Below are 110689 nucleotides of genomic sequence, written 5' to 3'. Positions count from 1 at the left end.
GCAACGCAAGCTCTCCTCCGCCATCGCCGACCTGCAGAAGAACGAGGTGGGGCTCCGCATCGATGCGGAGGTCACCGCCGTCCGCCTTGCCGGCATCGAATTCGATTCGAAGACGTTGCGGGTGCTCGTCGAGACCGACGGCACCATCAACGCAGCCGTGAGCGCGTTGCCGGCGCTGTGAGCGGCGGAGGTCAACGGTCCGTCGATACCGGCTATGCCCAAAAAGTCGACTTTGCGACAGGTTGCCGCACCGGTAGAAGGTGCCCGTGAAACCAAGTCCTTAATGAGACGTCAGGGAGAGACCACGATGAAATCGCTTTTGGCCGCATTGGCGGCCGGCCTCGCGCTTGCCGCATCCGGCACCGCCGCCAACGCCCAGATCTCCGACGACGTGGTCAAGATCGGCGTGCTCACCGACATGTCGAGCCTCTATGCCGACGCCACCGGCAAGGGCTCGGTCGCCGCCGTCGAGATGGCGGTCGCCGATTACGGCGCCAAGGTGAAGGGCAAGCCTGTCGAGGTCGTCGCCGCCGATCACCAGAACAAGCCCGACGTCGGCATCAACATCGCGCGCAACTGGTACGACAATGAGAAGGTCGACGCGATCTTCGACGTCCCGACCTCGTCGGTCGCGCTGCCGATCTCGGCGCTGACGCGCGAGAAGAACAAGATCAACATCAATTCCGGCGGCGGCTCCTCCGACATCACCGGCGTCGCCTGCTCGCCCAACACCGTGCACTGGACCTACGACACCTACGCGCTGTCGAACGTCGCCGGCAAGGCGATGGTCAAGCGCGGCGAGGACACCTGGTTCTTCGTCACCGCCGACTACGCCTTCGGCATGGCGCTGCAGCGCGACGCCGCCAATGTCGTCAAGGAAAGCGGCGGCAAGGTGCTCGGCGAGGTGCGCCATCCGCTGAATTCGTCGGACTTCTCGTCGTTCCTGCTGCAAGCGCAAGCCTCCAAGGCCAAGGTCGTGGCGCTGGCGAATGCCGGCGGCGACACCACCAACGCGCTGAAGCAGGCCGCCGAATTTGGCCTGATCGAGGGCGGCCAGAAGATGATCGCGCTGCTGCAGGAAATCACCGACACCCATTCGCTCGGCGTCAAGGCAACCCAGGGCCTGATCGTCACCGATGCCTTCTACTGGGACATGAACGACGAGACCCGCGCCTTCTCGAAGCGCTTCAACGAGAAGGTCGGCCACATGCCGACCATGATCCAGGCCGGCCTCTATTCCGCGACCATGCACTATCTCAAGGCGATCGAAGCCATCGGCACCGACGAGGCGCCGAAGGTGATGGCGCAGATGCGTGCGACCCCGATCAACGACTTCTTCGCCAAGAACGGCAAGATCCGGATCGACGGCCGCATGGTGCATGACATGTACCTGTTCGAGGTCAAGAAGCCCGAGGAGTCCAAGGGCGAGTGGGACCTCTACAAACTGATCACCACCGTGCCCGGCGACGAGGCGTTCCGCCCGCTCGACAAGGGCGGCTGCCCGCTGGTGAAGTCGAACTGAGGCAAGCGGCTCTTTCCCCTTCCGCCTGGCGGGAGGGGGAAAGATTGCGAGCGAGACTCGCTCTAGCTATTCGCGCGCGGGATCATCCACGTCGAGACGGTCTGCCAGACTCCACCGTCAATATTGCGCTGATAGGCGATGAAGTCGGCATGGTCGCCGTGCACGAGCTCGTAGCGGTAGCGTCCTGCAAATTGCTTGTTCTGCCTGGTCACGGAATGCCTCCATCAATAGTAACGTCGTTACACCTCGACGTAGGGGCGGCGCCGCGGCGGTCAATGGAATGATAAATGTCATATGATCACATTGATGCGAGACCTGACGTGAGCTCGGGCTCCCGGCGGATTTACGGCGCGTACTGCGCCAAGCCGTTGCCGAAAGACCAGTTCTCTTTCTTGACCTCGACGAGGTTGATGAAGACGTCTTCCGGCCGAACGCCAAGCGCTGACAGGCCGCCGGCGATGGCCTTGTAGAGCGCCTTCTTCTGCTCGAGCGTGCGTCCTTCGTTCCACGTGATCTGGACGATCACCAGATCGTCGCTGCGGTGGATCCCAAGATAGTCCGGATCAAAGACGAAATTCGTGGCGTCGTGCTCGCTGATGACCTGGAAGCGATCGTCCTTCGGCACGCCGACGCTCAGCATCGCCTCGTACACGGCTTTGCCGACATCCCGCCGAAAGTCGGCATCCTTGCCCTTGCGAAGATCGATCCGGACGAGCGGCATGGCTGTTCTCCCAACGTTGACGATTGCACATTACGGTCCGGGCGACGGATCTCGTCCGCCCCAGATCGCGTGCAGCAGGTCTCGTCCCTGATCTGCGCGCCGGCCTCACGTAATGGCCACGCAACGACGTTCAATGAATGACCATGATCATTTCATCACATTCATGCGAGTGCTGGACCAAACCGTCGCGGGCGAACAGTTCGTCTTGACCTCGATCCTTCCAGCCACATCGATCAACCAGTCCGCGCGAACAAGACCCGATCGGATCCCAGACATCTGCTTTTGAGATGGGGCCATCTCAACAATTAATTATTCCCGGAGCGCGGCGCCGGATAAGGCGTGTCATCCGCCTTGCTCCAGCCATTTGCTCGCCGTTGACGCGAGCGGCATGGCCGGTGAATCAACCAGGCGAATACCTGCCCCGTGACGGGCGAGGTTCGCTGTTACGACCTCGAAGAGGGCAACGCTCGGACTGTCCAAACAGCGGATGGCACACCACGCGCACCAGCAAAAATGACGGCAAGGGAGCGAGAATGTCCGAGGCGGTTGCCGACAAGACCATAAGGAAAGTTTTCCTTCGGCTGATGCCGGTTTTGTTCATCTCATACGTCCTTGCCTACATCGACCGGATCAATGTGGGATTTGCCGCCCTCAAGATGAATGCGGATATCGGCATCTCGCCCTATATTTTCGGACTTGGCGCGGGCGTGTTCTTCCTGAGTTATTTCATCTGCGAGATCCCGAGCAATCTCGTCATGGCGAAAGTGGGGGCGCGACGATGGATCGCCCGCATCATGATTTCCTGGGGGGCGGTCGCCGCGGCAATGGCGCTCGTGCAGGGATCAACGAGCTTCATCGTCATCCGCTTTCTGCTGGGCGCTGCGGAAGCCGGCTTTTTCCCGGGCGTGATCCTGTATCTGACCTACTGGTTTCCGCAGCGATATCGAGCCCGCATAATCGCTGCATTCATCATCGCGGTTCCGGTTTCGCTCGCGCTCGGCGGACCGGTTTCAACGACGATACTCCAGATGGACGGGTTCGCCGGCTTGAAAGGATGGCGGTGGTTGTTCATCCTCGAAGGGCTGCCGACCATGCTCGTCGGCCTGCTATTCCTCAAGGTGATGCCGGACAGGCCGAGTGAGGCGGAATGGCTCAGCGTCGAGGAGCGGAGCTGGCTCCAGAACGCAATTGATACCGAAGAGCGCGCGATCACTGCGGTCCATGGCTTGAGCGTGCTTCAGTCCCTTGCGGACGCGCGTGTTCTTGCTCTTGCGTTCATCTGGTTCGCGAACACCACCGCCAATCTCGGTCTCGCGTTTTTCTTGCCTCAAATGTTGAAGGGTCTTGGTCTGACCGACATGCAGGCCGGGATGATGACCTCAGTCCCCTATATCTTCGGAACCATCGGCATTGTCGCGTTCGGTTTCATCTCCGATCGGTATAACGAACGTCGATGGACGCTTTGCGTGGCACTCGCACTCACCGCCTTTGGATTGACCGCTGCCGGCCTGATGTCTGGATCGCTCCTGGCCGTGGCCGTCATGGCGGTCGCCGCGGTGGGCATCTACGGCGCAAAGCCGCCGTTCTGGCCGCTGCCGTCGACATTCCTTGCGGGCAACGCCGCGGCTGCCGGTATCGCGCTCATCAACTCGATCGGAAACCTCGGGGGATTCGTTGGGCCGTATGCAATCGGCTGGATTCGGGAAGCAACCCACAGCTATGAGGCCGCTCTCTACTTCCTCGCCGCCCTCTCGTTCGTCGCTGCGGTGCTGGCGCCGATCGTCGTGAACGCTCGCTTCATCAATGTCGCGAGCGCAGCGCCCGAGCTAGAAAGGGTCTGACCGGCTGTGGGACCACACGCACACGCATCGTGAAAGGAGCAATATCCGTGACCATGAACATCGCGCGCATCGAGGCGTTCCTGTTTCGAGCCGAGGTCAAGGAACCTGTCAAAACATCCTTCGGCAGCATTCCGAGACGCAGCGTTCTCCTGCTTCGCGTCGAGGATACCGACGGTGCTCACGGCTGGGGAGAAATATGGTGCAACTTCCCGCCATACAGCGCCGACAACAAGATGCGATTGCTCGAAACCGTCATTTGTCCCGCGGCGCTGGCCGGGTCGTATCTCGATCCTCCGGACGCCTGGCACACATTGACCGCGCGGACCCATCGCTGGGCCCTTCAGGGAGCGGAGCCGGGACCCTTTGCGGCGTGCCTTGGCGGACTGGACCTGGCGCTCTGGGATCTTGCCGCGCGGCGCGCAGGCAAATCGCTGCGCGTCCTGTTGGCCGGCACGGAGGCGCGAGATGCAGTACCTGCCTATGCGAGTGGTCTGAATCCCGATACGGCGCTAGAGACGGTGGCGCGTTGCAGCGACGCAGGATTTCGCGCCTTCAAGGTCAAGGTCGCGTTCGGCACCGAGACCGACATGGGTGTCGTTTCGAGCATCACGCGTGACTTGAGACCTGGTGAACGCCTCATGGTGGATGCCAACCAGGGCTGGGATTTGGCCGAGGCCCGCCGCGCTGTCCCGCGGCTCGGCGCGTTTGGTCTCGGCTGGATCGAGGAACCCCTTGCGGCTGACCGGCCTGCCGCCGAATGGGCAGAGCTCGCGCTATTGTCTCCGGTCGCTTTGGCGGGCGGCGAGAACGTCATGGGATACGAGGTATTCGCAACGCTAATCGCCAACGGCTATCACGGCGTGGTTCAGCCCGACATGCTGAAATGGGGTGGCGTCACCGGTGCGTATGCGGTCGGCCGGCGCGCAGTGCAGATGGGACGGTCCTACTGCCCGCATTGGCTTGGCAGCGGTGTCGGTCTGCTGGCAGCGGCTCAGGTCCTCGCAGCGGTCGGAGGCCCGGGATTGCTGGAACACGACGTGATGGAAAATCCCTTGCGCGAGGCGCTGGCGCAGCCGTTCCCTCGCGTCCAGCAAGGGATGTTCACGCTGCCTGACGGACCAGGATTGGGAATAGAGCCGGATCTCAAGGCCGCCGCGGACTGGCTGGTCACGCACGCCGAGTACCGCGCGCCGCGCTCCTAGCGACGCCCAACAATCCGCAACGTTGCGATCTGGAACGGACGCAGCGACAGGCGGCACGTGCGCCCCTCCGTCGGCAAGGCTTCAATCCGATCTTCCAGGATGTTGCTCATCCATACCGACGAGACGTCGACGCCGAAATCAAGCGTCGCGTGGGTGCGAACACCCGCGCTTTCATAGAGCCGCACCACCCAGCCGTCGCCGTCTTCGGCTGGCTTGATCGTATCGACCACCACGTTGGACGGGGATGCCCGCAGGAACGACTGTTTCAACGGGGCGCGTGGCCGTCCTTTGCTCCAAAGCACCGGACGCGTAAAACGCAGGGCTCTGCCAACCGTGTCAGCGGCGCGCCAATCGCCTGCATGGGGATAGATCGCGTAGCGCATCCGGTGACGCCCGATATCGGCTTTTGGATCGGGTGACTCAGGCCCGCGCAGCAGCGTGAGCGCGAGCAGGTTGCCAAACGTCGAATAGCCGTGCCTGATGGCGCTGAACAGCGACACGCCAAAATCCGGCTCGGAGAGATCCGACCAACGGTGGCCGGGGACCTCATATTTGGCGGCATCGGCATCCGTGTTGGCGTGGGTCGGCCGCGCCGTCGCACCGAACATGGTTTCATAGGTTGCATTGGGTGCGCGGCTGGCGACGGGAAACATGACCTTCAGCGCCGTCTTGCGCTCCTGCCAATCGACCGTCGTTTCGAACGCGAGGTGATGAGCGCCGGCATCAAGGCGGATCACCTGAGTTAGCCGGCTCGCTTTTCCGAGGGCGCGCTCGAAACGAATCTCAGCCCGCAGTCCGCCTTCCGACGGCACATCGCAACTCACCTCTCCTGTCAGGTCGCGCGCGGTCTCCAGTGCAAACGGATCGATATCCCAGGCTTCGAATTCGAGCGGCCTGTCGTCCAGCAGCAGAAAGCGGGCGCCAGGCGATGCGAGAGTTTCGCGGCCGGTCGGCAGATGGACCAGCGATTGGACAAGACCGCCGCGGTCAACGCGCACCTTCAATTGCGCGTTCGACAGCACGAAACCATCCGCATCGGACGATAGCGCGACGCGGTCTGCCGTCGTGGTCGCTTCGCCTGCCGCGAACGGAGGGGCGACGACATAGCGAAGTCCGCCGTCCGGATCGGAAGCGACCTCGGCGCGAGAATTGCCCAATGTATTGATCGGCGTCCAAATGGTTTCGTCCGGCTCGCAGAGTGTGGTCAGCACGGCTTGCGTGCGGTGTTTGACCTCTTGCTCCACGGCAGCGAGTTCGACCTCGGCCCGCTCATAGACCTCGCGAATGCTGCTGCCCGGGATGATGTCGTGAAACTGATTGGTCAGAAGTGTGCGCCACAGACCTTCGATCTCCTCCGCTGACGGCGCCGGTTGGTCCCATGCACGCGCAAGCGTGGCCACGAATTCCAGCGCCTGAAGGCTGGCCTCGCAGGCGCGATTGAGGCGCTTGATCTCGCCTTGCGTGGTGTAGGTGCCGCGATGATATTCGAGATAGAGCTCGCCCTCGATCGTGGCCAAATCCTCAGCCGACATGGCAAGGCGGTCGAAGAATTCGTCGACGTTGCGAACTTGAATTCTTGGAAGCCCCTGCAGATCCCGCGTGCGCTTGAGCGTCTCGAGCATCGTTTCATCGGCGCCACCGCCACCGTCGCCATAGCCAAACAGATAGAGCGCCTCAGTCGAACGGTCGGCGTCCTTGTAGTTGGCCGCATGATAGCGGAGCTCAGCGATTTCGGCCGAGCCGTTATAGGTGTCCGCGGGTGGAAAATGCGCAAGCACCGAGCTGCCGTCGTGTCCACGCCAATGGAAGCTGTGATGCGGCGGCGAGGTGAATTTGTTCCACGACAGTTTTTGGGTCAGGAAGCGCGACATCCCCGCCGACCGCATCAGCTGCGGCAACTGGCCGTCATAGCCGAACACATCCGGATTCCAGAACACCGTGGAGCGCTTGCCGAAGGTCCGCTCGAAGTAACGCTGACCATACAGGAATTGCCGGCAGATCGACTCGCCCCAGGGCAGATTGCAGTCCGGCTCGATCCAGCTGCCGCCGACGGGAATCCATTGCCCCGCCGTGACCTTGGCGCGGATGCGTGCGAACAGATCGGGATCGTGCTGCTCGATGATGGCGTACTGGTAGGCCTGCGAGCAGGCGAACTTGAAATCGGGATAACGGTCCATCAGCGCAACCGCCGTGGAGAAGCTGCGTTGGCCCTTGCGCCTGGTTTCTTCCAATGGCCACAGCCACGCGGTGTCGAGATGGGCGTGGCCGATCGCCGACATCTCATGGGCCACCGTGCCATTGCGCGCCGCGAGCAAGCCGTCGAGGATCGTTCGCGCCGCCGGCCATGTCGCGCGGTCATCGGGGTCGGCGATATTGCAGATACGGTTGAGGTCGTGCAGCAACCGCCCCGCCCAGGTCCGATCCAGCGCCGGCTGCACCGTCTCGCCGACGGCACCGTATGACCTGGTTTTCTTCGCGGGATCCCGATCGGCCTCGAGCTGGCGCAGAACGTCGTAGTCGAAATAGATCGCCTGCGCCTCGGGATCGAAGCGGCACAGCTCGCACGCCGCCAGGGCATAGCCCAGCGGGTTGCTTCCGAATTCGCCAAACAGGCCGTTGCAGGCAACTTCCACGTAGAAGGTGAGCGTCTCACCGCCGCGTGCCGGCTGAAGTAGCGGCGCGATGTGGCGACCGGGGTTCAGCCCCTGTGACGAGCGTCCATCCAGCCACAGCAAGGCTTCCGAGCGGCTGTCCCAATTGAGGTCCACGCGCGAGCCGGCCCAGGCTTCGGGCACGTCAGCCGAGACCCGCACCCAATACGTCGCCCAGAGCGGACCCAGCGTTTGGCCCAGCGAAATCGGCCGGTAATCCAGCTTGAGCGCCTCGGATAGACTGATCCGCTCGGTTGGCCCGGCAAGCTCGAGCGACACGACCGGCACACGATCGGCATGAATTTTGTCCCGCAGCCTTTCGGCAAAGCGTCCCAATCGTCCCCGCGTGTACTGCGGGTAGCGGCCGCGAATCCGGGCTATTGCGGGATTGCTGTTCTCTCGATCGGTCTCGTCCATCGCCTGCCCCAATTCGCTGCGGCAGGATTATAGCGGCAATTCGGATGTCGGAATCGACGGTCTCGAAACGCGTGGTTAACGGTTTGCAGACGAACGGGTCCCGGCGTATTTGAAGAGTCTTGCCCCGCTCGCCCGGCAGTCATCTGCCTGTCAGAGAATTGATACAAGAAGACGAGAGCGTGGGCCTTATTCGGCCCGGCTCTTGCAGCATTCAATGCGATACTACGGAAAAGATGGAGAGGCTTGGCCATGAAGAATAGTCGTTCACGACCGAAAGTAGATGTTAAAGCGATGCTGTTCGGTGCGGCGGCTTTGGCTTTCCTCTCACCATCGATGGCCTTGGCCCAAACCGCCGCGGCCCCATCAGGCGCCAAGCCCTTCCTGACCCTCGATGGCAAGCAGCCACTGGTGATCGGGCATCGCGGCGTGCCGGGGCTGATGCCTGAAGAGACCGAGGCATCTTACGAGCTGGCGGTGGCGCTGGGGACCGATTCGCTCGAAGAGGACCTGCACCTGACCAAGGATTGCGTGCTGGTCGCACGTCACAATCCCTGGCTGAGCGACAACACCAACGTGGCCGAGGTGGCGAAAACCAATGCGGCGGTCGCCGCCCGCAAGCGCACGACGCCGGGCGTCATGGTCAAGGTGAAATGGCCGCAATCCGCCGCGAGCGGACCGGCCGAATATCCCACCGACCTCGTCGATCCCGCCGATCCGAAATCGGTGCTGAAGGCGCTGATCGTCGACGGCGACGACCACACCAATGACTGGTCGATCACCGATTTCACCATGGCCGAGCTGAAGAACTGGATTTCCGGCACCACCTATGATGCCGCCAATGAACGGCCCAAGGTGTTCAACGGCAAGTTCCCGATCATCAGTTTCCAGGAGATCGTCGACCTCGCCAAGGCCAAGAGCAAGGAAACCGGCCGGACGATATCCGTCTATCCGGAAACCAAGAATCCGACCTGGAACAATGCCCAGGCCATCGCCAATGGCTGCGGCGCGCCCGGCAGCCACCCGCTCGAGGATGCCCTGATCAAGATCATCAAGGACAACGGCCTCAATGCGAAGGACGCGCCGGTCATCGTCCAGAGCTTTGAGCCCGGCAGCCTGAAATACATGCGCAGCCATGGTCTGGATACGCGGCAGGTCCAGCTGATCGACGGCAACGGCGTCGACTTCAAGGCCGGCAAGGTCCTGCTCAATAACATCGCCAATTCCCGCCCCTATGACTGGACGGTTGTGGGTGATTCACGCGGGTTCGACGCGATGCTAACCCCTGCGGGCCTGGCGGAGATCAAGACCTATGCCGACGGCATCGGTCCGTGGAAGGTTTATCTCGTCCCGTACAAGATCTCGCCCTGGAAGGACGCGAACGCCGACGGCACGCCCTATAAGGGATCGACGCCGGACGCCGCGACGCAGGAAGCCACCAGCGTCATTGCCGACGCGCACAAGGTCGGCCTGTTCGTGCATCCCTTCACATTCCGAAACGAGAAGAAATATCTGGCCGGCGACTATCACGGCGATCCAGTCCAGGAAGATCTCAAATTCTTCCGTCTCGGCGTCGATGGGATCTTTACCGATTTCACCCACACCGGCGTTGCCGCACGCGCCACCTATCTACGTGAACTGGGCTGGTGAGGCCTGGCCACATGTTCGTTGCACCTCTCCCGCTTGCGGGAGAGGTGACGCAGTTCCGATGCTGCTCCTGAGGGCCTCTTTGGCCCTCGACCGCTGATAGCGCGGTATGACAAACTGCGCCTCCGCAACAATCGGAACGAACCGGTTGCGTTGGAGGTCTTGATGCTTCCGAAGGCTGAAGCGGCATATTTCGCGATTGCCGACATCTCGGGCTATACCAACTTCCTCGCGGCGGTCGAGCTCGACCATGCGCAGGACATCATCGCCGATTTCATGGACACGGTGGTGAAAGGGCTGCGCCCGCCGTTTCGCCTCGCCAAGTTCGAGGGTGACGCCGCGTTCGTCTACACGACCGACGCGACGGTCGACGGTTCGCTGCTGCAGGACGCGATCGAGGGCGCCTATTTCAAATTCCGGCGACGCCTGCGCAACGTTCGCCAGGCCTCCGCCTGCGAGTGTCAGGCCTGCGTCGCGATGGGCAATCTCGATTTCAAATTCGTCGTCCATCACGGCGAGATGGTGAAGCAGAGGATGGGCGGGAGAGAAGAGCTCGCCGGGCGTGACGTCATTCTCGTCCACCGGCTGCTTAAGAACAGTGTCAGCGAGAAGGTCGGCGGACGCGCTTACGCGCTCTACAGCGACGCGGCCATCCGCGCCATGGGCGTCGACCCGGTGGCGCAAGGTCTCATCGCGCATCACGAGGCCATCGACATCATCGGCGACGTGACGCTGTGGGCGCGCGATCTCGAGGCGGCATGGAGGCAGGACGACGCACGAGTTCGGAATGAAGTGACGCGCGGCGACGCATGCGCCACGTTCGCGTTCGATATCGCAGCACCTCGGCAGACGGTGTGGGAGCATCTCACCGTACCCGGGCAGTGGCAGAAATGGTGGGACGCCGACGACATCACCGAGGATTCCGGCAAAGGGCGACGCGGTGTCGGCACCAGGAATCACTGCTTGCACGGCAAGGCGGCCAACGTCGAGGAGACGCTCGATTGGCGGCCGGTCGACTATTTGACGGTCAGCATCGCGCTTCCGGTTCCCGGCGCGCCGCGCATCATCGTGACCCGCGCCCTGCTGGACGGTCCAAACGGAACGACGCATTTGGAAGTGCGGATTGCCAAGCCGAAGCCAAAGGACAAAGCCTTCGTCGAGGGTGCTGCGGCCAAATACGGCGAACGCATGAGCCAGGCGATCGCCGGCCTGCGCTCCATGGTGGAAGGGAAGCAACCTGCCTTTGGCGAAGTGGACGAGCCGACGCTGAAGCACTCGACCGGGCGCTTCCTGACCGAGCCGGTGAAATCCGGCGCGCGGCGCTGACGCCGTCCAGTCAACAGAAACAACCATCCGGTTGAGGCGGCCTACTTGCCGCGACTCTCGACCCTGGCTTTGCAGGCATCGCTGAGCTTGTCTTTTTGACCCGCCAGGCAATCACGAATCTGCCCGCGTTCAACGCCGGCGCAAAGCTTCTGAACGTCGTCGCGACAGGCGCCCCGCTGGGCGTGATCCGAATCCTGGGCGAACGCCGCTGACGAGAGCGAAACAAGAGCGATGGTGGCGATCAGAGCTGCGTGATTTGCCATTCGAGAATTCCCCTGGTCGATGGTCGTTGCGGCACGAACGCGGCAATCGATGCCCAGCGTAAGGGCGGCAAACTTACCCTGGGATTACGTGGCGATTAAATTGCAGTAACGATCATCATTGCCCGCGCGACCTCTCCAACTGCACATTTGAATTTCCGGACACGGTAAGCTGGCCTCACTGGCTCTAAAGGAGATGCCCATCATGCTGGACCGCATTCTCGATGCAGCAACCGACAACCTCAGGTTCGCGAAGATTTTGGTCCAAATGGGTCTCGATCCGAACAATGTGACCTGGGACGCCATCTTCAACCGCCTGCTGGAAATCTTTCTGCACAACATCACGCTTGCCAATATGTTCGCCCTGGTCGGCGCGATCTTCTTTGTCGCCACATTGCTGACGCACACGATGGTGCCGCTGCGGGTCGCGAACATGATCGGTTGCGCATTCTTCGCCATCTTCGGTGCGCTCACCGGAGCCATCACGACCTTTTTTCTTTATCTCCTGATGATTCCCATCAATGCCTACCGTCTCCATCAAATGCTCGCTCTCGTGAAGAAGGCGCGCACCGCAACACAGGGCGACATGTCGATGGAATGGCTCAAGCCGTTCATGACCGACCGCAAGTATCGCAAGGGCGATGTCTTGATGAAGAAGGGTGACGCAGCCAACGAAATGCTGCTGACCGTTACCGGCAAATTCCGGGTCGTCGAAATCAACGTCGAACTTCCGCCGGGGCGTTTGATGGGCGAGCTTGGTTTCCTCACGCTCGACAACCGCCGGACCGCGACGATCGAATGTATCGAGGATGGCCACGTCCTGACTATCAGCTATGAAAAGCTGCTCGAGATTTACTTCCAAAACCCGCAGTTCGGCTATTACTTCCTTGTGTTGACCAGCCAGCGCCTGCTGGAAAATCTCGCGCGGGCCGAAGCAATCATCGCGCAGAACAAGATCGCGCCGCAGACGCCTTTCGCCAACTGACAGCGGTCCGGGGGATTGATCCTGGCCGTCGCCTTTGCTCCGCCGCTGTCCTAATTCCCACTGGCTTCGCGCGCACGGCGCAGAACTCGAATTCAGGGAGTCTTTCCAAACGGATCGAGCGCCAAATTGGTGAGCAGATTGGCAATAGTGCTCCCGCTCATCCTTCGCTTGGCAAGGCTTGAAGTGCCGATCATTGCATGAGGCCGCACAGCCTCCACCTCACTTGCCCTTGAGCACAAGGGCGCTGGTCAGGTCGCCGAGCGGCTTCTGCCCGTGAGCCGCGATCGCGGCGTCGCGCACGGTGATGCCGTGCAGGGTCGGCAGCTCGAAGCGGCGCGTGATGAAGCGCAGGATCGAGGTCGTGTCCATCGGCGTGTGGTCGACAGTGCCGCGGCGCGCATAGGGCGAGACGATGATGGCCGGGATGCGGGAGCCCGGGCCCCAACGGTCGCCCTTCGGCGGCGCCACGTGATCCCACAGGCCGCCATTCTCGTCATAGGTGACGACAACAAGCATATGCGGCCATTGCGAGCTCTTCTCGAGATGCGCGACCACATCGGCGATATGGCTGTCGCCAGAGAGGATGTCGGCATAGCCCGAATGTTCGTTGAGATCGCCCTGCGGCTTGTAGAAGGACACCTGCGGCAGCTTGCCGTCGTCGATCGCCTTGATGAACTCGGTGCCGGCCAGGCCGCCATCGCGCAGATGCTCGGCACGGGCTGCGGTGCCGGGAGCGAAGCTCGCATAATAGTTCAGCGGCTGGTGGTGAAACTGGAAGTTCGGTACCGGCGACTTGTAGCCATGGTCGAGCGTGTCCTGCCAGGCCCCGCCATACCATGCCCAGGTGATGCGCTTGAGGCTGAGCATGTCTCCGATGGTCGGCTCAAGCTGCGGCGGCAGCGTCGTCGGTTTGGTTGGATCGGCATAAGCCTTGTCGCCGTCCTTCGCCGGGTCGTTGCCGCTCGGCTGATAAGGTGGCTGCATGGTGTTCACGGCGTAGAAATCGGGGGTGAGATTGCCATCGCTGACATATTTCGGAATGCCGTCCATCGCAGATTTCGGCGAGTTGGCGGCCTCCTTCAACGTCACGCCGTCGGGCTCCACAACAGCGATCGACGGCTTGGCGGGATTGGTGTCGGCTTTCGGATAAGTAGGCGCGCAGGCGCAGACCAGCCATTGGTGGTTGAAGAACGAGCCGCCGAAGCCGCCCATGAAGAAATTGTCGGCCAGCACATATTTCTGGGCGACCTTCCACATCGCCGTCTTCGATCCGTCCCAGAGGCTCATCACCAGTGCGCCGGAGTCGGCATGGGCGACGAATTTGTCGTTGCGCCCGCCATTGATCTGCATCTGGTTCTGGTAGAAGCGGTGCCAGAGGTCGTGCGTGATGGTGCCGTAGCTGAGCTTGAAGCCTTTCGGGTCGTCCAGATAGAAGGGACGATTGGGCAGATGCTCGGTTTCGGCCTGGGTGACCGGCGGCGTCACGCCCTTGGCGGTCAGGTTTTCCCAAACCGGCGGCAATTCACGGAACGGCTTGCCGTCGCGATCGCGCTGAAGCCGCGTCGAGGCGGACGCCTTCGCCACGCCGTTGGCACCCGGGAAGCTGCCATAGAGATTGTCGAATGAGCGGTTCTCCGCATAGATCACCACGACCGTGTCGATCTGCGCCAGATCGTCGGCGGCACCCTTCTTCGAACCCGGACCGTTCTCCGCTGCCAGCACTGGGCCGAATGCACCGATGAAGACACTCGATGCACAAAGGACAACCACCGATTTCGTTCGCATTCGAGCCCCGCTCACTTGTTGCTATCGTTCCGTTCGGTTTTCGTCATGGCCTAGACGCTAACCGAAGGCATGAAGGTGTCCAGCCATAGACTCGGTTTGCAACATGCAGATTAAACATTGGATTTTCTTATCGGCGATTGTGTTGCCGGCCTTGATCATCGTCCCGGGCCAGGCCCGGCAGGAGATGTCGCGGGCCGAGGCGCGTCGGCAGGCCGAGCAGCTCGGCGCCCTCGGGCAGGCGCTTTTTTTCGATCCGTCGCTGTCGGGATCGGGCCAGCTTGCCTGTTCATCCTGCCACGATCCCGCCCACGGTTTCGGCCCGGCCAATGCCCTCGCGGTGCAACTGGGGGGCGGCGACATGCGCCAGCCGGGGACGCGTGCCGTCCCCTCCCTGAAATATCTGCAGGTGGTGCCGCCCTTTACCGAGCATTTCCATGATTCCGAGGACGATGCCGACGAAAGCGTCGACAATGGCCCGACGGGGGGCCTGACCTGGGATGGGCGGGTCGACCGTGGCGCCGACCAGGCCAGGATTCCACTGCTCTCGGATGTCGAGATGGGCAATCGGGACGAGGCCGACGTGGCACGCCGGGTGCTCGCTGCGGGCCATGGCAAGGCGATCGCGACCATTGCCGGGCCCAAGGCAGTTACCGATCCTGCCACCGTCACCAAGACGGCCCTCAAGGCGCTCGAAGTGTACCAGCAGGACTATCGGACCTTTTATCCCTATTCGAGCAAATATGACGCAGTGCTGGCCGGCAAGGCCGAGCTCACGGTCGAGGAAGCGCGGGGGCTCGATTTGTTCAATGCGCCGAATAAGGGCAATTGCGCCTCCTGCCACATCAGCAAGCGCGGCAATGACGGCACCCCGCCCCAGTTCACCGATTACGGGCTGATCGCGCTCGCCGTGCCACGCAATCGCGAGATTCCCGCCAACAAGGACCCGGGCTATTTCGACCTCGGCCTGTGTGGGCCCCTGCGCACGGATTTCGCCAAGCGCCAGGACTATTGCGGCCTGTTCCGGACGCCGACGCTGCGCAATGTCGCGCTGCGCCAGACCTTCTTTCACAACGGCGGGATGCATTCGCTGCGCGACGCCGTGCGGTTCTATGTCGAGAGAGAAACCCGGCCCGAAATCTGGTACCCGCGCAAAGCCGACGGCAGCATCGACAAATATGACGATCTGCCCGAAACGCCCAAGGCCAATGTCAACATGGATCCGCCGTTCGACCGCAAGGCGGGTGATGCGCCGGCCCTGACGGCGGCCGAGATCGACGACGTCGTCGCCTTTCTCGGGACGCTAACCGATGGATATCAGCCGGCGAAGTGACGGCGAGTTACCCGTCTTCAGGGCTGGCCGAGAAGGCGTGCGACCGCCTCGGCCCCCTTGCCGGAGTGGGAGATTTCCCCATTGTCCCTGACGTCCACGACGGCGCCGTTGGAGAAGCTGAGGGACCAGCCATCATCCGTGCCGTTCCGGCGCCGATCGGTCAGCTCGATGCCGGCCGCGGAAATCAGTGCAGTTACCTTGTCGACATCCATGGTCGTCACCTCTTGCAAGCGCCGGACTACGTCGAGGCAACGCTAGGCGAAAGCATTGACGGCAATATGAACCAAACGGAGGTTTGCGCAATGTCCGGCTCCAATCCGCGGGCGTCGTCTCATGCGACCGCAAAAGAGTCGGATTTCATTCCTCGAACAACAAAAAACGCGCCCGGCATCACCGGGCGCGTTTCCGATTCGCGGATGAAGCGATGTGTTACTCGACCGCGTACTTGAACTCCGGCATCGCCTTCAGCTCATCCTTGGTCGCGTTGAAGACCGCGTGATCCGGATACCAGGGATTCGGCTTCGAGGCCGTGGCAGCCGGGGCCGCGCCCGTGGTGGTCGTCGACGTCGTGGTGGTGGTGGGGCCGGTGCCGGTGTTCGTGGCGCTGGCGCCCGTATAGGCGACCGGCTGGTTGACGAACTTCACCTTGTCGAGCGGCACGGCGACCAGATGCTCGCCGACGCCGAGGAAGCCGCCGACGCCGATCACCACGGCCTTGATGTCACCGCTCTTGTCCATCAAGAGGTCGTTGATCGAGCCGACGCTCTGGTTGTTGTCGTTATAGACGCTGAGGCCGACGACTTTCGACGCACGCCAGTTGCCCTGATACGAGGTCGACGACACGCTCGTCGTCGTGGACATCTCAGCCTTGTTATTTTTGTCGGTTGGCGTCTGCGCAAACGCAACTGACGCAAGCAACGCGGAGCCGGCGATGCCGGCGACGACGGATTTGACTAACATTGATGGGCTCTCCTCAGTTCGCAAAATCGATACGGAGAGAACCCGTCACATCAGCAGCCGTTCCTAAGGAACATGCGATCAAAAGCCGCCCCAGTACGGCGGAACGCCGTAGAAGCGATGCAACTCGGCTTCCTGCGAGCGGTCGCCCCAGTCGAAATCCTTGTCGGCGCGGAACGACGGTGCGCGCTTCAACTCGTCATCCTCGATGTCGAGTTCGTAGGCCTCGAACTTCGGATTGTAGTGCAGCCGGCCCCAGGGCAACGGGATCAAATTGCTTCCGATGCCGAGGAACCCGCCGAAGCTCATCACGGCGTAGGACACTTTGCCGGAGATCTTGTCGATCATCAGCCGTTCGATGTGACCGAGCATGTCGCCATTGGGCCGTCGCACCGCCGTGCCCTCAACGCGATCGCTTGCAATGAGTTGATGCGGCCTTGTCATGACGTCAGCTGCCATCTCACCCTCCATCCCTGAAAGACTGAATCAACGCAGCGTCAGCGGCGCGGGTTCCGTCGTCATGCGGCAGCCATTCTTCCCTTTCAGAACATGGTTGATGCGGAGCCGGCGCTGGAACCTGCAAACGGGGACGCCACCCCTTCGGTCGGCGCTGTCGCGGCCACCGATCCGGCCACCGCAACGGAGGTGATCCAAAGCCTTGAGAATCCTGTCGATATTTCAGTGTATTAGGCTTGATGACAGAACGATAACTTTTCAGGACTCCGGCAACCTGTTAATTCCCGGGTGCCGTGCCGTGCAACAGTTTGGAAATATACTGAAACAAAATTTCCCAGCCGCTCTCCCCGAATCACGGACAAAAGACTCGGTATGACCCAGGCAGCGCCCAATATCCTCGTCGTCGAAGACGACCGCGAAACGCGGGCCCTCATCGCAAAGTATCTCCGCACCAATTCCTGCAACGTCACCACCGCCTCCGACGGCCGCGAGATGGCCCGGGCGATGGCCGATCACCGGGTGGATCTCCTGATCCTCGACGTGATGCTGCCGGGCGAGGACGGGCTGAGCCTCTGCCGCAAGGTGCGCGCGGAGTCGCAGACCCCGATCATCATGCTGACCGCGCGCGGCGAGGACGTCGACCGGATCCTCGGCCTCGAGATGGGCGCCGACGATTATCTGGCAAAACCGTTCAACCCGCGCGAGCTCCTGGCGCGGATCAACGCGGTGCTGCGCCGGCAGGCCGCCGCCCGCAACGCCAGCGCGATCGAGGGCGCGACCACGCTGTCGTTCCTCGGCTGGCGCATCGACATCCGCCTGCGCGAGCTGCGCAATCCTGAGGGCGCGCGGGTCGCCATGACCAGTGCCGAATTCGACCTGTTGCGGACCTTCTGCGAGCGGCCCGGTCGCGTGCTGTCGCGCGACAGCCTGCTCGACCTGACGCAGGGCCGCAGCGCCGGCTCGTTCGAGCGCTCGATCGACGTGCTGGTCAGCCGCATCCGCCGCAAGATCGAGCCCGATCCGCAGGAGGCCACTATGATCAAGACGGTGCGCTCCGGCGGCTATATGTTCACCCCGAGAGTGGAGGCGGTCGCCGCCACGGCCAACTGACCATGAAACGCACTTGAAGATGAAACTCCTGCGCGTACTGAGTCTGCGGGGGATCGGCGCACAAATCGCAGCCCTGGTGGTCGTGTCGATCGTTGCGCTGCATCTCATCTTCACCGCGAGCTTCCTGATCCACCGCCCCGACCAGCCCCAGCCGTCGGATCGTTGGCACACCCAGCTCGCCGCCGCCGCGCAATTGCTCGGGCATGCCCCGGCATCGGAGCGGCCGCGGCTGAAGGACGACATCGCGCGCGCCTTCCCGCAGCTCGCGATCGGCGACCTGCCGGCCGATGCAGGCACGCTGACCGAGCCGGACGCGCCGAGCCTGCACGCGCTGCGCCGTCTCGGGGCCGGCTATCACGTCTTCCTGCTGCCGCACGAGGCCGGTGCTACGTCGCATGACGGCGAGGTCCGACGCGTCGGCATCCGGCTGCCTGATGGCGCGATGATATCAGCCGATCTGATCCCGGATCAGCGCATGCGGCCGTTCTGGGGCGGGCCCTGGATGATGACGGTGCTGTTCGCCGTCATCAGCGTCACCCTGCTCGGCCTGTGGGCGGCCTGGGCGCTGACGGCGCCGCTGTCGTCCTTCGTCAAGGCCGCCGAGACCTTCAGCCTGAGCGGCGCCGCAGCGCCACTGCCCGAGCGCGGTCCGGAGGAGATCCGTTTGCTCGCCAAGGCGCTGAACCGGATGCGCGAGCGCATCACCGGCCTGATCGACGATCGCACCAAGATGCTGGCCGCGATCAGCCACGATCTGCGGACACCGATCACGCGGATGCGGCTGCGCGCGGAATTCATCGAGGACGAGACCCATCGCCACCGCATGCTGCGCGATCTCGACCAGATGCGCTCGATGCTGGAATCGGTGCTGTCGTTCCTGCGCAACGACCGCAAGCTCGAGGAGATGACGCTGGTCGACATCGCGAGCACGCTGCATCTGGTCACCGACCAGTTCGCCGATATGGGGCACAAGGTCACTTACAAGGGCCCGCAGCACGCGATGGCAACGGCGCGGCCCGGCGACCTGCATCGCAGCATCACCAATCTGGTCGAGAATGCGGTGCGCTTCGGCGGACAGGCCACCGTCCATCTCGACGTCAAGCCTGACAGCCTCACCATCGACGTCGAGGACGACGGCCCCGGCATCTCGGACGCGCACAAGACCAATGTGCTGGAGCCGTTCGTGCGCGGCGACGACGCGCGCAACATGGACGAGGCCGAGGGCTTTGGCCTGGGATTGTCGATCGCCAACGCCATCGTGCTCGCGCATGGCGGCACGCTGTCGCTGCACGACCGGCAGCCGCATGGCCTGGTGGTCCGGATTCAGTTGCCGGTGCGTCAACAGCAGGCCCAGCGATCGGCGGCCTGATCAGGCAGCCGGGCGTTACGCCGCGAGCGGCGTTAGCTGCGCATGGTCGTAGATTGCGATCGCCTCGAAACGATAATTGCAGGCGCGGCAATTCCACAGATAGATGGTGCGGCCTTCGCCGTGCTCGACCCAGTCCGGGCGCAGGATCGGCTTGCCGCATTGCGCGCAGGGATTTTCGCGAGGTGAAGTGGCGGAGTCCTGACGGGCCAAATCTTGACGAGTCATATCTTGACGAGTCATGGCGCATCTCCCTAAGGCGTTTTCTCGGGTGCTGCTGAATGGACAGATAGGCTGACTCAAAGCGCACGCTGTTGCCACTCATTCTACAACTCGGTTGAGTCGTTTGCACGACAATCCATCACGCGCGGCGTGCGGCAGAATCGGCTCCGACAATTTGAAGCATCTTGTCGGCGTCGGTCCCCGTCACGGACGGCAGGGTGAACGATGGACTCCAATACCTCTGGTCGTGCGGAGGTTTTGCCACATTCCTGCCCGCTCGCCGTACCATTGAGGACGCCGAACCTGACACATTGTGAACGGCCTCAAGCTATCCGACATGAAGACCCTTCAAACCCTTGCCTGGGCCCTTGCCTGCGCCGCGACAACGCTGCTGGCGTTTTGCAGCAGCGCGCAGGCGCAATCGCGCGCCCAATATGAGGCTGTCGTGGCCGCCCACGCCAAGGCGAATCTGGTGCCGGAAGAGCTGGTGCATCGCGTCATCGTGCGCGAGAGCAAGTATCAGCCGCGGCTGATCGGGCGCGGCGGCGCCATCGGGATGATGCAGATCAAGCTCGCGACCGCCCGCGGCCTCGGCTACACCGGTACCGCCGAAGGCCTGCGTGACGCCGAGACCAACCTCACCTACGGCATCAAATACCTCGCCGGCGCCTATCGCGCCGCCAAAGGTGATTTCGATCAAGCCGTGCGTTATTTCGCGGGCGGATATTACTACGCCGCAAAGCACCAGCGCATCGAGCACTTCAAAGAGGCGAAGCAGGTCGGCGAGAGTGCCCCACCGAAGGAACTCGCGAAGCAGGAACAGCACACTGCCGCTACTGCCGACGCGAAGCCGGAACAGGCCTCAAAATAGCTGCCAAGACAGCTGTGTTGCGTCCCAGGCGCGAGATCCCGTGGCATAACGCGTTGACACTCCCGCCCATCGGCTTACATTAGAGGCGTTCCGAGGGGTGCTCCGAAGGAGGAGCTGAGATACCGCAAGCTTGGGCTTAGCCAGAGATGGCGATCAGTCCGGGACCGCGGTGACCCTTTGAACCTGATCCGGGTCATGCCGGCGAAGGGACAGGGATGTATCAGACGTTACGACCGCGGGGGGATTCCCCCGTCTCGATTATCGGCGCAGGCATTGCCGGTGCCTGGCAAGCGCTGTTGTTCGCGCAGGCAGGGCACGCCGTCACTCTGCACGAGCGCAGTGACGCCGCGATGACGGATGCCACCAGCCACTGGGCCGGCGGCATGCTGGCGCCGTGGTGCGAGGCGGAAGCCTCCGAGCCCGTGATCTCCAGGCTCGGTATCCGTTCGCTGAGCCTGTGGCGCGAGCATTTTCCGCAAACTCCGTTCAACGGCTCGCTGGTGGTGGCGCATCCGCGCGACCGCGCCGATTTCGAGCGCTTTGCGCGCCTCACCACCGGCCACCGCAGGCTGGATGCCGAAGGCGTCAGCGACCTCGAGCCGTCGCTCGAGGGTCGCTTCCGTGATGCCCTGTTCTATCCCGACGAGGGCCATGTCGAGCCGCGCCGCGTGCTGCCGCAGCTCCACGCCGCGATCGCGAAGGCTGGCGGCAGCATCCAGTTCAACAGCGAAGCCACCACCGATGATCTCGACGGTCTCGTGATCGATTGCCGCGGCCTCGCCGCGCGTGACCGCGCGCCTTCCTTGCGCGGCGTCAAGGGCGAGATGATCGTGATCGAGACCGCGGAGGTCGAACTGTCGCGCCCGGTGCGGCTGATCCATCCGCGCTGGCCGCTCTACGTGATCCCGCGCGGCGATGGCCGCTTCATGCTGGGCGCGACCTCGATCGAGGCCGAGGATCGCGACGTCAGCGTGCGCTCGGCGCTGGAGCTATTGGGCGCCGCCTACGCCGTGCATCCCGCCTTTGCCGAGGCGCGGATCGTCGAATTCGGCTCGGGCCTGCGGCCCGCCTTCCCCGACAATCTGCCGAAGATTGCGATCGACAAGGAGCAGATCAGCGTCAACGGCCTCTACCGTCACGGCTTCCTGCTGGCGCCGGCACTGGCCGAGCTGACGCTGAGCTTTGTCGCGCGCGGCGAGATCGACAATGAGGTGATGCAATGCGCGTGATCGTCAACGGCGAACAGCGCGAGATCGCGGCTTCCAGCGTCGACGCGCTGCTCAGCGAGCTCGACTACGAAGGCACGCATTTCGCGATCGCCGTGAATTACGACGTGGTGCCGAAAAGCCGCTGGGCCGCGACCGCGCTGAACGCCGGCGACGAGATCGAGATCATCACGCCGCGGCAGGGAGGGTGATGGATGTCTAGCGCGCAATCTCTCCTCCCTCGGCTTACGGCACGGCCTCTGGAATACTGGATCCCCGCATGCGCGGGGATGACAGCTAGATTTGAGGAGACACCTCGGACATGGTGACCTTCTACGGCAAATCCTTCACCTCCCGCCTGCTGGTCGGCACGGCGCTCTATCCCTCGCCCGCGATCATGCAAAGCGCGATCCGCGCCTCGGGTGCTGCCATCGTCACGGTGTCGCTGCGGCGCGAGGCGGCCGGCGGCAAAACTGGCGACGCGTTCTGGTCGCTGATCCGCGAGCTCGGCGTCACCGTGCTGCCGAACACCGCGGGCTGCCGCAGCGTGAAGGAGGCGGTCACCACCGCAAAACTCGCGCGCGAATTGTTCGATACCTCCTGGATCAAGCTCGAGGTGATCGCCGACAACGACACGCTGCAGCCCGACGTCGTCGGCCTGGTCGAAGCCGCGACCATCCTGATCAAGGACGGCTTTGAAGTGTTCCCCTATTGCACCGAGGATCTCTCGGTCGCGACGCGGCTGGTCGACGCCGGCTGCAAGGTCGTGATGCCGTGGGCCGCTCCAATCGGCAGCGCAAAGGGCATCATCAACCGTGACGCGCTAAGACTGCTGCGCGACCGCTTGCCCGACATCACGCTGGTGGTCGACGCCGGCCTCGGCGCGCCGTCGCATGCGGCCGAAGCCCTCGAGCTCGGCTATGACGCCGTGCTGCTCAACACCGCGATCGCAAAGGCCACCGATCCGGTCGCGATGGCCAACGCCTTCCGCCTCGGCGTCGAGGCCGGCCGCACCGCTTACGAAGCCGGGCTGATGGACGCCCGCGACTTCGCCTCCCCGTCCACGCCTGTTGTTGGGACCCCGTTCTGGCATGCCGTATCCTGATCGTTTCTATCCTGTCGTCGACAGCCTCAAATGGGTCGAACGCCTGACCAAACTCGGCGTCGGCACCATCCAGCTGCGCGCCAAGGAGCTCGACGACGGCCAGGCGCTGCAGATCGTCAGCGACGCGCTGGCGATCACCAAGGGCACGGCGACGAAGCTCGTCGTCAATGATTACTGGCGCGCGGCGATCGTCGCGGGCGCCGAGCATCTGCATCTCGGCCAGGAAGATCTTGTCGATGCCGATCTCGCGGAGATCCGCAACGCGAAGCTGACGCTCGGCATCTCCACCCATGACGACGCTGAGCTTGCGACCGCGCTGGCCGCCAAGCCCGACTACATCGCGCTCGGTCCAATTTTTCCGACCACGCTGAAATCGATGCGCTTCGCGCCGCAGGGCATTCCGAAGATCACGGAATGGAAGAAGCGTATCGGCAGCATCCCGCTGGTCGCGATCGGCGGCATCAAGTTCGAGCAGTCAGCCGAGATTTTTGCCGCCGGCGCCGATTCGATCGCCGTCGTCAGCGATGTGACCCAGAACGCCGACCCCGATGCCCGGGTGCGGCAATGGCTCGGCCTGAATGTGGAGGCCGTGTGATGGCCCAAAAGCTCTTACCACTCACTCCGCTGTCATCGCCCGGCTTGACCGGGCGACCCAGCACGCCGCGGCCCGTCCATTCAACGGCACGGCCTCTGGAATACTGGATCCCCGCTTTCGCGGGGTTGACAGCGGTAATTGTCTCTCGCGCAGCGATGCAAACGAACTAAGATCAGGAGGATCCCATGAACATCCGCTCCAACCCCGACACCACGCTCCCCGCCGTCACCACCGGCCCACTGCCGTCTTCGCGAAAAATCTTCGCGACGCCAGACTCCGCGCCCGACATCCGGGTGCCCTTGCGCGAGATCGTCCTCTCCGAAGGCGCCGGCGAGCCGAACCTGCCGGTCTATGACACCTCGGGTCCCTACACCGATCCTGATGTCACCATCGACGTCAATGCCGGCCTGTCGCGCGATCGTCTGGCCTGGGTCAAGGAGCGCGGCGGCGTCGAGGAATATGAAGGGCGCGACATCAAGCCGGAGGATAACGGCAATGTCGGCGCCTCGCACGCGGCAAAGTCGTTCACCGCGCATCACACGCCGCTGCGCGGGCTCGACGGCCACAAGATCACCCAGCTTGAGTTTGCCCGCGCCGGGATCATCACCAAGGAGATGATCTACGTCGCCGAGCGCGAGAATCTCGGCCGCAAGACCCAGCTCGAGCGCGCCGAGGCAGCCCTTGCCGACGGCGAAAGCTTCGGCGCCGCGGTCCCCGCCTTCGTCACGCCGGAATTCGTCCGCAGCGAGATCGCCCGCGGCCGCGCCATCATCCCCTGCAACATCAACCATGCTGAGCTGGAGCCGATGATCATCGGCCGCAACTTCCTGACCAAGATTAACGCCAATATCGGCAACTCGGCGGTGACGTCGTCGGTCGAGGAGGAAGTCGACAAGATGGTGTGGGCGATCCGCTGGGGCGCCGACACCGTGATGGACCTCTCGACCGGCCGCAACATCCACACCACGCGGGAATGGATCTTGCGCAACTCGCCGGTGCCGATCGGCACGGTGCCGATCTATCAGGCGCTGGAGAAGTGCGAGGGCGATCCCGTCAAGCTGACCTGGGAGCTCTACAAGGACACGCTGATCGAGCAGTGCGAACAGGGCGTCGACTATTTCACGATCCACGCCGGCGTGCGCCTGCCCTACATCCACCTCACCGCCAACCGAGTCACCGGTATCGTGTCGCGCGGCGGCTCGATCATGGCGAAGTGGTGCCTGGCGCATCACAAGGAGAGCTTCCTCTACACCCATTTCGACGAGATCTGCGACCTCATGCGCAAGTATGACGTCTCGTTTTCGCTCGGCGACGGCCTGCGTCCCGGCTCGATCGCCGACGCCAACGACCGCGCGCAGTTCGCCGAACTGGAGACGCTTGGCGAACTCACGAAGATCGCATGGGAGAAGGGCTGCCAGGTCATGATCGAGGGCCCCGGCCACGTGCCGATGCACAAGATCAAGATCAACATGGACAAGCAGCTCAAGGAATGCGGCGAAGCCCCGTTCTACACGTTGGGCCCGCTGACCACCGACATCGCGCCGGGCTACGACCACATCACCTCAGGCATTGGTGCCGCCATGATCGGCTGGTTCGGCTGCGCCATGCTCTGCTACGTCACGCCGAAGGAGCATCTCGGCCTGCCTGATCGCAACGACGTCAAGGTCGGCGTCATCACCTACAAGATCGCCGCCCACGCCAGTGATCTCGCCAAGGGCCACCCCGCCGCGCAACTGCGCGACGACGCGCTGTCGCGCGCGCGCTTCGACTTCCGCTGGCAGGACCAGTTCAACCTCGGCCTCGACCCCGAGACCGCCAAGAACTTCCATGACGAGACCCTGCCGAAGGAAGCCCACAAGGTCGCGCATTTCTGCTCGATGTGCGGTCCAAAATTCTGCTCGATGAAGATCACCCAGGACGTGCGCGACTACGCGGCGACGCTGAACGACCCGACCAGCGTCGGCATGTCGATGTCAGGCACCATCGAGGACGGCATGGCGTCGATGAGCGCCAAGTTCAAGGAGATGGGCGAGAACCTGTATCTCGACGCGGACAAGGTGAAGGAGAGCAATCGGGTGTTGTGAGGACTCTTCGCCCTCTCCGCTCGTCATGCCCGGGCTTGACCCGGGTATCCATCAGAAAGTGAGAAGCCGGGTGAACACCCGGCTTTTTCATGGAGCATCGTTCCGCTGCTCAAATCGCACCTTTTGCATTTATCTAGAAAGCTCTGTAGGAACTACTTCTGGGTGTATGCGGGACAAAACTACGTGAAAATGAGACTGCCACGATCGGTTGCCTATGGGCTACCGCGCCTGCTTGCCAGCGGCACAATTACCATCAGTTTGCTTGGCGGCTGCACGTCTATTCCGAGCCACACCGAGGCAGCAATAGCACCCATTGAACCGAGAGCCGGTTATGCGTCGCTGAATATTGGGCGTCCGACCGGCGGCAATGTGAGTATCTTTCCACTTGCAATTCATGTCGACGGAAAGCTGGCAGCCTCCCTATCGCCGGGCCAATATACGAGTATCGAGATCGAACCCGGCAAACACACAATCGGCGTCCCCAACGAAGCCTGGAATCGAGCGATTGCCGGTACACCTCACGTCTCAGAATTCGTGACAGTGTCTGGGAAGACCTACTACGCCTTGCCAACGCAATGGTATGAGGACGCTGGCACCACAGTGTCCTTGGTTGGATCGGTAGCTGTCCCTCACAGAACCGCCGTTGGCCACAATAGCTTCGCGATACAGTCGGCCGGTCCGTCTCCGGAGTTCAGCCAATTGACATATGTGAAGTCGCCCTGATTGCTGATCCCGACGCCAGCAGGCAGCTCGGGTGAGTGATCGGTCCGCCGCAGCTCGGAGAGCGACGGCGGGAGCGACACCCAGGGTTCATATTTGCTACGCTCACGTGGGCTACCCCTCGCCCGCATTTCGCTTGGATCACAATGACTGACAATCTGACCGGCGTCTGGGACGGCACCTATGTTCAGCCGGGAGTTGGAATGGTCACGTTTCTAGCGACGCTCATCGAGTCCGGTGGCGCGCTCGGAGGAAACGTCACGGAACCCTGCATGACGCCCCGCTGCCCCTTGAGCACCCACAACGCGTCGATTGCGGGTCATCGCTCCGGCAGCGCGGTTTCGTTCGTCAAGCGTTACGAGCCGCCCGGCTACGGCTATGACACGGTCCACTACGAAGGCTCGGTCAATGCTGACGCGACGGAGATCGATGGACGCTGGAGGCTGCCAGGCAACGCGCTCTCGGGAACGTTTCTGATGGTCCGCTCGGGCAAGCCTGCACAATCGGTCGTAACCGAACAACAGGCCAAAGAGCCGACGCGTTAGCAAGCGTAGCCCGGATGAGCGCAGCCACATCCGGGTTAACGTGTGTCCCGCATATCGCTACGCTCATGGCGGCTACAAGCTACGCCGATGCTGCCGCTTGCACGCTAACACGCGCCCCGCCACCAAAATCGATCTCCTGATACCCGCCCGCCGCCACGCCATTGATGATCCCCAAAAACTTCGGTGTCCCGCCGTTGTAGACGAAGTACCGCACAGTCCCCTCCTCGTGCCCCGCCACGTTCGAGTTGTATCCCGTGAACCATGACTTGGCTTTGCGCATCAGCATGATCTCGTACATTTTTGCCACGTGCGCGGTCCAGCGCTGCTGCGCCTCGAGCGTGGCATCCGCGCGGGTCAGGCCGCGATCCCACATGTGTTGCAGCAAATTGGTGCACCAGTTGACGCCGTTCTCGATGCCGCGCGGGAAATTCGTCGAGGCGGAGGCGCTTTGCGGGCCGGTCGGCATCAGCAGGTTCGGAAAGCCATGGACGAGCATGCCGAGGAAGGTGGACGGCGCCTGCTTCCATTTGTCGGCGAGCTTCTCGCCATTGACGCCGCTGATGTCGATCAGATCGTAGGCGCCGGTGATGGCGTCGAAGCCGGTGGCGTAGACGATGATGTCGAACTCATAGTCGCGCTCGGTGGTGCGCAGGCCATTCTCGGTGACGCGAACCAGCGGCGTCTCGCTGAGATCGACGAGATGCACATTGTCGCGGTTATAGGCCTCGAAATATTTCGTTTCCAGCGGCAGGCGCTGCACGCCAAAGCCGTGATCCCTCGGGATCAGCTTTTCGGCGACCATGGGATCCCTGACGCGACGGCGGATGCGATCGGCGATATACTCCGACAATTCGGCATTGGCCGCTTCGTCCATGAAAATCTCGCGGAAATTCGCCAGCCAGATGCCGAAGCCCGGCTCATCGTAAAGCTTGTCCCACAGCGCCAGCCGTTCCTCGCGCGTGACCTCGTAGAAGCCACGCTTGTCCGGCCCGTGCACAAAACTGCCCGGCGTCAGCGCGCAGGCGGCGAATATCTCGTCATAGCGCGCGCGGATGTCGGCCATTTCCTCATCCGAAATCGGGCTGTTGTTAAGCGGCGCGCTCCAGTTCGGCCGGCGCTGGAACACGGTGAGGTCGCCGACCTTGTCAGCGATCTCGCCGATCACCTGAATGCCGGTGGCGCCGGTGCCGATCACGGCGACTTTCTTAGCCTTGAGGTCGACCGGCTCTTGCGGCCAGTAATAGGTATGGAACGAGCGGCCCTTGAAGTCATCGACGCCAGGCACGCGCGGCATCGTCGGCGCCGACAGCAGTCCGATTGCGAGCACCACGAAACGGCAGGTCAGCTCGCGGCCGTCGCTGGTCGTGAGATGCCAGAGATCGCGCGCCTCGTCGAAGCGCATCGCCTCGACCTTGCAGTTGAACTGCATGTGCTTGCGCAGATCGAACTTGTCGGCGACGTAATTGAGGTAGCGCAGATTCTCGGGCTGGCCGGAAAAGCGCTCCTTCCAGTGCCACTCGTCGAGCAGTTCGCGTGAGAACGAGAAGCCATAGGTGTAGCTCTCCGAATCGAAGCGGCAGCCGGGATAGCGGTTCCAGTACCAGGTGCCGCCGAGATTGGGCGCCCCTTCCAGCACGGTGGCGTCGATGCCGAGATCGGCCAGCCGCTTGATCTGGTAGATGCCCGCGACGCCGGCGCCGACGACGATCACCTCGTAATGGGTTTTGGCCTCGGTCATTTCCCGCTCCGGAATTCTTCTTGGCTCTGTTGGCTGGATTACAGACCGTTTTGCCTGATCAGGCAACCGCAGGATCGGCCATGCAACTTGCGTTGAGGCGCTGGGTGCGATAGTGCCGGGCGAGACGTGCATGATTTCGGAATAATGGAATAATACCGCTGAGTTGCCCGACGTGTCAAGTTGTCATGTTGAGCGCGGGCAGCCGTCGGCTACTTTGCATGGGGTTGTTTTCGATGTTTTGGCAGCCGGCGCGGTCAGGATGAGCGAAGCTCGCGTATGATGCCGCCGCCGATGCCTGACGCCATCTCCCACCGCCTCCCCGACCAGCTTCGCGCCGACCTGCGCCTCGTCTTTGTCGGCACCGCGGCCAGCACACGCTCGGCCGCAGTCGGGCACTATTACGCCCATCCCGGCAATCGCTTCTGGCGCGCGCTGCATGAGGCCGGGATTACGCCGCGGCGATATCAGCCAAGCGAGTTCGCCGCGCTGCTCGAACTCGGCATCGGCTTCACCGATCTCTCCAAGTCCGGCGCCGGGATGGATCACGAGATCGCGAGACAGTCGTTCGATGTCGCGGGCTTCCGGGCGAAGATCGAGACCTATCGGCCGAAGACCATCGCCTTCACCAGCAAGAAGGCGGCAAGCCTGTTCTATCACCGGCCGACGAGTGCGATCTCGTTCGGCAGGCAGCCACCGATGAGCGGCCTTCCCGATGTTTTCGTGCTATCGTCGCCCTCGGGCGCAGCGACCGGGAGTTGGACGTTGCAGCCGTGGCGCGAGTTGGGTGAGTGGATCAAGGCGGACTAGCGTAGCCCGGATGGAGCGAAGCGAAATCCGGGCTACGCTCTGCCGGATTGCCCGAGAGCTTGCACAACAGGACGTCCCTCCGATGCATAACTTCACTCCCCTCTCCGGACTGTTCGGCAGCGCGCTGATCGGGCTCGCGGCGGCAATGCTGATGCTGTTGACTGGGCGGCTTGCCGGCGTCAGCGGCATTCTGGGCGGGTTGCTGCAAGCCGGTCCCTCCGATCGCAACTGGCGGGTTGCTTTCGTGGCGGGGTTGATCGCGGCGCCCTTGATCGCAGCGCTATTCGGCGCGCCGCTGCCGCGGCCTGCGGTAACGTCAAGCCTGGCGGTGGTTGCGGGGGCGGGCCTCCTGGTCGGCTTCGGCACCCGGATCGGCAATGGCTGCACCTCCGGCCATGGCGTCTGCGGCTTCGCGCGGTTGTCGGCGCGCTCGATCGTGGCGACCATCATCTTCATGCTGACGGCGTTCGCGACGGTCGCGATCGTCAGGCACGGTTTGGGAGGCTGACAATGCCGGCTATTGTCGCCAGCCTCGTCTGCGGGTTGATCTTCGGCGAGGGCCTGCTGATCTCAGGCATGACCGATCCGCAGAAGGTGCTCGGCTTCCTCGATCTGTTCGGCGCCTGGGACGCGACGCTGGCCTTCGTGATGGGCGGCGCGGTCGCGGTCGCCGCATCAGGCTTTGCGATCGCGCGGCGCCGCACGGCGCCGGTGGTCTCCGCACGATTTCTCTGGCCGGAGCGCAGCGACATCGATGCGCCGCTGGTCGTGGGCGCCGTGCTGTTCGGCATCGGCTGGGGCCTGGTCGGCATCTGCCCCGGGCCGGCGCTGGTCAACCTCGCGGGGCTCAGCCTACCCATGGTCGTGTTCGTCGTCGCGATGATCCTGGGCATGATCGGCTACGAACTCTGGCGCCGCCGTACGGTTGCCGCAGACGCAATCGAAACTCAGGCCATTCCATCTCGCACCGACGGGTAACTCCATGACGTTGATAAAACACTTCCCGCCTCCGCCCGGCATCAAGTCGCCGCCGCTCTCGTTCGGCGCCCGCGTCGGAGATTTGCTGTTCATCTCGGGCATTCCCGGCTTCGATGCCAATGGCGCGCTGCCTGACAGCTTCGAGGCGCAGTTCGCCAATGTCGTCACCAATTTCAAGCGCGTGCTGGACGAGGCCGGCGCCACGATGCGCGATCTCGTCAAGGTCAACGTGCTGCTGACCCGCGCCGCCGACGTCGCCACGATGAACGCGCTCTATGCCGGCGCGTTCGGGCCGCCACCTTACCCTGCGCGCACCACCTGCGTGGTGCTGGCGCTGCCGAGCCCGCAGATGCTGATCGAGATCGAGGGCGTGGCGTCGGTGAGGGGGTGACGAGCTCTCCGTCATTCCGGGGCGCGCCGCTTGGCGCGAGCCCGGAATCCATCGGGCCGCGTGGCCCGTGGATGAATGGATTCTCGGATGCGCAATTGCGCATCATAACTCTCGCGGAGCCTGTCATCGGGCCGCGCATTCGCGCGGACCCGGTGGCGAGCCCCGGAATGACGAGCGGAAAGACCGTAGGACGAATTATTCCTTCAACGTGATCGCGAGCCCTGAGAGGTCGACATTGGCCATCAGGCCGAGTTGCTTGCCGGCCAATTCCAGGATCGCGCCGTTCTGGTTGGTCAGCACGATGCCGCGCACGCCGGCGCCGAACGCAACGCCGACGCCCGCCGCGCCATAGACGCCGGCGATGTCCTGGGCCCGGCGGATGTTCCGGACCTTGCCCTGCAACGTGGTCTGGGAGCCACCGAAGACGAGGCCATAATCCAGCCCGCCGGCCGTGAGCCCGTAGGTCTGGCCGTGAAAGGTCATGACGCCCTTGCCGATCGAGCCGCCGAAGATCCAGCCCGCCTTGAAGATGACGAGTGTCACGGCGCCCTCGTCGGCCAGGGCGGCGGACGATCCAGCGAGCAGCCCCAGCGCAAGCAGCACGGCGCGGGCGGCGGATGACAATCTCATGGAGGATACTCCGGACGATGCGAGAGGTGGATCGATTCGCGCCAATCTAGCCGATGGGCGGCACGGTTGAAATGACCGCCGGGGCATGCGGGGGCAGCGCGCCGATCAGCCTCCCGCACACCCCAATCACTGAGTTGCCCGACGGCGCAAGCCCCATCGTGAAACTCGGGCAAATCGCGCCGCGAGAATGCGGAAGTATGACTCGCAAGCGGAGCAACATACTCGCTGTCGTCCCGGGCTTGACCCGGGACCCATACGCCGCGGCCCGGAAAGGGCACAAGCGGAGTCGACTTCTCTTGCAGCCGAATTCGGTGGTTATGGGTCCCGGCTCCCGTGCGCAATTGCGCACCAGGCCGGGATGACATCGAATTTGCGGACCGCCTTGCGACATCCCTACCGCATCGTGATCGCCAACCCGCTCAAATCCGCATTCGCCATCAGCCCGACCTGATGCCCGGTCAGCTCAAGCACCGCGCCCTTCTGGTTGGTGAGCACGATCGCGCGGGCGCCGCGGCCGAGCGCGAGGCCGGCACCGGCGGCGCCGTAGACGCCGGCAATGTCGCTGGCGCGGTTGATGTTGCTGACGCGGCCGCGCAGCACGGTCTTCGAGCCGCCGAACACCAGGCCGTAGTCGAGGCCGCCGGTGGAGAGCGCATAAGAGCGGCCGCGGAACGTGAGCGTGCCGCTGCCGCCGGAGCCGCCGATGATCCATCCCGCCTTGTAGATCACGAGCGTCACGAAGCCACTGTCGGCGCGGGCGGCGGACGAGACGGCGAGGCCCGCGAAGGCCATGAGTGCTGCCAGCGCGACACGAAGGACGGATGCTCTCATTGGTGCGGTCTCCCCAAAATGTTTGTCACATCGCGACATCAAGCGAATCGCGCCTGGCGGACTGTAGCAAGCAAACAAGGCGGCGCAATTTGGGACAGCGGCGGCCCGCTCATCGCGAGCTTCTCCGCGCGTTCAGCATTGAACCTGACCCATTTGAACCTGACTCGCGGGTTCCAACACTCAAATCATGTCCGGGGCGACACGCCCCAGCGCTCTCAAAAGAGCTCCCAAATTGCCTTTGCGGAGCAAGATTTTTTCAAACCGGAGATTTCCCATGCCTCGTTTCTTGCGTCGTCTGCCGATTGCCTGTGCCGCCCTTGCCGTCTCTGCGTTTGCCGCAGCAGGCCCCGCGAGCGCCACGCCCTATCATCTGATCCGCTGGCAGGACACCGGCGTCTGCCAGATCTGGGACCAGAGCATCCCGACCGTGCCGTGGCCGTCGAACTATGCCGTCGTCAGCGAGGAACTGCCGACCTTCGAGGCCGCGTTTGCCTACAAGACTGGTCTCTTGAGCAACGGCACCTGCTCGTTCTGAGCGATCGCGTCGCTTGTGGTGGGTGGGCAGAGCGCAAGCGTGCCCGCCATCGCAAGCAGAATGTTGATGGTGGGCACGGCGCAAACGCGCCTTTGCCCACCCTACGCTATCTGCGTGCTGCACCCGATCATCCCTCAATGATGCCTGATCAGCGCGTCGCGCGCGGCGGCGAGTTCGTGGAACGCCGGCCCGTTGCCGCCACCGTCAGGATGTGCCGTTTTGGCAGCGTGCTTGAAGGCCTGATGGATTTCGGTCGTGGCCAGACGGCGGCCGAGCGGCAGGCCGAGCAATTGCCGATACTGATCCTCCTGCGTCGGCGCCTTCGGCGCCAGGCCGCGCCGGCCGAACAGCGGCATCGCGAGCATATGCAGCGCGTCGCCGATGATGCCGAGGCGGCGCAGCGCCATCATCCGGGTGCGGCGGTCGGCGGATGTCAACGCAGCCCGGCGCAGGATCGGCAGCACCTGTGCGGCCGCCTGCCGCAGCGTCTCGTCGAGATCGGTCGCCGCGATCTCCGCGACCATCCGGGCCATCTCGCGATAATCGGGGTCGGGCGTCGCGTAAAAACGCTCGATCGCGAGTTTCCATTGCCTGATCTGCGGGTGCATGTTCGAGTCCATAGGCATCATCCGAATTCGGATAACAGCAACGCGCAAACACCGCTTGGCGTTTCACTTGGTGCAGTTTTGAATAGTGTTGTCGACAACATCCCAAAATAGACGAGGAAACCCCATGCCGCTTCTCGACAATCACATCGCCGTCATCACCGGTGCAGGCTCCGGCATCGGGCGCGCGATCGCGGTGGGCTATGGACGCGAGGGCGCGCGCGTCGTGCTGCTCGACATGAACGGCGAGGCGGCTGCCGAGGCGGCAAAGGAAATCCGCGATGCCGGCGGCAAGGCGGAAAGTTTTACGCTCGACGTCACCGATCGCGACGCCTGTACCGCGATGGCGAAACAAGTCGCCGACAAGGTTGGAGCGGTCTCGATCCTGGTCAACAACGCCGGCATCGCCCGCCGCAACGGCATGCTTGGTACGGACGAGGCCGTGATCAAGGACTGGGAAGACATCATCGCGATCAATCTGACCGGCGTCTTCAACGTGACGCACGCGTTCCTCGCACCCTTGCGCCGGAACAAGGGACGCATCGTCAATATCGGCTCGATCCAGTCCTTTGTGCACCTGCGCACGCCGAGCTCGCCGGCCTATACCGCCTCCAAGCACGGCGTGCTCGGCTTCACCAAGGCGCTCGCCGCCGAACTCGGCAAGGACGGCGTACGCGTCAATGCGATCGGCCCCGGCTTCATCGAGACGCCGCTGAACGAGAAGGTGCGCGCCACCAATCCTGATCTGGTGAAGGTGTTCATGGACCACACGCCGCTCGGCCGCGCCGGCAAGCCGGAGGACATCGTTGGGCCCGCGATCTTCCTCGCCTCCGATCTCGCGGCCTATGTGTCGGGCACGATCCTGATGGTCGATGGCGGCTATCGGACATTGTGACGGATGGAACCGCAATCGTGGCGATTTCGGGGTATTTTCCTTACAACGCAGACGGTTAGGGGTGCGTTAAGACGTTGTTAACCAAACCGGCTCACCGTGAAATTACGGACTAGGGGTAGTTCATTCTCGATGTTTCCGCTTCATCGCTGAGGCGGGCGTTGATCGGGAGGTTGTTAATGTCATACGCGTCCACCCTGCTGTCGCCGGAAGCTCTGCTGCCGTCGCTGGCCCCAAATGAAATCGTGCCATTGCTCATTGGCGCCACCGTCGGCGAGGTCGAGCGCGAGCTCGTGCTGCAGACCTTGGCGCGCTGCGACGGCAACCGCACCCGCGCCGCACGCGTGCTGGGGCTGTCGGTCCGCACCCTGCGCAACAAGATCCGCGAATACTCCGCCGACGGCATCGAGGTGCCGCCGCACAGCGAGCGCGCGGCGGCGTAGCCGTTCAGATCGGCCGATCGATCGCAAGACGCATCGAATTATGACTGTTGATCGCTTGCGTCGGCGCCGGCCGGCGGAATTGAAGCCGTCGTCCAACCTCTGTTACAAGCGGCTCCACATCTCGACGGAGCATCGCAGTGGCTGACGACACAACTTCCCGCCGGGGGCCACAGGGCCGCCAGGGCGAGCCGGGCCGACCGGGTCCGCAGGGACATCCAGGACGGCCGGGGGCGGAAGGCGTGCGCGGCAAGCCGGGTCCGGTCGGCAAGGCCGGCCCGATCGGCAAGGCCGGGCCGCAGGGCAAGCCTGGCGCACAGGGCAAAGCAGGCCCGCAAGGCGCGCGCGGCGAGGCTGGTCCGCGAGGCGCCCCGGGACCGGCAGGCCCGCGCGGCGAAGCCGGACCGGCCGGAGCGCTGCCGTCGCTCGACCAGGTGATGCCGTGGCTGCACATGATCTTCGACGCTTACGAAGACTACAAGCGCAGCAAAGAGCGCGAAGCGATCGAGCAGGCCGAGCACGAGGCCGCCGAGCGCGCGGCGGCGGAAGCGATCGCCTATGACGACGTCGATGCCGGCGACTTCGGCGAGGATGATTCAGGCGAGGACGACGATCACAAGAAAAAGAAGAAGCACCGTCACAAGGACAAGAAGGACAAGAAGTAACGCACAACAAACGGCGTGCGGTTCGACTGGCGGATCATCTACGGATCGCGGCGCGGGTCGAGCTGGATCAACTGGAACACCCAGCGCATGGCGTAGTACCACGCAACGCCTGCGAATGCCCCGCAGATCGACAGGATGATGACGTTGGTGCGGTCGATCACCCCGCTCGACCACAGCATGCCGCAGGTCCACAGAACGGCGAATGCGATCGAACAGAGGGTGAGCGGGACGGCAGGCTTCATGGCGTTGCTCCGGGCCGGGGTGGACAGCGATGCTGCCCGGTGCCGCGCCGATGGTCCGTGAGCTGGATCACGAACCGACGCCAATCTCAGCCGAACCGCAGCCGCGAGCGCTCCTTGGCCTTTTCCGCCTCGATCTCGCGATCGCGCGCCGGCGAGGTGGTCTGCAACGAGATCAGCAGCCTTCTCGCCGTCTCGGACACCTCGGTCACGGCCTGGTTGAACGCGGCCTCGTTGGCCTGCGACGGCTTGTTAAAGCCGGACAGTTTGCGCACGAACTGCAGCGCCGAAGCCTGGATCTCGTCCTCGGTGGCAGGCGGCTCGAAGTTGAACAGCGTCTTGATGTTGCGACACATGGTGGTCTCCTTGTCCGGCGATGGGGCTATTCTCTCAAGGACGATCGGCTGCTGCAAAATACGACATCGTGGTCTATTCTGGCAGCTACATCGTCTACGGCGGAGAGGTTCCAATGAGCCACGTGATCTACAAGGTCGTCCAGCACGACGGCGGCTGGGCCTATACCGTCAGCGGCGTGTTTTCGGAACCGTTTCCGACCCATGCCGCCGCACTTGCCGCCGCGCGACGCGTCGCTGCCGAGCAGCGCGTGCCCGGGCGCACCGAGGCGATCGAGTACGAGACATCAGACGGGAAATGGCACACCGAAACCGCGGCCGGCAATGACCGCCCGGAGACGGAAGTCGAGGACGGCCGCTAGTCAGAACGGAACCTGCACGCCAAGCCGATCGAAGAACGCTCGCCCCCGGTCCGTGATGCGCAGCGCACGCGGAATGCGGTGCGGCGCAACACAGCGCGTCTGGAGCAGCCGCGCCAGCACGGCGTTGGCAAATGGACCGGCGAGATGCGGGACGCGCTCGGTCCAGTCGTTGCAAGCCCGCAGATGCGGCTGACGCGCCGGATCGAAATCGATCTCCTCGGCCCGGCACCACGCCAACCCCTGCTCGGTCACGCGGCCGGTGCGGCCGTCGACCACAACGAGCCGGCGGCGGATCAGCGCATTGGAGAGCAGCACGCCGAGCTGACCCGCCAGATGATGGTAGCAGGTGCGTGACTGCCTGAGCTGCTCGGCCGGCATCACACGCTTGCGCGCGGCGCCCGCTCTGGCTGCAAGGTCGACCAGGCTCTCGATCAGCGCCGCGACGTCGTCGTCTCTGATCCGGTAATACCTGAACCTGCCCTGCGCCCAGACCGACAGCACGCGCGCATCGACCAGCTTCTGCAGATGCGCGCTGGCGCTCTGCGGCGAGATGCCGGCGACTGAGGCAAGCTCGCCGGCGGGCAACGCCTTGCCGTCGGCCAGCGCGCTGACCATCGCCTCGCGCGCCGGATCGCCCAGCGCCTCGGCGATCCGCGAGAATCCCGTCTGCACGGACTGACCGGATGATCCCACCGCTTCGTCCTCCAAATCGATCGGAACAGTCCTACCTGCAATCCGGAGGCTTCGAAACTCATTTCAGATTTTCCTGAAACATCGCAGCCGCCCTATCCGCTCTGATCGGCACAGGTCAACGGAGAGAAAGAGAACAGCCATGACAACAGACAGGAACGATGCGGAACGCATCTACAGGCTCTGGGACGAGGCCCTCGGCAACAAGGATCTCGAGGCGGCGCTGGCGCTCTATGCGTCCGAGGCCTCGATCGAAAGCCCGCTGGTTCAGCACCTGATGCAGACGCGCGACGGCATCGTCCGCGGCACGGATGCGCTGCGCGAGTTCATAACACGGGTATTCCGCACCAATCCGCCGCAGCGCAAACGCTTCAAGCAAGGATTCTTCAGCGACGGCCGTGTCATCACCTGGGAATACCCGCGCCAGTCGCCTGAGGGCGATCAGATGGACCTGGTCGAAATCATGGAGATCGAGGACGGCCTGATCCGGCGCCACCGCGTCTATTGGGGATGGTATGCCCTCAATGTGTTGAGGGAGGGCTAGCTCGACAATTCCACCTCAGCCCTGCGCGCGACGGTCGCCGTCATGATAGCCTTGCGCCCGAGCGGCTGGACAAACGCGCCGTGCCCGGGGAGAAACACGATGATCCGTTTGTGCGCCGCGCTTGCAGTCGCTCTCGTCTCGATACCGGTCACGGCAATGGCTGCAGATTATCCCGCGCCGCAGGACGGCGAGTGGATCGCGAAGGACTTCAAGTTCCACACCGGCGAGATCATGCCGGAGCTGCGGCTGCACTACACCACGGTCGGCGCGCCGACCGGACAGCCGGTGCTGGTGCTGCACGGCTCCAGCGGCACGGCCGCCAGCATGCTGACGCCGAGCTTCGCCGGCGAATTGTTCGGGCCCGGCCAACCACTCGACGCAACAAAATACTACATCATCATCCCCGACGGCATCGGACGCGGCAAATCCTCGAAGCCGTCGGATGTGATGCGAACGAGTTTTCCGAAATACGACTATGACGACATGGTCGATGCCCAGTACCGGCTGGTCACCGAGGGGCTCGGCGTCAAGCATCTGCGGCTCGTGATCGGCAACTCGATGGGCGGCATGCACACCTGGATCTGGGGCGTGCGCTACCCGTCGATGATGGACGTGCTGGTGCCGATGGCGTCGCAGCCGACCGCGATGGCGTCACGCAACTGGATCTTGCGCCGGACGATGCTGGAGACGATCCGCAACGATCCCGACTACAACAACGGCAACTACACGAGCCAGCCGCGGATGATGAAATACGCCCTCGCGGCCTATGGCTTCGCCAGCGCCGGCGGCACGCTCGGCTACCAGGCGCTGGCGCCATCAGCGGCGCAGGCCGACAAGATGGTCGACGAGCAACTGGCGCTGCCGTTCACGTCAGATGCCAACGACACCATCTATCAATGGGAGGCCTCGCACGATTACGATCCATCGGCCGGAATGGAGAAGATCGAGGCCGTGCTGCTCGCGATCAATGCGGCCGACGATGAACGCAACCCTCCGGAGACCGGCGTCACCGTGGCAGCGGTGAAGCGGATCAAGAACGGCACGATCTATCTCATCCCCGCCAGCACCGAGACCCGCGGCCATTCCACCACCGGCGACGCAAAATTCTACGCCAAACAATTGCAGGAGCTGCTGCAGACTGCACCGCAGCGAACGATGTAGGCTGAACCCGGGGATCAGCACCGTGTCACAAAGCCGCTTCCGCAAGATTGCGCTCGACCTGCCCGACGCGGTCGAGGGTGCGCATCAGGGCCACGCCGACTTCCGCGTCGGCAAGCGCATTTTCGCGACGCTTGGCTATCCCGACGACGCCTGGGGCATGGTCAAGCTGACGCCGGAGCAGCAGGCGATCGTGGTCGCGGCGGAGCCGGATATCTTCCGGCCGGTGCCGGGCGGTTGGGGCAAGGGCGGCAGCACCAATGTCCGGCTTGCGAAAGCCGACCCGACCACGTTGCGCAGCGCGCTGACGATGGCGTGGGACAATCTCGCGGCGAAGCCGGCCATGAAACCGCGCGCCGCGAAGCGCGCCTGATTTTCGCAGCGCATCAAACGGCGCGGCGCCGCCTCGCTCATTCTTTGAGCATGCATCCCGTGCGCGGTTCGTGCCTAATTGCGCGCAACAAATGGATTCGCCGATGCGTCGTTCGCCGCGCATGGGCAGCCGGGACGTTACGTGGAGGATCCGGATGCGAAGGTTCACGCATATCGCCCTGCTTGCGTGGCTCTCGACGTTGGCGGGCGCAGCGCTCGCGTTCGACAACGGTCAGTACGACAACGTGCCATCAGACATTCGCGCCTGGTTCAAGAGCGTGATGGCGCCGAACGGCGTGCCCTGCTGTGACATCTCCGACGGCCATCGCACCAGTTACGATGTCCGCGACGGCGCCTATTGGGTGCCGATCGAAGGCGAGTGGATGATGGTGCCCGAACGTGCGGTGATCCGCGATCGCGGCAATCCGGTCGGCGAAGCTGTCGTGTGGTATGTGCATCATCGCGGCGGCATCATCATCAGCTGTTTTGTCCCCGCGGACGCTGTCTAGCCCTCTGCGTGGCACACGCCACGGAGCCGTGTTAGGTCCGCTGATGATGTCCGCCAAACCTGACGAGCGTATCCGTGCCGTCCTGCGCTGGACCCTCGCTGTGATCTACGCCGCGGCCGGCGTTGCGCATCTCTGGGTGCCCAACAAGCTGCTTGCCATTACGCCATCCTGGGTGCCCTTCGCCCCGCTGGTGATTTTCATCACCGGGATTTGCGAGCTCGCCGGCGCTGCGGCGCTGGTGACGCAGCCGTTGCGCTGGTGGGCCGGCATCGCGCTCGCGGCCTATGCGATCTGCGTCTGGCCGGCGAATATCAAGCACGCGATCGACGGCATCGCGTTGCCCTACATCAGCAACAGCTGGTTATACCACGGGCCGCGGCTGGCATTTCAGCCGGTGCTGGTCTGGTGGGCGCTCTATTCCGCCGGGGTGATCGACTGGCCGTGGCGGAAGCTCAGATAGGCCATCCTGCAGGAACTCCAGAGCAGCAGCTCTGACGCAACACGAATAGCCTCGCGCCCTTTTGAGGCGGCGCCCCCCTGTTAAGATTACTTCTTAACCAATAATTAAGTATGGGTTTGCGGGCGCGACGGGACGCGGCTTAGCGTCCGCACAATCCTTCGTAACCGAAGAGTTGGTGCGTGCCATGGCGTATCGAATATCTGCGGCGCTTGTTGCGTCGCTCGGCGTTGCAGCGCTGATGTCTGCGTCCTCGACCGAGACTTTCGCGAGATCGGGAGCAGCGCCGCGCGGCGCGTTCACGTCCCCACATCCAGCCTTCCGGCATCACGGGCGCGTGCCCGGCACCTTCTGGCCGGTCGCAGGCGGATATGGATACTATGACGGTCCGTCCGGCGAACCCCTCACCGAGGTTGCGGCGCCGGTCTCGAACGACGTCCGTTACACCACCACCTATGACGTTCCCTGGGACTGGGCGCATCGGTATCCGCCAGCAGTGGTGCCGTCCGATCGTCCCTATGTGTCGAGCTGCCCCACGGAGAGCGTGGTCGTCCCCGGACGCGGCGGAGATCGGACCGTCAACATCACCCGCTGCTACTGACGGCCGGATCGCAAGACGCCCCGCCAAAAACCAAGAGGCCGCCCGGATGGACGGCCTCTCGCAATTTGGGAGATAGTCTCCGATCCTGGCGAAGCCGGTCAGGACTCCTCGCCCTTCAGATGGCCGACGTGCTTCTGGGTGTAGAGTTCAAGGCCGATACGCTTGATCAGGTCGAGCTGGGTCTCGAGGAAATCGATGTGGTCCTCCTCGTCCTTCATCAGCTGCTCGAACAGGTCGCGGCTGACATAGTCCTTGACGCCGTGGCAGTAGGTCGCCCCCTCCTGGTACAGCGTTCGTGCGCCGATCTCGGCGGCGAGGTCACACTCGATGATCTCCTTGACGTCCTGGCCGATCTTCAGGGGATCAAGAACCTGCAGGTTCGGGAAGCCGTCCAGGAACAGGATGCGATCGACGAACTTGTCGGCGTGCTCCATCTCCTCGATGGATTCCTTGCGCCAGACCTTGGCCATCTCGATCAGGCCCCAATTTTTCAGCATCCGGTAGTGCAGCCAGTACTGGTTGATGGCGGTCAGTTCGCTGCGCAGCCCCTTGTTGAGATAATCGATGACCTTCGGGTCGCCCTGCATGATCCACTCCACCTGTCGCGGCCAAAATCGGCCGGAGTCTAATTTAGAATGCTTCTAAATCAGATTACCAGCAAGAGCAACCCTCCGCGGAAGCGGCGCGTGGATAAAGAAAACAGGGGATTTGCAGGGGACTCAGTAGGCCGCGAGCGCAAACTCGGCTGCCGGCTCGTCTTCGTTGGCAGCGTGGGAAAAGCCGTGCGGGCAGCCAGTGCAGCAAGCCTTGGCGCAGGGGCCAAGCGCCTCGTCGATGATGGCCTTGATGGTGCGCGCGCAGCGGCCGCATTCGGCACTGCAGCCGAGACAGCCATAGACCTGCTTGGCATTGCGCGTCGGCGCGCCGCCGGCCGTCACGGCGGCGCGGACATCGTGGTCGCTGAGGACGTTGCAGGAACAGACAATCATCGGAGAAAGGCAGGTCCATTGTGATGCTACAAATGATCTATTGAACGGCTCGATCGGATGCAAAAGGAAAACACGCTTTTTGAAGCAATTCCAAACTGATGCGGGATTCATATTGGAACGAGTCTAAAACTTGTCCCGCGACCGGCATTGTTCGCGGGCACTGCCGGGCGATTGGTCTCAGTCGCCACTTCCGCCGCCGCCTCCATCGCCACCACCACCGCCGCAGTCGCCACCGCCTGAATCGCCGCTGATGCTGTCACCGCTGCAGCTCGCAGAGCTGCCTGAGCTGTCGCCTCCGAGCCAGCCGAGGTTCCAGGCATCACCGCTGGAATCGCTGGTCGAACTGCTTGCGCCATCGCCGGCGGCGCTGCTCCGCCCGGCAACACGGCTCGCTTTCGCGCTGATCAGGACAAAGACGACCAGCGAGGTGCCGGCGACCGCGATCATGAACGTCGCCATTCCACTCATCACCCCCGTCTCCACCTGTGCGGCATCAGTAGCCCCGTTCTCTATTTGTGCACCGCAAGAACAACTCTAAACTATGGCCATTCGTCGCCAAATGCGGCGACCTCGTTCATTGAACATTCAAGCGAAATATGGAAGTTTGGCCACTAGACCGCTTTGCAAGCTGTCGCAGCTCCCGGGAAAGGGTGAGGTCATGAAGAAGACATTGCTGGCGCTTTGCGCCGTCGCCACTCTGGCGGTTTCGGCTGTGGCGGTGCCCGCCCCCGCCCACGCACAACGTGGTGTCGCCGCCGGCGTCGCTGCAGGATTGATCGGCGGCGCCATCGTCGGCGGCGCGATCGCATCGCAGAACGGATATTACGGCCCAGGCTACGGTTACGGCCCTGGCTACGGCTACGCGCCCGGACCGGCCTATGTCGCCGATCCAGGCTACGGCCCGGGTCCCGACTGCTACTTGCAACGTCAGCGCTTCTGGGACGGTTACGGCTGGCGCGTTCGCAGAGTCAGGGTTTGCGATTAACCGCTAATCCTCGTTCATCTCGATTAAATCGAACCAGATGTCCCGGAAAACCGACTGTTTTCCGGGACATCCGCTGTTGATGGCCCGAAAAAACCGCTTTTTACGTCATCATCGGACGGACGTTTACTTTCAATTGACTGTTATGCGCTGTTTAGCGAGACAGCAGTTCGAAACCAGCGTGCGAGTTACCTCAAACCCGGCGCCGGCCCACGGCGCCACCTCAGGAGTGCCCAAGACATGAAGAAGACCCTGGCTGCCTTCGTCGCTGTCGCTGCGATTGCCGCTTCGTCGCTCACCCCAACGCCGGCCAGCGCCCAGCGTGGCGTTGGCGTGGGCATCGCAGCCGGCCTGATTGGCGGTGCGATCGTTGGTGGCGCCATTGCCTCCAGCCGCCCGGCCTATGGTGGTCCGGTGTATGTGGAAGAAGCGCCCCCGCCCTGCCGTTGGGTCCGCGAGCGCTTCTGGGATGGCTACAACTGGCGCTTCCGCCGCGTCGAAGTCTGCGAGTAAGCCGACCGCGTCGCGCCTCTCGCGCGCATTGCCTTCAAACCCGGCCGCCTGCGGCCGGGTTTTTGTTTGAGGGTCGCGGTGTTGCTTTCCTAACGCGCCGCGCTCATCGAACGCAGCACCGCATCGCTCGGCCAGCAATCGACCTTCAGGCTCGCAGCCTTCTGATAGGCACCAAGCGCAGCGCGGGTCTGCATCCCGGCCTTGCCGTCGAGCTTGTCCTTGTAGAGACCGATCCGCGTCAGATGCCGCTGCATCGCCTCAACATCGGCGGACCGCAGTTGCATCGACGCCGACCAGGGCGTTGTGAACGGCAGCGGGCTTGTCATGCGATCGGCGAGATGACCGACGAACAGCACATAGAGATCAGAGAAATTGTATTCCTTGATCACGAAGTAGTTCTGCGTGGTCAGGAACGCGGGGCCGTAGATCCCCTCCGGCTGCAGCAGCGACGCCTGCTGCGCCTGCTCGGCGGCGCTGAGCCTCTGCCCGCGCACCGGGACGAAGCCTGCGCGCAACCACTCGCCGATCGGCTTGGTCACCTCGGGAACGCCCATCGTGCAGTCTACATTGGCCGGCGCCTTGACCTCGTAGGCCCAGCGCAGGCCGGGCTGCCAGCCCTTGTTGACGAGCTGCTGCGCGGCGGAGGCGAGCGCGTCCGGCACCGAGTGCCAGATGTCGACGCGGCCATCGCCGTCGAGATCGACGCCATGCTTGTAATATTCCGATGGCAGGAACTGGGTGTAGCCGGTTGCGCCGGCCCATGACGAGCGCAACTCCTTGCGCGTCACCACGCCCTCGCCGAGGATCTTCAGCGCGAGGATGAACTCGGTGCGAAACTGATCCTTGCGGCGGCCGACATAGGCCTGCGTCGCCACCACGCGCAACGTGTCGTAGGGCAACGCATAGCGGCCATAGTCGGTCTCGCGGCCCCAGATCGCCAGCACGATCGTGGCCGGCACGCCGAAGCGCTTCTCGATCGCATCGAGCGCCGGGCGATATTTCTTCAGGAGCCTCTCGCCCTCCTCCGCAAGCCGTGCGATCGAGGCTTCCTTGATGTAATCGGCCGGCACCTGCACGAACTCGGCCTGCGTCGATGCGCCGGTCTTCGGACGCCCAGGCAGGATCAGATCGGGCAACTTGTAGTCGGGTTCGAGGGAGCGCGTCTCGCGATCGAAGGTCTCGCGCGACACCCCGGCGGCCTGTGCCTCGGGCCAAAGCGAGGCGATGAACTGGGTGAAGGCCGCGTCGGCGGCGCGGGCCGGCGCCACCATCGGCCAGAGCGTGAGCAGAAGCCCGAAGGCGAGCGCGCGGAGAAATGCCAAATCCAATAGCCTGTTCACGCAGCGGTCCAATGGGGCGCCATCTCGTGGACCCCGTCTTGCTCGTGCCGTGAGCCTTATCACGGCACTGGATTGCTGTGAACCGCGGAGCGCCCTTCGGCCGCGGTCAGTGCGCGACCTGCTGCTTCGCGCCCTCGATCGGGTCGTTTGACAGCTTGTCGACGATTGCGATGCCGATGGCCGACAGGATGAAGACGCAATGGATGATGGTTTGCCACATCACGCCGGTCTCGGTGTAGTTGGCCTTTCCTGACGACAATGCGCCCGCCTCGATGAAGGTGCGCAACAGATGGATCGAGGAAATGCCGATGATCGCCATCGCCAGCTTGATCTTCAGCGCGCTGGCATTGACGTGGCTCAGCCATTCCGGCTCGTCCGGATGCCCCTGCAGATTGAGGCGCGACACGAAGGTCTCATAGCCGCCGACGATCACCATCACCAGGAGGTTCGAGATCATGACGACGTCGATCAGGCCGAGCACGGCGAGCATGATCTGCTGCTCGCTGAAATCGAAGGCATGGGCGAACAGGTGCCACAGTTCCTTGAGGAACAGCACGACATAAACGGCCTGGGCGATGATGAGGCCGACATAAAGTGGCAATTGCAGCCAGCGCGATCCGAAGATCAGCATGGGGATCGGACGCAGCGACCCGCGCTTCGCCAGAGCGGGCGCGTCGGATATGGCAGACATGTTGGATGGCTCGCGGGATTGGATTGCGGAGCGCTCTATCTACGCAATCCCGCGCGATTGAAAAGCGACAACTGGCCGCAGATTGCGCCGCGATGCGGTCACGATCCCCGGGATTTGCGAATTCGGCGCTTCCGCTGCCGTCGACACGAGGTAGCCTCGTCATACAGTCGACTCAGCCCGGGCACAGCGCAAATGTTCTTTCCGAAGGTCAACGTCAAGGAGGATCCATTGCGTCGATGGCATCGGCCCGATCGCCAGTTCTTTGCCAATGGCGCCTGCCAGGTGCTCGCCTACGCGTTTCTGGAAAGATACTCCGACCTCGGCTTCCGCGCCCGATGGATCAAGCCGGCACCGGGCTACATCGGCCACCACATCTACGTCACCGATGGCAGGACTGCGTTCGACTACCACGGCCTGACCACCGAAGCCGATCTGCTGTCGCTCGGCTTCCGGCGCGCGCGGCGGTTTTTTCCGGATTGGGACGCGATGCTGGTCGATCTGCCGACGGATGTCCTGATCTCGGAACAACGCTCGCGGCAGATCGAAGGGCTTTGGCTGCGCGAGCCAAAGCAGTTCCTTCACGACGCGCTGCCCCGCGCGCGGGCATTCCTCGACAGGTTCGGCGACCTGCGAGGTCGCCTCTAGATTTTTGTTTTGACGCGTTCTCCCAGCGCAAACCGGTATCCATCCCGATCAAGTCCGGGACAGGCTTTCGCTCGAAAACGCCTTACCGCGTCAGCTTCTTGTACTTCACGCGATGCGGAATGATGCTGTCCTGGCCGAGCCGGCGCATCTTGTCCTTTTCGTAGTCCTGGAAGTTGCCCTCGAACCATTCGACATGGCTGTCGCCCTCGAAGGCCAGGATATGGGTCGCGATGCGGTCGAGGAACCAGCGATCATGGCTGATGATGACGGCGCAACCGGCGAAATCCTCCAGCGCCTCTTCCAGCGCACGCAGCGTATCGACGTCGAGGTCATTGGTCGGTTCGTCGAGCAGCAGCACGTTGGCGCCCGACTTCAGCATCTTGGCCAGATGCACGCGGTTGCGCTCACCGCCGGACAGCGCCCCGACCTTTTTCTGCTGGTCGGCGCCCTTGAAGTTGAACGACGAACAATAGCCGCGTGAATTGACTTCCCGCTTGCCGAGCAGGATCAATTCGTTGCCGCCGGAGATCTCCTCCCAGACGTTCTTCTTGCCGTCGAGATCGTCGCGCGACTGGTCGACATAACCGAGATGAACACTCTCGCCGACGGTGATCGACCCCTTGTCCGGTTCTTCCTGCTTGGTGATCATCCTGAACAGCGTGGTCTTGCCGGCGCCGTTCGCGCCGATCACGCCGACGATGCCACCCGGCGGCAGCTTGAAGGTGAGATCGTCGATCAGCATGCGGTCGCCAAAACCCTTGCTGAGGTTCTCGAAGTCCACGACGTTCTGACCGAGGCGCTCGGCGACCGGAATCGTGATCTGCGCGACCTGGGTCTGCTTTTCGCTCGCCTGTTTCAGCAGTTCCTCATAGCGCTGATAGCGCGCCTTCGACTTGGCCTGGCGCGCCTTCGGAGACGACGCGATCCACTCCTGCTCGCGGATCAGCGTCTTCTGGTGCGCGACGTCTTCGCGGCCCTCCTGCGCGAGGCGCTTCTGCTTCTGCTGCAGCCAGGACGAATAATTGCCCTCGTAGGGAATGCCCTTGCCGCGGTCGAGCTCCAGGATCCAGCTGGTGACGTTGTCGAGGAAGTAGCGGTCATGGGTCACGATCAGGATCGCGCCGGGATAGTTGCGCAGATGGCCTTCCAGCCATGACACCGATTCAGCGTCGAGATGGTTGGTCGGTTCGTCCAGCAGCAGCAGCTCGGGCTGATCGAGCAGTAATTTGCACAGCGCGACGCGGCGGCGCTCGCCGCCGGAGAGTTTCGTCACATCGGAATCGTCGGGCGGGCAGCGCAGCGCGTCCATCGCCTGGTCAACCTTGCTGTCGAGATCCCAAAGGCCTGCGGCCTCGATCTCGTCCTGCAGCTTGGTCATCTCGTCGGCGGTCTCCTCGGAATAATTCATCGCCAGTTCGTTGTAGCGGTCGAGGATCGCCTTCTGCTTGGCGACACCCAGCATGACGTTTTCGCGGACGGTCTTGGTGGCGTCGAGATGCGGCTCCTGCTCGAGGTAACCGACGCGGGCGCCCTCGGCGACCCAGGCCTCGCCGTTATATTCCTTGTCGAGCCCGGCCATGATCTTGAGCAGCGTCGACTTGCCCGAGCCGTTGACGCCGAGCACGCCGATCTTGGCGTCCGGATAGAAGCTCAGATGGACGTTATCGAGCACCTTGCGGGTCGGATAGCTCTTGGTCAGACCCTGCATGAAATAGACGAACTGGCGAGCCATTCGCGATCCCTGGAAACGAGAGGATTTGTGGAAATTTTGCTGCCGCCGATGTAGCGGCCGGCCCCCGAAAGCGCAACCGCGACCGCCCCGTTTTCCATCCGTTCACCACCGGCGATTACGGGGCAGATACCATATGTGCGCGGGCACACCCTTGTGTGCCCTGGATCACGACAATTGAAACTATCTTTTAATAAATCAGGCCAAAACTCGTTCTCAGCGCCGAAAACGGCGTTTTTCGCGGCAGAACCGCGATCGAACAAGCAGAGGCCGCGTCATGGCTACCATCACCTCGGCATCTCTTCCCCGCCCGGCGACCAGAGGCGAGGCGAAGCTGTTCGCAGAATTCCGCGCCTTCTGGCGTGCATTCGTGGCCAAGGCGTTCAACCCCTACCGGCCGGAACTGCACTATATGCGCGGCCCGGGCCCGGCCTGGCGCGCCAAACACGTCGGGTTGTCACCCGCGGTGCAATCGATGCTCGCCGAGATCCGGACCGGGAAGGCGCGCAGGTCGTCTCCGTCAGCATAACAGCCGATCCTTTTTGCAACCTCGTCCGCTTGCGCGCCCACCGATTGCGCGCGACCATGACGCGCCCCCGACGGCTCATTCCCGCCGTCGCCCTCGCCATGAACGGACCTCCCGATGACGCGGCTCAGCTGTGCAATCCTCGACGACTATTTTGATCTCGCCCTCTCGGTGGCCGATTGGCCCAGCATCAAGGACCGCGTCGACGTCACCGTGTTCGACAAGCCGTTCGAAAGCGAGGCGGACGCGGCGGCCAAATTGAAGGACTTCGAGATCATCTGCGCGATGCGCGAGCGTACCGCGTTTTCGCGCACGCTTTTCGATGCGCTGCCCAGACTGAAGCTCCTGATCACCTCGGGCATGCGCAATGCCGCGATCGACATCGAAGCGGCCAAGGACCGCAAGGTGGTGTTCTGCGGCACGCAATATGGCCGCGATCCTACCGCGGCCCTGACCATGGGCCTGATCCTGGAGCTGACGCGCGGCATCGGCCGCGAGAACGCTCGGATGCATGCCGGCGAACCCTGGCAGACCTTTGCCGGCACCGAGATCGAGGGCAAGACGCTCGGCGTGATCGGCCTCGGCAAGCTCGGCAGCAAGGTGGCGGGCATGGCCAAGGTGTTCGGGATGAACGTCATCGCCTGGAGCCCGAACCTCACCCCCGAGACGTGCAAGGAGGCCGGCGTCGGCTATGCCAGCAAGGAGGAGCTGTTCTCGACATCGGACATCGTCACCATCCATGTCGTGCTGAGCCCGCGCTCGCGCGGACTGGTCGGAGCTGCGGATCTCGCGCGGATGAAGCCGTCGGCCTATCTCGTCAACAGCGCGCGCGGACCGGTCGTCGATGAAGACGCCCTGCTCGCGGCACTGCGCGCCAGGACAATCGCCGGCGCCGGCATCGACGTGTTCTCGGTCGAGCCGCTGCCATTTGACCACCCGTTCCGCAAGCTCGACAACATCGTGATCACGCCGCATCTCGGCTATGCGACGCGCGAAAGCTTGCAGACGCATTATCAGCAGATGGTCGCGTGCATCGACGCCTACACCAAAGGCGGCGAGCCGCCGCGGCGGCTGGCCTGAGATCACCCGCGTCAATCAACCAACAGAAAAGGCGCGCCGTTGGCGCGCCTTTTCCGGAATGAGTTGAGGTCGGCCTAGCGGACCGTGACCGGCGCGGGCAGCGGCTGAACGGTGGTCGGCTGGGTGCCGGGCAGCGGCGCCATCTGGGCTTGCGTCGGCGCAGGTCCAGCGGCGGGCATCGGTGCGGCCGAGGCCGTGGTTGACGGCGGCGGGGTACCGCCGGGCATGACGACCACGCGGGTGCCGACCTTGGTGCGTTCGAACAGGTCGGAGACGTCTTCGTTCAGCATGCCGATGCAGCCCGACGAGACGAACTTGCCGATGGTCGACGGCTGATTGGTGCCGTGGATCCGGTACACGGTCGAACCGAGATACATCGCGCGGGCACCGAGCGGATTGCCGGGTCCGCCGGCCATGAAGCGCGGCAGATAGGGCTGACGCTCGATCATCTCGGTCGGCGGATGCCAATCCGGCCACTCGGCCTTGCGGGTGATCTTCTGAACGCCGGTCCAGGTGAAGCCGTCGCGGCCGACGCGGACGCCGTACCGGATCGCCCGGCCACCGCCGAGGACGTAATAGAGGTAGGTGTTCGGCGTATCGACGACGATCGTACCGGCTGGTTCCTTGGTCGGAAATGCCACTTCCTGGCGGCGCAGATTCGGCGCCAGTTGCGCCGGGCCGGATTCAGGCTGTTCATCCGGCGGAAGAGCCGCGAGCTGCAGCGGCTGGCCATCGGCACCGACCGGAGCCTGCTGCAGGGGCACGGTGCCGGTGACGCCGGCAGCACCAACCGCCTCCGGCGGACGCATGCCGCTGCGATCATCGCCATTCGGAGCTGCGGGATAGGCAACGCCTGCGGCCGGAACGCCGTTGTCGCGGTAGGCCTGGTCGCGATAGGTTTGGTCGCGATAGCCCTGCTGCGGCGCGCCCGGCGGACGGTCGGCATAGATCACCGGCGGCGGGCTCATGGCCCGGCCGTACCGAGGATCATCAGGCGACATCACGGGACCGACCGGGGCACGGTCGGAGTAAACCGGCGGCGCATTCATCGGACGGCCATAGCGTGGATCGTCCGGAGACATCACCGGGCCTGGCGGCGGTAGCGCAGCGGAATCTTGCGGCGCGTCGTCATCGTCCAACGCGTCGAAATTGGGCATATTGCCCTGCGGGTAAGGTTGGGGCGCAGCCGAATAGGCCGGCCGCTGAGGAGCCGGATAACCTTGCTGTGCATGCGCCAACGAGGTTCCCGCCGCGCCGAGAGCCGCAGCGGCGCAAATCGTCAGAATGCGGTTGATCATCATCGCTCTTGTATAGTCCCCAAGCCACACCGGACTGTTAACGGCCACATGACGGAAGATAGCGGCGCATTCAAGACAAATCAGCGAAATTCAGCCCAATTCGGGCACTTTGTGATCTCGTGTGACCGCCGCGGCAAAGATGTCTCACGACTTGGGAAAGTTTGTCCATGTGCCCAAAGTCATCACGCGCGCGTATTTTATAACAAACAGTCTCCGAACGTTGCGATATTCTCGAATCGACCTGATTCGCGTTAGCAACGCTGGCCTTCCTCGTGTGGTCACCGCGTTCCCTCACCATCAAGACCTCCCGCAGAAGGGGGAACCCGCGCCCATGCTGCCCGGCCTTCGTTTCTTGTTCGCGGCAATCGTGCTGGCGACGTCAATTTTGGTGTTCGGGTTGGGCGCGGCAGCGCTGTTGCGCGCCGCCCACGAGGAATTCGCCAGTATCCCGGCGCGCCCGGCTCCACGCGAGCCGCAATTCGCACAGCAGACCGAGGCTCCGCCAGTCCTTGCCATGCTGCGCGTCGACCCGCCGTCCGCGGATAAGGTGACGGCGGAGAATCCGGCCCCGCCGATGTCAGCAACATCAGAGCCGGCGGCCCCTGCGGAGGTGTCACCTGCCACCGTGCCCGAGACGATCGCCACCCTGACGGCGGATGATCTAACACCGCCGGTCGCTCCGAAATCGGAGACGCAGGCCACCGAGACCACCCAGCCCGCACCGGCAACGGAGGCCGCTCCGCAGCCACCGGTCGTAGATGCATTGGCGACGCAGCAAGCCGCGCCCAAGCTCGCCGCTGTGGCCGATGCGCCGGCCCCGGCGAGCGAGCCGGCAAGTGTGGCGGCGCCGCCCTCACCCGAGGCGATCGCGGCTGCGACCAAGATCGCAACGCTGCGCGGCCCCGAAGTCGCCGTTGCGCAGCCGGCCGCGGCCAAGACGCCGGAGCAGAGTGCGCCCAGCAAGCCGGCGCATCGGAAAGCGCGGCGGCACGCCCGTCGGACCCGACAGGTGGTCGTTCAGCAACAGGCCATCGATCCGTTCGGCCAGACGACGACGATCACGACCGTTCAGCGGCGGTAACCGCCGCTCACGTCGGCCCGGTCGCGATCGGCGGGCCGCTCGCCTGCCCCCATTCCGACCACGAGCCATCATACAGCGCAGTGTCGGTGACGCCGAGCCGATACAGCGCGAGCGTCAGCACGCCGGCCGAGACGCCCGAGCCGCAGCTCGTGATAACAGGCGCATCGAGCTTCACACCGGCGCCGCTGAAGGCCGCGCGCAGATCGTCGAGCGGCTTCATCGCACCCGTCGCAGCATCGAACAGATTGTTGTAGGGCACGTTGCGGGCGCCCGGGATGTGGCCGGCGCGGATGCCCGGCCGCGGCTCCGGCGCACGTCCCTCGAAGCGCTCGGCGGCGCGCGCGTCGATCACCTGCTCCTTGCGGCTTTCGACATTGGCGATCATCTGCTCGATGCTGCGCACGCGCTTCGGATCATAGCTCGCTGTGAAGCTTGCAGGGCGAGGCTTGTCCGCCTCGCCGCTCTCGACGGGCCGGCCCTCGGCGCGCCACTTCTTCAGGCCGCCGTTGAGGATCCGCACGTTGCGGTGACCATAGGACAGGAACATCCACCAGGCACGCGGGGCGGCGACCCAGCCGCCAGCATCATAGATGACGACGGTGTCTGTGTTACCAACGCCGAGCGCGCCGACATCGCGGCCGAACTGCTCGGCACTCGGAAACATATGCGGCAGCGGATTGGAATGATCTGAAACGCCGTCGACATCGAAGAACACCGCGCCAGGCAGATGCGCGGCGAGATAGTCGTCCTTCGGCAGCGGTAGCACGCCGGGCAGCTTGAAGGTGGCGTCGAGCACCTTCAGATTGGCATCGCCGAGATGCGCGGCAAGCCATTCGGTTGAGACAAGCGGATCGTCAATTGCGGTCATGCTGTATGTTCCTCGAGGCAAAGACCCTCAACCTTTCTTCTTCGGCTCCCACGCCTCGATCGGCCCGCCGGCGTCGCGCCAGGCGGCGAAGCCGCCGCCCATATGCGCGACCGGCTTCAGGCCCATGTCCTGCGCGGTCTTGGCGGCGAGCGCCGAGCGCATGCCGCCGGCGCAGTGGAAGACGAACTTCTTGTCTTCCTGGAAGACCGGCTTGGCATAGGGGCTGTTCGGATCGATCCAGAATTCCAGCATGCCGCGGGTGCAGGAGAATGCGCCGGGGATCTTGCCGTCGCGCTCGATCTCGCGGGGATCTCTAATATCGACGATGACGACGTCATCCTTGCCAATCAGCGTGATTGCATCCTTCGCGCTGATCGTCTCGATCTCGGCATTGGCCTCGTCGATCAGCGCCTTGATGCCGCGGTGAATGGTCTGGGCCATGCGCTCTCCTCCCTAGGTCTTGTTCGTCATTCCGGGGCGATGCGAAAGCATCGAGCCCGGAATCTCGAGATTCCGGATCAGCCGCTTCGCGTCTGTCCGGAATGACGGAAACAACTACCGCACGAGCTCTCGCATCGCATGCTCCAGACCCTCGATCGTGATCGGATACATGCGCTCGGAGAACAGGCGGCGGACAATGGTGGTCGATTCCGAATAGTCCCAGTGCTTCTGCGCGACTGGGTTGAGCCACACCGCATGCGGATAGGTGCGCGTGATGCGGTCGAGCCAGACCGAGCCGGCCTCCTCGTTGACATGCTCGACCGAGCCGCCGGGCACCATGATCTCGTAAGGTGACATCGAGGCGTCGCCGACGAACACCACCTTGTAGTCGTGCGGATATTTGTGCAGCACGTCCCAGGTTGGCGTCCGATCGGTGAAGCGCCGCTTGTTCTGCTTCCAGACGCCCTCATAGAGGCAGTTGTGGAAGTAGAAATACTCCATGTGCTTGAATTCGGTCTTGGCAGCCGAGAACAGCTCCTCGACCTGCTCGATATGCGAATCCATCGAGCCGCCGATATCGAAGAACACCAGCACCTTGACCGCATTGCGCCGCTCGGGGCGCATGTGCACGTCGAGATAGCCGTGGTTCGCGGTTTCCTTGATCGTGGTATCGAGATCGAGTTCGTCAGGCGCGCCGGTCCGCGCGAACTTGCGCAGCCGCCGCAGCGCCACCTTGATGTTGCGGATGCCGAGCTCGACATTGCCGTCGAGGTCCCTGAACTCGCGCTTGTCCCACACCTTCACGGCGCGGTTGTTGCGGTTCTTCTCCTGCCCGATGCGGACACCTTCGGGATTGTAGCCGTGGGCGCCGAATGGCGACGTACCGGCGGTGCCGATCCACTTGCTGCCGCCCTGGTGGCGGCCCTTCTGCTCCTCGAGTCGTTTCTTCAAGGTCTCCATGAGCTTGTCCCAGCCCATGGCCTCGATCTGTTTCTTCTCGTCCTCGGTGAGATATTTCTCCGCCAGCTTCTTCAGCCACTCCTCGGGGATCTCCGCCTTGCCCATAGCGTCGAGCAGGCTCTCGAGCCCCTTGAACACGGTGCCGAACACGCGGTCGAACTTGTCGAGATTGCGCTCGTCCTTCACCAGCGTAGCGCGCGACAGATAGTAGAAGTTCTCGACCGTCTGATCGGCGAGGTCGGCGTCGAGCGCTTCCATCAAGGTCAGATATTCCCGTAGCGTCACGGGGACCTGGGCGTCGCGCAGCGATGTGAAAAACTGCAGGAACATACTTACCTAGATCGCCCGCTGGGCCGGTGGCGTCAAGGGGCCCCGGCCGTGCTTCATCCCGAGATCAGCCATTCACTTTCACCTGGTGACCGCCTTGTTGAACCCCTTGGCCGGCTCGCGCTCCGCTGGCCCGCATTCCGCACAGCGGAAAGATGATGCCCGACATTCCATGCGAACACCACCTTCGGCACCGCTGCGCTGCGGAATCCGCGCTAGACCGCCCCGGTTTTTCAACTAGAATTGCGTCCGACAAGAGATTGGGCAGGCCATGCGACCGCCGCGAGAGCGGTCGTTTGATGTTGAGGCCGAAGCGGCCATTGAGCGAACCAAGGCAAACAGATCGATGAAATTCAAGGGTACCAAGGACTACGTCGCCACCGATGACCTCAAGGTCGCCGTCAATGCCGCCATCGTGCTTGAGCGCCCGCTGCTGGTGAAGGGCGAGCCGGGCACCGGCAAGACCGTGCTGGCCGAGGAAGTCGCGAAAGCGATCGATGCGCCGCTGCTCACCTGGCACATCAAGTCCACCACAAAGGCGCAGCAGGGCCTCTACGAATACGACGCGGTGTCGCGGTTGCGCGACAGCCAGCTCGGCGACAGCAAGGTCTCCGACATCAAGAACTACATCAAGCGCGGCAAGCTGTGGGACGCCTTCACCTACGAGAAGCGCCCGGTGCTCCTGATCGACGAGATCGACAAGGCCGATATCGAATTCCCCAACGACCTCCTGCTTGAGCTCGATCGGATGGAGTTCCATGTCTACGAGACCGGCGAGACCATCAAGGCAAAGCTGCGCCCGATCGTGATGATCACGTCGAACAACGAGAAGGAATTGCCCGACGCCTTCCTGCGCCGCTGCTTCTTCCACTACATCAAGTTCCCCGACGCCGACACGATGAACAAGATCGTCGATGTGCACTTTCCCAACATCAAGAAGCGGCTGGTGGAAGAGGCGCTGCGCATCTTCTTCGAGGTGCGCGAGGTGCCCGGCCTGAAGAAGAAGCCCTCGACCTCGGAGCTGCTCGACTGGCTCAAGCTGCTGTTGAACGAGGACATCACCCCGGAGATGCTTCGGGAGCGCGATCCGCGCAAGCTGATCCCGCCGCTGCATGGCGCGCTGCTCAAGAACGAGCAGGATGTCCACCTGTTCGAGCGGCTCGCGTTCCTCAGCCGCCGCGAAGTCTAGCTTCGATATCCGCAAACGCCGGGGCCTTGGCTCCGGCGTTTTTCTTCCAAGCCACAACCAAAAAGAAGACCAGGGAAGATGAACGTCCAGACCCAAATCCGCGCCGCAGAACCCGTCACGACCGAGCATTTCGACGTCCTGATCGCGGGCGCCGGCATCTCCGGCGTCGGCGCCGCCTACCATCTGACCACGCAATGCCCCGGCACCAGCTTCGTCGCGCTGGAGACGCAGAAGACCTTTGGCGGCACCTGGTCGACGCATCGCTATCCCGGCATCCGCTCCGACAGCGATCTGCACACCTTCGGCTATCGCTTCAAGCCGTGGACCAGCGCGCCGATCGCAAGCGCGGCCGAGATCCTGAAATACATGGGCGACGTGATCGGCGAGAACGACCTCGCGCGCCATATCCGCTATCGTCACACCATCACTGCGGCGAAGTGGTCGAACGACATCAATCTCTGGACCATCGACGCGGTCAGGCTCGATACCGGCGAGAAGCTCCGCTTCACCACCAACTTCTTCTGGATGTGCCAGGGCTATTACCGCCACACCGAGGGCTATACCCCTGATTGGACCGACATGGCGAAGTTCAAGGGCCCGATCATCCATCCGCAGCAATGGCCCGAAGACCTCGACTACAAGGGCAAGCGCGTGCTCGTGATCGGCTCCGGCGCGACGGCGGCGACGCTGATCCCGGCGCTGGCCAATGATGCCGGCCACGTCACCATGTTGCAGCGTTCGCCGACCTATTTCCGCACCGGCCGCAACGCGATCGAAATCGCCGAGGAACTGCGCAGGCTCCAAGTCGACGAGCACTGGATCCACGAGATCGTCAGGCGCAAAATCCTGTTCGAACAGGACGCCTTCACCAAGCGGACGTTCGCCGACCCCGAGGGCGCCAAGAAGGATCTGCTGGCAGCGGTCGAGGCCGTTCTCGGCAAGGACTATGATATGGCCACGCATTTCACGCCGAGCTACCGGCCGTGGCGGCAGCGCATCGCCTTCGTTCCGGATGCCGACCTGTTCCAGGCCATCAAGGGCGGCAAGGCATCCGTCGTCACCGACGAGATCGAGCGCTTCACCGAGAACGGCATTTTGCTTAAGTCCGGCAAGGAGCTTGAGGCCGACATCATCATCACCGCGACCGGCTTCCACCTCTCCGCCAACGGCGACATCGACTTCGAGATCGACGGCAAGCCGCTCGATTTCAAGGACACCGTGACCTATCGCGGCATGATGTTCACCGGCGTGCCGAACCTCGTCTGGGTGTTCGGCTATTTCCGCGCCAGCTGGACGCTGCGGGTCGACCTCGTCGCCGATTTCGTCTGCCGCATGCTCAACCACATGAAGGCGACTGGCGCCAACAAGGTGACGCCGGCGCTGCGGGCCGAAGACCACAACATGCCGCTGCTGCCATGGATCGATCCGGAGAACTTCAACCCCGGCTACATGATGCGCGGCATGCACCTGCTGCCGAAGCGCGGCGACAAGCCGGAGTGGCAGCACAACCAGGATTACTGGGCCGAGAAGGACGAATTCCCGGCGATCGACCTCAAGGACAAGGCGTTCGTTTACGGCTGAAGTCCTTCTCCCGCTATCTCCACGTCGTCATTGCGAGGAGCGTAACCGACGAAGCAATCCATCCTTCCGCGAACGCGGCTCGATGGTTTGCTTCGCTTCGCTCGCAATGACGGCGGAGGCAATCACGCATACTCCGCAAGCTTCGCCGCGGCCGGCGCGGACTTGCCGCGGATCATGTCGGAGGCTTTGTCGGCGATCATCAAGGTCGAGGCGTTGAGATTGGCGGAAATCATCCGCGGCATGATCGAGGCGTCGATCACGCGCAGGCCCTCCATGCCGTGGACCCGGAGCTGGTCGTCGACCACGGCCCATGGCGCCTCCGCTGGTCCCATCCGGCAGGTGCAGCCGGGATGGAAGGTGGTGGTCCCGCGCTCGGTCACGGCTGCGAGAATTTCGGCGTCGCTCTGCACCTTCGGACCCGGAAAATCCTCATAGGCGAAATACGGCTTCAACGGCTCGGAGGCGAGCAGCCGCCGCGCCAGCTTCATGCCGGCGACGACGACGCGGCGGTCGAGCTCCTCGGCGAGATAGTTGGTCTGGATGATGGGCGGCTGGAACGGATCGGCCGAACGAATGCGCACATAGCCGCGGCTCTCCGGCCGCTGCTGCCATGAGGCGACCGTCATGCCGGGCTCGTCCTCGAGCTGGCCCTGCACGCCTTCCTTGTAGCTCGCCGGCGTGAAGGTGAGTTGCAGGTCGGAACTCTCGGTGGTCTCGCCGGAATGCCAGAAGCAATAGACCATGGTCGGCGACAGCGACAGCAGGCCGCGCCGCGTCGTCGCCCATTTCAACGCCTCGACCCAGAGGCTGAGGCCGCGCCGCATTTCGTTGATGGTCCGGATGTTCTTGACCCGCGCCACCGAGCGCGGCGCGTAATGATCCTGCAGGCCTTCGCCGACACCGGGCAGCGCGTGACGCACCTCGATGCCGTGCGACTGCAGCAGGTCGGGTGAACCGACGCCGGAAAGCTGCAGCACCTGCGGCGAATTGTAGGCGCCGCCGGACAGGATGACTTCCTTGTTGACGCGAATCTCGAGCGGATCGCCGTACTTGCCGCCCCTGTTATAGCGCACGCCTACGGCGCGCTTGCCCTCGAAGATGATGCCGGTGACATGCGCATGGGTGCGCACATCGACATTCGGCCGCTTGCGCGCCGGATGCAGATAGGCGGTCGCGGCGCTGACGCGCAGGCCGTTCTGGATGGTGCGCTGGCAGTAGGAGACACCCTCCTGGATCTGGCCGTTGTAGTCAGGATTGCGCGGAATGCCGAGGCTCACCGCGCCGTTCATGAAGGCCTCGCAGAGCGGGTCCTGCCAGTCCATCGTGGTGACGGTGAGGTTGCCGTCGCGGCCGCGATAGGTGTCGTCGCCCTCGCCGACCCGCCGTTCCATCCGCCTGAAATACGGCAGCACGTCAGGATAACCCCAGCCGTGATTACCGAGTTGCGCCCAAGTGTCGAAATCCTGGCGCTGCCCGCGGTTGTAGATGTGGCCGTTGATCGACGACGAGCCACCGAGCGTCTTGCCGCGCGGCGCATAGATGCTGCGCCCGCCGGTGTAGGGACCCACTTCCTGCTGGTAGCCCCAGTTCACGCTCTTCATGTGGAAGGTCTTGATGAAGCCGGCCGGCAGATGGATGTAGGGATGCCAGTCGCTCGGCCCCGCCTCCAGCACGCACACTTTCGTGCCTGCGTCTTCACTCAAGCGGTTGGTCAGCACGCTCCCGGCGGAGCCTGCGCCGATGATCACATAATCGAAGGTTTCCATCGTCCCGTTTCTTGCGTCTCGTTTCTTGCGTCTCGTTTCTTGCGCTGACGCTGATGTCAGCGCGCCTTTTCGTTGAGTTGATAGTTGAGATGGGCCTTCACCGTCGGCCATTCGCTGGCAATGATGCTGTAAACCACGGTGTCGCGCAACGTGCCGTTGGGTGCGACCTGGTGGCTGCGCAGGATGCCGTCCTGCTTGGCGCCGAGACGCTCGATGCCGCGGCGGCTCTGATGGTTGAAGAAATGCGTGCGGAACTCGACCGCGATGCAATCGAGCTTCTCGAACGCATGCGTCAACAACAGCAGTTTGCACTGCGTATTGACCGCGCTGCGCTGCACGCGTTTGGCGTACCAGGTCGAGCCGATCTCGACGCGGCGGTTCGGCGTGTCGACATTCATGTAGGTGGTCATGCCCGATATCTGGCCCTCGGCATCGAACACCGTGAACGGCAGCATCGATCCGGCGGCCTGCAGGCCGAGCCGGCGGTCGATCTCCTTGCCCATGTTCTCCGGCTGCGGAATCGCGGTGTACCAGAGTTTTGAGAGCTCGCCGTCCTTGACCGCTTCGGTCAATCCGTTGAGGTGATCGTGCGACAGCGGTTCAAGCCGCGCATGTGCGCCGCGCAGGGTGACCGGTTCAAGCCAGGGCATTTGAAACTCTCCATCTTGGGTCATTCCGGGGCGATGCGCAGCATCGAACCCGGAATCTCGAGATTCCGGGTCTGGTGCTTCGCACCATCCCGGAATAACGATTGCGATGACGATTGCGTTTGCGCAATCGTCACTTGTTCAGAAAATTCAGCGGCAATCCGCCGCGCGGCCAGTCCATCGCGATCAATTCGCCCTTGCCCGAGAGCGTGATGTAGGCGGTCTTCAGCTCGGGGCCGCCGAAGGCGATGTTGGTGGTGACGCGGTCGCCGGTCGGCACCTGCTCGACCAATGTGCCGTCCGGGGCGATCACCGAGATGCAGCCCGAGACCAGCGTCGCCACACAGATGTTGCCGTTCGCTTCCAGCGCGAGTGAATCGAACATCTGGTAGCCGCCGAGGCCCGCGATCGGCTTGCCGCGCTCGCCGCGATAGATCACGTCGCGCGGCTTGACGGTGCCGGCCTCGCCGATCTCATAGGCCCACAGCCGCGCGGTCGGAGTCTCCGCGATGTAGACGGTCTTCTCGTCCGGCGACAAGCCGATGCCGTTGGCCGGCAGGATGCCGTGCACGGCCTCGACGATCTCGTTCATGCCGGGCTTGAGGTAGTAGAACGCGCCGACATCCATGTCGCGGGCGCGGCGCTTGCCGAGATCGGAGAACCACAGGCCGCCCTGTCTGTCGAACACCAGATCGTTCGGCCCGCGCAGCTCGTGCTCACCGCACTTTGTCACCACGGTCTCGACCTTGCCGGATTGCAGATCGACGCGCTGGATCGAGCCGCCGAGATAGTCCGCCGGCTGCGGACCCGGCATGATCATCTTGCCGGTCGGCATCCAGGAGAAGCCGCCATTGTTGCAGACATAGATCTTGCCGTCGGGGCCAAGCGCCGCGCCGTTCGGGCCGCCCGGCATCTTCGCGACCACTTCCTTGCGCCCGTCGGGATAAACCCGGGTCAGCCGCTGGCCGCGGATTTCGACCAGCACGACCGAGCCGTCAGGCATGACAACGGGGCCTTCGGGAAACTCCAGATCTGTGGCAAGAACACGGATATTGGCCATGGCATCCTCCCGGCTCGTTGATTGCAGGCGGATTCCGAAGGCCCCGCACGCGGCTATTTCGCCCCGTTATGGCAAAGTCGATCTGGCTTGCCAAGCAACCGCGGGCGCAATGCTGCCCGGCAATGGTGGGGCGGTGGCGCCGCACATAACGCCGTCGTCCCTGCGAAAGCAAGGGACCCAAAAACGCAGGGTTTTGTTGTGAGGTGAGCTGGGGCCGCAGCGTCGCGCAGCAATCGGCAGTTGTGGTTATGGGTCCTGCTTTCGCAGGGACGACACCGAATTTTGTGGCACGGCCGCTGCGGCGCTACTCCTTCACCGGCACCCAGATCTCGAGCCCGCCGTTGCCTGTGCTCGCATCGAAGCGCTCGTCATAGCGCTCGAAGTTCGGCGCGTCGGCGACCTTCATGCCGGATTGCGGCAGAAAGCGATTCCAGATCGTGTTGACGGTGCGGCGGATGGTCGAGATGTGGTCCGAGTGGGTGAACACGAGATATTTCTGCTCGGGGATTCGGACGTGTGCGAACTCGCGCGGCAGGTCGGAGAAATCGGCGACCTCGATACCCGCGATGTAATCGAAATTGCCGGCGTCGTCGCCGTTGCAGCAGACGCCATAGGAGACCTTGCCGACCCGCCGGGGAATGTTGGGAGATTGCAGGTGGAAGCTGTGCCACTGGTTCGGAATCCCCGCCCCGCTGCCGACGTCGTGATTGTAACGTTCGGCAATGCCGGCGACGAGGAACGCCTTGCCGGTCGCGGTCCGCGGCGGCGCGAGATGATCGAGGGCTGTCGAGATCATGGTGATTGGCTCCTGCAGCTTGAGCGTCTTCAGGCACGTCGTCGCGCGCACCGTCTCGGGCGTGACGCCGAAATGGTCGCGGAACGCGCGGGTGAATGCTTCGTGGGAGCCGTAATCCGCATCCAGCGCCAGGCTGAGGATGTCCGGCGCACCGGCGGCGAGCTCGCGTGCGGCCTCGCTGAGGCGGCGGGCCCGCACATAGCGCATCACCGAGAACCCGGTCGCTTCCGCGAACGCCCGCACCAGATGGAAGCGCGACACGCCGGCGACGCCTGAAATCTCGTCGAGCGTCAGCGGCGCGCCGAGATGGCTTTCGATGTACCAGAGCGCTTTCTGGGCCGGATTCATGGACGGCAACTTTTCCTTCGAAGCGCTCACATCATGCTCCTCTGGCGAGCACGGCGCTTGACAGTCCTTGCTGCGCGACGGCCGAACCCTCGGTTCCGCTGCGCGGAAATTAGCCCTAAAGGCGTTGCTGGTAACATCGTCTCAATCGTGCATACTCGACGCAGCATCGATCCGACGGCTCACCACAAGCTGCCCGAAAATCAAGACGGCCTGAGCCGCGGCCAGCACGTCAGGGAGGACAATGATGCATCACCGACTCTTGAGCTATGCCCAATCCGCGGCACTTGCGGGATGTCTCGCATTTGCGGTCGCAAGCGCGGCCAATGCCCAGAAGACATACGACCCCGGCGCGACCGACACCGAGATCAAGATCGGCAACATCATGCCCTATTCGGGCCCGGCGTCCGCCTATGCCACCATCGGCAAGACCGAGGCGGCCTATTTCAAGAAGCTCAACAGCGAAGGCGGCATCAACGGCCGCAAGATCGACTTCGTCTCCTATGATGACGGCTACAGCCCGCCGAAAATGGTCGAGCAGGCCCGCAAGCTGGTCGAAAGCGACGAGGTGCTGTTGATCTTCAACCCGCTGGGCACACCGGGCAATACGGCGATCCAGAAATACATGAACGCCAAGAAGGTGCCGCAGCTGTTCGTCTCCACCGGCGCTGCGAAGTGGAACGACTCGAAGAATTTCCCGTGGACGATGGGCTGGCAGCCCAGCTACCAGGTCGAGGCGCGGATTTACGCCAAGTACATCCTGAAGAATTATCCCGGCAAGACGATCGGCGTGCTCTACCAGAACGACGATTTCGGCAAGGATTATGTGATCGGCCTGCACGACGGCCTCGGCGATCAGGCCAGCAAGCTGATCGTCGTCGAATCCTCCTACGAGACGACGTCGCCGACGGTGGATTCCCAGGTGGTGCAGATCAAGGGCGCCAACCCCGATATCTTCGTCAACATCGCGACGCCGAAATTCGCGGCGCAGGCGATCAAGAAGATCGCCGAGCTCGACTGGCATCCGGTCCAATTCCTGACCAACGTTTCCGCGTCGATCGGCAGCGTGATGCATCCGGCCGGCTATGAAGCGAGCCAGGGCATCCTGTCCACGCAGTACCTCAAGGACCCCAAGGATCCCGGCTGGAAGAACGATCCCGCCATGGTGGAATGGCGCGCCTTCATGACCAAATGGTACCCCGAAGGCGACCAGGACGATGCCTCGACCGTGTTCGGCTATGGCGTCGCCAAGGGACTTGAACAGGTATTGAAGCAGTGCGGCGACAACCTCACCCGCGAGAACGTGATGAAGCAGGCTGCCAATTTGAACTTCGAGATCGGCATCTATCTGCCGGGGACCAAGATCAAGACCGGACCCGACGATTACGCGCCGATCGAGCAGCTTCAGATGATGCGCTTCAAGGGCGAGAGCTGGGACCTGTTCGGCCCGATCATGAGCGGCGAGAAGGGGTCGTAAGGTCGGCTCAGCCTTCTGTCGTCATTGCGAGGAGCTCGCGACAAAATTGCAAAGCAGTTTTGCGCTGAAGCAACGAAGCAATCCACCTCTCCGCGCTTGCGGTTGGATAGATTGCTTCGCTCCGCTCGCAATGACGAACGGTGAGAACTACGCAAGAAGGACAACAACAATGAAAATCACCGACGTCCGCGCCCATCACATCCGCATCCCCTATGACGCGGGGCCTGCGAGCTTCCGGCAGGGGGCATCGGCGATCTCGGCGCTCGACATGGTGATCGTCGAAGTCTCGACCGATGCCGGCCTGACCGGCTGGGGCGACGCCTTCGCCTATGTCTGCCCGAAGACCAGTTGCATGGCGGTGACCGAGATGATCGCGCCGCAGGCCCGCGGCCTCGAGGTTCCCGACGCGTCAGGCATTCCCGCCGCGATGGAGCAGATCCAGCGCAATCTGCATCTGTTCGGCCGCTACGGCATCACGATGTTTGCGATCTCGGCGCTCGACATCGCGCTGTGGGATCTCGCCGGCAAAGTGAAGGGCGTACCGCTGCACCAACTGATCGGTGGCGCCAAACGCACGACGATTCCGGCCTATGCGAGCCTGATGCGGATCGGCAAGCCCGAGCAGATCGCGGCCGAATGCCGCAAGGCGATCAAATCAGGCTATTCCGCGATCAAGCTGCACGAGACCACGGTGCCGGCCGTCGCCGCCGCGCGCGAGGCGATCGGCCCTGGCGTGCCGCTGATGGTCGACATGAACTGCCCGCTGGACGGACCATCGGCCATTCAATTCGCCCGCGATTGCAAGCTGGCCGCGCCGATGTTCCTGGAGGAGCCGGTGTGGCCGCCGGAGGATTTTGCGACGCTGGCGGAGGTGCGCAGAGAGGGCCGGCTCGATATCGCCGCCGGCGAGAATGCCTGCACGGTGCATCAATTCCGTCAGATGATGAATGCCGGCGCGGTCAGCCACGCGCAGCCTTCGGTGATCAAGGTCGGCGGCGTCACCGAATTTTTGAAGGTCGCGGTGCTCGCCGACGAGTTCGGCGTCGCGGTGATCCCGCATTCGCCGTATTTCGGACCGGGCTTCCTTGCGACCCTGCATCTGATGGCGATCCGCGATCAAGGCTTGATCGAAATGTTCTTCATGACGCGTCCCGCCTGCCTCTGGAGCGGCCGCATCGACATCGATGCCAACGGCCACGTCGCCGTGCCGCAAGGGCCGGGGCTCGGCTATGAGCCGGATCGGGACGTGATGGAGACGTACCGGGTGGAGTGAGCGTGGGGCACGCCACAGCCGTCATTGCGAGGAGCTCGCGACAAAATTGCAAGGCAATTTTGCGCTGATAGCGACGAAGCAATCCATCTCTCCGCGCACGCGGTTGGATGGATTGCTTCGCGGAGCCTGTCATCGGGAGCGCATTCGCGCGACCCGTTGGCTCGCAATGACGGAGGCTACTTCGCCCCTTCCTTTGCCGGCGCCGCGTCCTTCGCAACCGGTGCGTCGGCTTTCTTCTTCAGATCGTCGGCGAGCTTGCCTTGCGCGGCTTGCAGATCCGAGACGACCTTCTGCAAGCTCGCGATCTGGCGGTTGGCGGCATCGAGCTTCTGCTGATGATCTGATGTGAGCTTGTTGATCGTCTTCTGCAGGAATTCGACATTGCTCTGCAGGCAGCTGGTGCGCCGCTCCATGGTTTTTTCGACGGTGCAGATCTCGATGCCGGGAACATCCTGCGCGAAGGCGTGACCTGCGCCGAGCGCAAGCAGCACGAGAACCACAGGAGCAAAACGAGCGATCATCAACCTTCCCCGATCAGGCGCGTCATTCACAGCTTTTTGCTCGCAACGCCGAGAGCAACGCAGACATACCATACTGATACCGCATTCACGCGGTGTGCTCTGTCGATTGCGGGGAACTTCTCGTGGGGACGGGGGGCCTTCGGAACTTGTTGGTTCGAACCCTTGACGATGGAGACAGATCACATGGCGACGCGCGAAAAACGGCTGGCGCAATTCGATGGCAATGGCGAACCTTCGCCCAACCAGCGCGTGGAAGTGCTTTGTGAGGATCACAGCGGGACGTATCAGCTGCCGTTCGCCTGCCGGTTCGTCGATGGCCAGTGGCGCAATGACGCAACCGGCGCCGCGGTCGAGGCCAATGTCGTCGGCTGGCGGATGCCGCGCGACAAGCAAGCAGGCGTAACGCTGGCCGCGCGCGCCTTGTCTCAAAACGCGACGTAGCGGCGCGCCGTCTTAAGGTTCGGAACGCGGATAGAACGAACCGCGCCCGAATCACTGATCGCGCGCCGTACTCCGTTGTTCACGGCTAGATGTGGTCATCACCCCGAACCAGCGCACCACATGCAGAAGCATGACGATCGGCCGCAACCAGCGGCCGACGACAAAGGTTAATTCCTCCGCTGACGACATGGCGATCACGCCCAAGGCGTGGGCGCAGGCACCTTGTCGGTGCCCGGATCGACATCGACGGTCTTGAAATCGGCCGGGCTGACGATCTCGAGGTATTCCATGTCCTTCGAGTAATCGAACAGATAGTGGGTGATGCCCGGCCGCTGATGAATGACGTCGCCTGCCTGGACCAGGGTCTCCTTGTCCTCGTACATGAAGCGGGCCCAGCCCTTGGTCATGATGACGATCTGGAAGTCGCAGAGATGCTTGTGCCAACCGGTGCCTGTCTCCGGCGGCAAATCGGGATTGGCCTTCACCAGATGGCAGATCACCTGCCCGCTGGTGGCATCGGCGATGCCGAGGTCGCGATACAGGAAGAAGTCGCGCAGACCTCCTTCCTTGAACTCGGTATCACCAGGTTTGACGTGGGAGAATTTGCTGACGACGGCGTGCTGATTCATTGAAGCCTCCACGGTTCGCGTTTTCGCGAGATCGCGGCGCGGGCTCAGCGTCCAAATTTTCGGCAGCGTCGCATCGTCGCGGTCACAGCTTCATGTTTGCTATGCGAAATCCTTGCCAGAGGTGCCTTTCTGCGGCGAGATCGCCCGGCGTCATCGACATCGCGGCGGAAGCACTTGTTGCAATGCGCGAATTCGCGTTGCGCGTGTGCCGGCCCGGCGCTCGCGGCGATCCGATGCAACGGCCAACCCGGCCGCCGGCGGCGCGTTCGTTGAGCAAAACCTGCCCGGGGCTTGAGCCGCGGATGCGGGCAGCTCCCGCGCCATACTGCCTAATATTCGACCTCGAGCTCCTCGACGTCGGCCGGCTCGGCCTTCGCCGCCTCGATCCATTGCTGCATCTCGGGCATCGCCATGATGGTCCCGGCATAGGCTGAAAGCTGCGGGTCGAGCTTGACGTCATAGGTCATGAAGCGGGTCACGACCGGGGCATACATCGCGTCGGCCATGGTGCGGCGCTCGCCGAACAGGAACGGCCCGCCCGACTTCGCGAGGCAATCGCGCCAGATGATGCAGACGCGGTCGATATCGGCCTGCGCGCGCGACCAGATCTTGAAGCCGGGGAAGTGCCCCTTGAGGTTGACCGGCAGCGAGGCCCGCAGCGTCGTGAAGCCGGAATGGATTTCACCGCAGATCGAGCGGCAATGCGCCCTCTGCACGCGGTCGTCCGGCAGCAGGCCGGCATGCGGCAAGAGATCGTTGAGATACTCGCCGATCGCCAGCGTATCCCACACCGTCGCCCCCTCATGGCGCAAACAAGGCACCAGGATCGAGGACGACAGCAGCAGCAGTTCGGCCTTTGCCGAGGCATCATCGGGTGCGGTGATGACCTCCTCGAACTCCAGCCCGGCGAATTTCGCCAGCAGCCAGCCGCGCAGCGACCAGGACGAATAGTTCTTGCTGCTGATGGTGAGTGTCGTGTTCGCCATGCCTATTCCTCACGCCTGAACGCCTCCCCCGGTGCCCGCCCGGGAGCGAGGCGCCCTTGCCCAAGATCTTGCCCAAGGCATGAGCGCCGAGCATTTTTGCAGCAAGTGACGTGCCAATTTGCCGGGCGGCCTGCCCTCGCTTTGGCGTCGATATTGCATAGCAGCATGGGGCAAGGGCGGATGCGTATGATGTCAATGATGTACCAGGCCTATCAGAACCACATGGACCTCACGGCACCATGGCGGACCGGGGCCGCGGCGGCGCTGAAATACCTCAACTTCGTGCCACAAGGCGTCTCGGATCGGGTGTTCGGCCGGCTTGCGGCGGCACTTGAGCTGATCTCCCGCTCCAGCCTGACCTATACCCGCCCGGCCTACGGCATCGGCAGCGTGATGGTCGGTAACAAGGAGGTGCAGATAACCGAGGAGGTCGCCTATGCGACGCCGTTCGGCTCGCTGCTGCATTTCAAGAAGGCGGACGGGCGGGAGCAGCCGCGGCTCTTGCTGGTGGCGCCGATGTCCGGCCATTTCGCCACGCTGCTCCGCGGTACCTTAAAGACGCTGCTGCAGGACCACGACGTCTACATCACCGACTGGCACAATCCGCGCGACATTCCGCTCTCGGAAGGCCGCTTCGGGCTCGAGGACTACACCGACCATCTGATCGACTTCCTCGGCCAGCTCGGCCCGCGCGCGCACATGGTCGCGATCTGCCAACCGTCAGTGTCGGCGCTGGCGGCGGCAGCCGTGATGTCGGAGGACAACCATCCGGCGCGGCCGGCGTCGCTGACGCTGATGGCCGGCCCGATCGACACGCGGATCCTACCGACCAAGGTCAACGGTTTCGCCAACAGCAAGCCGATCAAGTGGTTCGAGGACAATCTGATCAACTACGTGCCGGTGCAGTGCCGGGGCGCGTTCCGCCAGGTGTATCCGGGCTTCGTGCAGCTCACGGCGTTCGTGTCGATGAACCTGGAACGGCATATCAAGCAGCACATCGACCTCGCCGACCATCTCGCCAAGGGCGAGATCGAGAAGGCCGAACTGATCAAGACCTTCTACGACGAATATTTCGCGGTGATGGATTTGCCGGCGGAATTCTACATCGAGACCGTGCGCGACGTGTTCCAGGAGCATCTCTTGCCGCAGGGCAAGCTGATGCATCGCGGCCGTCCGGTGAACCCGGCCGCGATCAAGCGCATGGGCCTGATGACGGTGGAAGGCGAAAAGGACGACATCTGCTCGATCGGTCAGACCCTCGCCGCCCAGGATCTCTGCACCGGCGTCCGCACCTATCGCAAGGTGCACCACATGCAGGCCGGCGTCGGCCATTACGGCGTGTTCTCGGGAAAACGCTGGAACAACGAGATCTACCCGCTGCTGCGGGATTTCGTGCATGTGAATTCGTGAGCAACGCTCCCTCTCCGTCATTGCGAGGAGCGAAGCGACGAAGCAATCCATCCCGCGGCGTATGCGGGACGATGGATTGCTTCGCTTCGCTCGCAATGACGGTAGATACCTAGCCACGCATCTCATCAAGCAGTAGTCTCCCCGCCGCGACGACCCCAGCCCCAAGAATCGTCCCCGGGAGAAACCTCCATGCGTCCCTCCGTCGCCGTCCGCGCTCTCGCGCTCGCCTTCATCTCCATCCTCGCTCTCTCGACCGCGGCATCCGCCGCCGAAATCCATGTCATGATCTCGGGCGGGCTGACCGCGGCCTACAAGGCGTTGGTGCCGGAGTTCGAGCGCAAGACCGGGAACAAGGTCGTCACCGCCTACGGCCCGTCGATGGGCACCACGGAGAACGCGATTCCAGTACGGCTCGACCGCGGCGAGCCGGCCGATGTGCTGATCCTGGTCGGCTATGCGCTCGGCGACCTCATCAAGCACGGCAAGGTGGTCCCGGACAGCCGCGTCGACCTCGTCAACTCGCCGATCGGCATTGCGGTCAAATCAGGCGCAGCGAAGCCGGACATCGGCTCGGCTGAATCCGTCAAGCAGGCGCTGCTGGCGGCAAAATCGATCGCCTATTCCGACAGCGCCAGCGGCGTCTATGTCTCGACCGAGATGTTCGCCAAGCTCGGCATCACCGATGCGATGAAGGACAAGGCACGGAAGATTCCGGCAACCCCCGTCGGCGAGATCGTCGCCAGGGGCGACGCCGAGATCGGCTTGCAGCAGATCAGCGAGCTCAAGCCGGTTGCCGGCATCGATATCGTCGGTCCCTTGCCTGATGCCTTGCAGAAGATCACGGTGTTCTCCGCCGGCATAGCGGTTGTCTCGAAGGAGCCCGAGGCCGGCAAGGCGCTGATCAGCTTCCTCGCCTCGCCGGAGGCGCGCGACACGCTGGTCAAGAGCGGGCTGGATCCGATCCCGACCGCGACGCATTAGGGCGGAGTAGGATTCATCATCGACCGGAAACAGGTAGCGAAATCTCGCCATTGTGGGGGGCAGAATTGGACTTGCAAAACTTGATCCCGATTGGACGAGACCTTCCTGACAACATCTTTGCGCGGCGCTTCAAGAAAATATCTATTCTTCGATCTAGACATCAATTCATCGCAGCCGCTGATCTCGGCAATGCAACAAGCTGCAACGCTATGCTTCGGTTCGGAAGCGGATATCGACGTGTCCGCTGCTACGCAAAGAGCCTTCCAAAAGCGGCTAAGGGCGACCGCGGATTTGCCTTGCGAGGTCACGAACTTTGGGGCGCAGCTGTTCAATGACGGCGACATGGGCGGGATGATTCTCGTGGATCAACAGCAGAGATGGGTTGCGTACCAAGCCCGCCCCATTGACGTCGGTGTTTTTGCAATTGACTGCACCCAGGATGTCGGTGCTCTCCAGAGCGTGAGAGATTGCTTTTTCTCGATCGACGATGTTAGGGGCTGGCTTTTGCAACGCGCGAAGCGCGAAAGAGACATGGTTTTTAATGCTGGGGAAGGCTTTCTCGCAGCATTGGTAGAGAACTACTCGTAGGCGTCGGTGGACAAGGATAGGTCAGCGACCTAGCTCCACTCAACGAAAATGATGCGCCCCATACGCCAGCAGCAGGATCACGGCGAGCGCGAGCGCGAGCGTCGTCGACTTCCAGAACAGCACCGGATTGCGCTCGATCAGCGGCGTCGATGATGTCGTGAGATATTTTGTGTTGGGGTTACGCAGATCGAACAGGAACTCCGAGAAACTGTCGTAGCGCTTGAGCGGGTTCGGATGCACGGCGCGCTCCAGCGCGCCGTCGACCCAGGTCGGGATGCGGCCGCTATGTGTGGCGGGGCGGTAGACCAGCCTGTTGAAATCCGATCGCGTGCGGGCGCGGGCGATCTGGGCACCATAGGGCAATAATCCCGTCAGCATCTGATAGGTGACGACGCCGAGCGAGAACAGGTCGGATTGCATCGAGCCGCCCTGGCTCAAGAAATATTCCGGCGCGGTGTATTGCTGGGTGCCGAGGATGTCCTCGCTGCCGGACGGAGCCGCCTCGGCGACACCCGCGATCCGGGTCGACCCGAAATCGATGATCTTCACCGTCCCGGTCTGGTCGATCATGATGTTGTCGGGCCTGACGTCCTGGTGCAGCATCTCCCTGCGGTGAAAGGCGCGCAGTCCCTTTGCGATCTGCTCGGCGATGTCGCGCACCGTCTCGAGCGAGGGATTGGGATGGTCGATCATCCACTGCGTCAGCGTCTGGCCGTCGATATATTCCGTGGTGACGTAGAGGAAGTTGCGCTTGCGCTGTGGCAGCCAGGGCTTCAGCACATGCGGGCTGTCGATCCGCCGCGCGACCCATTCCTCCATCATGAAGCGCTTCAGATAGGCCGGATCGTCGCGCAGGTCGATCGAGGGGATCTTGATGGTGACGGTGGTGCCGGTGTCCTCGTCGACCGCGAGATAGATGTGGCTGCGGTGTGATGCGTGCAGCTCGCGCACGATGCGGTAGCCGTCGAAGCGCATCCGCGCGTCGAGCAGCGGCGGCAGCGGCAGCTCGGTCGGTTGGCCGAACACCTCGCGTGCGTCACCGTCGGGCAGTTTATCGATCCGGACGATCTGCGCGGTGAGATTGTCCGGGCTGCCGCGTTCGAACGCCTGTTCGACGATCGACTTCGCCGCGGCATCGAGATCGGCGGCGCCGTCCAGGATCGTCTTCGCCAGCTGCCGCGACGGGACATGCTCGTAGATCCCGTCGGTCACCAGCAGGAAGGTGTCGCCGCGCTCGACCCGAAAATTCTGGTAGTCGATCTCGACCTGCGGATTCACGCCGAGTGCGCGGCCGAGATAGCTCTGCTCCGACGAGATCACGACGCGGTGGTCGTTCGTCAATTGCTCGAGGCTGTGTCCGGCGACACGGTAGATCCTGCTATCGCCGACATGGAACAAATGCGCCGTAGTCGACCTGATGACCATGGCGCTGAGCGTGCAGACATAGCCCTTGTCCTTGTCGTAGGGATTCTGGCTGCGCCTTGTCTGCGCATGCAGCCAGGAATTGGTCGCCTCCAGCACCCGCTGCGCCGAGGTCTTCACCGACCACGAGTCCGAGGTGCAGTAATAGTCGGTGAGGAAACCCTTGACCGCTGATTCGGCCGCGATGTGGCCGACGCTGCTCGACGAGATGCCATCGGCGAGCACCACGGCGATACCCTTCAGGCCGAGCAGCGGCTCCTCGGGGATCAGCACGCCGTGAAAATCCTGATTGGCGTCCTTGCGGCCCTTATCAGAGAATTGCCCGACCGATATTTTCAGCGCGCGCGGCATCGCCTCGTTCAAGCCCGACGGGTTCCTCCCCGACAGGAGAGCCCGATATGCCCGTCCAGATCAAGCCGCGAGAGGCCGTCGCGGGCGCGCTTGTCACCTAGCCTCGAGCAAGCGCCGGGCGCCGGGCACTCAGCCCCGTTGCGGATTCGAAGGCGGCGCCGATGCGAAGCACCATGCTTTCATCGAAGGCGCGGCCGACGATCTGCATCGACAGCGGCAGGCCCCATGCGGAGAAGCCGGTCGGGATCGACATTGCCGGGTTGCCCGTGACGTTGAACGGCATGGTCTGGACCGGCCAGTTCGGCGAGCTGTTTGGATCGATATCGGCGAAAGCCGGCGCCGGGGCCAGGGCGCTGGCGGTGATCAGCGCGTCATAGGTCTTGAGCTGCAGATTGACCGCGCGCGACAGCTCGCGACGCAACCGCATCGCCTGCTGGATATCGGCCCCGGTAACGAAAGCGCCGAGCGTCATCCGCAAATAGGTCAACCGACCGAAGTCGAGCGGCCGCCTCTGGTAGTCCTGCTCATGAATGGCGTACGCCTCAGTGTACATGATGATACGGCCGCAGGCATTGAACAGGTCATAGTCTGGCAGCGTGATCTCCTCGACCACGGCGCCGAGCTTTTCGAGTGTCTCCGCGGCTCGGTCGATCGCCGCGACGACCTCGGGCGAGACGTCTTGCGCCTTGGCGAAGAAATGCCGGGGAAGGCCGATGCGCAGCCCTTCCACGCCCTGACCGAGCCCGTCCAGGTAGTTCGGCACCGCAATGTCGACGCTGGCCGGATCGAGCGCGTCATAACCGGCGATCGTCTGCAGCGCGATCGCGCTGTCCTCGACCGTCCACGACAACGGGCCGCAATGGTCGAGCGTGGTCGAGAGCGGAAACACACCGCGGCGCGAAACAAGGCCATAGGTCGGCTTCAAACCGACCGTGCCGCAATAGGCAGCGGGGCCGCGGATCGAGCCGCCGGTGTCCGAACCCATCGCCATGCGCACCAGCCCGGCGGCGACCGCCGCACCCGAGCCGGACGAAGAGCCGCCAGGAATGTGATCGCGATTCCAGGGATTGCGCGCCGGCGGAAACGGCAGATCGAAGCTCGGGCCGCCGAGCGCGAATTCATGGGTCGCGAGCTTGCCGAGCAGCACGCCACCTTGCGCCTTGAACTTCGTCGCGACGACCGAGTCGGCCGCCGGCACATGGTCCAGCCGCAGCTTGGAATGGCAGGTCGAGCGGATGCCGGCGGTGTCGTAGATGTCTTTCAGCGCGTAAGGCACGCCCTGCATCGGCCCGTTGTCGGTCCCCTTCGAGAAATTCGCATCCGCCGCGGTGGCATCGGCGCGGGCGCGATCGGCGGTCACGGTAATGAAGCTGTCGAGCGCGGGATCGATCGCAGCAATGCGCGCGAGCGCGTCCTCGGTGAGAGCGAGCGAAGTGATCGAGCCGTCGCGCAGTTTGCGCCCGGCCTCGGCGATGCTGAGTTCGAACAATTTTGTATCGCTCATGATCAAAGGCCCCGCGTCACGCTCTGGATCGAGTATGTGCCGGCCGGCTCATCTGCCGCGGTACGGGGCTGGCGCATCGTGGCCAGCATGCGGCGCAGATCCTTGAAGCCCGCGAACAGCGCAGCTTTGCGGTCTTCCGGAATGGCAAGGCCGGCGCGTTTGGCGAGAACGTCGAATTCAAGGGCAAGCGCGGCTTCGTCGGGCGTTTCCGGCATGATGATCATCCTTCTTGTCGTTGTGGAGTTTGATTGTTCAGACTGCTGCGATCGCCGGACGGCGCGCATGCCAGTCGGTGTCGTGTTGATAGGCGTCGGCCGCCTGCAGCACCGCGGCTTCCGCGAACGGACGCCCGCTGATCTGCAGCCCGATCGGCAGGCCGTTCGGATCGAAGCCGCAGGGAATGCTCATCGAAGGCAGGCCGAGATAGTTGAACGGCCTTGTGTTGGTGGAGATTCCGAGCGCCACCTGCTCCGTTCCCGGCGGGCCGTTGTCGATATCGGTGGTCGCAAGCGTCGGCAGGCAGGTGCGGATGGTGGGCGTGACCAGGAGATCGACCTGGCTGAACACCTCGCTGGCGAACGCCTTCAGGATCGGGCCGCGCCGGCTAAGCGCCTCGACATAATAGGTGGCGGGGATCGCATAGCCCGGAAACATCCGCGCATTGATATGGGTGGCGAAGTCCTGCGGTCGTTGGCGCATCCACTCGGCGTGGATCGTGGCGCCCTCGACGCGCGACACCACTGCGGCATAGGTCGCGACCGCATCCATCAGCGGCAACGTCAGAGGCACGATCGTTGCGCCGCGCCCGGCCAGCACGGAAGCTGCGGTCTCGATCGCTGCCCGCACCGGCGCATCCACCTCGTCGAGGAAGTAGGTCGAGGGCATGCCGATACGGATACCGCGAAGGTCGCCGGTCATCCCCGCCTCGTAATCAGGGACCGGCATTTCGGCGCTGGTCGGGTCGCGCGGATCGTGCCCGGCGATGACGCTCATGATCCGGGCACAATCGCGCGCGGTGCGGGCGAGCGGGCCGACATTGTCGGCCGAGAACGACAGCGGCATCACGCCGTAGCGGCTAACGCGCGTCTGTGTCGGCTTGATGCCGCTGACGCCGTTGGCCGCGGCGGGTAGACGGATCGACCCGCCGGTGTCCGACCCCAGCGCCGCGAAAGTGAAACGGGACGCGACTGCCGCACCCGATCCGCTGGAGGAGCCACCGGTGATATACGGAAGATTCCAGGGATTGCGGCAATCGCCGTGATGACGATTGTGGCCGGTGCCGTTCTGCGCGAACTCCGCCATGTTGAGGCCGGCGAACGCATAAGCGCCGGCAGCGCTGAGCCGCTCGATCACGGTCGCGCTGTAGTCCGGTACGAAATCGCGGCGAATGGCCGAACCGCAACTGGAGAGCCGGCCGGCCTGATAGTACATGTCCTTGTGCGCCAGCGGCAGCCCGTGCAACGGCCCGAGCGGTTCGCCCGCGGCGCGCCTGGCATCGGCGGCACGGGCAGCAGTGAATGCGGCCTCCTTGTCCACCCAGATCGTGGCGTTGACCGCCTCCTCATGGGCGTCGAGATTGGCGAGGCACGCCTCCAGCAGCGATACCGCGCTCACGTCGCCCTTGCGCATCGCATCCACCGCATCGACCAGCGACAGGTCGGCAACATCAAGCCCAATCGCCGTCATCGGCGCACCTCGATCGACGCGGCTTCGCGCAGCGCCGCTTCGAAGCTCGAGGGCTCGTCCTCGAAGCGTAGCGAGCCGCGCAGCGCCTCGAAATCGCGGATCAGCTTTTCCAGATCACCCAGCATGCGCAAGGCGACGTCGTTGGGCGGCGTCACGCCATGCCAGGTCGCGATCGACGCGGCCATATCGTTCACCAACTTCGTTTTCTCACTCATGCGCCGTTGTCTTTCATGCAGGCTCTCCGATCAAGCTCGGCAACACGTCCGCGACGCGCAGGCAGCGGGCCATCCGGCCCGGCGCGGTATAGACCGGGTCGGGGAAGGCCTGGCGGCATGCCTCGGTGGCGAGACCGCAGCGCGGCGCGAAGCTGCAGCCGCCCGGCAGCCGCCGCAAATCAGGCGGGCTCCCCGGGATCGCGGCGATATCCTGGTCCGGCGCCTGGTCGTGCACGGTGGAGGCCAACAGGCCCGCGGTGTAAGGATGCGCCGGCGCGCGCAGGACGTCCGCGACCGGCCCCTCCTCGATCACCCGCCCGGCATACATCACCGCCACGCGATCCGCGATCTCCGCCGCCACACCCAAATCGTGGGTGACGAAGATGGTGCCCATCCCCAGTTCCTGCTGCAGGCGGCGCAGCAGGATCAGCACCTGGATCTGCACCGTCGCGTCCAGCGCCGTGGTCGGCTCGTCCGCCAGCAACAGCCGCGGCCCGCAGGACAGCGCGATCGCGATCATCGCGCGCTGCCGCAGCCCTCCCGACAACTCATGCGGATAGGCATCGAACCGGCGCGCGGCGGACGGGATCTTGACCAGATCCAGCAACTCGATCGCGCGGGCGCGGGCCTCGGCCCTGGTGCCGCCCTTGTGCCGCCGGATCATCTCCACCAGGTGCTGGCCGACCGAATAGACCGGGTCCAGCGCGGTCATCGGCTCCTGGAACACCATCGCGACGTCGCCGCCGCGAAAGGCCCGTAACGGCTTTCCTTGCAACGCAAGAACATCCTGTCCGCCGAGTTCAACCCGACCGGCCACCTGCGCCTGCTTCGGCAATAGCCGCATCAGTGCGCGCAGCGTGACGGACTTGCCCGAGCCGGACTCGCCCAAGAGACACAGCACTTCGCCGGCGCGCAGGCTGAACGTGGCGCCGTTGACGGCGGTCACCGTCGCCTCGCGGCTCACGAACTTCACGGTCAGATCCCGCACGTCCAGCAGCGGCGCGGCCGCCTCGGTATGGCCATCCATCAGGCGGACCCCGCCAGGCTGTGACCGGAATCCGGCGTCGTCATATGACACGCCGCGACATGGGAGGAGCGGTCCTCCCAGTGTCCCAGTGTCGGCATCCGCGCTTCGCACACGGACTCCGCATGCGGGCATCGGGTGCGGAAACGACAGCCCGAGGGCGGGTCGATCGGACTCGGCGGGTCGCCCACCAGAGGCGGCGCCTCGATCCGCCGTCCGGCGTCCATCGACAGGCGAGACCCCAGCAGCGCCCTTGTGTAAGGGTGGCGCGCTCGGGCAAAGACCTCGGCCGCTGGGCCAAGCTCCACCACCTGTCCCAGATACATCACCAGCACGCGGTCGCTGATATAGCGCACCACGTTGAGGTCGTGGCTGATGAACAAATAGGTCAGGTTCAAAGTGCGCTTGAGCTGTCGCAGCAAATTGAGCACCTGGGCCTCGACCGACTTGTCCAGCGCGGAGACGGCTTCATCGAGGATCACCATGCGCGGTCCGACCGCGAGCGCGCGGGCGATGTTGACGCGCTGCTTCTGGCCGCCGGACAATTCGTGCGGGTAGCGCGGGCCGAACAGATCCGGCCGAAGACCCACCTTGACCAGGATCTCGTGGGCGATCCGGCGCGCCTCGGTCTTGCTGCGGCCGTTCACCATCGGGCCGAAGGCGATGGAATCCTGCACCGGCATGCGCGGGTTGAGCGAGGAGTAGCTGTCCTGGAACACCATCTGCACCTGACGGCGCAGGTCCGCCACGTCGACGCCGCCACGTTCGCCCACGGCGTCGCCGTCGAACACAAGTTCGCCGGAATCCGGCACCACCAGATGCAGCAAGAGCCGCGCCAGCGTCGACTTGCCGCAACCGGACTCGCCGACCACGCCAAGGGTTTCACCCTTGAACAGCGTGAACGAGACGCCATCCACGGCTCGCACCACCGCGCCCTTGCCGGCACCCTTCACTCGGAAATGGCGCTGCAGCTCGCGCGCGATCAGCATCGGCTGCGCGGCGCCGCCGCGGTCGCGTGGATCGACATAGGGCTGCATCTGGACGGCGGCGCTCATCCGCGCACATCCATCGCGCCGCGCACGCCGTCGCTGACGAGATTGAAGCAGATCGAGGTGATGAAGATCGCGATGCCGGGCAGCGCGCAGCCCAGCGGGTCGACATAGAGCGACTGGCGCAGGGTCGACAGCATCAGTCCCCAGTCCGGCTCGGGCGGCTGCACGCCGAGGCCGAGGAAGGACAGGCCCGAAGCGAGCAGGATGCTGACGCTGACGAGGCTGGAGGCATAGATGAACACGGGTCCCAGCACGTTGCCCAGCACGTGGTGGCGGATGATGGTGAGCGTGCCGGCGCCGCTGGCGCGGGCGGCCTCGATATAGTCCAGGTTCTTCACCTGCGCGGTCGCCGTCTCCGCGACGCGGCACATCGCGGGCGTGAACACCAGACTCAAGGAGATGATGCCGTTGATCTTGCCGCCGCCCATCGCGCCGGAGATCGCAACCGCGAGCAGGATGGACGGAAAGGCGTAGAACACGTCCATGGTGCGCATGATGGCGGCATTGGCCACGCGCCCGGCGAAGCCGCCGATCACGCCCAGCATGCCGCCGACCAGTGTTGCGATCAAAACCGGCGCCAAGCCCATCACCAGCGAGATCCGGCCGCCATAGATCAGCCGGCTCATCATGTCGCGGCCCAACTCGTCGGTGCCCCAGGGATGACCGCGCCAGCCGAACGGCTTGAGACGGCCGACGACACTCTGCTGGTACGGATCGAATGGCGCGATCAGCGGAGCCGCGATCGCCGCGATCACGATCGCCAGCACCACCAGTCCGAAGCCGATCGTCATCCAGTCATAGCGCAGACGGTGCAGCACCGACTGCCAATAGCCGCGCACCTGGATCGCGGGCGCCCCATCGATCTCCGAATCCGCCGGGATCGCGCCCGGCGCCACCACCGCTCTCTCATTCATGCTCGGCGGATCCTCGGGTCCAGCACCGCTTGCAACAGGTCCACGATCAAATTGGTGGCGACGAAGATCAGCGAGAGCGCGAGGATCGTGCCCTGCAGCACGGGGATGTCGCGGTTGATGATCGCCTTGAACAGCAGGAAGCCGCTGCCGGGCCAGGTGAACACCGTCTCCACCAGAATGGAGCCACCCATCAGATAGCCGAATTGCAGTCCCATCACCGCCAGCACCTGTGGCGAGGCGTTCTTGAGCACGTGCCGGATCACCGCGCCCTCGCCCAGCCCCATCGCGCGCAGCGTGGTGACGAAATCCTGGCTGCGGACCTCCGCCACGGCCGCGCGCGTGGTGCGTGCGATGATGCCAATCGGGATCATCGCCAGCGTGGTCACCGGCAGCACAAGGAATTTCGCGTCGCTCCAGTGCCATAGTGTGAAGGCAGCCGAGCCGGACTGCCCCATCCCGCTGGCGGGCAGCACCATCAATTCGACCGCGAAGATGATCACGAGGACCAGTCCGAGCCAGTAGTTCGGCAGGCTGACGCCGATCACCGCCGCGCCTGTGACGATGCGATCCGTGGCCCGCCCGGGGAAGCAGCCGGCCAGCGCTCCCATGCCGTAGCCGACGATGAACGAGAGCGGTGCTGCGAACAGCGCCAGCATCGCCGTGTTGCCGAGCGCGCCGAACACTTCCAGCGTCACCGCGCGCTGGCTGGCGATCGAGCGGCCGAAGTCACCATGCAGAACGTGCCAAAGCCAGATCGCGTATTGCACCGGGATCGGCCGGTCGAAGCCATAGGCGTGCTTGACGATCGCGATGGTCTCGGCCGTCGCGTCCGGCGGCAGCACCGTCTGCAACGGATCGCCCGGCGCCAGATACACCAGGGAAAAGCATACGACGCTGACGCCGAGCGCGATCGGGATCGCGAATAGCACGCGGCGGATGACGTAGCCGAGCATTCCCGCTCCCTTTAAGGATCGACCGTGATCGGCGTCAGGTCCTGGAACCAGTTCTGCGCCTGCACGAAGCCATGCACTTTCGGCGACAGCGCGCGTGGGTTGAGGTCGTGCACGACGAAGATCATCAGCGCCTGTTCGGATTCGTATTCGTGCAGCCTGGTCAGCAGCGCCAGCCGCTTCTCGGGCTCGAACTCTTCGAAGATCTGCTTGACCAGCCCGTCAGCCTCGGGCGTGCCGAAATGGCCCCAATTGCTGCCGGCGGGTGACCAATAGGCCGTGGCAACCGGCTTGATAATGGCGCTCACCGGATCGAGCAGGCCGCGCGAGGCGTTCATCCCGTCGATGTTCGGGTATTTCGGGACGCCAGAGCGGCTGACATCGAGCAGCGCGTTCCAATCCATGACGTTGAGCGTAACCTCGAAGCCGGCATCTTCGAGTTGCTGCTTGACCAGTTCGTTCATCGGCAGCGACTGCATCTGCCCGGAGCCAGACGTGGAGATCGCCAGCGTCACCTTGCAGGGCAGGCAGTTGGCGTCCTTCAGCAAGGCGCGCGCCTTCGCCTTGTCGAATTTGTAGATCACCGGATGGCCGTAATACGGCAGGGTCGGCGGCACCTCGGCATATTCGGGTGTCGCCATGCCGCCAACAAGGTCCACCACGTCGTCGCGGTTGATCGCGTAATTCGCCGCCTGGCGGACGCGAAGGTCGGTGAAGGGACCGCGCGTGAAGTTCAGAATGTACGGCCAGTTGTGCGGATAGGCGTTGGAGACGATCTGCATGTTAGCGCGCTTCAGCACGGGGATCGCATCCGGCGCCGGCGCTTCGATGAAGTTCACCTGATCCGAGAGCAGCGCCGCGGTGCGAGTCGCTGCCTCCGGCATCGGCAGCAGCACCAGCCGGTCCTGCTTCGGCACCCGCGCTTTGTCCCAGTACTCGTTGTTCGGCACCAACTCCATGCGTTCATGCGCGGTCATGCCGGCGAAGCGATAGGGGCCGGTGCCGGAGGGCTGATTGGCGTAGGCGGTCCAGTCGTAGTGCAGCGCCTCCGCCCGGCAGCGGCTGATCATCAGCACGTAGGACATGTCATACGGAAACAGCGATTCGACGAATTTTGTGGTGATGGCGACGCTATGGTCGTCGATCTTCTCGATGCTCTCGAAGTTGGTCAAATAGGCGCGCGACAGTGCGAATTGCTGCGTGAAAAACTGCGGCGCCTTTTGGTCGCTGATGCGCTGGAAGTTCCAGACGACGTCGTCGGCCGTGAAGTCACAGCCATCATGCCACTTCACGCCCTGTCGCAAGGTGAATATCCAGCGCTTGTGATTGGCTGGATCGATATGCCACTCGGTCGCGAGGCCGGGCTTGATGTCCGACGCCCTGTCGCCCTTGGACAGATCCCAGTTGATCAAGGCGTCGTACAGATTCCAGCCGACGAAGCGAAAGCCTTCGAAGCCCTGGTCTGGATTGCCCGTCGTGACCGGCAGATCGCCCGCGGTCATCGCAACCTTCAAGACGCCGGCTGCGCGGGCCGACGGCGTGGGGGCGACCAGCCCGCCAGCAATGAGGCCGGCCATTACGCCGCACCACGAGAGCACCTTGAGTGAAGAACACGTCATCGTGCCTCCGTTGTCGCGCCTGGGACCGCCAGGAAGGATATCGCTGCAACGCAGCATAGTCGGGGCGATATTTCGTTAGCAAGCAGCACTAATTTGCGTTCCTTGATCAATGTTTGTGCACCTGTCAGGCATTGCGCGATGCTCGCTTTCCAAGGAGGTGGGCGCTGCCCATCAACACAACCGTCAGCACGATGGTTAGGGTTGAGACCGCCGCGATGGTCGGCTCGATCTGATAGAGTAAATTGTCCCACATGCGGCGCGGCAGCGTGACCGCGCCGGAGCCGGATATGAACAGCGCAACGACCAGCTCATCGAACGACGTGATGAAGGCGAACAGGGCGCCGACCAGAACGCCCGGCCGGATCAGTGGCAGCGTGATCTGGAAAAAAGCGCCCGTGGGTGTGGCACCGAGGCTAAGTGCTGCTTGCTCCAGGCGCGGATCGATGCCCGCCAGGCTGGCGTTCACGCTGGTGACGACAAAGGGCACCGCAAGGCAGGTATGCGCGAAGATCAGCCCGGCCGGCGTGCCGACCAGGCCGTAGCGGGCGAAAGCGTAGTAGATGCCGATGGCGACCACGATCACCGGCACGATCAAGGGCGACAGGATAAGCGCGGAGGCCAGAACGCGGAGCGCTTTGGGCAGGCGGGCGATGCCAAGGGCTGCCAGCGTGCCGAGCAAGGTCGCCAGGACGACCACAGCGGCTGCGACCCAGAGGCTGAGCCAGGTGGAGCGCAGCCAATCGGCGCTGGCGAAATAAGCGCTGTACCAGCGCAACCCGAAAGCCGGCGGCGGAAAAGTCAGGTAGGTCGCCGAAGAAAAGGAGACCACCATCACGACGACGATGGGCAAGGCGAGGAACATGAGGATCAGGCCGACGAGCATCGCCGGCAGCAAGCGGGTGACTGTCATCGTGCGCTCATTCGCAGCGCATGGCCGACACCAGGCAGCCGATAGAAAGCCGCGATGATGGCGAGCGCCGTTGCCAGCAACACGACCGAAAGGGTCGCCGCATAGGCCCAGTTGAGTTGATCGACCTGCTGGGCGATCAGCATCGATAGCGTGATCTCGCGCGTGCCGCCGACCATCGCCGGCGTGATGTAGAAGCCGAGGGTCAGCACGAAGACCAGCAGCACGCCCGCGGCGACGCCCGGCATCGAGAGCGGCAGCGTGATCTGCCGAAAGCTCGCCCACGGCGTGGCGCCAAGCCCGGACGCCGCGCGCGCCAGCGACGGATCGATTTGCCGGAGCGCATTGGCAATCGGGAGAACCATATAGGGCAACAGGATGTGAACCATCGCAATCTGGGTCGCCAGCGGCGTATTGAGGATGCGAAAGGGCTGGTCGATGATGCCTGCTGCGAGCAGCGCCTCATTGATGAGGCCGTGCCGGCCGAGTAGCACCATCCAGGCGTAGCTGCGCACCAGCACGCTGGTCCAGAATGGCAGCAGGATCAGGATCAAGATCAGCGGCGCGTAGCGTGGCGCACGGAGCAGCGAGAGCGCGACCGGATAGCCCAGCAGCAGGGTCCCTGCGGTGACAATCAACGAGGTATAGAGCGTGTTCGTGAACACCTTCAGGAAGACTGTATCCCGTGACAGGGAGGTAAAATGCGACAGCGTCCAGACCGGATCGTTGACGCTGCGCATCAACATCGACAGCACCGGAACTGCGTAGAAGACGAGCATGAACAGCAGAAGCGGTGCCGCCAGCAGCAGCGGCATCGCCGGCCGCCAAAACAGTCGCGAAGACATTCGCCAGGACAGCCGCGCGCCGCTCGGCCGCGTGGCGGCCACATCCGGGAAACCGATGTCGACCCGCTCAGACAAGGATCGTATCCGCAATAGACCAGGCAATTTCCGTACGCTCGCCAACCGCGCGGCGCCGGATCGCCGCGCTCGACGGCTCCTTCAACACCATGGCGGTGCCATCGCCGGCCTGCAGCATGTAGCGGCAGCGTTCGCCGGCAAACACCGCCTCGGTCACGGTGACGCTGAGCCGGTTCTGCGGCGCGGTCGAAGCAAAGGCGCCGTCGGCAAAGCGGATCCGCTCCGGACGCGTCGTCAGCATGACCTTCTCGCCGGCGGCGGGCCGACCGGGACACAAAGCGCGGATGATCGCCCCTTCGCACTCGACGACGACGACATCGTCCTCGATGCCGCGCACGACAGCCGGCAGGAAATTCGACTCGCCGAGGAAAGCGGCGACGAAGCGGCTGCCCGGCCGGTTATAGAGCTCCTCGGGTCGCCCGATCTGCGCCACCAGCCCCGCATTCATGACGGCGATACGGTCCGACATGGTGAGAGCTTCCTCCTGGTCGTGCGTGACATAGATGAAGGTGATGCCAAGTTCGGCATGAAGCCGGCGCATCTCCAGCTGCAGGCTCTCGCGGAGCTGCTTGTCGAGCGCGCCCAGGGGTTCGTCCATCAGGAGCAGCCGCGGCTTGAACACGATCGCCCGCGCGAGAGCGACCCGCTGTTGCTGGCCACCGGACAATTGGCGCGGATAGCGCGCGCCATGGTCGGGCAATTGCACCAGCGCCAGCGCCTCGTTGACCAGCTTCTCCCGCTCAGCCCTGCCGACGCCACGCTGCTTCAGCGGAAATCCGATATTGTCGGCAGCGGTGAGATGGGGAAACAGCGCGTAGTTCTGGAACACCATGCCGATGTTGCGGCGATACGGCGGCAAGCCGACCACCGACTTGCCGTCGATGGCGATGTCGCCGTCGGTCGGCGTCTCGAAGCCGGCGATCATCATCAGGGTGGTCGACTTGCCGGATCCGCTCGGCCCAAGCAGCGTCAGGAATTCGCCCGAGAGGATATCGAGCGAAACTCCGGCCACGGCGGCCACGCGATCATAGCGCCGTTCCAGGTTGGTGAGCGTGACCTTCGCGCCGCGGCCAGCCCCGATCATCGGCGTCAGCTCAGCAGCCATTTGTTGAAGCGGCTGACGACCGCGTCGCGATTGTCGATCCACCAATCGAAATCGTAGTTCACCAGCTGCGATTTGATGGCGGGGGCGCTGGGCAGGACCGCGAGCCGTTCGGGCCGGATGTAATCGTTCGACTTGGCGTTGACCGAACCGTACGGGATTCCGAAGGCGATGCGTGCCTGCGGAATAGCCATGGTGGAGTAGGCTGCGAACTTCATGGCATTGGTGGCGTTCTTGGCGCCCTTGGGGATGCCCCAGGCGTCGCGCTTCATCAGCCCCTGATTCCAGCATATCGCCGCCGGAACGTTCGCCGCCTGCAGCGCCGCCATGCGGCCGTTCCAGACGGTTGTCATTGCGACCTCGCGGTCGGTCAGAAGCTGGATCGGCACCGCGCCGGTGTCCCACCATTTGACGACCGACTTCTTGATCTCGTCGTAGCTCGCGAAGGCCTTGTCGATATCGAGGGGATAGAGCTTGTCGGCCGGCACGCCGGCCGCCATCAGGGCGAATTCCATCTCCGGCCAGCCGCCGGCGCCGGTGCCGCCCATGGCCCGATCGCCGGGAAATTTCGTGGTGTTCCAGAAGTCGGCCCAGCCTTTGGGCGCCTCGCCCTTGATGACGTCGGTCCGATAGGCCATCACCTGCGCCCATACCAGCATCTCGAGGCCGTATTCGAAGCGGTAGGCGGCGCCGACCCCATCGTCGATCAGCGAGTAGTCGATCTTCTCGAAGTAATCGCCTTGCTTCTGCAGGTTCATGATCGAGCCGCGGCTGAGCTGGGCGATGTCCCATTCGACGTTGCCGGTCTCGACCATGGCCTTGATCTTGGTCGGGTTGGTGCCGGGAAACGCATGGACCTTGATGCCGGAAAGCTTCTCGAACGGCTCGAAATAGGCTTTCTGCTGGGTTTCCTGCATGGTGCCGCCGAAGGTGGCGATGCGGACCTCGCCGCTGCCCTTCAGGCTGTCCGGAATCGTGGTCTGTTCCGGCCACGCTGTCTCGGCATGACCAGGACGAATGAACGGCGCCGCGAGGCCTGCGCCGAGCAGCCCGATGGCCGCGCGGCGACTGAATTTGGTTGGAGAACGATGATCGCGCATGACGGCTTGCTGCCTTCCTGCTTGGGTTGATCAGTACGCCAGAAGATTGTCGCGGAAATGCTTGTGCTCGTAGGCGGTGCGCATCAGGCCGCGATCCTGCAGCGCCGGCACCAACCCATCCTCGATCTCGGCGAGTGTGCGCCGGTTGACGTTGGGCATCGAGAACAGGAATCCGTCGCCGCCCACCTCCTGCATCACCTCGCCCATCCGTGCGGCGACGGCGTCGGGTGTGCCGCAGAGCTCGACCGACAGGTCGACCGCATTGAAGCTCGCCATCGTTTCCCGGATCGATCGCCCCTTCGCCATGGTGCGGTATTCCGCAAGGTTCTGCTGATGGCCGTTGGTGGTCACGTCCTCGGGCAGCGGCTTGTCGAGGTCGAACTTGCCGAAGTCGATATTGGTTATCTTGCCGAAATGCGCGAGCCGCTCGTCGATGCGTTCCATCGCGATGGCGGCGCGCGCCTTCTTGCGCTCCAGGGCATCCTGCATGGTCTCGCCGAGGATCGGATTGATGAGATAGAGCACCTTGCAATCGGAAGGTTTGCGGCCAGCTGCGACCATGTGCTTGTGCACGTCCTCGCGGTAGGCGCGCATCGCCGCGATGCCCTTGACATGGACCACGATCGTGTCGGCATGGGCCGCCGCGAACTTGCGCCCGCGTGGCGAGCCGCCGGCCTGCGCGATCACCGGCCGGCCCTGCGGCGCCGGTCCGGAGTTGAGCGGGCCCCGGGTGCTGTAATACTTGCCGCTGTAGTTCACCGCGTGAACCTTGGTGGGGTCGATCAACACACCACTCTTGCGGTCGGCGATAACAGCGCCCGGTTCCCACGAGTCCCACAGGCCGTTGCAGACTTCCATGTATTCGTCGGCCATGTCGTAGCGGAGATCGTGCTCCGGCATGCCTGGCATTCCGAAGTTCATCGCCGCGAAGTCCGAACTGCCGGTCACGGCATTCCAGCCGATCCGCCCGCCTGACACCTGGTCGAGCGTCGCCACCAGGCGGGACAGCAAATAGGGGTGATAGGCGTAGGTTCCGAACGTAGGCACGATGCCGATGCGCGATGTCACCTGCGTCATCAGCGCCGCGACAACCGACGGATCCTGACGCGGCACGGCGATACCGTTCTTGAGATAGATCTCGGTCGAACCAGCGAAACTCTCGCCGACATAAGATGAGTCTTCGAGCAGGATGTAGTCGAAGCAGGCACGTTCAAGCGCGCGCGCCGCGTTCAGGAACAGCTCGGGCTCCATCCAGGTCTGGCCGATGTGGCCGGTCCATGCCTCACCCCAGGCTTGCGCGCTCGATCCCTGAAGGAACCATGCCAAGTGAAATGGTTTGGTGGGCATCCGGGCTCCATGACCGCGATCAAGTTGGCGGGATCGACTGCATGAAGCTAAGCAAATACTGTGCCGGCCACTTATGCCTTGGACGCAGGCAACGGCATTCCGGTCGGCGCTTCTGGCGACGACGATGCCGCTGTCGTGACGCTGGACGCGGTGACGTATTTAATTACCCGGGGCGCCTTGCCGATATTCCGGTCATCGCGATGGACATTCCGAATGGGACGAAGGAGCGCAGTTCCTGCGCGGCTCAACCCGCCCTACTTCGTCTGAGTGCGGATCGGCGAGTCCTTCATGCCGTTGTCGTCATAGGCTTTGCGCAGCGTGCCGTTGGTGGTCGCTTCCGTCATGAATTTGGCGGCGAAGGCCGCGGCCAGCGGATGGTTGAGCGGCACGGCGACCGCGGTGACGGTCTGCTTGAAGGTTTCATCCAGCACGCGCGTGCCCGGAATCTTCTTGGCCATCGCGTGGAGCTGGTCGCGCGACAATGCGAAGGCATCGACCTCGCCGCTTTTCAGGAGATTGAAGATCTCGTCATAGGTCTGGTAGCCCGTGACCTTGGCGTGCTTGAGATGCGCGATCGCGCCACGCATCGTCGTGGTGTTGTTGACGGCGGCAACCTTGACGCCGTCCTGATCGAGATCAGCGAAAGTCTTGATCGTCGAACCCGGCTTGACGATGTAGGTGGCGTCGGCGACCTCGTAGATCGGCCCGAAGGTCATCCTGGCCGCGCGTTCGGGGTCCTTCGGCAGGAAAGTGATGTCCCAGCTGTTGTTCGCCGTAGCGTCGGTGATCTGGCCGGAATTCTGGTACGCGACATACTCGACGGGAACACCGAGCTGCGCCGCCATCGCCTTGCCGAGATCGACGGGGACGCCGGCATAGCCGCCAGCCTCGGTCCTGGTCGACCAGAACGCGCCGCCGGCCGGACTGATCCCGATCGCGACCCGGAGCTTGCCGGTCGACGCGATCTGGTCCTTCAAGTCATTGGCATGGGCTGGCACGGCCATCATCATCACTCCCAGAACGAGGCCCGCAAGACGCAACAACTGGCTGGACATCGGGTCGGCTCCCCTTGGCCTCAACTGATCATCGGGGTCTTGATACCCGAATCCTCGGCCGCGCAAATAACTTTTAGCGGAGGACCTTGCTTAGGCGGTGCTGATCACCGCCGCGAACTCTTGGCGGTTTGCCTGCCAGGCGCGCGTATATTCCATGATGCGGGCGGTCTCGTCGGCCACATCGGTTCCGAGCATCACGGCGAGGAGATGAAGCGTCGTGTCGATGCAAAGCGAAACGCCCCCGCCGGTGACCAACCGCCCCCGATCGACCAGCATCGCCTCGCGCACATCGATGTCGGGATAGGCCGCGCGCATCACCTCAAGCGGCGACGTTTCCGGAGCGACCACCTCACGCTTGGTCGTGGCAGGCCCGTGGTCGAGAATGCCGCTGGCCGCGAGGATCATGCCGCCGGTGCACACCGAGGCGATGCGCCCCCGCGCATGGACGCCTCTGACATAGTCCAGCGTCGCCGCCGTCTTCGCCTGCGCGGTCCAACCGGGACCGCCCGTCACAATCACGAGATCGCAGGGCGGTGCATCGCCGATGCCGAAGCCGGCGATGACCGTCAGGCCGTTTGCCAATGCGACCGGTCCCGATTTCGGCGCGATCGTGCAAATCTCGATCTCCGGCGCGACCCGGCGCGCCATCGACAACACGCCGAACGTCGCGAGATCGATCGGCTCGACGCCGTCGTAAATGAAGATGCCGAACTTCATGGTGCGCGACCCACGTTAGGTCATCAACGATCCGCCCTTGGTCTCACGCGCCGCCAGCGCCGCGGTCAACGTGATCAGCGCCAGGCCGATCATCATGATCGACACGCCGGTGGTGCCGCCGAGATATCCGACCATCGCGGTCGCGATGATCGGGGCAAAGCCGCCGCCGATTGCGGCCGAGACCTGGAATCCAAATGACGCGCCACTATAGCGGACATTGGGACCGAACAATTCAGGAAAATAGCAGGACTCGGGTGCGAACATCATGCCGTGACCGAAATTCATCGCGATCACGATTGCGGTGAAGATCAGCGCCGTGCTCTTGCTCTCCAGCATCCAGAACAATGGAAAAGCGAAAGCGATCGTGAACAGCGCACCGAGGATATAGAGCGGGCGGCGGCCGATCTTGTCGGACAGAAAGCCGAATGCCGGCACGCTGACGAGCTCCACGAGTGCCGCATACAGGACCGCATCGAGCATCATCGCCTTGGGGAGACTGAGCTTGGTCGTCGCGTAGCCCACCACGAACACCGTAAGCAGATAGACCCAGGACACCTCCGAGAGTTTCAGGCCGACGGCGATGAAGAACGATCTGGCGTTCTTGCTGACGGCCTCGCCGACCGGATTGGCTGATAGCCCCTTGCTGGTCCTGAGTGCCTCGAACACCGGTGTTTCCGGCACACGCAGGCGCACGAACGTTCCGACCGCCAGCAGCACGATGCTGACCAGAAATGGAATGCGCCAGCCGTAGGTCGCGAAATCGGCATCGGGCAGCTTCGTGGCCAAGGTAAAGGCCAGCGTTGCCAGCACCAGCCCGATCGGAAAGCCGACCTGCACGAAGCTGGTGTAGAATCCACGCCGGTCGGCCGGCGCATGCTCGAGCACCAGCAGCGAGGCGCCGCCCCATTCGCCACCGAGCCCGATGCCCTGGATGATCCGCAGCAGGATCAGAAGAATGGGCGCCAGCACGCCGATCGACGCGTAGGTCGGCAACAGGCCGATGCAGAAGGTGCTGAGGCTCATGATGAACAGCGTGGCGACCAGCATCGACTTGCGGCCGAGCCGGTCGCCGAAATGACCGAACAGGGCGCCGCCGAGCGGACGCGCCAGGAAACCGACGGCATAGCTGCCGAGCGCCGCCAATGTGCCGGCGAGCGGATCGAAGGTGGGGAAGAAGGCCTTGTTGAACACCAGCGCTGCCGCGCTGGCGTAGATCAGGAAATCATACCATTCGATGATGGTGCCGAGGCAGCCCGCAAAGACGATGGAATTAAGCTTCGCGCGTTCGACGCCGACATCCGGCATCGCCGATGCGATGGTCATGGCAACCTCCTGCTATCGCAATAACCCGGAGAAACCAAGCTATTGCGATGCAAGCGGCATGCCGGACGCGATCAGCCCGTCTGCGCGGCCGGTGTCCTGATCTCGCGCGGCAGGATGATCGCCGCGGCGATCGCCAGCAGGCAGAGCGCCGCAAACGCGCGCAGCATCATGCTGAAGCCGCCATGGTCGTACAACCAGGCCACCAGACCGACCGAGGCACCCGCGGCGGTGAAGCCGACGAAGTAACGGACCGCATAGGCGCGCGAGCGCCACTCTTCGGTGGTGTATTTGCCGACCATGGCATCGTTGACCGTGACCTGGCCGAAGGCGCCCATCACGATGCCGATCGAGACGACGATCAGCGGCAGGTTCGACAGGCTGGCGGCAAGATAGAGGAACGGCGCCAGCATGAACGACAGCGGCAGCGCCACCGACTTCAGCGAATGTCTGTCCAGCAGCTTGCCGATCGTGTACTGCGTCATCGCGCCGAACACATAGACCCCGGCCGCGATCACGCCGAGCAGCGCCGGGCTCCTGGTCAGGTCGGCGAGCCGTTCCGCGAACAGTTTGGGCAGCGCCACCGTCACCGCGTTGAACGTGGTCGAGATCGCGATCACCACGATCAACAGCGACAGCACGACGCGCCACATGTCTTCCTTGGCGACGCAGACCTGGGCTGCCGCCTGCCTCGAGCCCTTGCGGTCCTCATGGACCACGGTCATCGCAAAAGCGATGCCGACCAGCACGGTGACCACGCCGGGCACGATGAAGGCCCAGCGCCAGCCGAGATACTGGCCGACCACGCCGGTGACCAGCGCCGACGAGGCGACGCCGAGATTGCCCCAGACGCCGTTGATGCCCATCTGGGCGCCGAGCTTCTCGGCATAGGACACGATCATCGCGGTGCCGACCGGATGGTAGATCGAGGCAAAGATGCCGATCGCGAACAGCGCCGCGCCGAGCTGCACGGGTGTCTGCACGAAGCCGACCGAAATCATCGCCAGGCCAATCCCGACGAAGAAGATCACCATCATGTGGCGGCGGCTCCAGCGGTCGCCGAGCCAGCCAGTGATCAGCGAGCCGGCGCCGAAGGCGATGAAGCCCGGCGTCGCATAGGGCAACAGCTCCGAATAGGCCATGCCGAGCGCCGGGCCCATGATGATGACAGCGGCGGCGAAAATCAGCATCGCATAATGGTCGATGAAGTGAGCGGCGTTGACGAAACAGATCACCCGGCTGGGGCTATTCATTTGGTTGTTCCTGGGCCAGTCCTTAACTCGAATCCTCAAGGGTTCGGAAATAGGTTATAGGGGCTTGTCCTGACGAGATGTCGCCAATGACTGTCGCCGAAACGCCAATTCGACCGCTTCAAAAGGGCCAGCGCGCCGGCGGCGGCGGCGTGCACATGGTCGCACGCACCTACAGGAAGGGTCACCGGCTCGATCCTCACATGCACCGTGAGGCACAACTGGTCTATGCCGCAAAAGGCACCATGCAGGTGACGACGCCGAAGGGCCGATTTCTGGTGCCGCCGGACCGCGCGGTCTGGGTCCCTGCCCTGTCACGGCATGCGATCGACGTGCTCGCCGACATCGAGATGCGGACGCTCTATTTCGAGCCGGCCTGGCTTGCGCGCGCGCCGCGCAGCGACAGTCTCGACAACGAGTTCGTGGTACGGGTGTCGCCGCTGCTGCACCAGGCAATCCTCGCGCTGTTCGACTCCGCCAGCAGCCGCGAGCGCACCGAGCTGCTGATCAAGCTAGTCATGCTGGAGCTGCACCAGGCCGAGGACTCCGCGACCTTCATTCCGCTGCCGCAGGAGTCGCGCTGCCGCCGCGCCGCCGACATCGTGCTCGCAGATCCCACGCACGACCATGAGATCGAGACGCTGGCGCGCGAGGTCGGCACCTCGGCGCGGACCCTGTCGCGGCTGTTCTCGGCGGAGACGCAATTGAGCTTCAAGAGCTGGTGCCAGCGCGCCCGCGTCGCGGCCGCGATCGAACGGCTGTCGACCGACGTCAACGTTTCCGTCAAGCAGGTCGCTTCCGACCTCGGCTATGCCAGCGTGCCGGCCTTTTCCCATGCCTTCCGCCAGGTGACCGGCAAGACGCCGACGGAGTTTGCCGAGAAAACCTGAGCGGGATCCGTCATCGGGCGCCGCCATGACGAATTATACCGTTGTCCTGCTCTGACATATTTCCGTACGATCCATGCGCTTGACTCTGATCGTCCCGGCCTTAAATCCCGTGTAAGGTTCGGCTTCACTGGATGCGACCCACCTATGGCCAACGCCTTCTTCTCCGACCTGCTCTCGACGATTTCCGAACGCGGCCGCACCTTGCTCCGCCGGGGCTCGGCGGCCGACGACAAACAAGATCCTGCCGAACTGGTGGAATTGTGCGAGGCGTTGCTGTCCGGCCGTGGCGAGGCCTCCGGTACGGCGATGGCGCGCGAGGTGCTCGACCGCTACCACCAACTCGATGCCGCCGGCCGCCTGCTCTTTTTCCAGACGCTGGCCCGCGATTTCGGACCCGATCGTGCACGGCTGGCGCAGGCGATCGAAGGCTGGCGCGCCGAGGCCAATGGCGATGACTCCAGCGATTTGGACTCCAGTGATTTGCATTTTGCCTCCGAGCCGCGCCGGCAGGAGCTGATTCGCCGGCTCAACCGCGCGCCTGACGGCACCAGCGATTTGGTGTCGATGCGATCTGATCTACTTTCATTGATGAAGGGCAACAAGGACCTCGCCGCGCTCGACCGCGACGTCTCACATCTGCTCTCATCCTGGTTCAACAGGGGATTTCTCGTGCTGCGCAGGATAGACTGGTCATCGCCGGCCAATATTCTGGAAAAGATCATCCGTTATGAAGCCGTGCACGAGATCCGCGACTGGGACGATTTGCGCCGCCGCATCGATCCGGTCGACCGCCGCTGCTACGCCTTCTTTCATCCGGCGCTCGCCGACGAGCCGCTGATCTTCGTCGAGGTCGCGCTGACCGAAACCATTCCCGGCGCGATCGCGCCGCTGCTCGCCGAGGAGCGCGAACCGGTGGCGGTCGAGCGCGCCCGCACCGCCGTGTTCTATTCGATCTCGAACACCCAGCGTGGCCTCGGCGGCATCACCTTCGGCAACTTCCTGATCAAGCAGGTGGTCGAGGAACTGCGCCGCGAATTGCCCAAGCTCGACACCTTCGTGACACTGTCGCCGGTGCCGGGCTTCATGCAATGGCTGAAGGAGGCCGAGGCCGTGCCCGTTTCCGACGAGGACCGGACGCTGTTGGAGAGCCTCGAAAAGACAGACTGGATCGACAATGCCGAACTGACGACGCAGCTGCGCGCCGTGGTCGAGCCGCTTGCGGCCTATTATTTCCTCAAGGCCCGCACGCCGAAGGGACGCATGATCGATTCGGTCGCGCGCTTCCATCTCGGCAACGGCGCGCGGCTGGAGCGCATCAACTGGCTCGGCGACCTCTCGCCGAAGGGCCTGCGCGAATCCGCCGGAATCATGGTCAACTATCTCTATCGCCTCGACGACATCGAGAAGAACCACGAGGCCTACGCCAACAATGGCGAGGTGATCGCCTCCAGCGCGGTAAAGAAGCTCTTGAAGGGCGAAGGCCGCCGGCTGCGGGATATGCGGCTGTCGTAGGAAGGATCACGGGCTCCTCCCCGTCATTGCACCCGCAACAGCACGGCGGGAACATGTGCCGCGAGCCAGCCAGCGATGGCGCGCTCGTTGCGGTGGTAGAGCAGACCGGCAGCGATCACGGCTATTCCGATCAGCGACAGCGCGAAGGGAAACAATAGCGAGTCCTTGAAAACGGCGTCGGCGAGATGTCCGAGATAGAGACAGATGCCGAACGCGCCGAACACAGCATAGGCGCGCCGCATCAGGATCACGGCGAGTGCGAGCAGGCCGACATTGAACAGGCAGTAGATCGCCCGCCCCAGCTCGGTTGCGCTGTCGGAAGCGGTAATTCCACCCCAGAACGCCAGCAATCCGAACAGATGCAGCCAGAACGCAAAGTCGCCATTGCGGCTGCGATAGTCCACGGTCCAGGCCACGGCGAGGACAAGAAGTCCGAACCAGATCGACACAATGCGCCGCATCTCGAAATCGAGGTGATCCGCGCCGCTGAACCATGGCGCCAGATCCATCGACATGAACCAGAGCGCGAACGCGATGAGGGCGACGATGAATGGAAACCGGTAGTAGCGCAGCGCGAGCGTGCCGGCAGCGACAGTCGCGATCTCCATGAAGACCCAACTGCCTTTGACCCAGATATAGAAGTCGTGCACGGACCCCGGCTTGCCGAACTTGCCCCACCAGCCGAGTTCGTCCTGGATGCCATAGACCGCGAGCGGCGCCATCGACACCGCAACCGCAATCAGCAACCCGCCGGGCACGCGCAAATTCTTGCCGTACCAGAGGTGGTGACCTGCCACGGTAAATCCGATCGCGTAGGCGATCGCGCAGAGCGTGAGCGCACGGCCGCCCATCTGCGTGAAGGCCAATGTCGAGAACAGCCCCATGGCGCCGATCACGATCAGTGCGCCGGCGTACCACAGCAGATTTGCAGCATCGAACTTTGCCGGCGGCCTCGCGCCGCTGGCCTGCTCTCGCGATTCACGGCTCGACAGAAAGGTAAGCAACCGCTCCAGATCAGTGGCGCTGATGACGCCTGCATCTGCGGCAACTCGTAGATCGTTCACTGAATATGGCATGCGACACTTCCCGCGCTGCGGTTCGCGCCTCTCCCCGTTAAGCGGGAAAAGGCCTGTACTCATATCTGAGTGTACGGAAGCTTGAGCCGCGTTCAATAATTATTTGAACAACGCTCAAAATACTTGGAGAGCGGTCGCTCGGGGAGACGGCAGGCCAGCTGGACTGGCCTGGCTAGTCCGCCAACGCCTTCATTTCCTTGTACAAATCCGACTTTCCCTCAAACCCGATGCCCGGCAGATCGGGCATCGTGATGTGGCCGTTCTCCACCCGCACGCCGTCCGGGAAGCCGCCATAGGGCTGGAACAGGTCGGGATAGCTCTCATTGCCGCCGAGCCCGAGACCGGCTGCGATGTTGAGCGACATCTGGTGGCCGCCATGCGGGATGCAGCGGCTCGGCGACCAGCCGTGGGTCTTCAGCACGTCGAGCGTGCGCTGATACTCGCAGAGCCCGTAGGACAGCGCGCAATCGAACTGCAGCCAGTCGCGATCGGAGCGCATGCCGCCGTAGCGGATGAGGTTCTTCGCGTCCTGGTGGCTGAACAGGTTTTCGCCGGTTGCCATCGGCCCTGGATAGAACTCCGCCAGCGCGGCCTGCAGCGCATAGTCGAGCGGATCGCCGGCCTCCTCGTACCAGAACAGCGGATAGTCGCGCAGCATCTTGGCGTAGGCGATCGCGGTCTCGAGATCGAAGCGGCCGTTGGCGTCGACCGCGAGCTGCGCGTCCTTGCCGATCTCCTTCAGCACCGCCTCGATGCGATCGCGGTCCTCGGCGAGCGGCGCGCCGCCGATCTTCATCTTGACGACATTGTAGCCGCGGTCGAGATAGCCGCGCATCTCCTTGCGCAACGCGCCGAGGTCCTTGCCCGGATAATAATAGCCGCCGGCGGCATAGACGAAGACCCGCGGATTGGCGCTCACACCATGGCGCTCGGCGAGCAGACGAAACAATGGCTTGCCCGCAATCTTCGCCACCGCGTCCCACACCGCCATATCGATGGTGCCGACCGCGACCGAGCGCTCGCCATGGCCGCCGGGCTTTTCGTTAGACATCAGCGTCGACCAGACCTTGTCCGGATCGAGATTGCTGCCTGCCGCATCGAGCAATGATTTCGGATCGGCCTCGAGCAGGCGCGGCGCAAAGCGCTCACGGATCAGGCCGCCCTGCCCGTAGCGACCGTTGGAATTGAAGCCGTAGCCGACCACGCGTTTGCCATCGCGCACCACATCGGTGACGGCGGCGACCAGGCTCGTGGTCATCTTGCTGAAGTCGATATAGGCGTTGCGGATCGGCGAGGAGATCGGCTTTGTCACCTCTCTGATATCGACGATGCGGACGGACATGGTGGTGCTTTCGGTTTTCGTCATTCCGGGGCGATGCGAAGCATCGAACTACGGCACGCGGTTGCGTGCCGGAGAATCTCGAGATTCCGGGTTCGCGCTAAGCGCGCCCCGGAATGACAATCAGGACGCCTTGATATCCCGGAAATACGGCTCGACCGGGCCATGCACCTTGATGGTCAGCGGATTGCCGTGGCGATCCTTGGCATTGCCGGCGGTGACGCGCACCCAGCCTTCGCTGATGCAGTATTCCTCGACATTGGTCTTCTCGGCGCCCTTGAAGCGGATGCCGACGTCGCGTGACAGGATCGCCTCGTTGTAATACGGGCTGCTCGGATTGACCGAGAGACGGTCCGGAAATTGCCCTTCAGTAGCTTCGTTGGTGGTGTCGTTGTTCTCGCTCATAGCAGCGCCTCGATATCCTTCTTCAATCCTTCTGGCCGGGCGGTCGGCGCATGCCGCGCCACCACCTTGCCGGACCGATCGATCAGGAATTTGGTGAAATTCCATTTGATCGATGCGCCGAGCAGGCCCGACTTCTCACGCTTCAGGTACTCATACAACGGATGCGCATTGCTGCCATTGACGTCGACCTTGGCGAACATCGGAAACGTCACGGCGTATTTGATCTCGCAGAAATCCGCGATCTGCTTCGCATCACCGGGCTCCTGCGCACCGAACTGGTTGCAGGGAAAGCCGAGCACGGCAAAGCCGCGCGGCGACAGATCGGCGTGCAGCTCCTGCAGGCCCTTGTATTGCGGCGTGAAGCCGCAGGCGCTCGCGGTGTTGACGATCAGCAGCACCTGTTTCTCGAACCGCTGCAGCGGCACTTCCTCGCCGGTCAGAGACTGGGCCGTGAAATCATAAACGTTCGGCATCGTCTTCCTCGCTTTTATCTGCGTATGATCTGGTCGGAAAACCGCTTTTCCGGATCATGCGCTATTCTGCCGGATCGATCGCCGCCGACGGCGTGCCGCCTGCCTCGACCGCCTCACCGGCGGCAAGGCACAAATCCTCGCGGTAGCGGGCAGCGACCAGTTGCACGCCGACCGGGATCCGTCCGACCAGTCCGGTGGAAACCGTTAGCCCGGGAAGCCCCATGAAGGGAATGGCAATCTGCGACAGCTGGGCATGCCACACCCGCGCGAACGACGCCTCGTCCTTGCGGTCGAGATGATCGGGGAACGGCAGTTCGCCCGACACCGGCATCAGCAGCACCGGATATTTGTCGAGGAAGGCGAACCACTCCCGCGTCAACGTCGCGCGCCGGGTCAGCGCCTTCGAGAGATCGAACGGATGCACTTTTGCGCGGTTGCCGCGCAGGCAGGCCAGCGCGCCGGGATCGCCCTCGCGCTCGGCCATCTCAAGCTGGGCCTCGTAGTCGTCACCGAGCCAGAGCCTGGTCTGAATCTCGGCTGCCTCGCGCAGCGACGGCGTGTCTGATATCTCCTCGACGATCCAGCCCGCATCTTGCAGCCGCTTGCCGGCGTCCGCCACGGCGGCGACCACCTCGGGCACGGGGTCGAGGCCGTCAGGATTGAGGCACATCGCGACGCGCTTTTCTCGCGGCGGCCCTTCGAGCGGTGCCGGCACGTACCAGGGATCGCGATGGTCGGGCGCCGACATTGCCGCCAACGAAATACGCAGGTCGTTGACGGTGCGCGCCAGCGGGCCGGAGACCGCGCTGATCTGCGGCCCGATCGGGCGCTCCGGCAGCGCGGCATTGAACGCCGGAATGCGGCCGAGACTCGGCCGCAAGCCATGCACGCCGCAGGCATAGGCGGGATAGCGGATCGAGCCCGCGATATCGGTGCCATGGGCGATGTGGCCGATGCCGGCCGCAACCGCCGCACCCGCGCCGCCGGACGAGCCGCCCGGGGTGATGTTCGGGTCGCGCGGGTTCTTGGTGTCGCCGTGTATCAAATTGGTGGTGAACCAGCGATAGGAGAACGCCGGGCAGTTGGTACGGCCGAGCAGGACGGCGCCCGCCTTGCGCAGATTGGCGACCACCGGATTGTCGACCTTCGCGATGGTATCGTGCTGCAGCTTCAGGCCGTTGGTGGTGGCATAGCCTTGCTGGTCGACATTGACCTTGATCGTGACGGGTACGCCGGCCAGTGGCCCGACCGCCTCGCCGCGCGCAATCGCCGCATCGATGGATGCGGCCTGCGCCAGCACGTCGTCCGGCCGGTGATCGACCACCGCGTTGATCTTCGGGTTGACCGCGTCGAGCCGGGCAAGCCCGGCCTCCGCCGCCTCCTTCGCCGAGACCTTTTTCGATTTGATGAGGCTGGCTAGTTCAGTGGCCGACAGACGCCAAATATCCTGCATGAAACACTCCGTGTGACGGAGGCCTTTTAGCGCCACGCGGAAGCCAAGGCCAGCGGCGCGCCGCCGGGAAATCTAGCGGATGTGGGCGATGTAATAGGCAAGATCCGATATCTGCTCCTTGGCGATCGGCTGCATCACGTCGGCCATGGTGCCGTCGTAGCCATGGCGGCTGTTGTCCTTGTATTCGCCCAATGTCTTGGCGAGATAATCCTCGCGCTGGTTGGCGATCCGCGGGACGTTCTCCTTGCCCGAAAAATCGGCGTTGTGGCAGGTGTTGCAACGGTTCTGCTGCACCAGCGCCTGGCCGCGCGCCATCCGCGCCGGATCGCCGGCCTCGGTGGGCGGTACAGGCTTCGGCAGCGTCGCGATGAAGTCGGAGAAGATGCGCAAATCATCGTCGGTGAACGATTTCGCCATCTCGTTCATCGGCTCGAAGGTGCGCAGCTTCTCGCGGAACATGAAGAGCTGGATCAGCGCATACGGCGCCTGCTGGCCGCCAAGCGACGGCGTGTTCTCGGTCTCCGACATGCCATGCTCGCCATGACAGGCAAAGCACGTCACGGTGCGCTCCTGGATGGTTTCTGCGTTTGCGGGGAAACCGATCGTGGCCAATACGAGCGCGGGGATCATCATCTTACGCATTGGTCACTCCCGGTAATTCCGTCATTCCGGGGCGATGCGCAACATCGAACCCGGAATCTCGAGATTCCGGGTCTGGTGCTAACGCACCAGCCCGGAATGACGTGGTTGGTTGTTACTGCGCAGCGACCTTCGGCTTGCCGTAGCTGATGCGGTAGACCGCGCCGTTCCAGTCGTCGGAGACCAGCAGCGAGCCGTCCTTCAACAGCATCACGTCGACCGGGCGGCCGACATATTTGTTGTCCTCGAGGAAACCGGTCATGAACGGCTCGATCGACTTCACGGTGCCGTCCTTGTTCAGCTTGACCACGACGATGTCGCCGCCCTGCTTCTGCGACTTGTTCCAGGAGCCGTGACGCGCGACGAAGATCGCGTTCTTGTAGGACTTCGGGAACTGGCTTCCGGTGTAGAAGCGCATCCCGAGCGAGGCGGTGTGCGGGCCCATCAGGCCGACCGGCGCCGTGTAGTCCTTGCAGTTCTTGCCCCAGCCGAGTTCCTGATCGATGATGTTGCCCTGCCAGCAATAGGGCGCCCCAAAATCCTCGCCGGCCTTGGTGACGCGGTTGAGCTCGTCTTCCGGCACGCTCTCCGACAGCCAGTCGCGGCCGTTGTCGGTGAAATACATCTGCTTGTTTTCGGGGTTCCAGTCGAAGCCGACCGAGTTGCGCACGCCGAGCGCAAAGACCTCGGCGCCGGAGCCGTCGAGATTCATGCGGCGGATCTGGCCGTGGGCGTCGTCATGCAGCACGTTGTTGCCGGGCTGGCCGACCGGGACATAGAGCTTGTTGTCGGGACCGATGGCGATGAACTTCCAGCCATGGGCCTCGTCCTTTGGCAGCTTGTCGTAGATCACGGTCGGCTTCGGCGGGCTGTCCAGATTGTCTTCGATCTTGTCGATCTTGGAGACCTGCGACAGTTCGGCGATGTAGAGCGTGCCGTCCTTGAAGGCGACGCCGTTCGGGCGGTAGAGGCCGGAGGCGATCACCTTGACCGAACGTTTGCCGTCCTTGTTGACGATCGCATAGACCTTGTCGACGAGCCGGCTGCCGACGAACACGGTGCCCTTGTCGCCGAGCGCCAGCGAGCGCGCGTTGGCCATCCCGGCGGCATAGACCTCGACGTTGAAGCCGGCCGGAACCTTCAGCTTGGCCAGCGGCAGTTTGTCGGGCGACGCCGGGATCGGCGGCCCCACGACGGGAGCGAGCTTAGCGGCCGCCTCATTGTCCGGACGCCCGATCATGGGCGAGCCCGGCTGCAACGGCTGGGCGGCGCCGGCAGCTGGTGGAGCGGCCGGCTGTTGCGCGGCGGCCTGAAGCGTGAATGCAGTGACGAAAGCACCCGCTAGCAACAGGCTGCGCGGTGCGGACGAGTAACGGATCATGGTGGTCTCCCCTGGAGCGGAAGCCGTCTTCCTTGGCACCGGTGACTTGGCCGGGCCGGCGGCTTTCCTCAAATCCTAGTCTTGCGAATTTGTCCGGACAAATGCAATCGGAAACATGCCGGAAACACGACCAGCGGGCTTACGCCACGCGCCGTTCCGCCGCGCATCAATGCCGGGTGATCGTGCGATCCGGGCTATCGAGGATCGCCTCGGTGAACGGAAATTCCAGCACGATCTCGCCCTCGTCGTCGGTCACCTCGATGACCGCGCTCAGCAGCGCGCCGTCGGCGCCCTCGGTCTTGAGCAGTTCGCGAATCATGGCCCGCGCCATTTCCCAGGCACGATCGGGATCGCGCAGGATCTCGCCGTCGGGGTCGGAAATCAGCTCGTCGCCGATACGGGTGTTGAAGAAATAGCGTGGCATCGGCAGAACTCAGCTTAGTTGGGCGCCCTCGTCACCAAGATCACAAAATGAGGGCACGAACGAGGGCACAAACGCGAGCACAAAATCGTCATCAGGACCTTCGGAGGAGGGCTTGCTCCCCCTCCCTAATCCAAGATCACCATTCACCGTGTGGCGAACAACAGGAAAAAGGTCTGACGCCACGGGCTTTTGAGCGCAGATTGCGCACAAATCCGTGAGCGGTCACGGGAGAATAGTGCAATGCAACATGCCCTTAGCAAGGCATCCTTGCAAAAAATTTAGCTGGCGAACTTTTCGATCCACAGTAGTTTAACCTGCAGGGCGGAATGTTCGTCCGGTTGCAATGGAGAGCGAAATGGCCTGGAAAGCACCGAAAATCGTCGAAGTGTCGGTCGGCATGGAAATCAACATGTATATGTGCGCGACCCGCAAGTAAGCGGCAGCGTCCTATACCGTTTAGCGCAGGTGGATGCCCGGGCATGACGCGCTCCCGATCAAGGGAGTGTGCTTCAAATCCGGGCTCCACCTCGTAGCGTTTTTGGGTTCGAGCGTACTTAGGTTCGAGCGTTCTTAAATTCGAACAAGACTTCTCCAGGAGACGGATCATGCTTCGCGTCGTCGTCCTGGGCGCCGCAGCCGGTGGCGGTGTTCCGCAGTGGAACTGTGGATGTCCGGTGTGCCTGAAAGCACGAAGCGATCATCCGGAATTGCAGAGCACGCAGGCCTCGATCGCCGTCAGCGGCGATGGCGCGCACTGGTTCCTTGTCAACGCTTCTCCCGATCTCCGCCAGCAATTGATCGCGACGCCGCAATTGCATCCGAAAGCAGGCAGCCTGCGTCACAGCCCGATCGCGGGTGTGATTCTCACCAATGGCGAGATCGACGCCGTCGCAGGGCTGCTGTCGATGCGCGAGGGATCGCCGTTTACGATCTACGGCCATGAGCGCGTGCTGGCGATCCTGCGCGCCAACAGCATCTTCAACGTGCTCAGTGACAAGAACGTCGCCCGCCAACCAATCGCAGTCGACCAGGCCTTTGAGCCCAGTCTGCCCGACGGATCGCCGTCGGGGATCGAGGTGCTGCCGTTCGAGGTTCCCGGCAAGGGCGCATGGTACCTTGAGGGCAAGGCGCATCCGGCGGGCGCCGACGGCGTTGGCGATACGCTCGGCCTGCGTATTGCGGATAGACGCACCGGCAAATATCTCTACTTCCTGGCCGCCTGCGCCCGGGTGACCGACGATCTCAAGGCACGGCTGAAGGGCGCGCCGCTGGTGTTCTTCGACGGCACGGTGTGGCGCGACGACGAATTGATCGTGGCAGGGCTCGGCAACAAGACCGGCCAGGGCATGGGACATATCGCGATGTCGGGTGATCACGGTGCGATCGCAAGCCTCGCCGGTCTCGACATCGGACGAAAAGTGTTTTTGCATATCAACAACTCCAACCCGGCACTGCTTGGGACCTCGGCCGAGCGCAAGGCGGTCGAACAGGCAGGCTGGCAGATTCCCAGGGATGGAACGGAGATCGTGCTGTGAATATGGTGCCCACCAACGGAATGACGGCGCTCTCGATCGGCAAGGGCATCACGCTCGACAGTGCCGAGGCGATGGAGGCGACGCTGCGCACGATCGGCGCGACCCGCTATCACAGCCTGCATCCGTTCCATCGTCTCTTGCACGGCGGCAAGCTCAACAAGGGTCAGGTGCAGGCCTGGGCGTTGAATCGTTATTACTACCAGAGCACGATTCCGCTGAAGGACGCGATGGTGATCTCGCGCTTCCGCGACCGCAACACCAGGGTCGAGTGGCGCCACCGCATCGAAGATCATGATGGCGATATCGGCACTGAAGGTGGCATCGAGCGCTGGCTCAAGCTGACCGAAGGCCTCGGCCTCGATTCGGCGTACGTGGAATCCACCGAAGGCATCCTGCCCGCGACGCGCTTTGCGGTGGAGGCCTATGTGCATTTTTGCCGCGACCGCACGCCGCTGGAGGCGATCGCCTCCTCGCTGACGGAATTGTTCGCGCCGAACCTGCATGAGGAACGGATCTCCGGGATGCTGAAGCATTACGACTTCGTCAACCCTGATATCATGACCTATTTCAGCCGCCGGTTGACGCAGGCGCCGCGCGACGCCGGCTTTGCGCTCGACTATGTCAAGCAGCATGCGAAGACGCCGGCCGAACGCGAAGCGGTCTGCAACGCGCTGATCTTCAAGACCAACGTGCTGTGGGTGCAGCTTGACGCGCTCTCGCACGCCTATGTCGACGGCCACATTCCGCCCGGCGCCTTCGTGCCCGAGACCGATATCGCCAAGGCGAGCTAGGGACATATCATGGCCAGCCGCAACATCAGCGTCAGCGAGACCAGCCGGCCGAAACTGCCGCGCCATGCCAAGCTGAAGTTCGATGAGACGCGGAAGGTCTGGGTGATCCTGGCACCGGAGCGCGTGCTGGCGCCGGACGAGATCGCGGTCGAGGTGCTGCAACTCTGCGACGGCGTGCGCAGCGTAAGCGATATGGCGGAGCAGCTCGCGGTAAAATACGCTGCGCCGCGCGAGGCGATCCTGACCGACGTGATCGCCATGCTGCAGGATTTGGCCGACAAGGGCTTTCTCACCGAAGCGCGCGAGAAAACGTCATGACCGACATCCTCGCCGGCACCGAGACAGCGACCACAGGCCCGACCGACGGGCTCGCGGTGCTGGAGCAGACCCGCTCTGCGGCCGAAACCTACGGCATCCCGCTCGCGGTGCTGCTCGAGGTCACCCACCGCTGCCCATTGCAATGCCCCTATTGCTCCAACCCGGTCGAGCTCGACCGCGGCTCGACCGAGCTCACGTCAGACGAATGGAAGAAGGTGCTAAGCGAGCTCGCCCAGCTCGGTGTGCTGCAGGTCCATTTCTCCGGCGGCGAACCGACCGCGCGCAAGGACATCGTCGAGCTGGTGCAGCACGCAACTGACGTCGGGCTCTATTCCAATTTGATCACCTCGGCCGTGCTGCTGACCCGGGACAAGCTTTCCGCGCTGGCCGATGCCGGCCTCAGCCATGTTCAGATCAGTTTTCAAGGCAATGAGTCTGGTGTCGCCGACCGGGTCGCGGGCCTGAAGGATGCGCATCGCAAGAAGCTCGAGGTCGCAAAGTGGACGCGCGAGCTGGAGCTGCCGCTGACGGTCAATGCGGTGATGCACCGGCAGAATTTGCATCAGCTTTCCGACATCATCCAGATGGCGGTCGATCTCGACGCCGACCGGCTCGAGGTCGCCAACGTGCAGTATTACGGCTGGGCGCTGAAGAACCGCGCCGCGCTGATGCCGACGATCGAGCAGATCGAGGAGACCAGCCGCCTCGTGGAAGAGGCGCAGGTGCGCCTGAAGGGCACGCTGGCGATCGATTATGTGGTGCCGGACTATTACGCGCTGCGGCCGAAGAAATGCATGGGCGGCTGGGGCCGGCAGTTCTTCAACATCTCGCCGGCCGGCAAGGTGCTGCCCTGCCACGCCGCCGAAAGCATCACCGGGCTCGAATTCGAGTCGGTGCGCTCGAACCGTTCGATCGCCTGGATCTGGCAGAACTCGGAAGCCTTCAACCGCTATCGCGGCACCGGGTGGATGCCCGAGCCGTGCAAGTCCTGCGAATTCCGCGAGGAGGATTTCGGCGGCTGCCGCTGCCAGGCCTTCGCGTTGACCGGCGATGCCGGCAACACCGATCCGGCCTGCGCGCTGTCGCCGCTGCACGACGAGATCTTCAAGCAGGCGACGCGCGAATCCGCGCGAGCCGAAAACCGCTTCCTCTATCGCAACTTCGCCGGCGGCACGCTGGAGACGGACGATCGACAGGACAAAGGCCAGGACGAACGCAATGGCCCCTGACGCCGACGCCGGCAAAGCCGCCAGTCGATCCGATCCGTTTGCACCGCTGACATCAGAGACGATGCCGGTCGGCGATGGCCACGAACTCTACGTCGAGAGCATCGGATCCACGGAAGGCATTCCCGCGGTCTATCTGCACGGCGGCCCCGGCAGCGGTTGCCAGCCGGACCATCGCCGTCTGTTCGATCCCGAAAGATTCTACGCCGTGCTGTTCGACCAGCGCGGCTGCGGCCGCAGCCGTCCCAAGGGCAGCCGCGACAACAATACGACGGCGCACCTGATCGCCGACATGGAAAAGATCCGCGAACGCTTCGGCTTCGAACGCTGGATGGTGGTCGGCGGCTCCTGGGGTGCCACGCTGGCGTTGGCTTACGCGCAGGCGCATCCCGACCGCGTCAGCGGCCTCGTGCTGCGCGCGACGTTTCTCGGCACGCGCGAAGAACTCGAGGACGTGTTCCTGCGCGCGTTGCCGCGCTTCTATCCCGGCCTCTACGAGGATTTTCTCAGCGTGTTGTCGGAGAACGAACGCGCCCAGCCGATTGCGGCCTATTATCGCCGCATCCTCGACCCTGACCCCGCCGTGCATGCCCCCGCCGCGCGTGCCTGGCACGACACCGAGCGCACGCTGTCGGAACACACGCCGAAGCAGACGCGGCTCGATCTCGCGTCGTTGAAATCAGGCGCCATGCCCTCGACGCCGTTCATGGAAGCGCACTATTTCGCCAATGACTGCTTCATGCGACCGAACCAGTTGATGCACGACGCCGGCAAGCTCGTCGGCATTCCCGGCATCATGGTGCAGGGCCGTTACGACTTGCTATGCCCGCCGGCGACGACGCACGCCCTTGCCGCGCGCTGGCCGGGCAGCGAGGTTCGCATCATCGATGGCGCCGGCCACATCCTGTACGATCCCGGTATCCGTAACGCCGTGATGAAGGCGATCGCGGATCTCGCATCGCGCGGCTAGCGCGATCCCCACATCGGAACCCCCAATGACCGATCAAACGACTGATTTTCCCACCTTGAGGAAGCCTGTTGCCGTGTTCGACGCGGGCATCGGCAGCTATGCGGCGGTGGCCGCCTTGCAGCGCGCGCTACCCAGGCAAGACATCATCTATTTCGCCGACCGAGCAAGCTTTCCCTATGGCAGCAAGAGCCGCGAGGAGCTTCTCGGCATCCTCAACCGAACGCTGCAATTCCTGTCCGGCTTCGATCCCGCGGCCATTCTCGTCGCGTCAAACGCCCCCTCGATCACGGTGCTGGACGATCTGAAAGACATGGTTTCCGTGCCGGTGTTCGGCGTGCGCCCGCCGGTGCGGGAGGCGATGCAGCAGGCCAAGGGACGAAACGTCGCGGTGCTCGGCGTTCAATCGCTGGTCGAGAGCGCGGAGATGCGCGCGTTCGCCGCCACGGAGGCAGGCAACGAGGCCCACCGCGTCCACCTCATCAACGCCTCGCCGCTCGTGGAGCTGGTGGAGAGCGGAGCGTTCCTGTTCGATCAGACCAGTACCCAGGAGAAGGTCGACGCATTTGTTTCCGCGCTAGACGCACGACATGCCGACATTGGCGCGATGACACTGTCCAGCACGCATCTGCCCTGGCTGCGAAGCTTCCTGGAAAGGTCCGTACAGGGGCGCTCGCTCCTCGATCCCCTGGACAACGCGCTCGGCGCGATCCTTCCCTTCGCTGCTGAGGGGCGTAGTCAGATTCTCGGCTTGGTCACCGAGAACGAGCGCTACACGGCGAACGACTTCCAGCGAATGCTCGACAGGCTCGGGGTTACTCTCCCACTTCGGATCGTCCCGCGCCTGAACGAAGATTGATCACACGTCCGTCGCCACTGCCGATCTCACGGGTGTGGAGGCGACCGCCTGCATTATTTCTGTATATTAGAATAATACCGCTGAGTTGCCCGCCGTGTCAAGTTGCCGTGTCGAACGCCGGCAGCCGCCGGCTACTTTGCATGGGGTTGTTTTCGATATTTTGGCAGTGCGCCCCTGCAACGGCAGGCTCTCGCATCTGGCGGTCAGCCTACGTTCCATATCTCGTCATGCGGGGAGAGGCGAAGGGCGCACCTTCAAACCAGGTTCAAATCCTTTGGCTTGATGCCGGTGAAGATGCGTTCCAGGTTGGCCTGCTGCAAACCATAGACGCGCTGGATCAGGCCGGCGAAGAAGGCCTTGTAGTCGGTGAGAACAGGATAGTCGCGGTTCTGGAACAGGGTTGCCTGCGAGACCTGGACCTGCTCGCCGGCCATGCGGCCGCCATTGATGCCCCCGCCCATCACCCAATAGACGCTGCCATGGCCGTGATCGGTGCCGCGGTCGCCGTTCTCGCGGAAGGTGCGGCCGAATTCGGAGATCACGACAACGACCGTGTCGCGCCACATCTCAGGACCGATCTCCTCGGAGAAGCCGGCAAGGCCGCGGCCCAATTCACCCAGACGGTCGGCGAGATAGCCGGTCGCGGCACCCTGGTTGACGTGGGTGTCCCAGCCGCCGACGTCGACGAAGCCGAGGTTGAACTGCTCGCGCATCAGCCGCCCGATCCGCCGCGCCGACAGCTCGAAGCCGCGCGGCGACACCGCGCCGCGGTTGGCTGCCGTCATTTCCTCGGACACCGATTTGTAGACGTCGTCGCGGACGCGAAAGCCTTCCGACACCGAGCTGGCGAGATTGCCCTGGGTGTACATCTGCTTGATCAGCCGGGCCTGGCGGTCGTCGACGCCGGGCTTGCTGACGCTGGCGATGCCGGTATTCGGGATCTGGTTCTGGCCGCGGAAGATCAACGGCAGCTGATCGGTGAAGGAGATCGGCTTCACCCGCGTCAGTTCGGTGGCAAGCCGGTTCATGAAGCCGGAGCGGTAGTCGCGGCTGCCGCCGACCGCCTGGCCGAGTTCGATGGTGTCCTGGGTCTCGAAATGGCTGCGCGAGAGATCGTCGCTGGTGCCGGCGAACGGGATGAAGGCGACCTCGCGCTTGGCCCACAACGGATAGATCGAATCGCGCAACGCCGGATGCAGGCCCCATCCGGCATCGAGCGCCAGCGCCGCATTCGGATTGCCGGCATCGGGCCGCGCGACCGCGAGCGTCGGACGCGAGGCGTAATAGAACTCGCTGCCGATGGGCACGATCACATTGGCGGCGTCGTAGGCGCCGCGCAGGAACACGACGAGCATGCGCGCGTCGGTCGCGGGCGCAGCCCAGACCCGGCCGGCGACGGTAAGCGAAGCTGAAGCGGCGAAGGCCTTGATCAGTTCACGACGGTTCATTGGCGAACCTCCCTTTCAGTGCATGAATTCCGGTGACGACAAGAACAGCGTGTTCCAGTCCTGCGGGGACACCGCCTGGTCGAGTGCGGCGAGCGTCGTCGGGCTCAGCGTCTGGCGCAGATTGTTGAAATAGAGTCCGTTCATGACCAGCGGAAACGCCGGCTGGTCGACGGCGTTGGGCTCGTTCGGCTTGAACAGCCCGGCCGAACCCGATCCGATCGCACGCGCGATCTCGAAACGCAGCATCATCTGGCCGGGACCGTTCCAGGCCGCCGACAGCATCGAATAGCCGTCGGGGGTCTCGTGGTTGAAAAGGCCCTCCGACAAGCGATTGAGCCAGCTCTGGATCGGCAGCGTGTTGAGGATGACCTTGTTGTCGTAGGCAAGCCGCACCGCCGACATCACATAGACCACCGGATCCTTGAACTTGGCGCCGCCCTTCAAGGTCGCGGTGAATTCCGGCGCATGCACCAGCGTTGACATCACGGCGGCGATATCGCCATCGGTCTTCTCGAAGGCCTGCGCCATCCGCTGCACCAGCGCGTCCGGCGGATTGTCGGATACGAAATAAGTCGCAAGCTGCTTCGAGATGTGCGTCGCGGTCGCCGGGTGACGGCAGAGGATATCGAGCGCTTCATCCACCTCCGCGAGGCCGCGGCCCCTGATCTGGTGGCCGAGGAAGGTCTTGTCGCCATAATCGTGGCGGGCCGGATTGAATTCGAACGCGCCTTCGCGGACCAGCTGGGATTGCTGCTCGGGCTTCAGCTTGGGATCCTCCGGCTTGAAGTCGATGCCGACGCCGGTGAGGATCCGCGCCAGCGCCTCGACATCGGCCTGGCTGTAGCCGGAGCCGACGCCCATGGTGTGCAGCTCCATGATCTCGCGGGCGTAGTTCTCGTTGAGATGGCCGGCCGCGTTGTCGGCATTGTCGAGATAGCGCAGCATCACGGGATGATGCAGCGTCGCGGCGAGCAGGTCGCGGAATTTGCCGAGCGCGTAGGGCCTGATCGCGCGATCCTCATAGTCGCCGATCAGCACGCGGATGTTGGCCTTGTACTGGTGGACGTTGAAGTGGTTGAACCAGAACCAGGTCATGCGCTCGCGCAACTGGTCCGGCGCATAGAGCGCGTACAGGATGCTGCGGGCTGCGGCCTGTCTGCCGCGGTCGTTCATCGCCTGCTGATAGACCTGTTGCGCCGCCTTCTTCTGCTCGGGGTCGGCGACCTGGTTGGCGGACTTCGCCTGCTGATCGAAGGTGAGTGCGATGTCGAACGGAAAGCGATGCACGTCCGGCATCGCCTCGATCTGCGCGCGGGCCGCCTCCGGCAAAGTGGAGTTGGCCGGGTGCAATTGCTCCTGCAGCCAGCGTTCGGTGCCGGCGTCGCGCAAATGCGCGGCGCTCGAGGCACTGACGCCCCAGGTCAGGCGATCGAGCAGCGCGATGTCCTGTGCGGCGAGTTCGGCGGCGCGGGCGGGCTGGTGGCAAGCCACCAGCCCTGCGATCACACCGACCAGGAGCGTCGCGACCGACCGATATCCGAGAGAGCCAGATGTTCTCATGGATGCTGACCTGCTCATGACGTCACGCCCTCAATGCTTGCACTTTCCGGGAGGGCATGGCGGCGGCTTCGGCGCAGCGGGCCTCGGCGGCGGCGCTGCCGGCCGCGGGGGCGGCGGCGGAGCGGCACGCGGAGGGGGAGCCGGACGTGGTGCCACGGCTGCCGCACGTGGCGGCGGCGGGGCGGCTGCGCGCGGCGGCGGTGCTGGGCGCGGGGCCGGTGGCGGGGTTACGGCGGCCCGCACCGGTGCAGAACGCGCAGCCGGTGTCGGCCTTGCCGGCGCCGCGCGGACCGCAGATGTCGGAGGTGTCGCGGTCGCAGGCTTCACGGTGCTTGTCGGCGCCGTCACCGCATGCGTCAGCGGTGGCTTGCCCGTGGTCGCCGGCGCGGTCGTCGTCGCCGGGGCTGGCTTCCCGCCCACCTGCGCCGGGACGTTAGCCGGCGCCAGGGCCGTGGCGGGCTTGGCGGGGGTCAACGTGTTCGGCCTGACGCCAGGTTGTGCCGGAGTCGCGGGCGCAGTCGCGGTCGCCGGCAATGGCGGTCCATTCCTGGCGCCCGGCAAGGTGTGAACGCCCGGCGCGCCAGGGCCGGCGGGAGCGACGGTGCTCGGCTGCACCGGTGCGGTCCTCGCACCAAGCCCCGGCTGACCGCCTTGCGGACCGCCCGGCTGCACCAGATTGGCGCGCTGCACCGCGGCAGCCGGCAGCGATGGTCCCCTCGATATCGGGCCACCGGGGACCGTCGGCCTCACCCCCGCCGCAGCGAGTTGCGCCGGCGTCGGATTGGGATTGTTGATCACGGTGTTGATGACAGTCGTGTTGTGGATGTTGTTGAACACGATGTTGTTCGGCGGCGGCACGATATAGGCCGGTGCCGCGACATAGGCCGGCATCGCCACGAAGAACGGGCTCGGCAGCACGAACAGGCCGATCGGCACCGGCGGCGGCGCAAGCACCACGAAATCCGGCGGCGGCGGCGGCAGGAAGAACAGCGGCGGCGGGGGCGGCGGCGCAAAGGCAAACTCCGGGTCGCCGTAATAGAGCACCGGACGGTCGACATAGACGACTTCATCGGGCGGCGGCGGCAGCACATCGTAATCGAGCGGCGCGAACTGCGCCGGCGGCTCCATCGCAGCCGAGAGATAGGCAAGCCGGCGCCGCGCATCGTACGCATGCGGCCCGCGCGGATAGCGGTTGAGATAGGACCAATAGGCCGGCGGCGTATCGGCGCTGTAGGTGCGCCGCCAGGTGATCGCCTCGCGCCGCGCCGCCACGATCGCGCGGACGCGCCTGGCGAGCGGATCGTTCGGATAGGCCTGCAGGTAATCCTGGTAGCCCTGCAGCGTGTCGCGCTCCAGCGCCGCCGCATAGGCATCCTGCGCCGAGAAATCGCGGATCGGCTTGGTGCGCATTGCGGCGTCGGTCTGGGCCGGCGGCGCATCCGGCTTGCGCTCGAAGAACACGAAGGGCGCGTCGATCTTCTGCGCGTCCCACGGGATCTGCGCGCCCTTGGTCATGTCGTTGACGCGCAGGCGAACCCGGTCGAACACGTCAGGCAGGCTGAGGCCGCCGGTGCGGATCATTTCCGCGAGAGCCTGGGCATAGGGCCCGTAAGGGGGCGCGCCGTCGGGAGCAACGGTGCCGGGCGCCGAGTTGAAGGCGATCAGCATCTTCGGATCGGGATCGACCAGCGCAAGCCCGCCGGCCAGCGGCTGGCCGTCCTTGGCGAACGGATTGCTGCGCGCCGCATCGAGCACGATCACGCTGGCCTTGATCCCCAGCGCCGAGAGCTGGTGGGTGTAGTCGGTCATCCTGATGGCTTCGACCGGCACGTCGGTGTCGCGCGCGATCTTGGCGTCAACCGGCACGAAGTAGTTCTCGCCGGTTAGTTGCACGCCGTAGCCCGCTAGATAGACGAAGGCGACGGAGTTCGGTCCGGCGTCCTGCACCTTCTGGACGAAATCGCGGAACGATTTGCGCAGCGTCTCGCCATCGAGGTCGCGCGCGCCGATCACGTCGAAGCCGGCCGCCTGCAAAGTCTGCGCGATCAGTCCGGCGTCGTT

The 110689-nt window shown here is 63.7% G+C and carries 118 protein-coding genes and 1 riboswitch (2 of these 119 cut by a window edge); of the genes, 55 read left to right on the top strand and 63 right to left on the bottom strand.

Going from position 1 to position 110689, the window contains the following annotated elements; genetic code table 11:
- Positions 1 to 181, top strand: partial view of a DUF4403 family protein gene (locus UP10_RS09385; RefSeq protein ID WP_044587230.1) — the 3' portion only. Its footprint begins 1388 nt before the window's first position; the window shows 181 of its 1569 coding nt (coding positions 1389-1569); its start codon lies beyond the left edge, outside the window; the stop codon is at positions 179 to 181.
- 126 nt (positions 182 to 307) lie between these two features.
- On the top strand, positions 308 to 1522 hold the full coding sequence (locus UP10_RS09380) for an ABC transporter substrate-binding protein (RefSeq protein ID WP_044587037.1): 1215 nt from the start codon (positions 308 to 310) through the stop codon (positions 1520 to 1522).
- Positions 1523 to 1584: 62 nt separating this feature from the next.
- On the opposite strand, the gene UP10_RS45160 is transcribed toward UP10_RS09380, so the two are convergent.
- Together UP10_RS45160 and UP10_RS09375 are read right to left on the bottom strand one after the other, a co-directional pair.
- On the bottom strand, positions 1585 to 1734 hold the full coding sequence (locus UP10_RS45160) for a hypothetical protein (RefSeq protein WP_197086769.1): 150 nt from the start codon (positions 1732 to 1734) through the stop codon (positions 1585 to 1587).
- A 131-nt stretch (positions 1735 to 1865) separates the two neighbouring features.
- Positions 1866 to 2243, bottom strand: a complete 378-nt coding sequence (locus UP10_RS09375; RefSeq protein WP_044587036.1) for a tautomerase family protein — start codon at positions 2241 to 2243, stop codon at positions 1866 to 1868.
- A 395-nt stretch (positions 2244 to 2638) separates the two neighbouring features.
- Here UP10_RS09375 and UP10_RS09370 point away from each other — a divergent pair, with 395 nt between their 5' ends.
- Together UP10_RS09370 and UP10_RS09365 are read left to right on the top strand one after the other, a co-directional pair.
- On the top strand, positions 2639 to 4084 hold the full coding sequence (locus UP10_RS09370) for an MFS transporter (RefSeq protein ID WP_245321697.1): 1446 nt from the start codon (positions 2639 to 2641) through the stop codon (positions 4082 to 4084).
- A gap of 53 nt (positions 4085 to 4137) precedes the next feature.
- Positions 4138 to 5286 carry a mandelate racemase/muconate lactonizing enzyme family protein gene (locus UP10_RS09365; protein WP_044587034.1) on the top strand — a complete coding sequence of 383 codons (1149 nt, stop codon included), beginning with the start codon at positions 4138 to 4140 and terminating at the stop codon, positions 5284 to 5286.
- Here UP10_RS09365 and UP10_RS09360 read toward each other — a convergent pair.
- On the bottom strand, positions 5283 to 8354 hold the full coding sequence (locus UP10_RS09360; protein ID WP_082077031.1) for an alpha-mannosidase: 3072 nt from the start codon (positions 8352 to 8354) through the stop codon (positions 5283 to 5285). The two genes, UP10_RS09365 and UP10_RS09360, sit on opposite strands and share 4 nt — an antisense overlap.
- Before the next feature lie 249 nt (positions 8355 to 8603).
- On the opposite strand from UP10_RS09360, the gene UP10_RS09355 reads away from it, so the two are divergent.
- Complete coding sequence (locus UP10_RS09355) at positions 8604 to 10001, top strand: glycerophosphodiester phosphodiesterase family protein (RefSeq protein ID WP_050043605.1); 1398 nt, start codon at positions 8604 to 8606, stop codon at positions 9999 to 10001.
- A 162-nt stretch (positions 10002 to 10163) separates the two neighbouring features.
- Complete coding sequence (locus UP10_RS09350) at positions 10164 to 11324, top strand: DUF2652 domain-containing protein (RefSeq protein WP_044587228.1); 1161 nt, start codon at positions 10164 to 10166, stop codon at positions 11322 to 11324.
- A gap of 41 nt (positions 11325 to 11365) precedes the next feature.
- Here UP10_RS09350 and UP10_RS42860 read toward each other — a convergent pair whose 3' ends face one another.
- Positions 11366 to 11587 (bottom strand): hypothetical protein, encoded by a 222-nt coding sequence (locus UP10_RS42860; RefSeq protein ID WP_082077029.1) that lies wholly within the window; start codon positions 11585 to 11587, stop codon positions 11366 to 11368.
- A gap of 202 nt (positions 11588 to 11789) precedes the next feature.
- On the opposite strand from UP10_RS42860, the gene UP10_RS09345 reads away from it, so the two are divergent.
- A complete protein-coding gene (locus tag UP10_RS09345) occupies positions 11790 to 12569 on the top strand; it encodes a Crp/Fnr family transcriptional regulator (protein ID WP_245321696.1) in 780 nt (259 codons plus the stop codon).
- A gap of 219 nt (positions 12570 to 12788) precedes the next feature.
- Here the strand turns inward: UP10_RS09345 and UP10_RS09340 are convergent, their stop codons facing one another.
- A complete protein-coding gene (locus UP10_RS09340; protein WP_082077028.1) occupies positions 12789 to 14354 on the bottom strand; it encodes an acid phosphatase in 1566 nt (521 codons plus the stop codon).
- Between the two features lie 184 nt (positions 14355 to 14538).
- Here UP10_RS09340 and UP10_RS09335 point away from each other — a divergent pair, with 184 nt between their 5' ends.
- A complete protein-coding gene (locus UP10_RS09335; protein WP_245321709.1) occupies positions 14539 to 15684 on the top strand; it encodes a cytochrome-c peroxidase in 1146 nt (381 codons plus the stop codon).
- A 17-nt stretch (positions 15685 to 15701) separates the two neighbouring features.
- On the opposite strand, the gene UP10_RS09330 is transcribed toward UP10_RS09335, so the two are convergent.
- The 3 genes from UP10_RS09330 to UP10_RS09320 form a co-directional block, all read right to left on the bottom strand.
- A complete protein-coding gene (locus UP10_RS09330; protein ID WP_044587226.1) occupies positions 15702 to 15896 on the bottom strand; it encodes a hypothetical protein in 195 nt (64 codons plus the stop codon).
- 217 nt (positions 15897 to 16113) lie between these two features.
- On the bottom strand, positions 16114 to 16644 hold the full coding sequence (locus UP10_RS09325) for a PRC-barrel domain-containing protein (protein ID WP_044587030.1): 531 nt from the start codon (positions 16642 to 16644) through the stop codon (positions 16114 to 16116).
- Between the two features lie 78 nt (positions 16645 to 16722).
- On the bottom strand, positions 16723 to 17100 hold the full coding sequence (locus tag UP10_RS09320) for a PRC-barrel domain-containing protein (RefSeq protein WP_044587225.1): 378 nt from the start codon (positions 17098 to 17100) through the stop codon (positions 16723 to 16725).
- A 369-nt stretch (positions 17101 to 17469) separates the two neighbouring features.
- Between UP10_RS09320 and UP10_RS09315 the strand changes: the two genes are divergently transcribed.
- Positions 17470 to 18207: a response regulator gene (locus UP10_RS09315; protein ID WP_044587029.1), complete on the top strand. Its 738-nt coding sequence runs from the start codon at positions 17470 to 17472 to the stop codon at positions 18205 to 18207.
- Positions 18208 to 18226: 19 nt separating this feature from the next.
- Positions 18227 to 19576, top strand: a complete 1350-nt coding sequence (locus UP10_RS09310) for an ATP-binding protein (protein WP_044587028.1) — start codon at positions 18227 to 18229, stop codon at positions 19574 to 19576.
- 15 nt (positions 19577 to 19591) lie between these two features.
- Here UP10_RS09310 and UP10_RS09305 read toward each other — a convergent pair whose 3' ends face one another.
- Positions 19592 to 19816: a hypothetical protein gene (locus tag UP10_RS09305; RefSeq protein ID WP_044587027.1), complete on the bottom strand. Its 225-nt coding sequence runs from the start codon at positions 19814 to 19816 to the stop codon at positions 19592 to 19594.
- A 316-nt stretch (positions 19817 to 20132) separates the two neighbouring features.
- Between UP10_RS09305 and UP10_RS09300 the strand changes: the two genes are divergently transcribed.
- The 7 genes from UP10_RS09300 (at position 20133) to UP10_RS09270 (ending at position 26920) form a co-directional block, all read left to right on the top strand.
- Complete coding sequence (locus tag UP10_RS09300) at positions 20133 to 20666, top strand: lytic transglycosylase domain-containing protein (protein ID WP_044587224.1); 534 nt, start codon at positions 20133 to 20135, stop codon at positions 20664 to 20666.
- A gap of 83 nt (positions 20667 to 20749) precedes the next feature.
- Positions 20750 to 20894, top strand: a riboswitch (TPP riboswitch).
- A complete protein-coding gene (locus UP10_RS09295; protein WP_044587026.1) occupies positions 20882 to 21895 on the top strand; it encodes an FAD-dependent oxidoreductase in 1014 nt (337 codons plus the stop codon). Its footprint overlaps the riboswitch before it by 13 nt.
- Positions 21886 to 22083, top strand: a complete 198-nt coding sequence (gene thiS / locus UP10_RS09290; RefSeq protein ID WP_044587025.1) for a sulfur carrier protein ThiS — start codon at positions 21886 to 21888, stop codon at positions 22081 to 22083. Before UP10_RS09295 ends, thiS begins: the two co-directional genes overlap by 10 nt.
- Positions 22084 to 22193: 110 nt before the next feature.
- Positions 22194 to 22976 carry a thiazole synthase gene (locus tag UP10_RS09285; RefSeq protein ID WP_044587024.1) on the top strand — a complete coding sequence of 261 codons (783 nt, stop codon included), beginning with the start codon at positions 22194 to 22196 and terminating at the stop codon, positions 22974 to 22976.
- Positions 22963 to 23571, top strand: coding sequence for a thiamine phosphate synthase (locus tag UP10_RS09280; RefSeq protein WP_044587023.1), 609 nt, complete (start codon positions 22963 to 22965; stop codon positions 23569 to 23571). Before UP10_RS09285 ends, UP10_RS09280 begins: the two co-directional genes overlap by 14 nt.
- Before the next feature lie 185 nt (positions 23572 to 23756).
- Positions 23757 to 25655, top strand: coding sequence for a phosphomethylpyrimidine synthase ThiC (gene thiC, locus UP10_RS09275; protein WP_044587022.1), 1899 nt, complete (start codon positions 23757 to 23759; stop codon positions 25653 to 25655).
- An 866-nt stretch (positions 25656 to 26521) separates the two neighbouring features.
- A complete protein-coding gene (locus tag UP10_RS09270; RefSeq protein ID WP_044587021.1) occupies positions 26522 to 26920 on the top strand; it encodes a lipocalin/fatty acid-binding family protein in 399 nt (132 codons plus the stop codon).
- Positions 26921 to 26999: 79 nt separating this feature from the next.
- On the opposite strand, the gene UP10_RS09265 is transcribed toward UP10_RS09270, so the two are convergent.
- Positions 27000 to 28658, bottom strand: a complete 1659-nt coding sequence (locus UP10_RS09265; protein ID WP_044587020.1) for a flavin-containing monooxygenase — start codon at positions 28656 to 28658, stop codon at positions 27000 to 27002.
- A gap of 291 nt (positions 28659 to 28949) precedes the next feature.
- Between UP10_RS09265 and UP10_RS09260 the strand changes: the two genes are divergently transcribed.
- From UP10_RS09260 to UP10_RS09245, 4 genes are all read left to right on the top strand, one after another.
- Positions 28950 to 29465, top strand: coding sequence for a mismatch-specific DNA-glycosylase (locus UP10_RS09260; RefSeq protein ID WP_044587223.1), 516 nt, complete (start codon positions 28950 to 28952; stop codon positions 29463 to 29465).
- An 82-nt stretch (positions 29466 to 29547) separates the two neighbouring features.
- Entirely contained in the window at positions 29548 to 29973 is a 426-nt protein-coding gene (locus UP10_RS09255; RefSeq protein WP_044587019.1) for a YeeE/YedE family protein, read from the top strand.
- Positions 29974 to 29975: 2 nt separating this feature from the next.
- The gene (locus UP10_RS09250; RefSeq protein WP_044587018.1) at positions 29976 to 30443 is read left to right on the top strand and encodes a YeeE/YedE family protein; all 468 of its coding nucleotides are present in this window, start codon (positions 29976 to 29978) and stop codon (positions 30441 to 30443) included.
- 4 nt (positions 30444 to 30447) lie between these two features.
- Complete coding sequence (locus UP10_RS09245; protein ID WP_044587017.1) at positions 30448 to 30834, top strand: RidA family protein; 387 nt, start codon at positions 30448 to 30450, stop codon at positions 30832 to 30834.
- Between the two features lie 195 nt (positions 30835 to 31029).
- On the opposite strand, the gene UP10_RS09240 is transcribed toward UP10_RS09245, so the two are convergent.
- A complete protein-coding gene (locus UP10_RS09240; RefSeq protein ID WP_044587016.1) occupies positions 31030 to 31464 on the bottom strand; it encodes a hypothetical protein in 435 nt (144 codons plus the stop codon).
- Positions 31465 to 31857: 393 nt separating this feature from the next.
- Complete coding sequence (locus UP10_RS09230; protein WP_044587014.1) at positions 31858 to 32295, bottom strand: hypothetical protein; 438 nt, start codon at positions 32293 to 32295, stop codon at positions 31858 to 31860.
- Positions 32296 to 32581: 286 nt separating this feature from the next.
- Between UP10_RS09230 and UP10_RS09225 the strand changes: the two genes are divergently transcribed.
- A complete protein-coding gene (locus UP10_RS09225; protein WP_044587222.1) occupies positions 32582 to 32830 on the top strand; it encodes a hypothetical protein in 249 nt (82 codons plus the stop codon).
- A gap of 134 nt (positions 32831 to 32964) precedes the next feature.
- Here UP10_RS09225 and UP10_RS09220 read toward each other — a convergent pair whose 3' ends face one another.
- Positions 32965 to 33450 carry a hypothetical protein gene (locus UP10_RS09220; protein WP_245321695.1) on the bottom strand — a complete coding sequence of 162 codons (486 nt, stop codon included), beginning with the start codon at positions 33448 to 33450 and terminating at the stop codon, positions 32965 to 32967.
- Between the two features lie 112 nt (positions 33451 to 33562).
- Here UP10_RS09220 and UP10_RS09215 point away from each other — a divergent pair, with 112 nt between their 5' ends.
- From UP10_RS09215 to UP10_RS09205, 3 genes are all read left to right on the top strand, one after another.
- Complete coding sequence (locus UP10_RS09215; RefSeq protein WP_044587013.1) at positions 33563 to 34330, top strand: SDR family NAD(P)-dependent oxidoreductase; 768 nt, start codon at positions 33563 to 33565, stop codon at positions 34328 to 34330.
- 176 nt (positions 34331 to 34506) lie between these two features.
- Positions 34507 to 34770, top strand: a complete 264-nt coding sequence (locus UP10_RS09210; protein ID WP_044587012.1) for a helix-turn-helix domain-containing protein — start codon at positions 34507 to 34509, stop codon at positions 34768 to 34770.
- A gap of 137 nt (positions 34771 to 34907) precedes the next feature.
- Complete coding sequence (locus UP10_RS09205; protein WP_156179723.1) at positions 34908 to 35432, top strand: collagen-like protein; 525 nt, start codon at positions 34908 to 34910, stop codon at positions 35430 to 35432.
- Between the two features lie 38 nt (positions 35433 to 35470).
- Here UP10_RS09205 and UP10_RS09200 read toward each other — a convergent pair whose 3' ends face one another.
- Complete coding sequence (locus UP10_RS09200; RefSeq protein WP_044587010.1) at positions 35471 to 35674, bottom strand: hypothetical protein; 204 nt, start codon at positions 35672 to 35674, stop codon at positions 35471 to 35473.
- Between the two features lie 86 nt (positions 35675 to 35760).
- A complete protein-coding gene (locus UP10_RS09195; RefSeq protein ID WP_044587009.1) occupies positions 35761 to 36027 on the bottom strand; it encodes a DUF2277 domain-containing protein in 267 nt (88 codons plus the stop codon).
- A 113-nt stretch (positions 36028 to 36140) separates the two neighbouring features.
- Here UP10_RS09195 and UP10_RS09190 point away from each other — a divergent pair, with 113 nt between their 5' ends.
- Complete coding sequence (locus UP10_RS09190) at positions 36141 to 36386, top strand: DUF2188 domain-containing protein (protein ID WP_044535985.1); 246 nt, start codon at positions 36141 to 36143, stop codon at positions 36384 to 36386.
- On the opposite strand, the gene UP10_RS09185 is transcribed toward UP10_RS09190, so the two are convergent.
- Positions 36387 to 37079 carry an ArsR/SmtB family transcription factor gene (locus UP10_RS09185; RefSeq protein WP_156179722.1) on the bottom strand — a complete coding sequence of 231 codons (693 nt, stop codon included), beginning with the start codon at positions 37077 to 37079 and terminating at the stop codon, positions 36387 to 36389.
- Between the two features lie 139 nt (positions 37080 to 37218).
- Here UP10_RS09185 and UP10_RS09180 point away from each other — a divergent pair, with 139 nt between their 5' ends.
- The 6 genes from UP10_RS09180 (at position 37219) to UP10_RS09155 (ending at position 40717) form a co-directional block, all read left to right on the top strand.
- Positions 37219 to 37620, top strand: a complete 402-nt coding sequence (locus UP10_RS09180) for a nuclear transport factor 2 family protein (protein WP_063775368.1) — start codon at positions 37219 to 37221, stop codon at positions 37618 to 37620.
- 99 nt (positions 37621 to 37719) lie between these two features.
- Entirely contained in the window at positions 37720 to 38781 is a 1062-nt protein-coding gene (locus UP10_RS09175) for an alpha/beta fold hydrolase (protein WP_044587007.1), read from the top strand.
- A gap of 22 nt (positions 38782 to 38803) precedes the next feature.
- A complete protein-coding gene (locus UP10_RS09170; protein WP_082077026.1) occupies positions 38804 to 39151 on the top strand; it encodes an MmcQ/YjbR family DNA-binding protein in 348 nt (115 codons plus the stop codon).
- Positions 39152 to 39305: 154 nt separating this feature from the next.
- A complete protein-coding gene (locus tag UP10_RS09165) occupies positions 39306 to 39659 on the top strand; it encodes a hypothetical protein (RefSeq protein WP_044535981.1) in 354 nt (117 codons plus the stop codon).
- Positions 39660 to 39702: 43 nt separating this feature from the next.
- Positions 39703 to 40119 carry a DoxX family protein gene (locus UP10_RS09160; protein WP_044587005.1) on the top strand — a complete coding sequence of 139 codons (417 nt, stop codon included), beginning with the start codon at positions 39703 to 39705 and terminating at the stop codon, positions 40117 to 40119.
- Positions 40120 to 40303: 184 nt separating this feature from the next.
- On the top strand, positions 40304 to 40717 hold the full coding sequence (locus tag UP10_RS09155; protein ID WP_044587004.1) for a hypothetical protein: 414 nt from the start codon (positions 40304 to 40306) through the stop codon (positions 40715 to 40717).
- Positions 40718 to 40815: 98 nt separating this feature from the next.
- Here the strand turns inward: UP10_RS09155 and bfr are convergent, their stop codons facing one another.
- The 3 genes from bfr to UP10_RS44020 form a co-directional block, all read right to left on the bottom strand.
- Positions 40816 to 41304, bottom strand: a complete 489-nt coding sequence (bfr, locus tag UP10_RS09150) for a bacterioferritin (RefSeq protein WP_044536180.1) — start codon at positions 41302 to 41304, stop codon at positions 40816 to 40818.
- Positions 41305 to 41436: 132 nt separating this feature from the next.
- Positions 41437 to 41706 (bottom strand): (2Fe-2S)-binding protein, encoded by a 270-nt coding sequence (locus UP10_RS09145; RefSeq protein ID WP_044535978.1) that lies wholly within the window; start codon positions 41704 to 41706, stop codon positions 41437 to 41439.
- A 177-nt stretch (positions 41707 to 41883) separates the two neighbouring features.
- On the bottom strand, positions 41884 to 42174 hold the full coding sequence (locus UP10_RS44020) for a hypothetical protein (RefSeq protein WP_044587003.1): 291 nt from the start codon (positions 42172 to 42174) through the stop codon (positions 41884 to 41886).
- 190 nt (positions 42175 to 42364) lie between these two features.
- On the opposite strand from UP10_RS44020, the gene UP10_RS09135 reads away from it, so the two are divergent.
- Positions 42365 to 42691, top strand: coding sequence for a hypothetical protein (locus UP10_RS09135; RefSeq protein WP_044536178.1), 327 nt, complete (start codon positions 42365 to 42367; stop codon positions 42689 to 42691).
- Positions 42692 to 42928: 237 nt separating this feature from the next.
- On the top strand, positions 42929 to 43201 hold the full coding sequence (locus tag UP10_RS09130; RefSeq protein WP_044535977.1) for a hypothetical protein: 273 nt from the start codon (positions 42929 to 42931) through the stop codon (positions 43199 to 43201).
- Between the two features lie 89 nt (positions 43202 to 43290).
- On the opposite strand, the gene UP10_RS09125 is transcribed toward UP10_RS09130, so the two are convergent.
- Positions 43291 to 44472 carry a lytic murein transglycosylase gene (locus UP10_RS09125; protein WP_044587219.1) on the bottom strand — a complete coding sequence of 394 codons (1182 nt, stop codon included), beginning with the start codon at positions 44470 to 44472 and terminating at the stop codon, positions 43291 to 43293.
- Between the two features lie 175 nt (positions 44473 to 44647).
- Positions 44648 to 45232: a TIGR00645 family protein gene (locus tag UP10_RS09120; protein ID WP_044587002.1), complete on the bottom strand. Its 585-nt coding sequence runs from the start codon at positions 45230 to 45232 to the stop codon at positions 44648 to 44650.
- Positions 45233 to 45460: 228 nt separating this feature from the next.
- On the opposite strand from UP10_RS09120, the gene UP10_RS09115 reads away from it, so the two are divergent.
- A complete protein-coding gene (locus UP10_RS09115; protein ID WP_245321694.1) occupies positions 45461 to 45877 on the top strand; it encodes a hypothetical protein in 417 nt (138 codons plus the stop codon).
- Between the two features lie 82 nt (positions 45878 to 45959).
- Here UP10_RS09115 and ettA read toward each other — a convergent pair whose 3' ends face one another.
- Positions 45960 to 47609 (bottom strand): energy-dependent translational throttle protein EttA, encoded by a 1650-nt coding sequence (gene ettA / locus UP10_RS09110; RefSeq protein WP_044587000.1) that lies wholly within the window; start codon positions 47607 to 47609, stop codon positions 45960 to 45962.
- 274 nt (positions 47610 to 47883) lie between these two features.
- On the opposite strand from ettA, the gene UP10_RS09105 reads away from it, so the two are divergent.
- A complete protein-coding gene (locus tag UP10_RS09105) occupies positions 47884 to 48135 on the top strand; it encodes a hypothetical protein (RefSeq protein ID WP_044586999.1) in 252 nt (83 codons plus the stop codon).
- Positions 48136 to 48249: 114 nt separating this feature from the next.
- Positions 48250 to 49212 carry a D-2-hydroxyacid dehydrogenase family protein gene (locus UP10_RS09100; RefSeq protein ID WP_044586998.1) on the top strand — a complete coding sequence of 321 codons (963 nt, stop codon included), beginning with the start codon at positions 48250 to 48252 and terminating at the stop codon, positions 49210 to 49212.
- 74 nt (positions 49213 to 49286) lie between these two features.
- On the opposite strand, the gene UP10_RS09095 is transcribed toward UP10_RS09100, so the two are convergent.
- Complete coding sequence (locus UP10_RS09095) at positions 49287 to 50510, bottom strand: L,D-transpeptidase (RefSeq protein WP_044587218.1); 1224 nt, start codon at positions 50508 to 50510, stop codon at positions 49287 to 49289.
- A gap of 331 nt (positions 50511 to 50841) precedes the next feature.
- Here UP10_RS09095 and UP10_RS09090 point away from each other — a divergent pair, with 331 nt between their 5' ends.
- The gene (locus UP10_RS09090; protein ID WP_044586997.1) at positions 50842 to 51591 is read left to right on the top strand and encodes a hypothetical protein; all 750 of its coding nucleotides are present in this window, start codon (positions 50842 to 50844) and stop codon (positions 51589 to 51591) included.
- Positions 51592 to 51598: 7 nt separating this feature from the next.
- Here UP10_RS09090 and sseA read toward each other — a convergent pair whose 3' ends face one another.
- From sseA to UP10_RS09075, 3 genes are all read right to left on the bottom strand, one after another.
- Positions 51599 to 52459, bottom strand: coding sequence for a 3-mercaptopyruvate sulfurtransferase (sseA, locus tag UP10_RS09085; protein ID WP_044586996.1), 861 nt, complete (start codon positions 52457 to 52459; stop codon positions 51599 to 51601).
- A 27-nt stretch (positions 52460 to 52486) separates the two neighbouring features.
- Complete coding sequence (locus UP10_RS09080) at positions 52487 to 52900, bottom strand: rhodanese-like domain-containing protein (protein ID WP_044586995.1); 414 nt, start codon at positions 52898 to 52900, stop codon at positions 52487 to 52489.
- A 114-nt stretch (positions 52901 to 53014) separates the two neighbouring features.
- Positions 53015 to 54190 carry a vWA domain-containing protein gene (locus UP10_RS09075; RefSeq protein WP_044586994.1) on the bottom strand — a complete coding sequence of 392 codons (1176 nt, stop codon included), beginning with the start codon at positions 54188 to 54190 and terminating at the stop codon, positions 53015 to 53017.
- Positions 54191 to 54533: 343 nt separating this feature from the next.
- On the opposite strand from UP10_RS09075, the gene UP10_RS09070 reads away from it, so the two are divergent.
- Both UP10_RS09070 and UP10_RS09065 read left to right on the top strand, forming a co-directional pair.
- A complete protein-coding gene (locus UP10_RS09070; protein ID WP_044535967.1) occupies positions 54534 to 55376 on the top strand; it encodes an AAA family ATPase in 843 nt (280 codons plus the stop codon).
- 78 nt (positions 55377 to 55454) lie between these two features.
- Positions 55455 to 56957: a flavin-containing monooxygenase gene (locus tag UP10_RS09065; RefSeq protein ID WP_044586993.1), complete on the top strand. Its 1503-nt coding sequence runs from the start codon at positions 55455 to 55457 to the stop codon at positions 56955 to 56957.
- Positions 56958 to 57079: 122 nt separating this feature from the next.
- Here the strand turns inward: UP10_RS09065 and UP10_RS09060 are convergent, their stop codons facing one another.
- The 4 genes from UP10_RS09060 to UP10_RS09045 form a co-directional block, all read right to left on the bottom strand.
- Positions 57080 to 58723: a GMC family oxidoreductase gene (locus UP10_RS09060; RefSeq protein WP_044586992.1), complete on the bottom strand. Its 1644-nt coding sequence runs from the start codon at positions 58721 to 58723 to the stop codon at positions 57080 to 57082.
- A gap of 56 nt (positions 58724 to 58779) precedes the next feature.
- The gene (locus UP10_RS09055; protein WP_044586991.1) at positions 58780 to 59373 is read right to left on the bottom strand and encodes a GNAT family N-acetyltransferase; all 594 of its coding nucleotides are present in this window, start codon (positions 59371 to 59373) and stop codon (positions 58780 to 58782) included.
- Between the two features lie 130 nt (positions 59374 to 59503).
- Positions 59504 to 60430 carry an SMP-30/gluconolactonase/LRE family protein gene (locus UP10_RS09050; protein WP_044586990.1) on the bottom strand — a complete coding sequence of 309 codons (927 nt, stop codon included), beginning with the start codon at positions 60428 to 60430 and terminating at the stop codon, positions 59504 to 59506.
- 304 nt (positions 60431 to 60734) lie between these two features.
- On the bottom strand, positions 60735 to 61574 hold the full coding sequence (locus UP10_RS09045) for an AraC family transcriptional regulator (RefSeq protein WP_044586989.1): 840 nt from the start codon (positions 61572 to 61574) through the stop codon (positions 60735 to 60737).
- A 241-nt stretch (positions 61575 to 61815) separates the two neighbouring features.
- On the opposite strand from UP10_RS09045, the gene UP10_RS09040 reads away from it, so the two are divergent.
- Positions 61816 to 63048, top strand: a complete 1233-nt coding sequence (locus UP10_RS09040; RefSeq protein WP_044586988.1) for an ABC transporter substrate-binding protein — start codon at positions 61816 to 61818, stop codon at positions 63046 to 63048.
- 169 nt (positions 63049 to 63217) lie between these two features.
- Positions 63218 to 64321 (top strand): mandelate racemase/muconate lactonizing enzyme family protein, encoded by a 1104-nt coding sequence (locus UP10_RS09035; RefSeq protein ID WP_044586987.1) that lies wholly within the window; start codon positions 63218 to 63220, stop codon positions 64319 to 64321.
- 176 nt (positions 64322 to 64497) lie between these two features.
- On the opposite strand, the gene UP10_RS09030 is transcribed toward UP10_RS09035, so the two are convergent.
- Entirely contained in the window at positions 64498 to 64842 is a 345-nt protein-coding gene (locus UP10_RS09030) for a hypothetical protein (protein ID WP_044586986.1), read from the bottom strand.
- Positions 64843 to 65025: 183 nt separating this feature from the next.
- On the opposite strand from UP10_RS09030, the gene UP10_RS09025 reads away from it, so the two are divergent.
- The gene (locus tag UP10_RS09025) at positions 65026 to 65283 is read left to right on the top strand and encodes a hypothetical protein (protein ID WP_044587217.1); all 258 of its coding nucleotides are present in this window, start codon (positions 65026 to 65028) and stop codon (positions 65281 to 65283) included.
- A 194-nt stretch (positions 65284 to 65477) separates the two neighbouring features.
- Here UP10_RS09025 and UP10_RS09020 read toward each other — a convergent pair whose 3' ends face one another.
- Both UP10_RS09020 and UP10_RS09010 read right to left on the bottom strand, forming a co-directional pair.
- Positions 65478 to 65912 (bottom strand): cupin domain-containing protein, encoded by a 435-nt coding sequence (locus UP10_RS09020; RefSeq protein WP_044586985.1) that lies wholly within the window; start codon positions 65910 to 65912, stop codon positions 65478 to 65480.
- A 329-nt stretch (positions 65913 to 66241) separates the two neighbouring features.
- Positions 66242 to 66898: a glutathione S-transferase gene (locus UP10_RS09010; RefSeq protein WP_044586983.1), complete on the bottom strand. Its 657-nt coding sequence runs from the start codon at positions 66896 to 66898 to the stop codon at positions 66242 to 66244.
- A gap of 186 nt (positions 66899 to 67084) precedes the next feature.
- Here UP10_RS09010 and UP10_RS09005 point away from each other — a divergent pair, with 186 nt between their 5' ends.
- The 3 genes from UP10_RS09005 to UP10_RS08995 all read left to right on the top strand — a co-directional run bounded on the left by UP10_RS09005 (position 67085) and on the right by UP10_RS08995 (position 69877).
- The gene (locus UP10_RS09005) at positions 67085 to 68308 is read left to right on the top strand and encodes a polyhydroxyalkanoate depolymerase (RefSeq protein WP_156179746.1); all 1224 of its coding nucleotides are present in this window, start codon (positions 67085 to 67087) and stop codon (positions 68306 to 68308) included.
- Positions 68309 to 68497: 189 nt separating this feature from the next.
- A complete protein-coding gene (locus UP10_RS09000; protein WP_044586982.1) occupies positions 68498 to 69289 on the top strand; it encodes a substrate-binding domain-containing protein in 792 nt (263 codons plus the stop codon).
- Between the two features lie 90 nt (positions 69290 to 69379).
- Positions 69380 to 69877 carry a hypothetical protein gene (locus UP10_RS08995; RefSeq protein WP_044586981.1) on the top strand — a complete coding sequence of 166 codons (498 nt, stop codon included), beginning with the start codon at positions 69380 to 69382 and terminating at the stop codon, positions 69875 to 69877.
- A 39-nt stretch (positions 69878 to 69916) separates the two neighbouring features.
- Here the strand turns inward: UP10_RS08995 and UP10_RS08990 are convergent, their stop codons facing one another.
- The 19 genes from UP10_RS08990 to UP10_RS08900 form a co-directional block, all read right to left on the bottom strand.
- Complete coding sequence (locus UP10_RS08990; RefSeq protein ID WP_044587215.1) at positions 69917 to 71650, bottom strand: bifunctional protein-serine/threonine kinase/phosphatase; 1734 nt, start codon at positions 71648 to 71650, stop codon at positions 69917 to 69919.
- Between the two features lie 97 nt (positions 71651 to 71747).
- Complete coding sequence (locus tag UP10_RS08985; RefSeq protein ID WP_044586980.1) at positions 71748 to 73154, bottom strand: amidase; 1407 nt, start codon at positions 73152 to 73154, stop codon at positions 71748 to 71750.
- A 2-nt stretch (positions 73155 to 73156) separates the two neighbouring features.
- Positions 73157 to 73369: a hypothetical protein gene (locus tag UP10_RS08980; protein WP_156179719.1), complete on the bottom strand. Its 213-nt coding sequence runs from the start codon at positions 73367 to 73369 to the stop codon at positions 73157 to 73159.
- 37 nt (positions 73370 to 73406) lie between these two features.
- A complete protein-coding gene (locus tag UP10_RS08975) occupies positions 73407 to 74840 on the bottom strand; it encodes an Asp-tRNA(Asn)/Glu-tRNA(Gln) amidotransferase GatCAB subunit A (protein ID WP_044586978.1) in 1434 nt (477 codons plus the stop codon).
- Positions 74837 to 75025, bottom strand: coding sequence for a hypothetical protein (locus UP10_RS08970; protein ID WP_156179718.1), 189 nt, complete (start codon positions 75023 to 75025; stop codon positions 74837 to 74839). The genes UP10_RS08975 and UP10_RS08970 overlap by 4 nt, the downstream gene beginning before the upstream one ends.
- Before the next feature lie 43 nt (positions 75026 to 75068).
- Positions 75069 to 76082: an ABC transporter ATP-binding protein gene (locus UP10_RS08965; RefSeq protein ID WP_044586976.1), complete on the bottom strand. Its 1014-nt coding sequence runs from the start codon at positions 76080 to 76082 to the stop codon at positions 75069 to 75071.
- Positions 76082 to 77134, bottom strand: coding sequence for an ABC transporter ATP-binding protein (locus UP10_RS08960; protein WP_245321693.1), 1053 nt, complete (start codon positions 77132 to 77134; stop codon positions 76082 to 76084). The genes UP10_RS08965 and UP10_RS08960 overlap by 1 nt, the downstream gene beginning before the upstream one ends.
- On the bottom strand, positions 77131 to 78045 hold the full coding sequence (locus UP10_RS08955; RefSeq protein ID WP_044586975.1) for an ABC transporter permease: 915 nt from the start codon (positions 78043 to 78045) through the stop codon (positions 77131 to 77133). The genes UP10_RS08960 and UP10_RS08955 overlap by 4 nt, the downstream gene beginning before the upstream one ends.
- Positions 78042 to 78998 (bottom strand): ABC transporter permease, encoded by a 957-nt coding sequence (locus UP10_RS08950; protein ID WP_044586974.1) that lies wholly within the window; start codon positions 78996 to 78998, stop codon positions 78042 to 78044. The genes UP10_RS08955 and UP10_RS08950 overlap by 4 nt, the downstream gene beginning before the upstream one ends.
- Before the next feature lie 11 nt (positions 78999 to 79009).
- The gene (locus tag UP10_RS08945) at positions 79010 to 80614 is read right to left on the bottom strand and encodes an ABC transporter substrate-binding protein (RefSeq protein ID WP_044587213.1); all 1605 of its coding nucleotides are present in this window, start codon (positions 80612 to 80614) and stop codon (positions 79010 to 79012) included.
- A gap of 124 nt (positions 80615 to 80738) precedes the next feature.
- Positions 80739 to 81509 carry an ABC transporter permease gene (locus tag UP10_RS08940; protein ID WP_245321692.1) on the bottom strand — a complete coding sequence of 257 codons (771 nt, stop codon included), beginning with the start codon at positions 81507 to 81509 and terminating at the stop codon, positions 80739 to 80741.
- 11 nt (positions 81510 to 81520) lie between these two features.
- Positions 81521 to 82441 carry an ABC transporter permease gene (locus tag UP10_RS08935; protein WP_050043601.1) on the bottom strand — a complete coding sequence of 307 codons (921 nt, stop codon included), beginning with the start codon at positions 82439 to 82441 and terminating at the stop codon, positions 81521 to 81523.
- Positions 82434 to 83546: an ABC transporter ATP-binding protein gene (locus UP10_RS08930; protein ID WP_245321691.1), complete on the bottom strand. Its 1113-nt coding sequence runs from the start codon at positions 83544 to 83546 to the stop codon at positions 82434 to 82436. Before UP10_RS08930 ends, UP10_RS08935 begins: the two co-directional genes overlap by 8 nt.
- Entirely contained in the window at positions 83531 to 84643 is a 1113-nt protein-coding gene (locus tag UP10_RS08925) for an ABC transporter substrate-binding protein (protein WP_050043600.1), read from the bottom strand. Before UP10_RS08925 ends, UP10_RS08930 begins: the two co-directional genes overlap by 16 nt.
- A 30-nt stretch (positions 84644 to 84673) precedes the next feature.
- Positions 84674 to 85990 carry an NtaA/DmoA family FMN-dependent monooxygenase gene (locus UP10_RS08920; RefSeq protein ID WP_044586972.1) on the bottom strand — a complete coding sequence of 439 codons (1317 nt, stop codon included), beginning with the start codon at positions 85988 to 85990 and terminating at the stop codon, positions 84674 to 84676.
- Positions 85991 to 86244: 254 nt separating this feature from the next.
- On the bottom strand, positions 86245 to 87045 hold the full coding sequence (locus UP10_RS08915; protein WP_044586971.1) for a transporter substrate-binding domain-containing protein: 801 nt from the start codon (positions 87043 to 87045) through the stop codon (positions 86245 to 86247).
- 90 nt (positions 87046 to 87135) lie between these two features.
- On the bottom strand, positions 87136 to 87762 hold the full coding sequence (locus UP10_RS08910) for a DJ-1/PfpI family protein (RefSeq protein ID WP_044586970.1): 627 nt from the start codon (positions 87760 to 87762) through the stop codon (positions 87136 to 87138).
- Between the two features lie 15 nt (positions 87763 to 87777).
- Positions 87778 to 89085, bottom strand: a complete 1308-nt coding sequence (locus UP10_RS08905; RefSeq protein WP_044586969.1) for an MFS transporter — start codon at positions 89083 to 89085, stop codon at positions 87778 to 87780.
- Between the two features lie 71 nt (positions 89086 to 89156).
- On the bottom strand, positions 89157 to 90335 hold the full coding sequence (locus UP10_RS08900) for an MFS transporter (protein ID WP_044586968.1): 1179 nt from the start codon (positions 90333 to 90335) through the stop codon (positions 89157 to 89159).
- Between the two features lie 86 nt (positions 90336 to 90421).
- Between UP10_RS08900 and UP10_RS08895 the strand changes: the two genes are divergently transcribed.
- Both UP10_RS08895 and UP10_RS08890 read left to right on the top strand, forming a co-directional pair.
- Positions 90422 to 91222, top strand: a complete 801-nt coding sequence (locus tag UP10_RS08895) for an AraC family transcriptional regulator (protein ID WP_044587209.1) — start codon at positions 90422 to 90424, stop codon at positions 91220 to 91222.
- Between the two features lie 144 nt (positions 91223 to 91366).
- Positions 91367 to 92734 (top strand): malonyl-CoA decarboxylase, encoded by a 1368-nt coding sequence (locus tag UP10_RS08890; RefSeq protein WP_044586967.1) that lies wholly within the window; start codon positions 91367 to 91369, stop codon positions 92732 to 92734.
- Positions 92735 to 92757: 23 nt separating this feature from the next.
- Here the strand turns inward: UP10_RS08890 and UP10_RS08885 are convergent, their stop codons facing one another.
- The 8 genes from UP10_RS08885 to UP10_RS08850 form a co-directional block, all read right to left on the bottom strand.
- Complete coding sequence (locus tag UP10_RS08885) at positions 92758 to 93810, bottom strand: hypothetical protein (protein WP_044586966.1); 1053 nt, start codon at positions 93808 to 93810, stop codon at positions 92758 to 92760.
- 172 nt (positions 93811 to 93982) lie between these two features.
- Positions 93983 to 95152: a mandelate racemase/muconate lactonizing enzyme family protein gene (locus tag UP10_RS08880; RefSeq protein ID WP_044587208.1), complete on the bottom strand. Its 1170-nt coding sequence runs from the start codon at positions 95150 to 95152 to the stop codon at positions 93983 to 93985.
- A 120-nt stretch (positions 95153 to 95272) separates the two neighbouring features.
- Positions 95273 to 95554, bottom strand: coding sequence for a DUF3297 family protein (locus UP10_RS08875; RefSeq protein WP_044586965.1), 282 nt, complete (start codon positions 95552 to 95554; stop codon positions 95273 to 95275).
- The gene (locus UP10_RS08870) at positions 95551 to 96027 is read right to left on the bottom strand and encodes a glutathione peroxidase (protein WP_044586964.1); all 477 of its coding nucleotides are present in this window, start codon (positions 96025 to 96027) and stop codon (positions 95551 to 95553) included. Before UP10_RS08870 ends, UP10_RS08875 begins: the two co-directional genes overlap by 4 nt.
- 61 nt (positions 96028 to 96088) lie before the next feature.
- Complete coding sequence (locus tag UP10_RS08865) at positions 96089 to 97480, bottom strand: amidase family protein (RefSeq protein ID WP_044586963.1); 1392 nt, start codon at positions 97478 to 97480, stop codon at positions 96089 to 96091.
- Between the two features lie 72 nt (positions 97481 to 97552).
- Positions 97553 to 98122 carry a c-type cytochrome gene (locus tag UP10_RS08860; RefSeq protein WP_050043599.1) on the bottom strand — a complete coding sequence of 190 codons (570 nt, stop codon included), beginning with the start codon at positions 98120 to 98122 and terminating at the stop codon, positions 97553 to 97555.
- A 112-nt stretch (positions 98123 to 98234) separates the two neighbouring features.
- The gene (locus UP10_RS08855; RefSeq protein ID WP_156179716.1) at positions 98235 to 99500 is read right to left on the bottom strand and encodes a PQQ-dependent sugar dehydrogenase; all 1266 of its coding nucleotides are present in this window, start codon (positions 99498 to 99500) and stop codon (positions 98235 to 98237) included.
- 166 nt (positions 99501 to 99666) lie between these two features.
- On the bottom strand, positions 99667 to 99924 hold the full coding sequence (locus UP10_RS08850; RefSeq protein ID WP_044539515.1) for a DUF6894 family protein: 258 nt from the start codon (positions 99922 to 99924) through the stop codon (positions 99667 to 99669).
- A 355-nt stretch (positions 99925 to 100279) separates the two neighbouring features.
- On the opposite strand from UP10_RS08850, the gene pqqA reads away from it, so the two are divergent.
- The 7 genes from pqqA to UP10_RS08815 all read left to right on the top strand — a co-directional run bounded on the left by pqqA (position 100280) and on the right by UP10_RS08815 (position 105620).
- On the top strand, positions 100280 to 100360 hold the full coding sequence (gene pqqA / locus UP10_RS08845; RefSeq protein ID WP_035635412.1) for a pyrroloquinoline quinone precursor peptide PqqA: 81 nt from the start codon (positions 100280 to 100282) through the stop codon (positions 100358 to 100360).
- 169 nt (positions 100361 to 100529) lie between these two features.
- The gene (pqqB, locus tag UP10_RS08840; protein WP_044586962.1) at positions 100530 to 101459 is read left to right on the top strand and encodes a pyrroloquinoline quinone biosynthesis protein PqqB; all 930 of its coding nucleotides are present in this window, start codon (positions 100530 to 100532) and stop codon (positions 101457 to 101459) included.
- A 20-nt stretch (positions 101460 to 101479) separates the two neighbouring features.
- Entirely contained in the window at positions 101480 to 102250 is a 771-nt protein-coding gene (gene pqqC, locus UP10_RS08835) for a pyrroloquinoline-quinone synthase PqqC (protein ID WP_044587205.1), read from the top strand.
- A 9-nt stretch (positions 102251 to 102259) separates the two neighbouring features.
- On the top strand, positions 102260 to 102568 hold the full coding sequence (pqqD, locus tag UP10_RS08830) for a pyrroloquinoline quinone biosynthesis peptide chaperone PqqD (RefSeq protein ID WP_044586961.1): 309 nt from the start codon (positions 102260 to 102262) through the stop codon (positions 102566 to 102568).
- Complete coding sequence (gene pqqE, locus UP10_RS08825; protein ID WP_044586960.1) at positions 102565 to 103797, top strand: pyrroloquinoline quinone biosynthesis protein PqqE; 1233 nt, start codon at positions 102565 to 102567, stop codon at positions 103795 to 103797. Before pqqD ends, pqqE begins: the two co-directional genes overlap by 4 nt.
- Complete coding sequence (pip, locus tag UP10_RS08820) at positions 103787 to 104764, top strand: prolyl aminopeptidase (RefSeq protein ID WP_044586959.1); 978 nt, start codon at positions 103787 to 103789, stop codon at positions 104762 to 104764. Before pqqE ends, pip begins: the two co-directional genes overlap by 11 nt.
- Positions 104765 to 104789: 25 nt before the next feature.
- Positions 104790 to 105620 (top strand): glutamate racemase, encoded by an 831-nt coding sequence (locus UP10_RS08815; RefSeq protein ID WP_044586958.1) that lies wholly within the window; start codon positions 104790 to 104792, stop codon positions 105618 to 105620.
- 254 nt (positions 105621 to 105874) lie between these two features.
- Here UP10_RS08815 and UP10_RS08810 read toward each other — a convergent pair whose 3' ends face one another.
- The 3 genes in view from UP10_RS08810 to UP10_RS08800 are tightly spaced (at most 30 nt apart) and all read right to left on the bottom strand, a layout consistent with a single transcriptional unit that may run on beyond the window.
- Positions 105875 to 107068, bottom strand: coding sequence for a DUF1501 domain-containing protein (locus UP10_RS08810; protein WP_044586957.1), 1194 nt, complete (start codon positions 107066 to 107068; stop codon positions 105875 to 105877).
- A gap of 15 nt (positions 107069 to 107083) precedes the next feature.
- Positions 107084 to 108628: a DUF1800 domain-containing protein gene (locus UP10_RS08805; protein ID WP_044586956.1), complete on the bottom strand. Its 1545-nt coding sequence runs from the start codon at positions 108626 to 108628 to the stop codon at positions 107084 to 107086.
- 30 nt (positions 108629 to 108658) lie between these two features.
- A protein-coding gene (locus UP10_RS08800) for a caspase family protein (RefSeq protein WP_044586955.1) crosses the window boundary here: on the bottom strand, positions 108659 to 110689 show its 3' portion. 141 nt of this gene lie beyond the right edge of the window; the window shows 2031 of its 2172 coding nt (coding positions 142-2172); its start codon lies beyond the right edge, outside the window — the gene reads right to left on this strand; its stop codon occupies positions 108659 to 108661.

The organism is Bradyrhizobium sp. LTSPM299, assembly GCF_000938235.1.
In the GTDB taxonomy this organism is placed as follows: Bacteria; Pseudomonadota; Alphaproteobacteria; order Rhizobiales; family Xanthobacteraceae; genus Bradyrhizobium.
Note: the sequence above shows the minus strand (reverse complement) of the source record. Positions and strands in the feature narration are given on the sequence as shown.

What these genes read in the sequence shown, in the direction of transcription:
- UP10_RS09380 (WP_044587037.1), top strand. Translation starts at nt 308, where the DNA reads ATGAAATCGCTTTTGGCCGCATTGGCGGCCGGCCTCGCGCTTGCCGCA.
- UP10_RS09375 (WP_044587036.1), bottom strand. Translation starts at nt 2,243, where the DNA reads ATGCCGCTCGTCCGGATCGATCTTCGCAAGGGCAAGGATGCCGACTTT.
- UP10_RS09365 (WP_044587034.1), top strand. Translation starts at nt 4,138, where the DNA reads ATGAACATCGCGCGCATCGAGGCGTTCCTGTTTCGAGCCGAGGTCAAG.
- UP10_RS09360 (WP_082077031.1), bottom strand. Translation starts at nt 8,354, where the DNA reads ATGGACGAGACCGATCGAGAGAACAGCAATCCCGCAATAGCCCGGATT.
- UP10_RS09355 (WP_050043605.1), top strand. Translation starts at nt 8,604, where the DNA reads ATGAAGAATAGTCGTTCACGACCGAAAGTAGATGTTAAAGCGATGCTG.
- UP10_RS09350 (WP_044587228.1), top strand. Translation starts at nt 10,164, where the DNA reads ATGCTTCCGAAGGCTGAAGCGGCATATTTCGCGATTGCCGACATCTCG.
- UP10_RS42860 (WP_082077029.1), bottom strand. Translation starts at nt 11,587, where the DNA reads ATGGCAAATCACGCAGCTCTGATCGCCACCATCGCTCTTGTTTCGCTC.
- UP10_RS09345 (WP_245321696.1), top strand. Translation starts at nt 11,790, where the DNA reads ATGCTGGACCGCATTCTCGATGCAGCAACCGACAACCTCAGGTTCGCG.
- UP10_RS09340 (WP_082077028.1), bottom strand. Translation starts at nt 14,354, where the DNA reads ATGCGAACGAAATCGGTGGTTGTCCTTTGTGCATCGAGTGTCTTCATC.
- UP10_RS09335 (WP_245321709.1), top strand. Translation starts at nt 14,539, where the DNA reads ATGTCGCGGGCCGAGGCGCGTCGGCAGGCCGAGCAGCTCGGCGCCCTC.
- UP10_RS09330 (WP_044587226.1), bottom strand. Translation starts at nt 15,896, where the DNA reads ATGGATGTCGACAAGGTAACTGCACTGATTTCCGCGGCCGGCATCGAG.
- UP10_RS09325 (WP_044587030.1), bottom strand. Translation starts at nt 16,644, where the DNA reads ATGTTAGTCAAATCCGTCGTCGCCGGCATCGCCGGCTCCGCGTTGCTT.
- UP10_RS09320 (WP_044587225.1), bottom strand. Translation starts at nt 17,100, where the DNA reads ATGGCAGCTGACGTCATGACAAGGCCGCATCAACTCATTGCAAGCGAT.
- UP10_RS09315 (WP_044587029.1), top strand. Translation starts at nt 17,470, where the DNA reads ATGACCCAGGCAGCGCCCAATATCCTCGTCGTCGAAGACGACCGCGAA.
- UP10_RS09310 (WP_044587028.1), top strand. Translation starts at nt 18,227, where the DNA reads ATGAAACTCCTGCGCGTACTGAGTCTGCGGGGGATCGGCGCACAAATC.
- UP10_RS09305 (WP_044587027.1), bottom strand. Translation starts at nt 19,816, where the DNA reads ATGACTCGTCAAGATATGACTCGTCAAGATTTGGCCCGTCAGGACTCC.
- UP10_RS09300 (WP_044587224.1), top strand. Translation starts at nt 20,133, where the DNA reads ATGAAGACCCTTCAAACCCTTGCCTGGGCCCTTGCCTGCGCCGCGACA.
- UP10_RS09295 (WP_044587026.1), top strand. Translation starts at nt 20,882, where the DNA reads ATGTATCAGACGTTACGACCGCGGGGGGATTCCCCCGTCTCGATTATC.
- thiS (WP_044587025.1), top strand. Translation starts at nt 21,886, where the DNA reads ATGCGCGTGATCGTCAACGGCGAACAGCGCGAGATCGCGGCTTCCAGC.
- UP10_RS09285 (WP_044587024.1), top strand. Translation starts at nt 22,194, where the DNA reads ATGGTGACCTTCTACGGCAAATCCTTCACCTCCCGCCTGCTGGTCGGC.
- UP10_RS09280 (WP_044587023.1), top strand. Translation starts at nt 22,963, where the DNA reads ATGCCGTATCCTGATCGTTTCTATCCTGTCGTCGACAGCCTCAAATGG.
- thiC (WP_044587022.1), top strand. Translation starts at nt 23,757, where the DNA reads ATGAACATCCGCTCCAACCCCGACACCACGCTCCCCGCCGTCACCACC.
- UP10_RS09270 (WP_044587021.1), top strand. Translation starts at nt 26,522, where the DNA reads ATGACTGACAATCTGACCGGCGTCTGGGACGGCACCTATGTTCAGCCG.
- UP10_RS09265 (WP_044587020.1), bottom strand. Translation starts at nt 28,658, where the DNA reads ATGACCGAGGCCAAAACCCATTACGAGGTGATCGTCGTCGGCGCCGGC.
- UP10_RS09260 (WP_044587223.1), top strand. Translation starts at nt 28,950, where the DNA reads ATGCCTGACGCCATCTCCCACCGCCTCCCCGACCAGCTTCGCGCCGAC.
- UP10_RS09255 (WP_044587019.1), top strand. Translation starts at nt 29,548, where the DNA reads ATGCATAACTTCACTCCCCTCTCCGGACTGTTCGGCAGCGCGCTGATC.
- UP10_RS09250 (WP_044587018.1), top strand. Translation starts at nt 29,976, where the DNA reads ATGCCGGCTATTGTCGCCAGCCTCGTCTGCGGGTTGATCTTCGGCGAG.
- UP10_RS09245 (WP_044587017.1), top strand. Translation starts at nt 30,448, where the DNA reads ATGACGTTGATAAAACACTTCCCGCCTCCGCCCGGCATCAAGTCGCCG.
- UP10_RS09240 (WP_044587016.1), bottom strand. Translation starts at nt 31,464, where the DNA reads ATGAGATTGTCATCCGCCGCCCGCGCCGTGCTGCTTGCGCTGGGGCTG.
- UP10_RS09230 (WP_044587014.1), bottom strand. Translation starts at nt 32,295, where the DNA reads ATGAGAGCATCCGTCCTTCGTGTCGCGCTGGCAGCACTCATGGCCTTC.
- UP10_RS09220 (WP_245321695.1), bottom strand. Translation starts at nt 33,450, where the DNA reads ATGGACTCGAACATGCACCCGCAGATCAGGCAATGGAAACTCGCGATC.
- UP10_RS09215 (WP_044587013.1), top strand. Translation starts at nt 33,563, where the DNA reads ATGCCGCTTCTCGACAATCACATCGCCGTCATCACCGGTGCAGGCTCC.
- UP10_RS09210 (WP_044587012.1), top strand. Translation starts at nt 34,507, where the DNA reads ATGTCATACGCGTCCACCCTGCTGTCGCCGGAAGCTCTGCTGCCGTCG.
- UP10_RS09200 (WP_044587010.1), bottom strand. Translation starts at nt 35,674, where the DNA reads ATGAAGCCTGCCGTCCCGCTCACCCTCTGTTCGATCGCATTCGCCGTT.
- UP10_RS09195 (WP_044587009.1), bottom strand. Translation starts at nt 36,027, where the DNA reads ATGTGTCGCAACATCAAGACGCTGTTCAACTTCGAGCCGCCTGCCACC.
- UP10_RS09190 (WP_044535985.1), top strand. Translation starts at nt 36,141, where the DNA reads ATGAGCCACGTGATCTACAAGGTCGTCCAGCACGACGGCGGCTGGGCC.
- UP10_RS09180 (WP_063775368.1), top strand. Translation starts at nt 37,219, where the DNA reads ATGACAACAGACAGGAACGATGCGGAACGCATCTACAGGCTCTGGGAC.
- UP10_RS09175 (WP_044587007.1), top strand. Translation starts at nt 37,720, where the DNA reads ATGATCCGTTTGTGCGCCGCGCTTGCAGTCGCTCTCGTCTCGATACCG.
- UP10_RS09165 (WP_044535981.1), top strand. Translation starts at nt 39,306, where the DNA reads ATGCGAAGGTTCACGCATATCGCCCTGCTTGCGTGGCTCTCGACGTTG.
- UP10_RS09160 (WP_044587005.1), top strand. Translation starts at nt 39,703, where the DNA reads ATGATGTCCGCCAAACCTGACGAGCGTATCCGTGCCGTCCTGCGCTGG.
- UP10_RS09155 (WP_044587004.1), top strand. Translation starts at nt 40,304, where the DNA reads ATGGCGTATCGAATATCTGCGGCGCTTGTTGCGTCGCTCGGCGTTGCA.
- bfr (WP_044536180.1), bottom strand. Translation starts at nt 41,304, where the DNA reads ATGCAGGGCGACCCGAAGGTCATCGATTATCTCAACAAGGGGCTGCGC.
- UP10_RS09145 (WP_044535978.1), bottom strand. Translation starts at nt 41,706, where the DNA reads ATGATTGTCTGTTCCTGCAACGTCCTCAGCGACCACGATGTCCGCGCC.
- UP10_RS44020 (WP_044587003.1), bottom strand. Translation starts at nt 42,174, where the DNA reads ATGAGTGGAATGGCGACGTTCATGATCGCGGTCGCCGGCACCTCGCTG.
- UP10_RS09135 (WP_044536178.1), top strand. Translation starts at nt 42,365, where the DNA reads ATGAAGAAGACATTGCTGGCGCTTTGCGCCGTCGCCACTCTGGCGGTT.
- UP10_RS09130 (WP_044535977.1), top strand. Translation starts at nt 42,929, where the DNA reads ATGAAGAAGACCCTGGCTGCCTTCGTCGCTGTCGCTGCGATTGCCGCT.
- UP10_RS09125 (WP_044587219.1), bottom strand. Translation starts at nt 44,472, where the DNA reads ATGGTGGCGCCGGCCCGCGCCGCCGACGCGGCCTTCACCCAGTTCATC.
- UP10_RS09120 (WP_044587002.1), bottom strand. Translation starts at nt 45,232, where the DNA reads ATGTCTGCCATATCCGACGCGCCCGCTCTGGCGAAGCGCGGGTCGCTG.
- ettA (WP_044587000.1), bottom strand. Translation starts at nt 47,609, where the DNA reads ATGGCTCGCCAGTTCGTCTATTTCATGCAGGGTCTGACCAAGAGCTAT.
- UP10_RS09105 (WP_044586999.1), top strand. Translation starts at nt 47,884, where the DNA reads ATGGCTACCATCACCTCGGCATCTCTTCCCCGCCCGGCGACCAGAGGC.
- UP10_RS09100 (WP_044586998.1), top strand. Translation starts at nt 48,250, where the DNA reads ATGACGCGGCTCAGCTGTGCAATCCTCGACGACTATTTTGATCTCGCC.
- UP10_RS09095 (WP_044587218.1), bottom strand. Translation starts at nt 50,510, where the DNA reads ATGATCAACCGCATTCTGACGATTTGCGCCGCTGCGGCTCTCGGCGCG.
- UP10_RS09090 (WP_044586997.1), top strand. Translation starts at nt 50,842, where the DNA reads ATGCTGCCCGGCCTTCGTTTCTTGTTCGCGGCAATCGTGCTGGCGACG.
- sseA (WP_044586996.1), bottom strand. Translation starts at nt 52,459, where the DNA reads ATGACCGCAATTGACGATCCGCTTGTCTCAACCGAATGGCTTGCCGCG.
- UP10_RS09080 (WP_044586995.1), bottom strand. Translation starts at nt 52,900, where the DNA reads ATGGCCCAGACCATTCACCGCGGCATCAAGGCGCTGATCGACGAGGCC.
- UP10_RS09075 (WP_044586994.1), bottom strand. Translation starts at nt 54,190, where the DNA reads ATGTTCCTGCAGTTTTTCACATCGCTGCGCGACGCCCAGGTCCCCGTG.
- UP10_RS09070 (WP_044535967.1), top strand. Translation starts at nt 54,534, where the DNA reads ATGAAATTCAAGGGTACCAAGGACTACGTCGCCACCGATGACCTCAAG.
- UP10_RS09065 (WP_044586993.1), top strand. Translation starts at nt 55,455, where the DNA reads ATGAACGTCCAGACCCAAATCCGCGCCGCAGAACCCGTCACGACCGAG.
- UP10_RS09060 (WP_044586992.1), bottom strand. Translation starts at nt 58,723, where the DNA reads ATGGAAACCTTCGATTATGTGATCATCGGCGCAGGCTCCGCCGGGAGC.
- UP10_RS09055 (WP_044586991.1), bottom strand. Translation starts at nt 59,373, where the DNA reads ATGCCCTGGCTTGAACCGGTCACCCTGCGCGGCGCACATGCGCGGCTT.
- UP10_RS09050 (WP_044586990.1), bottom strand. Translation starts at nt 60,430, where the DNA reads ATGGCCAATATCCGTGTTCTTGCCACAGATCTGGAGTTTCCCGAAGGC.
- UP10_RS09045 (WP_044586989.1), bottom strand. Translation starts at nt 61,574, where the DNA reads ATGAATCCGGCCCAGAAAGCGCTCTGGTACATCGAAAGCCATCTCGGC.
- UP10_RS09040 (WP_044586988.1), top strand. Translation starts at nt 61,816, where the DNA reads ATGATGCATCACCGACTCTTGAGCTATGCCCAATCCGCGGCACTTGCG.
- UP10_RS09035 (WP_044586987.1), top strand. Translation starts at nt 63,218, where the DNA reads ATGAAAATCACCGACGTCCGCGCCCATCACATCCGCATCCCCTATGAC.
- UP10_RS09030 (WP_044586986.1), bottom strand. Translation starts at nt 64,842, where the DNA reads ATGATCGCTCGTTTTGCTCCTGTGGTTCTCGTGCTGCTTGCGCTCGGC.
- UP10_RS09025 (WP_044587217.1), top strand. Translation starts at nt 65,026, where the DNA reads ATGGCGACGCGCGAAAAACGGCTGGCGCAATTCGATGGCAATGGCGAA.
- UP10_RS09020 (WP_044586985.1), bottom strand. Translation starts at nt 65,912, where the DNA reads ATGAATCAGCACGCCGTCGTCAGCAAATTCTCCCACGTCAAACCTGGT.
- UP10_RS09010 (WP_044586983.1), bottom strand. Translation starts at nt 66,898, where the DNA reads ATGGCGAACACGACACTCACCATCAGCAGCAAGAACTATTCGTCCTGG.
- UP10_RS09005 (WP_156179746.1), top strand. Translation starts at nt 67,085, where the DNA reads ATGATGTCAATGATGTACCAGGCCTATCAGAACCACATGGACCTCACG.
- UP10_RS09000 (WP_044586982.1), top strand. Translation starts at nt 68,498, where the DNA reads ATGCGTCCCTCCGTCGCCGTCCGCGCTCTCGCGCTCGCCTTCATCTCC.
- UP10_RS08990 (WP_044587215.1), bottom strand. Translation starts at nt 71,650, where the DNA reads ATGCCGCGCGCGCTGAAAATATCGGTCGGGCAATTCTCTGATAAGGGC.
- UP10_RS08985 (WP_044586980.1), bottom strand. Translation starts at nt 73,154, where the DNA reads ATGAGCGATACAAAATTGTTCGAACTCAGCATCGCCGAGGCCGGGCGC.
- UP10_RS08980 (WP_156179719.1), bottom strand. Translation starts at nt 73,369, where the DNA reads ATGCCGGAAACGCCCGACGAAGCCGCGCTTGCCCTTGAATTCGACGTT.
- UP10_RS08975 (WP_044586978.1), bottom strand. Translation starts at nt 74,840, where the DNA reads ATGACGGCGATTGGGCTTGATGTTGCCGACCTGTCGCTGGTCGATGCG.
- UP10_RS08970 (WP_156179718.1), bottom strand. Translation starts at nt 75,025, where the DNA reads ATGGCCGCGTCGATCGCGACCTGGCATGGCGTGACGCCGCCCAACGAC.
- UP10_RS08965 (WP_044586976.1), bottom strand. Translation starts at nt 76,082, where the DNA reads ATGGATGGCCATACCGAGGCGGCCGCGCCGCTGCTGGACGTGCGGGAT.
- UP10_RS08960 (WP_245321693.1), bottom strand. Translation starts at nt 77,134, where the DNA reads ATGAGCGCCGCCGTCCAGATGCAGCCCTATGTCGATCCACGCGACCGC.
- UP10_RS08955 (WP_044586975.1), bottom strand. Translation starts at nt 78,045, where the DNA reads ATGAATGAGAGAGCGGTGGTGGCGCCGGGCGCGATCCCGGCGGATTCG.
- UP10_RS08950 (WP_044586974.1), bottom strand. Translation starts at nt 78,998, where the DNA reads ATGCTCGGCTACGTCATCCGCCGCGTGCTATTCGCGATCCCGATCGCG.
- UP10_RS08945 (WP_044587213.1), bottom strand. Translation starts at nt 80,614, where the DNA reads ATGACGTGTTCTTCACTCAAGGTGCTCTCGTGGTGCGGCGTAATGGCC.
- UP10_RS08930 (WP_245321691.1), bottom strand. Translation starts at nt 83,546, where the DNA reads ATGGCTGCTGAGCTGACGCCGATGATCGGGGCTGGCCGCGGCGCGAAG.
- UP10_RS08925 (WP_050043600.1), bottom strand. Translation starts at nt 84,643, where the DNA reads ATGCGCGATCATCGTTCTCCAACCAAATTCAGTCGCCGCGCGGCCATC.
- UP10_RS08920 (WP_044586972.1), bottom strand. Translation starts at nt 85,990, where the DNA reads ATGCCCACCAAACCATTTCACTTGGCATGGTTCCTTCAGGGATCGAGC.
- UP10_RS08915 (WP_044586971.1), bottom strand. Translation starts at nt 87,045, where the DNA reads ATGTCCAGCCAGTTGTTGCGTCTTGCGGGCCTCGTTCTGGGAGTGATG.
- UP10_RS08910 (WP_044586970.1), bottom strand. Translation starts at nt 87,762, where the DNA reads ATGAAGTTCGGCATCTTCATTTACGACGGCGTCGAGCCGATCGATCTC.
- UP10_RS08905 (WP_044586969.1), bottom strand. Translation starts at nt 89,085, where the DNA reads ATGACCATCGCATCGGCGATGCCGGATGTCGGCGTCGAACGCGCGAAG.
- UP10_RS08900 (WP_044586968.1), bottom strand. Translation starts at nt 90,335, where the DNA reads ATGAATAGCCCCAGCCGGGTGATCTGTTTCGTCAACGCCGCTCACTTC.
- UP10_RS08895 (WP_044587209.1), top strand. Translation starts at nt 90,422, where the DNA reads ATGACTGTCGCCGAAACGCCAATTCGACCGCTTCAAAAGGGCCAGCGC.
- UP10_RS08890 (WP_044586967.1), top strand. Translation starts at nt 91,367, where the DNA reads ATGGCCAACGCCTTCTTCTCCGACCTGCTCTCGACGATTTCCGAACGC.
- UP10_RS08885 (WP_044586966.1), bottom strand. Translation starts at nt 93,810, where the DNA reads ATGCCATATTCAGTGAACGATCTACGAGTTGCCGCAGATGCAGGCGTC.
- UP10_RS08880 (WP_044587208.1), bottom strand. Translation starts at nt 95,152, where the DNA reads ATGTCCGTCCGCATCGTCGATATCAGAGAGGTGACAAAGCCGATCTCC.
- UP10_RS08875 (WP_044586965.1), bottom strand. Translation starts at nt 95,554, where the DNA reads ATGAGCGAGAACAACGACACCACCAACGAAGCTACTGAAGGGCAATTT.
- UP10_RS08870 (WP_044586964.1), bottom strand. Translation starts at nt 96,027, where the DNA reads ATGCCGAACGTTTATGATTTCACGGCCCAGTCTCTGACCGGCGAGGAA.
- UP10_RS08865 (WP_044586963.1), bottom strand. Translation starts at nt 97,480, where the DNA reads ATGCAGGATATTTGGCGTCTGTCGGCCACTGAACTAGCCAGCCTCATC.
- UP10_RS08860 (WP_050043599.1), bottom strand. Translation starts at nt 98,122, where the DNA reads ATGCGTAAGATGATGATCCCCGCGCTCGTATTGGCCACGATCGGTTTC.
- UP10_RS08855 (WP_156179716.1), bottom strand. Translation starts at nt 99,500, where the DNA reads ATGATCCGTTACTCGTCCGCACCGCGCAGCCTGTTGCTAGCGGGTGCT.
- UP10_RS08850 (WP_044539515.1), bottom strand. Translation starts at nt 99,924, where the DNA reads ATGCCACGCTATTTCTTCAACACCCGTATCGGCGACGAGCTGATTTCC.
- pqqA (WP_035635412.1), top strand. Translation starts at nt 100,280, where the DNA reads ATGGCCTGGAAAGCACCGAAAATCGTCGAAGTGTCGGTCGGCATGGAA.
- pqqB (WP_044586962.1), top strand. Translation starts at nt 100,530, where the DNA reads ATGCTTCGCGTCGTCGTCCTGGGCGCCGCAGCCGGTGGCGGTGTTCCG.
- pqqC (WP_044587205.1), top strand. Translation starts at nt 101,480, where the DNA reads ATGACGGCGCTCTCGATCGGCAAGGGCATCACGCTCGACAGTGCCGAG.
- pqqD (WP_044586961.1), top strand. Translation starts at nt 102,260, where the DNA reads ATGGCCAGCCGCAACATCAGCGTCAGCGAGACCAGCCGGCCGAAACTG.
- pqqE (WP_044586960.1), top strand. Translation starts at nt 102,565, where the DNA reads ATGACCGACATCCTCGCCGGCACCGAGACAGCGACCACAGGCCCGACC.
- pip (WP_044586959.1), top strand. Translation starts at nt 103,787, where the DNA reads ATGGCCCCTGACGCCGACGCCGGCAAAGCCGCCAGTCGATCCGATCCG.
- UP10_RS08815 (WP_044586958.1), top strand. Translation starts at nt 104,790, where the DNA reads ATGACCGATCAAACGACTGATTTTCCCACCTTGAGGAAGCCTGTTGCC.
- UP10_RS08810 (WP_044586957.1), bottom strand. Translation starts at nt 107,068, where the DNA reads ATGAACCGTCGTGAACTGATCAAGGCCTTCGCCGCTTCAGCTTCGCTT.
- UP10_RS08805 (WP_044586956.1), bottom strand. Translation starts at nt 108,628, where the DNA reads ATGAGAACATCTGGCTCTCTCGGATATCGGTCGGTCGCGACGCTCCTG.